Annotated in this window: 90 protein-coding genes; 43 read left to right on the plus strand and 47 right to left on the minus strand. The window is 42.3% G+C overall.

Going from position 1 to position 91,305, the window contains the following annotated elements:
• Nucleotides 1–515: 515 nt before the first annotated feature.
• On the minus strand, nucleotides 516–818 hold the full coding sequence (locus F4W09_RS13130; RefSeq protein WP_151505051.1) for a hypothetical protein: 303 nt from the start codon (nucleotides 816–818) through the stop codon (nucleotides 516–518).
• A 188-nt stretch (nucleotides 819–1,006) separates the two neighbouring features.
• On the opposite strand from F4W09_RS13130, the gene imm45 reads away from it, so the two are divergent.
• Entirely contained in the window at nucleotides 1,007–1,324 is a 318-nt protein-coding gene (gene imm45 / locus F4W09_RS13135; RefSeq protein ID WP_151505052.1) for an Imm45 family immunity protein, read from the plus strand.
• 250 nt (nucleotides 1,325–1,574) lie between these two features.
• Here imm45 and pyrE read toward each other — a convergent pair whose 3' ends face one another.
• Complete coding sequence (pyrE, locus tag F4W09_RS13140) at nucleotides 1,575–2,225, minus strand: orotate phosphoribosyltransferase (RefSeq protein WP_016168849.1); 651 nt, start codon at nucleotides 2,223–2,225, stop codon at nucleotides 1,575–1,577.
• 40 nt (nucleotides 2,226–2,265) lie between these two features.
• On the opposite strand from pyrE, the gene F4W09_RS13145 reads away from it, so the two are divergent.
• Entirely contained in the window at nucleotides 2,266–3,084 is an 819-nt protein-coding gene (locus F4W09_RS13145; RefSeq protein ID WP_104441333.1) for an exodeoxyribonuclease III, read from the plus strand.
• Between the two features lie 474 nt (nucleotides 3,085–3,558).
• A complete protein-coding gene (locus F4W09_RS13150) occupies nucleotides 3,559–3,909 on the plus strand; it encodes an arsenate reductase (RefSeq protein ID WP_151505053.1) in 351 nt (116 codons plus the stop codon).
• A 68-nt stretch (nucleotides 3,910–3,977) separates the two neighbouring features.
• Here the strand turns inward: F4W09_RS13150 and F4W09_RS13155 are convergent, their stop codons facing one another.
• A complete protein-coding gene (locus tag F4W09_RS13155) occupies nucleotides 3,978–4,415 on the minus strand; it encodes a DUF2147 domain-containing protein (protein ID WP_016168852.1) in 438 nt (145 codons plus the stop codon).
• A 157-nt stretch (nucleotides 4,416–4,572) separates the two neighbouring features.
• Here F4W09_RS13155 and F4W09_RS13160 point away from each other — a divergent pair, with 157 nt between their 5' ends.
• Entirely contained in the window at nucleotides 4,573–5,484 is a 912-nt protein-coding gene (locus F4W09_RS13160; RefSeq protein ID WP_151505054.1) for an alpha/beta hydrolase, read from the plus strand.
• Between the two features lie 55 nt (nucleotides 5,485–5,539).
• Here F4W09_RS13160 and F4W09_RS13165 read toward each other — a convergent pair whose 3' ends face one another.
• Nucleotides 5,540–6,106, minus strand: a complete 567-nt coding sequence (locus tag F4W09_RS13165) for an FMN-dependent NADH-azoreductase (RefSeq protein WP_151505055.1) — start codon at nucleotides 6,104–6,106, stop codon at nucleotides 5,540–5,542.
• Between the two features lie 237 nt (nucleotides 6,107–6,343).
• Between F4W09_RS13165 and F4W09_RS13170 the strand changes: the two genes are divergently transcribed.
• The gene (locus tag F4W09_RS13170) at nucleotides 6,344–7,543 is read left to right on the plus strand and encodes a GGDEF domain-containing protein (protein ID WP_171492436.1); all 1,200 of its coding nucleotides are present in this window, start codon (nucleotides 6,344–6,346) and stop codon (nucleotides 7,541–7,543) included.
• Between the two features lie 15 nt (nucleotides 7,544–7,558).
• On the opposite strand, the gene F4W09_RS13175 is transcribed toward F4W09_RS13170, so the two are convergent.
• The 5 genes from F4W09_RS13175 to F4W09_RS13195 form a co-directional block, all read right to left on the minus strand.
• Nucleotides 7,559–8,239, minus strand: coding sequence for a glutathione S-transferase family protein (locus F4W09_RS13175; protein ID WP_151505056.1), 681 nt, complete (start codon nucleotides 8,237–8,239; stop codon nucleotides 7,559–7,561).
• 2 nt (nucleotides 8,240–8,241) lie between these two features.
• A complete protein-coding gene (gene dsbD / locus F4W09_RS13180) occupies nucleotides 8,242–10,062 on the minus strand; it encodes a protein-disulfide reductase DsbD (RefSeq protein WP_151505057.1) in 1,821 nt (606 codons plus the stop codon).
• A gap of 17 nt (nucleotides 10,063–10,079) precedes the next feature.
• Entirely contained in the window at nucleotides 10,080–10,850 is a 771-nt protein-coding gene (locus tag F4W09_RS13185) for a transporter (RefSeq protein WP_151505058.1), read from the minus strand.
• A 15-nt stretch (nucleotides 10,851–10,865) separates the two neighbouring features.
• Entirely contained in the window at nucleotides 10,866–11,408 is a 543-nt protein-coding gene (locus tag F4W09_RS13190) for an ankyrin repeat domain-containing protein (protein WP_104441330.1), read from the minus strand.
• 142 nt (nucleotides 11,409–11,550) lie between these two features.
• Nucleotides 11,551–11,928: an HPF/RaiA family ribosome-associated protein gene (locus F4W09_RS13195; RefSeq protein WP_016168860.1), complete on the minus strand. Its 378-nt coding sequence runs from the start codon at nucleotides 11,926–11,928 to the stop codon at nucleotides 11,551–11,553.
• An 895-nt stretch (nucleotides 11,929–12,823) separates the two neighbouring features.
• On the opposite strand from F4W09_RS13195, the gene F4W09_RS13200 reads away from it, so the two are divergent.
• Nucleotides 12,824–13,546, plus strand: a complete 723-nt coding sequence (locus F4W09_RS13200) for an outer membrane protein OmpK (RefSeq protein ID WP_104442309.1) — start codon at nucleotides 12,824–12,826, stop codon at nucleotides 13,544–13,546.
• A gap of 72 nt (nucleotides 13,547–13,618) precedes the next feature.
• On the opposite strand, the gene F4W09_RS13205 is transcribed toward F4W09_RS13200, so the two are convergent.
• Nucleotides 13,619–14,119: a DUF1877 family protein gene (locus F4W09_RS13205; RefSeq protein ID WP_151505059.1), complete on the minus strand. Its 501-nt coding sequence runs from the start codon at nucleotides 14,117–14,119 to the stop codon at nucleotides 13,619–13,621.
• A 220-nt stretch (nucleotides 14,120–14,339) separates the two neighbouring features.
• Here F4W09_RS13205 and F4W09_RS13210 point away from each other — a divergent pair, with 220 nt between their 5' ends.
• Nucleotides 14,340–15,089, plus strand: coding sequence for a hypothetical protein (locus tag F4W09_RS13210; RefSeq protein WP_418655095.1), 750 nt, complete (start codon nucleotides 14,340–14,342; stop codon nucleotides 15,087–15,089).
• 27 nt (nucleotides 15,090–15,116) lie between these two features.
• Here F4W09_RS13210 and urtE read toward each other — a convergent pair whose 3' ends face one another.
• The 8 genes from urtE to F4W09_RS13250 all read right to left on the minus strand — a co-directional run bounded on the left by urtE (nucleotide 15,117) and on the right by F4W09_RS13250 (nucleotide 24,027).
• Nucleotides 15,117–15,815, minus strand: a complete 699-nt coding sequence (gene urtE, locus F4W09_RS13215; RefSeq protein WP_151505060.1) for an urea ABC transporter ATP-binding subunit UrtE — start codon at nucleotides 15,813–15,815, stop codon at nucleotides 15,117–15,119.
• Nucleotides 15,816–15,825: 10 nt separating this feature from the next.
• Nucleotides 15,826–16,644 (minus strand): urea ABC transporter ATP-binding protein UrtD, encoded by an 819-nt coding sequence (gene urtD, locus F4W09_RS13220; RefSeq protein ID WP_151505061.1) that lies wholly within the window; start codon nucleotides 16,642–16,644, stop codon nucleotides 15,826–15,828.
• Complete coding sequence (gene urtC / locus F4W09_RS13225; RefSeq protein ID WP_151505062.1) at nucleotides 16,641–17,744, minus strand: urea ABC transporter permease subunit UrtC; 1,104 nt, start codon at nucleotides 17,742–17,744, stop codon at nucleotides 16,641–16,643. The genes urtD and urtC overlap by 4 nt, the downstream gene beginning before the upstream one ends.
• A gap of 5 nt (nucleotides 17,745–17,749) precedes the next feature.
• Nucleotides 17,750–19,375 (minus strand): urea ABC transporter permease subunit UrtB, encoded by a 1,626-nt coding sequence (urtB, locus tag F4W09_RS13230; RefSeq protein WP_151505063.1) that lies wholly within the window; start codon nucleotides 19,373–19,375, stop codon nucleotides 17,750–17,752.
• An 89-nt stretch (nucleotides 19,376–19,464) separates the two neighbouring features.
• Nucleotides 19,465–20,748, minus strand: a complete 1,284-nt coding sequence (gene urtA, locus F4W09_RS13235; RefSeq protein ID WP_151505064.1) for an urea ABC transporter substrate-binding protein — start codon at nucleotides 20,746–20,748, stop codon at nucleotides 19,465–19,467.
• Nucleotides 20,749–20,990: 242 nt separating this feature from the next.
• Nucleotides 20,991–21,548, minus strand: a complete 558-nt coding sequence (locus F4W09_RS13240) for a DUF6714 family protein (protein WP_151505065.1) — start codon at nucleotides 21,546–21,548, stop codon at nucleotides 20,991–20,993.
• Nucleotides 21,548–23,428, minus strand: a complete 1,881-nt coding sequence (parE, locus tag F4W09_RS13245; protein WP_151505066.1) for a DNA topoisomerase IV subunit B — start codon at nucleotides 23,426–23,428, stop codon at nucleotides 21,548–21,550. The genes F4W09_RS13240 and parE overlap by 1 nt, the downstream gene beginning before the upstream one ends.
• 14 nt (nucleotides 23,429–23,442) lie before the next feature.
• Nucleotides 23,443–24,027 (minus strand): YqiA/YcfP family alpha/beta fold hydrolase, encoded by a 585-nt coding sequence (locus F4W09_RS13250; protein WP_016168871.1) that lies wholly within the window; start codon nucleotides 24,025–24,027, stop codon nucleotides 23,443–23,445.
• 244 nt (nucleotides 24,028–24,271) lie between these two features.
• Here F4W09_RS13250 and F4W09_RS13255 point away from each other — a divergent pair, with 244 nt between their 5' ends.
• Entirely contained in the window at nucleotides 24,272–25,603 is a 1,332-nt protein-coding gene (locus F4W09_RS13255) for an alpha/beta fold hydrolase (protein ID WP_016168872.1), read from the plus strand.
• Nucleotides 25,604–25,663: 60 nt separating this feature from the next.
• Here F4W09_RS13255 and F4W09_RS13260 read toward each other — a convergent pair whose 3' ends face one another.
• On the minus strand, nucleotides 25,664–26,179 hold the full coding sequence (locus F4W09_RS13260) for a disulfide bond formation protein B (protein WP_016168873.1): 516 nt from the start codon (nucleotides 26,177–26,179) through the stop codon (nucleotides 25,664–25,666).
• Nucleotides 26,180–26,197: 18 nt separating this feature from the next.
• Nucleotides 26,198–27,775, minus strand: coding sequence for a glutamate--cysteine ligase (gene gshA / locus F4W09_RS13265; RefSeq protein ID WP_151505067.1), 1,578 nt, complete (start codon nucleotides 27,773–27,775; stop codon nucleotides 26,198–26,200).
• 316 nt (nucleotides 27,776–28,091) lie between these two features.
• On the opposite strand from gshA, the gene F4W09_RS13270 reads away from it, so the two are divergent.
• The 5 genes from F4W09_RS13270 to F4W09_RS13290 all read left to right on the plus strand — a co-directional run bounded on the left by F4W09_RS13270 (nucleotide 28,092) and on the right by F4W09_RS13290 (nucleotide 33,340).
• Nucleotides 28,092–28,631, plus strand: a complete 540-nt coding sequence (locus F4W09_RS13270; protein WP_151505068.1) for a DUF924 family protein — start codon at nucleotides 28,092–28,094, stop codon at nucleotides 28,629–28,631.
• Between the two features lie 58 nt (nucleotides 28,632–28,689).
• Nucleotides 28,690–29,268 carry a CC0125/CC1285 family lipoprotein gene (locus tag F4W09_RS13275; protein ID WP_044738852.1) on the plus strand — a complete coding sequence of 193 codons (579 nt, stop codon included), beginning with the start codon at nucleotides 28,690–28,692 and terminating at the stop codon, nucleotides 29,266–29,268.
• A 15-nt stretch (nucleotides 29,269–29,283) separates the two neighbouring features.
• Complete coding sequence (locus F4W09_RS13280) at nucleotides 29,284–30,588, plus strand: DUF445 domain-containing protein (RefSeq protein WP_151505069.1); 1,305 nt, start codon at nucleotides 29,284–29,286, stop codon at nucleotides 30,586–30,588.
• Between the two features lie 102 nt (nucleotides 30,589–30,690).
• The gene (locus F4W09_RS13285; protein WP_151505070.1) at nucleotides 30,691–31,845 is read left to right on the plus strand and encodes a methionine aminotransferase; all 1,155 of its coding nucleotides are present in this window, start codon (nucleotides 30,691–30,693) and stop codon (nucleotides 31,843–31,845) included.
• Nucleotides 31,846–31,972: 127 nt separating this feature from the next.
• Entirely contained in the window at nucleotides 31,973–33,340 is a 1,368-nt protein-coding gene (locus tag F4W09_RS13290) for an MATE family efflux transporter (RefSeq protein ID WP_151505071.1), read from the plus strand.
• An 83-nt stretch (nucleotides 33,341–33,423) separates the two neighbouring features.
• Here F4W09_RS13290 and F4W09_RS13295 read toward each other — a convergent pair whose 3' ends face one another.
• On the minus strand, nucleotides 33,424–34,263 hold the full coding sequence (locus tag F4W09_RS13295; RefSeq protein ID WP_151505072.1) for an SDR family NAD(P)-dependent oxidoreductase: 840 nt from the start codon (nucleotides 34,261–34,263) through the stop codon (nucleotides 33,424–33,426).
• A gap of 210 nt (nucleotides 34,264–34,473) precedes the next feature.
• Here F4W09_RS13295 and F4W09_RS13300 point away from each other — a divergent pair, with 210 nt between their 5' ends.
• From F4W09_RS13300 to phoR, 3 genes are all read left to right on the plus strand, one after another.
• Nucleotides 34,474–35,160 carry a TetR/AcrR family transcriptional regulator gene (locus F4W09_RS13300; protein WP_116762141.1) on the plus strand — a complete coding sequence of 229 codons (687 nt, stop codon included), beginning with the start codon at nucleotides 34,474–34,476 and terminating at the stop codon, nucleotides 35,158–35,160.
• A gap of 221 nt (nucleotides 35,161–35,381) precedes the next feature.
• A complete protein-coding gene (gene phoB / locus F4W09_RS13305) occupies nucleotides 35,382–36,092 on the plus strand; it encodes a phosphate regulon transcriptional regulator PhoB (protein WP_016168882.1) in 711 nt (236 codons plus the stop codon).
• 10 nt (nucleotides 36,093–36,102) lie between these two features.
• A complete protein-coding gene (gene phoR, locus F4W09_RS13310; protein ID WP_016168883.1) occupies nucleotides 36,103–37,461 on the plus strand; it encodes a phosphate regulon sensor histidine kinase PhoR in 1,359 nt (452 codons plus the stop codon).
• A gap of 92 nt (nucleotides 37,462–37,553) precedes the next feature.
• On the opposite strand, the gene asd is transcribed toward phoR, so the two are convergent.
• From asd to pncB, 3 genes are all read right to left on the minus strand, one after another.
• Complete coding sequence (gene asd, locus F4W09_RS13315) at nucleotides 37,554–38,405, minus strand: archaetidylserine decarboxylase (protein WP_016168884.1); 852 nt, start codon at nucleotides 38,403–38,405, stop codon at nucleotides 37,554–37,556.
• Entirely contained in the window at nucleotides 38,402–39,250 is an 849-nt protein-coding gene (locus F4W09_RS13320; RefSeq protein WP_151505073.1) for a sulfurtransferase, read from the minus strand. The genes asd and F4W09_RS13320 overlap by 4 nt, the downstream gene beginning before the upstream one ends.
• Before the next feature lie 109 nt (nucleotides 39,251–39,359).
• Complete coding sequence (gene pncB / locus F4W09_RS13325) at nucleotides 39,360–40,568, minus strand: nicotinate phosphoribosyltransferase (RefSeq protein WP_044738845.1); 1,209 nt, start codon at nucleotides 40,566–40,568, stop codon at nucleotides 39,360–39,362.
• A 326-nt stretch (nucleotides 40,569–40,894) separates the two neighbouring features.
• Between pncB and F4W09_RS13330 the strand changes: the two genes are divergently transcribed.
• Entirely contained in the window at nucleotides 40,895–41,251 is a 357-nt protein-coding gene (locus F4W09_RS13330) for a hypothetical protein (protein WP_044738844.1), read from the plus strand.
• Nucleotides 41,252–41,303: 52 nt separating this feature from the next.
• Here F4W09_RS13330 and F4W09_RS13335 read toward each other — a convergent pair whose 3' ends face one another.
• Nucleotides 41,304–41,498, minus strand: a complete 195-nt coding sequence (locus F4W09_RS13335; protein WP_044738931.1) for a ribbon-helix-helix protein — start codon at nucleotides 41,496–41,498, stop codon at nucleotides 41,304–41,306.
• Nucleotides 41,499–41,753: 255 nt separating this feature from the next.
• Between F4W09_RS13335 and dtd the strand changes: the two genes are divergently transcribed.
• Nucleotides 41,754–42,194, plus strand: a complete 441-nt coding sequence (dtd, locus tag F4W09_RS13340) for a D-aminoacyl-tRNA deacylase (protein WP_151505074.1) — start codon at nucleotides 41,754–41,756, stop codon at nucleotides 42,192–42,194.
• Nucleotides 42,195–42,258: 64 nt separating this feature from the next.
• On the opposite strand, the gene F4W09_RS13345 is transcribed toward dtd, so the two are convergent.
• The 3 genes from F4W09_RS13345 to serB all read right to left on the minus strand — a co-directional run bounded on the left by F4W09_RS13345 (nucleotide 42,259) and on the right by serB (nucleotide 45,074).
• Entirely contained in the window at nucleotides 42,259–42,738 is a 480-nt protein-coding gene (locus F4W09_RS13345; protein WP_016168888.1) for an SCP2 sterol-binding domain-containing protein, read from the minus strand.
• Between the two features lie 370 nt (nucleotides 42,739–43,108).
• Nucleotides 43,109–43,441, minus strand: coding sequence for a ciprofloxacin tolerance protein AciT (gene aciT, locus F4W09_RS13350; protein ID WP_016168889.1), 333 nt, complete (start codon nucleotides 43,439–43,441; stop codon nucleotides 43,109–43,111).
• 412 nt (nucleotides 43,442–43,853) lie between these two features.
• The gene (gene serB / locus F4W09_RS13355) at nucleotides 43,854–45,074 is read right to left on the minus strand and encodes a phosphoserine phosphatase SerB (RefSeq protein ID WP_016168890.1); all 1,221 of its coding nucleotides are present in this window, start codon (nucleotides 45,072–45,074) and stop codon (nucleotides 43,854–43,856) included.
• Between the two features lie 77 nt (nucleotides 45,075–45,151).
• Between serB and F4W09_RS13360 the strand changes: the two genes are divergently transcribed.
• Nucleotides 45,152–46,405, plus strand: a complete 1,254-nt coding sequence (locus F4W09_RS13360; protein WP_104441316.1) for a hypothetical protein — start codon at nucleotides 45,152–45,154, stop codon at nucleotides 46,403–46,405.
• Between the two features lie 59 nt (nucleotides 46,406–46,464).
• On the opposite strand, the gene ppk1 is transcribed toward F4W09_RS13360, so the two are convergent.
• The 4 genes from ppk1 to mhpT form a co-directional block, all read right to left on the minus strand.
• A complete protein-coding gene (gene ppk1, locus F4W09_RS13365; protein ID WP_151505075.1) occupies nucleotides 46,465–48,528 on the minus strand; it encodes a polyphosphate kinase 1 in 2,064 nt (687 codons plus the stop codon).
• 168 nt (nucleotides 48,529–48,696) lie between these two features.
• Nucleotides 48,697–49,671 (minus strand): bile acid:sodium symporter family protein, encoded by a 975-nt coding sequence (locus F4W09_RS13370; RefSeq protein ID WP_151505076.1) that lies wholly within the window; start codon nucleotides 49,669–49,671, stop codon nucleotides 48,697–48,699.
• Between the two features lie 53 nt (nucleotides 49,672–49,724).
• Entirely contained in the window at nucleotides 49,725–50,360 is a 636-nt protein-coding gene (pncA, locus tag F4W09_RS13375) for a bifunctional nicotinamidase/pyrazinamidase (protein WP_044738930.1), read from the minus strand.
• A 184-nt stretch (nucleotides 50,361–50,544) separates the two neighbouring features.
• Nucleotides 50,545–51,762 (minus strand): 3-(3-hydroxy-phenyl)propionate transporter MhpT, encoded by a 1,218-nt coding sequence (gene mhpT / locus F4W09_RS13380; protein ID WP_016168895.1) that lies wholly within the window; start codon nucleotides 51,760–51,762, stop codon nucleotides 50,545–50,547.
• 637 nt (nucleotides 51,763–52,399) lie between these two features.
• Between mhpT and dapA the strand changes: the two genes are divergently transcribed.
• The 3 genes from dapA to purC are packed head-to-tail and all read left to right on the plus strand — an operon-like array spanning nucleotide 52,400 to nucleotide 54,678.
• A complete protein-coding gene (gene dapA / locus F4W09_RS13385) occupies nucleotides 52,400–53,299 on the plus strand; it encodes a 4-hydroxy-tetrahydrodipicolinate synthase (RefSeq protein ID WP_016168896.1) in 900 nt (299 codons plus the stop codon).
• 13 nt (nucleotides 53,300–53,312) lie between these two features.
• On the plus strand, nucleotides 53,313–53,921 hold the full coding sequence (locus F4W09_RS13390) for a lipoprotein-34 precursor (NlpB) (protein ID WP_044738838.1): 609 nt from the start codon (nucleotides 53,313–53,315) through the stop codon (nucleotides 53,919–53,921).
• Nucleotides 53,922–53,958: 37 nt separating this feature from the next.
• On the plus strand, nucleotides 53,959–54,678 hold the full coding sequence (gene purC, locus F4W09_RS13395; RefSeq protein ID WP_016168898.1) for a phosphoribosylaminoimidazolesuccinocarboxamide synthase: 720 nt from the start codon (nucleotides 53,959–53,961) through the stop codon (nucleotides 54,676–54,678).
• 127 nt (nucleotides 54,679–54,805) lie between these two features.
• Here the strand turns inward: purC and F4W09_RS13400 are convergent, their stop codons facing one another.
• The gene (locus F4W09_RS13400; protein ID WP_044738837.1) at nucleotides 54,806–55,264 is read right to left on the minus strand and encodes an Lrp/AsnC family transcriptional regulator; all 459 of its coding nucleotides are present in this window, start codon (nucleotides 55,262–55,264) and stop codon (nucleotides 54,806–54,808) included.
• 136 nt (nucleotides 55,265–55,400) lie between these two features.
• Here F4W09_RS13400 and F4W09_RS13405 point away from each other — a divergent pair, with 136 nt between their 5' ends.
• The 5 genes from F4W09_RS13405 (at nucleotide 55,401) to F4W09_RS13425 (ending at nucleotide 59,385) form a co-directional block, all read left to right on the plus strand.
• On the plus strand, nucleotides 55,401–55,970 hold the full coding sequence (locus F4W09_RS13405; protein ID WP_244948575.1) for a LysE family translocator: 570 nt from the start codon (nucleotides 55,401–55,403) through the stop codon (nucleotides 55,968–55,970).
• A gap of 349 nt (nucleotides 55,971–56,319) precedes the next feature.
• Nucleotides 56,320–57,105: an ABC transporter substrate-binding protein gene (locus F4W09_RS13410; protein ID WP_044738836.1), complete on the plus strand. Its 786-nt coding sequence runs from the start codon at nucleotides 56,320–56,322 to the stop codon at nucleotides 57,103–57,105.
• Between the two features lie 92 nt (nucleotides 57,106–57,197).
• Nucleotides 57,198–57,887, plus strand: coding sequence for an ABC transporter permease (locus F4W09_RS13415; RefSeq protein WP_151505098.1), 690 nt, complete (start codon nucleotides 57,198–57,200; stop codon nucleotides 57,885–57,887).
• The gene (locus tag F4W09_RS13420) at nucleotides 57,884–58,597 is read left to right on the plus strand and encodes an ABC transporter permease (RefSeq protein ID WP_151505078.1); all 714 of its coding nucleotides are present in this window, start codon (nucleotides 57,884–57,886) and stop codon (nucleotides 58,595–58,597) included. The genes F4W09_RS13415 and F4W09_RS13420 overlap by 4 nt, the downstream gene beginning before the upstream one ends.
• A gap of 11 nt (nucleotides 58,598–58,608) precedes the next feature.
• Complete coding sequence (locus F4W09_RS13425) at nucleotides 58,609–59,385, plus strand: ABC transporter ATP-binding protein (protein WP_151505079.1); 777 nt, start codon at nucleotides 58,609–58,611, stop codon at nucleotides 59,383–59,385.
• Between the two features lie 224 nt (nucleotides 59,386–59,609).
• Here F4W09_RS13425 and F4W09_RS13430 read toward each other — a convergent pair whose 3' ends face one another.
• The 3 genes from F4W09_RS13430 to F4W09_RS13440 form a co-directional block, all read right to left on the minus strand.
• Entirely contained in the window at nucleotides 59,610–60,884 is a 1,275-nt protein-coding gene (locus F4W09_RS13430) for a replication-associated recombination protein A (protein WP_044738834.1), read from the minus strand.
• Nucleotides 60,885–60,966: 82 nt separating this feature from the next.
• Nucleotides 60,967–61,869, minus strand: a complete 903-nt coding sequence (locus F4W09_RS13435; protein WP_171492437.1) for an alpha/beta hydrolase — start codon at nucleotides 61,867–61,869, stop codon at nucleotides 60,967–60,969.
• 86 nt (nucleotides 61,870–61,955) lie between these two features.
• Entirely contained in the window at nucleotides 61,956–62,408 is a 453-nt protein-coding gene (locus F4W09_RS13440; protein WP_016168907.1) for a YcgN family cysteine cluster protein, read from the minus strand.
• A gap of 188 nt (nucleotides 62,409–62,596) precedes the next feature.
• On the opposite strand from F4W09_RS13440, the gene F4W09_RS13445 reads away from it, so the two are divergent.
• From F4W09_RS13445 to ahr, 8 genes are all read left to right on the plus strand, one after another.
• Nucleotides 62,597–62,755, plus strand: coding sequence for a DUF1328 domain-containing protein (locus tag F4W09_RS13445; RefSeq protein WP_016168908.1), 159 nt, complete (start codon nucleotides 62,597–62,599; stop codon nucleotides 62,753–62,755).
• Between the two features lie 293 nt (nucleotides 62,756–63,048).
• Nucleotides 63,049–63,789, plus strand: coding sequence for a dienelactone hydrolase family protein (locus F4W09_RS13450; protein WP_151505080.1), 741 nt, complete (start codon nucleotides 63,049–63,051; stop codon nucleotides 63,787–63,789).
• 75 nt (nucleotides 63,790–63,864) lie between these two features.
• Entirely contained in the window at nucleotides 63,865–64,230 is a 366-nt protein-coding gene (locus F4W09_RS13455; RefSeq protein ID WP_016168910.1) for an HIT family protein, read from the plus strand.
• A gap of 123 nt (nucleotides 64,231–64,353) precedes the next feature.
• Nucleotides 64,354–65,382, plus strand: coding sequence for an A/G-specific adenine glycosylase (gene mutY, locus F4W09_RS13460; RefSeq protein WP_151505081.1), 1,029 nt, complete (start codon nucleotides 64,354–64,356; stop codon nucleotides 65,380–65,382).
• 65 nt (nucleotides 65,383–65,447) lie between these two features.
• Nucleotides 65,448–65,987 carry a M23 family metallopeptidase gene (locus F4W09_RS13465; RefSeq protein WP_016168912.1) on the plus strand — a complete coding sequence of 180 codons (540 nt, stop codon included), beginning with the start codon at nucleotides 65,448–65,450 and terminating at the stop codon, nucleotides 65,985–65,987.
• A 19-nt stretch (nucleotides 65,988–66,006) separates the two neighbouring features.
• Complete coding sequence (locus F4W09_RS13470; RefSeq protein ID WP_151505082.1) at nucleotides 66,007–66,252, plus strand: hypothetical protein; 246 nt, start codon at nucleotides 66,007–66,009, stop codon at nucleotides 66,250–66,252.
• Nucleotides 66,253–66,277: 25 nt separating this feature from the next.
• Nucleotides 66,278–66,841, plus strand: a complete 564-nt coding sequence (locus F4W09_RS13475; protein ID WP_151505083.1) for a DNA-3-methyladenine glycosylase I — start codon at nucleotides 66,278–66,280, stop codon at nucleotides 66,839–66,841.
• A gap of 26 nt (nucleotides 66,842–66,867) precedes the next feature.
• Complete coding sequence (ahr, locus tag F4W09_RS13480) at nucleotides 66,868–67,905, plus strand: NADPH-dependent aldehyde reductase Ahr (RefSeq protein WP_151505084.1); 1,038 nt, start codon at nucleotides 66,868–66,870, stop codon at nucleotides 67,903–67,905.
• Here ahr and F4W09_RS13485 read toward each other — a convergent pair.
• Nucleotides 67,875–69,317, minus strand: coding sequence for an aminotransferase-like domain-containing protein (locus F4W09_RS13485; RefSeq protein WP_151505085.1), 1,443 nt, complete (start codon nucleotides 69,315–69,317; stop codon nucleotides 67,875–67,877). The genes ahr and F4W09_RS13485 overlap by 31 nt on opposite strands.
• 97 nt (nucleotides 69,318–69,414) lie before the next feature.
• Between F4W09_RS13485 and F4W09_RS13490 the strand changes: the two genes are divergently transcribed.
• Entirely contained in the window at nucleotides 69,415–69,816 is a 402-nt protein-coding gene (locus tag F4W09_RS13490; protein WP_151505086.1) for a hypothetical protein, read from the plus strand.
• Here the strand turns inward: F4W09_RS13490 and F4W09_RS13495 are convergent.
• Nucleotides 69,776–70,666 (minus strand): LysR family transcriptional regulator, encoded by an 891-nt coding sequence (locus tag F4W09_RS13495; RefSeq protein ID WP_151505087.1) that lies wholly within the window; start codon nucleotides 70,664–70,666, stop codon nucleotides 69,776–69,778. The genes F4W09_RS13490 and F4W09_RS13495 overlap by 41 nt on opposite strands.
• Before the next feature lie 111 nt (nucleotides 70,667–70,777).
• Here F4W09_RS13495 and dkgB point away from each other — a divergent pair, with 111 nt between their 5' ends.
• Both dkgB and F4W09_RS13505 read left to right on the plus strand, forming a co-directional pair.
• On the plus strand, nucleotides 70,778–71,581 hold the full coding sequence (gene dkgB / locus F4W09_RS13500) for a 2,5-didehydrogluconate reductase DkgB (protein ID WP_151505088.1): 804 nt from the start codon (nucleotides 70,778–70,780) through the stop codon (nucleotides 71,579–71,581).
• 9 nt (nucleotides 71,582–71,590) lie between these two features.
• A complete protein-coding gene (locus F4W09_RS13505; RefSeq protein WP_151505089.1) occupies nucleotides 71,591–72,790 on the plus strand; it encodes an MFS transporter in 1,200 nt (399 codons plus the stop codon).
• 28 nt (nucleotides 72,791–72,818) lie between these two features.
• On the opposite strand, the gene F4W09_RS13510 is transcribed toward F4W09_RS13505, so the two are convergent.
• Together F4W09_RS13510 and dapB are read right to left on the minus strand one after the other, a co-directional pair.
• Nucleotides 72,819–73,463, minus strand: coding sequence for an START domain-containing protein (locus tag F4W09_RS13510; RefSeq protein WP_151505090.1), 645 nt, complete (start codon nucleotides 73,461–73,463; stop codon nucleotides 72,819–72,821).
• Nucleotides 73,464–73,521: 58 nt separating this feature from the next.
• A complete protein-coding gene (dapB, locus tag F4W09_RS13515; RefSeq protein WP_104441308.1) occupies nucleotides 73,522–74,343 on the minus strand; it encodes a 4-hydroxy-tetrahydrodipicolinate reductase in 822 nt (273 codons plus the stop codon).
• Between the two features lie 292 nt (nucleotides 74,344–74,635).
• On the opposite strand from dapB, the gene F4W09_RS13520 reads away from it, so the two are divergent.
• Entirely contained in the window at nucleotides 74,636–74,890 is a 255-nt protein-coding gene (locus F4W09_RS13520) for a hypothetical protein (RefSeq protein WP_151505091.1), read from the plus strand.
• 53 nt (nucleotides 74,891–74,943) lie between these two features.
• On the opposite strand, the gene dnaJ is transcribed toward F4W09_RS13520, so the two are convergent.
• The 4 genes from dnaJ to F4W09_RS13540 form a co-directional block, all read right to left on the minus strand.
• Complete coding sequence (gene dnaJ, locus F4W09_RS13525) at nucleotides 74,944–76,059, minus strand: molecular chaperone DnaJ (RefSeq protein WP_151505092.1); 1,116 nt, start codon at nucleotides 76,057–76,059, stop codon at nucleotides 74,944–74,946.
• 106 nt (nucleotides 76,060–76,165) lie between these two features.
• Nucleotides 76,166–76,540, minus strand: a complete 375-nt coding sequence (locus F4W09_RS13530) for a hypothetical protein (RefSeq protein ID WP_016168925.1) — start codon at nucleotides 76,538–76,540, stop codon at nucleotides 76,166–76,168.
• Nucleotides 76,541–76,681: 141 nt separating this feature from the next.
• Complete coding sequence (locus tag F4W09_RS13535; protein WP_151505093.1) at nucleotides 76,682–79,804, minus strand: efflux RND transporter permease subunit; 3,123 nt, start codon at nucleotides 79,802–79,804, stop codon at nucleotides 76,682–76,684.
• A complete protein-coding gene (locus F4W09_RS13540) occupies nucleotides 79,801–80,922 on the minus strand; it encodes an efflux RND transporter periplasmic adaptor subunit (protein WP_016168927.1) in 1,122 nt (373 codons plus the stop codon). The genes F4W09_RS13535 and F4W09_RS13540 overlap by 4 nt, the downstream gene beginning before the upstream one ends.
• A 145-nt stretch (nucleotides 80,923–81,067) precedes the next feature.
• On the opposite strand from F4W09_RS13540, the gene F4W09_RS13545 reads away from it, so the two are divergent.
• The 4 genes from F4W09_RS13545 (at nucleotide 81,068) to F4W09_RS13560 (ending at nucleotide 87,246) form a co-directional block, all read left to right on the plus strand.
• Nucleotides 81,068–81,691, plus strand: coding sequence for a TetR/AcrR family transcriptional regulator (locus tag F4W09_RS13545; RefSeq protein ID WP_016168928.1), 624 nt, complete (start codon nucleotides 81,068–81,070; stop codon nucleotides 81,689–81,691).
• 147 nt (nucleotides 81,692–81,838) lie between these two features.
• The gene (ppc, locus tag F4W09_RS13550) at nucleotides 81,839–84,529 is read left to right on the plus strand and encodes a phosphoenolpyruvate carboxylase (protein WP_016168929.1); all 2,691 of its coding nucleotides are present in this window, start codon (nucleotides 81,839–81,841) and stop codon (nucleotides 84,527–84,529) included.
• Between the two features lie 369 nt (nucleotides 84,530–84,898).
• Nucleotides 84,899–86,203 carry a solute carrier family 23 protein gene (locus tag F4W09_RS13555; protein WP_016168930.1) on the plus strand — a complete coding sequence of 435 codons (1,305 nt, stop codon included), beginning with the start codon at nucleotides 84,899–84,901 and terminating at the stop codon, nucleotides 86,201–86,203.
• Nucleotides 86,204–86,322: 119 nt separating this feature from the next.
• On the plus strand, nucleotides 86,323–87,246 hold the full coding sequence (locus tag F4W09_RS13560; protein ID WP_016168931.1) for a LysR family transcriptional regulator: 924 nt from the start codon (nucleotides 86,323–86,325) through the stop codon (nucleotides 87,244–87,246).
• Here the strand turns inward: F4W09_RS13560 and F4W09_RS13565 are convergent.
• The 3 genes from F4W09_RS13565 to F4W09_RS13575 form a co-directional block, all read right to left on the minus strand.
• A complete protein-coding gene (locus tag F4W09_RS13565) occupies nucleotides 87,236–87,961 on the minus strand; it encodes a sulfite exporter TauE/SafE family protein (RefSeq protein WP_151505094.1) in 726 nt (241 codons plus the stop codon). The two genes, F4W09_RS13560 and F4W09_RS13565, sit on opposite strands and share 11 nt — an antisense overlap.
• A gap of 166 nt (nucleotides 87,962–88,127) precedes the next feature.
• On the minus strand, nucleotides 88,128–89,294 hold the full coding sequence (locus F4W09_RS13570) for a PQQ-dependent sugar dehydrogenase (RefSeq protein WP_151505095.1): 1,167 nt from the start codon (nucleotides 89,292–89,294) through the stop codon (nucleotides 88,128–88,130).
• A gap of 363 nt (nucleotides 89,295–89,657) precedes the next feature.
• Nucleotides 89,658–91,019 (minus strand): MFS transporter, encoded by a 1,362-nt coding sequence (locus tag F4W09_RS13575; RefSeq protein WP_104441302.1) that lies wholly within the window; start codon nucleotides 91,017–91,019, stop codon nucleotides 89,658–89,660.
• Between the last annotated feature and the right edge of the window lie 286 nt (nucleotides 91,020–91,305).

Raw genomic sequence — 91,305 nt, forward strand, 5'->3', positions numbered from 1 at the left:
ATTAATAGATATTACTTTTTGTCAAATTTTATTTTTAACCAATGTAAAAAAGCCCGACATCCTGTCGGGCTTTTTCGTATCGGTGGTTTAGGTATAACTCCTGTCGTACCTCACGTCCTGGTGTCGCACTTATCATTATTGTTTTATGTGTTGGAACATCCTGTTCTCTATGTCCCCATCATATGAAAAATCCAAACAGTGGCCTAGACGCAATGCTCCCTAATTTATGTCAGCTTGAGCTTACAACATTGCTCAAAACTTACCCCAAGGTTTATCCGCAGAAATTGCGGATAGTTTCGGGACTGGATGTATTGAGTTATCAGGGAAAAGTCATAATTTGAATGTTTTTTGATCGATTCTATTGGCTGAAAGTGACAAATTCGTTCAATAAAAAGCCGACTTATTTCAAAGTCGGCTTTTTGTGCATTTTTTGGCTAGAGCTAAAATTTTAAGTATTTGATATTTATATTAATATACAAATGCACTTCGTATAACGACCATTATGTTAAATGGATTTAATTTTGCTTAGCCTTATATTTATTAAATGCTTCAAGCATTCCCTCTTTCTTTTCTTTGGAGGCATCTGGATATGAGTAGAATCTTTCATAATCTTTTCTAAATTGGCTGCTTTCAATTCTTTTAGCTAAGCCATCAATAAAACCTTTTCCTTGAGTCTGATACTGCTGAATAGTTTGTTCATCTAGGCAGATAGTTTTCTCCCAAGAAATTGCACTCATATTTATAAGAACATTGAGATATATATTTTCGCTATCCTCATATAGTTCCCAAAAATAAGGTTCTATTTCTATAAGTCGCATTCTACTAGTATTCCTAAACTTTTAATTATTTCTAAAATTAACATAATACACCTTATATGAAATCAAAAAGATAAGTATAACTTATTGTTTTTACTGTATTTTTTAAAATTTAGTATAACGACCATTATGTTAAACAGCCAAGAAATACTATACTTTAATGTCTATTAAAAATAGTTGTAAGTCATAGAATGAAATGGTCTAAATTAATTGATTTCAATGAACAATATTTACAACGTGGATATCTTTTAAAATTCAAGGCTCATTATCCATTTGAAGAAGAAGTAATCATGATGGTATGTGAAGGCGGATGTTGTCAAAAAGGATTAATTACTATAAGTGGATATAAAGCAGGTATTAATATGTATGTTTTATTCCCTGAAGAGGCGAACCCTGATGGTGGTATATCAACTAAATGGCTTATAACTAATTGGACTAAATGGGTTTGGCCAGAAGGTGATGTAAACTCTGTATTAGTACGCTCTCAATTAACTTACGATGAAATATAGTTTAGTTACGCTAAAATTAACATAATGGTCGTTATACGAAGTTCTTTAAATTTTCATATAATAATCAACATCTTAGTCAAAGCCATTCTAGGGTTCAGCGCACTAGAACGGCTTTTTCATGATTCTTCACGTTCCACGATTATGATGTAACCAATTTTTTACAAATTTAATGAGATCTACTCAACAGTTTAATCCGCTGATAAATGAAAAAAGGAAGCCATCGCTTCCTTTTTTTCAAGTCCATATAGACTTAGATTCCGTATTTCACACGGTAGGCTTCCATTTTCGCCAAGGCTTCGCTTTCACCTTTGGCATCTAAATAATTCATTAAATCTTTCATGGTAATTAAGGCATGTACAGGAATTTCCAATTCTTTTTGTACTTCCTGAATGGCAGATAATTCACCCTGACCTTTTTCCTGACGGTCTAATGCCACCAATACACCTGCAATTTGTGCACCTGCATTTTTTAGAATGGTGACCACTTCACGAATCGCTGTTCCTGCGGTAATTACATCATCAATGATCCAGACCTTTTTGCCTGCAACCGATGCACCGACCAACACGCCACCTTCACCGTGGTCTTTCGCTTCTTTACGGTTAAAGCCCCATGGCACACTCACACCATGATTTTGCGACAATGCTACAGCCGTTGCTGCGACAAAAGGAATCCCTTTATATGCAGGGCCAAACACCACTTCGACATTGTCACACTGAGTTAATTTATCTGCATAACCAGAAGCCAACAGTGATAGAGCCTCACCATCATTCAATAAACCAGCATTAAAAAAATAAGGACTCACTCGGCCTGATTTTAAAGTAAACTCACCAAATTTAAGCACACCACGTGATAAAGCGAGTTCGATAAATGCTTGTGGGTTAAATTGAGCTGGCGTTGACATGAGGTGCTCCGAAATTCATACATTGAGGTTATGACTGCGCATGATACCAAAGAGTAGCTACCCAAGTGATCAAAAAATTTTACGAGTGGTTTCAATTAACGTAAATGGCTTACGTTCATCCGTAGCCAAAGGCTTATTGGAATGGTTAGAACAGTCCGATGCCGATGTGGTGTGCATGCAAGAAAGTCGCATCACTCATGCACAATGGACAGATAAATTTAAACCTGAAGGTTGGTACACACATTTATTTCCTGCGGAGCGTGCAGGTTATGCAGGCACGGCTATTTATAGCCGTTTACCCTTTGTGTCTGTAACAGATGGTTTAGGTTTTGAACTGGCCGACTCTCAAGGACGCTTTATCAGTGCAGAATTTGATTTAGGTTTAGATCAACCTGTTCATATTTGCTCTTTGTATTTACCTTCAGGCTCGTCAGGTGACGAAGCACAAGCACGCAAAGATCATTTTTTAGAAAATTATCAACAGATTCTTAAACAATGGCGCGCTGAAAATAAATCCATCATTGTGTGTGGTGACTACAATATTGTGCATAAGCGCATTGATATTAAAAACTGGTCGGGCAATCAAAAATCTTCAGGCTGCTTACCACATGAACGTGCCTGGCTCGATCATATTTATGATGAACTCGGTTATGTCGATACCTTCCGCGAAGTACGCAAAGAAGCTGAGCTTTATTCTTGGTGGTCGAATCGTGGGCAAGCCCGTGCCAAGAACGTCGGTTGGCGTATTGATTACCAAGCCTGTTCACCTGACTGGAAGTCACGTACAGTCAATGCTTGGGTGTATAAAGATGAATGGTTTAGCGACCATGCCCCAGTGATTATTGACTATCAAATTTAAGTAGTTTGCATATTTGAGTGAACAAACGTTCACTCAACATTATCTTTTTGCTCACAGCACATGACGTATTTGTGGTCTTTTTATCCTCGGTCAGAAACGGCATCATAGCGGCACGGCACAGGGACATGTCAGGATGACAGCAAAGGGATAGGAAGCCGTAGGATGGAATAAAACACACTCAGTTTGAGTTTGTTTTCAAGGATGTGACAATGGACGTTGTAATGAGACCCGCATAATCAGGATGATTAAATGCGGGTTTTCTCTTTTTTATTGCTTATTTTTATTTAAGCGCTGATGTTTTGATTGTTTTAACATTCTTGTTTTTCATGAACATAGCATGCCAAGTTTAGATTGCAATTCGATGACAATTCCCATGACATCAGCATCTTTCGCCTAATTTTCCTGCAATGCTAGAGAAAGCAGATTTTTTTGTTTACCCTATGCTCAATCATTATCTTCAGGAATGTATTCTGTATGCTAAAAATTTATGGCATTAAAAACTGTAGCTCCATGAAAAAAGCCTTCGATTTGCTGACTGAACTGGGCTTGACCTATGAATTTCATGATTATAAAAAACAAGGGATTGATGCCGACACCTTAAAAACTTGGCTAGACCAAGTTGGACAAGAGCTGATTCTCAATAAAAAAGGCACCACTTGGCGTAAACTGACTGAAGCAGAACAACAACACGCCTTGGCTTCACAAGACCAATTAATCGAAACTCTGATGGCACAGCCGAGTTTAATCAAGCGCCCTGTTTTACAAACTGCTCAAGGTTATCTCGTCGGTTTTGATGAAGCGGCTTATCGAGCAATTCCTGCTTAAAAGGCACTTTTTAGATGTAAAAAAGCCTGATAGACAATCAGGCTTTTGATCACATCTTTTTTACCACTTTAGTTCATACGAACCCAAGTTTGGTTACGTCCTAATACAGCTACACCCAAATAACCACGGAGCTCAAGCTTTTTCCCACCCGAAGTCAGTTCACCTTTTAAGCTATAGGTTTTGCCATTTTTCGGGTCTAAAATCGTACCCTCATCATATTTTGTGCCGCCGACGTTTTTCAGACCACGAACGATCGTTAGGCCTTTTAATGATTTGTTGTGATATGGACCTTCACATTTACTGCAAGCATTTTCTTCACCTGGTGTCAAAATGCTTTGAATGCTGGCAGTCAAAACACCATTTTTTTGCTCAGTAAATTTCACAACCGCACGTGGTTGCTTGGTTTTATCATCAATAGTTTTCCAAACTGTGCCATTTAATGGATCAGCCGCATTCGCAAGTACGGTTAATCCGAGCAATCCTAATGCAAGTGCAATTTTTTTCATTTTTGTTGATTTCCCTAGTCTGTCTGTAGACGTCTTTAAGTATTGTAAAGCCACAGCAAATTTGCAATTCTTGAATGTGACTGTTTAGTGTACCCTTGTAATTATTGTGGGTAAATATACTACTATTAGGCATAATTTATAACAAAATGGAAGAACCGTGAAGATATCAGCACCGTGGAAACAATTCATTACAGAAAGTCTTTTAAAAACGACCATCCGTACGCCGAGCCAATACAATCTCCCCCCAAATGTGCTGCGACATGGCTTAGAACAACTCTGTAAGATTTTCCCGACTCAGGCAGATGTCCAAGTTCGTCCTTTACGTTTAGGGCAATTGAATGCCGAAGAACTTAAACCACAAAAGGAATCGACCCAGCTCATCTTCCATATTCACGGTGGTGCTTTTTTTCTGGGTTCACTAAATACGCATCGTGCATTTTTGAGCCAGATCGCAGCACGGACACAAATGCAGGTGTTACATGTCGATTATCCACTCTCACCTGAACACCCTTTCCCAGAAGCAATTGATGTATTGTTTGACACGTATTTAAATTTGCTCGATCAAGGTATTCTAGCCAAAGATATTATTTTATCGGGTGATTCTTGCGGCGCCAATCTGGCAGTTGCTTTGGCAATTAAAATTCGTCAAGCACAACTCGAACAGGTCAGTGGTTTAATTTTGCTTTCCCCATTTTTAGATTTGACCCTGACCAGTGAATCACTGCGCTTTAACCAAAAGCATGATGCCTTACTTTCTATTGAAGCCCTCGAAGCAGGCATTGATTACTATTTACCTGCGGACATTGATCGTGGAGACCCACGTGTCTCGCCTTTATTCGATGATTTGACAGGTTTACCTCCGACACTGATTCAGGTCGGTTCTAAAGAGATTTTAATGGATGATGGGCAACGCTTTCAGCAACAAGCCGAGGCTGCAGGCGTTCAAGTTGAATTTAAAATTTATACGGGGATGTGGCATAACTTCCAAATGTTCAGCGCTTGGTTTGAAGAAGCCCAACAAGCTTTAGCAGATTTAGCCGCATTCGCGCACCGCCTAGATAAAGACTAAAGTGCCAAAAAAAAGGTCAGCATCTGCTGACCTTTCCTGTTCTAAACCTGTAAGCTTAGATAAGTTTGACCTGTGCCAAAGCTGCTTCAATCGCTTTATTTTTAAGTTCTTCACCCATGTTGACACCTTCAGCACGTACAACATCTACCTGCTCGACACCAGTAAAGTTAAACACAGTTTTCAAAAAGCCTTCTTGGAAATCTGCAGGACTATTGTCACCATAGACACCGCCACGACTGCTGGCAATATAAACCTGTTTATTACCCGCCAAACCTACAGGACCATTTTCAGTATATTTAAAAGTTTTGCCTGCAACGCTAATACGATCAATCCATGCTTTTAAGGTTGAAGCCAAACCAAAGTTGTACATGGCTGCACCTACAACGACCACATCTGCTGCTAAGTACTGCTGGATGATCTGTTCGCCTAAGACGGCTTGCTCAGCATTTTGACCCATTAAGATTTCCGCAGTTAAATGCGGAATCGGCTGTGCAGCCAAATCCAAATACTCAACCTGTACATTGTCGTGCTTCGCTTGTAATTGCTCAACAATCGCTTGGCTTAACTGGCGCGAAACTGATGCTGTACCTAAAATGCTTGAGTCGATATGTAAAACTTTCATGATGCCACCGTAATTTTTGCTCTCTTGGAATAGAAGCAAGTTTAGGCCATCTATAAAAATAGAATAATTACTTCTGTTAATACACTATGTTCCATTTTTAGAACAAATTTAAATCTCCCTGAAAAAGAGAAATGTAAAGCAATCAAAAGTTTGATTAAAATTTATGCTATGGTTAGCAAAAATAATTCTCGCTTTAAAACAACAAAGGAATTGTTGATGTCGAGGGAATAAAAATCAATGACAACCAACTCACCTCCCCCATCTCCAACCTCGCTTCAACATAGACTCAAGAAAATTGTGATTGAATATGGGGTGATCATGAACTGGAATACATTAAATAAATGTATTCTGATGTTAATTTTAGGCTGTGTGACTCATCTGATTTGGATGCTCTGGAAAATTTTTATTTGGTTGAACCCCAGCCTGTGGAGCATGACCAATTTAGGACTTATTAAACAACAAATTGTACTGAATCTGATTTTTATCGTCGTGCTTAGTAGCCTGATTTATCCTTGCATTTATTGGCAACACAAAGCTTGGGTCAAACGCTTTGTGCCTTATATTACGGTGTGGTGTTTTATTACCTCTTTATGCCGAGATGCATATCTAATTGGCGTACTCAGCCCTGCAACCTTAAGTTCTTTTGTCAGTTTACTCACAGTAGGTTTAATTTTATTTCCCCGTTCAGTTGTTTACAGCGCCTTAATTCCTTCAACTTTATATTTATTTGTTTGTGGTTATTTGAGTTTACATGGCATGTTGCCTTACGCCCCCATTTTCAATTTACCCAATGATACCTACGCCAATGCATTTTGGGTTGGAAGTATGCTGTATTTCATTACTCCTGTGGTCATGATTTGTCTGATCTTATTTGAAATTCTACTCAGTCAATGGCGCAATCGTGAACAGCTCATTCAACAACTCAGCAGAATTGATCCACTAACCAATACCTATAATCGGCGTAGTCTGAATCAATATTTAGAGCACATCCAGCGTAAGAAAAATCAAAGCTATGCATTGGTCTTGCTTGATCTGGATCATTTTAAGTCTATAAATGACTGTCATGGGCACCATAAAGGCGATGAAGCCTTGATTCTAGTCGGGCAATTGCTCAAGCAGCATTTACGTGAAACCGATATTGTGGGACGTTTTGGAGGAGAAGAGTTTTTATTGCTGCTATATCACACCACGCTTGAACAGGCTCAACACACGGCGGAACGCTGTCGCGCTGCAATTGAACATTTAGAATTGAAGGATGATAATGGCAACCGTATTGCGCTGACTGCCAGTTTTGGAATTTCAACCGCACAATCCCCTTTAACGCCCTTTCAGTTACTGACCCAAGCGGATAAAGCCTTATACTCAGCCAAAGCATCTGGACGTAATCAGGTGCATATTTTCCAAGCACAAACTGAAAATGTGGTGTCTGTCCGTTAGTTTTTTTGTTCTCAGTTACTCAGCTTCGGTTTGATAAGCTTCCAAATAATTGACCCAACGCCCTTCAACCATCGCTGCTTCAACCCAAGCCTGTACTGCAGGATGTTGTAACATACTTTGCATATAACGCTGACTCGATGTAGACACAGGCAAAGCATAAGTTTTAAATCGCATCACGACAGGCGCATAAAATGCATCGGCAATACTGAATGCTCCACATAGGAAACCATCTGGATCTGGACGCTCTGCCCAAATTTGCTCAATGCGTGCTACATCCTGTCTTAACTCGCTATCTTCAGCCCAAAGCCGTTGACCCACTTCTGCCAATTGCGCCCGAATATTCATGCCACATAAGGTTCTTAATTGGCTAAAGCCACTGTGCATTTCCGCACTGATACTTCTGGCTCTGGCACGTTGTGCTTTATCCTTGGGCCAAAGCGCATACTCAGGATATTGTTCTGCCAAATATTCACAAATGGCCAAAGAATCCCAGACTTTGACCTCTTGATCATACAAAATCGGCACTTTAGCATTGTCCGAAATAGACAATAATTTTTGCTTAAATGCTCCAATGGAGCGTTCGCGATCAAAATAAATCATGTGCTCTTGAAAAGGAATTTCAAAGGCTTTGAGCACCAACCATGGGCGCATCGACCAGCTAGAATAATTTTTATTGGCAATATAAAGCTCTAACATGATTAAGGTCCTAGATCTTGTCCGAATTGTTTTAATTGTTGCAACAGCTCAGCTTCGCTAAATGCTCCTGTTAAACGGAGTCCGCGCACTTCCTGTTGTTGAGGGGTTAAAAATAAATAGGTCGGTGGACCTAAAATATCCCATTGATTTAATAATTGTTGATGACTGGCATCGTAATGACTTAAATCCAGCTTAATCAGCGTGTATGGACTGAGTGCTTGCTGGACTTGGGCTGATTTTAAAATGCGATGCTCAATCGGCTGACATGCCACGCACCAGTCTGCATAGACATCAATCACAATGGCACGATCTTTCGGAGCTTGTGTCAAAATTTGCTGAAAATCTGCGGCGGTTTTCGCCACATGCCACTGCATCTGTTGTTGCCCCTGCTCTACGAAGAAACGCTGGCTTTGTTGATATTGGCTATAAAACACATAAGGCACCACCAACAGCAAAATCACAAGATATAATGGACGTAAAGGCGATTGTTGCCATAGGGCACGATACAGCGCATAACCGATAAAGCTAAGACCCAATAACAGACTTAAACCCTGCATCCAGCTTTCTGAAAGCAAGGGGCGAATGAAATAAAGCGCTAAGGCCAACATCAGAAAGGCAAATAACACCTTAATCTGGTTCATCCATAAACCTGCTTTTGGCAAGGCTTTAGCCCCAAGAATACTGGCCAGCAATAAAGGTAGGCCCATACCAAAACCCAGCGTAAACAACAGTAAAGCACCTTGCCACTGATTCTGGGTTTGAGAAATAAATAACAAAGCGCCTGCCAGTGGTGCTGTCATACAAGGACCGACCAGCAAAGCGGAAATCATCCCCATAACTGCCGCGCCAATCAGGCTACCGCCTTTTTGCATCGACTGCCAATGATCTAAACGATGTACCACTGCATGTGGCAAACGTAATTCGAATAGTCCGAATAAATTGAGTGCAAACACCACGAACAGCAAACTAAACGCAATTAAAGTTGAGGGCTGTTGTAACCAACGCTGAAAGTTCAAACCTGCGGATGAGGCAACCAAGCCCAACATGGCATAGACCATCGCCATACTGCACACAAAGACCAAAGCAATCATCCATGCTTTGACTCCGCGCCGATCACGTACAATCAAGGAGCTGAGAATTGGGATCATAGGTAAAGAACATGGTGTAAATGCCAACAAAATGCCTAAACCCAAGAACAGCAATAAACCATAAATCGGTGAGCGCTGTGCCAATTGTGTAGACCAGCGTTGGTCCTGAGCCGTTTGTGATGCAGATGTTGCCTTGGTTTGGTCTAAAGCATCTGTATTTTCTACGGTAGCACTGTTGTTATTCGAATTTAAATCTAACAATCGCTTAGGTGCTGTAAATTGATTCTGCAAAGCCACTAAACCATCTGCATCGGTTTTAAATTCAATGGTTTGTGGTGGATAACAAATACGGTCTTTGGCACAACCTTGCCAAGTCACTTGATACGTTTGTGAAGCCTGCGTTGGCACATTAAATTGTACCTGCTGATAATAAACTTGAGTTTGACCATAGTTATCATCATGCAAGTCCTCTGCCTTTGGCAGTTTTAAGGGCAAAACATGTTGCCCTTGCCGTACCTCAAATTTATGCTGATACAAATAATAATGTTCGGGGATATCCCAATGTAACTGCACTTCTTGTGCAGTTACAGATTCGACTTGAACAGGAAAAGCCTCTTCGGCAGATAATAAGGCTTGCTGTGCATGTAGGAAGGTTGAACAGAAAGCCAACAAAACAGCACACAGCCAGAGCACACTGCGCCCATAAGATTTTGAAAGCAGCAGAGACTTTTCCATAAACAAGACTGACACCCTTAGAATAAGTACGAAACGCCTAAACCTGATTGATAACTCTTATCTGCGCCACTGAGCACGACCCCCACACTGGCATCGAACTGAGTACGGTCATTGAATGCATAAATGACCCCCGAGCCCAATGAATATTCATAATCTTGGCTCTCTGCTTTGCGATATACAAATTCAGAAAAACCAGACCATTTGTCAGAAAGTTTATAGCCAATGGTAGGGATTGCTGTCACAGCCCAATCGCCATTTTGAACTTCATAGCGCATGGTAATCGACGTGTCGACTAAATCGCTTTGCTTATAAGAAACGGCCGTCGCCAAGGCATAAATATCATCTTCTGCGGTAAAGCCATCATTCCCTGTAGCCAACACTGCTTCTAAAAGTACAGCCATGGTCAAGTTGTCATCGTTCAAATCAATTGCACTTTTTAAACCGATGCTCACATCACCTAAACCATCTTCATCAACCGTTTTACCCGCTTGTTTGACTTGGCTCCATGATGGTCCTTGCCAACCCAGTTGTAATTCTAAGTTATGTGCAATCCCCGTACGGAGTAACATGTCGGCATTTAGCGTCGTCGTTTTTTGCTGTACACCATTGACTGTACTTTCTTCATAATTCGCACTTGGTAAACCTTGTTCCCAAGCCAATTGCCCAATTGGGGTAATCCCTGTCCCAATACCCGAACCTGGTCGATCAAAAGAGAAATCTGCCGCAAAAGTTGGACAAGCTGCACCCAGAGTTAGTACCAATACGCTACATTGTTGTAATTTTTTCATGATTCGCCTCAGTGATTAAGCTAATTCTTTCGACATTTTTGCACCCTGACTACGCAACAATTCTAGGGTTTGACGTTCTTCTGGTAAAGCTTCACTCCAATTGATTTCATCAAAATCGCAATCAAAAAATAAATCACTAATTGAAGATAAAATAGTCAGCCCTTGCTCATCACGCGTATTTGGGTCAACTTTAATTGCCAATAAGCGCTGCACAGCAGGTACACACGCTGAACTCGCCGCATCCCAAAGTGGGCCATACAACTCTTCACTGTCCCATAAATAAAAATTGGCTTTGGCTTGGATTAAGGCTTCCAAAATATCTAAATGAACGGCTAATTCTTGCTGTTTTTGTTCTTCGCTGAGTCCTTGACCTGCTTCGTAAGCTTCGCTGACATGTTCCCACCATTGAAATAAACCATCCGACCACACTGAAACAGCAGGTCCTTTTTCAGCATCAATAAAGTTTGGATCTAAACCATCAGCCAAAAGACGTTGTACTTGTGGCAGGTCTAATTCTTCTATCGCCTGCACAAAGACTTGTTGTTGTGCTGTTAACATGGAACATACTCTTTCATCAGTTTCAGAATATTATGCCGAATTCTCGGTCATTTGTTTTATGTAAATGTATATCTAAAGTTTTTAATTCATATAAAAAAAGCCCCGCAGGGCTTTTTTCTATTTTAGGCTCAATCAGTTGAGCTTAATCTTCATCATCAATCACATCTTTGTCTGCATCAGCATCCGCAAATTCTAATTGCCCACCTCGGGGATTTTCTCTTTTTTCAAACAGATGCTCAAGGCTACGTTTCAAACGATCAATAGCGCCATGCAAAGCGGTATCAACATTATGTCCTTTATGATTCACAACCACAGGTTTTAATCCTGCTGGGCGTGCTTCAATCATACATTTAATATCATCATCGCCGCCTTTATCCCCATTCTCATCACTTAAATGTACGGAGAAATGGGTAATACGTTCACTATGACGTTGGAATTCTTCATTCAGTTCTGCACGCACATAACTAATTAAACGATCATTATTTTGAATGTTTTTATCTGTACGGATTTCAATGTTCATAATCTAATCCTCTTTATCTATCTGAATCTTTTTGTGCAAAACTTTTTTATCTTGGCACGCTTGTAACTTGCTGTTTACACAGCATTCGAACATCTTTAATCAATTTTGGAACTCATCTCCTCATTGAAATGATGAACACTTTTGAGTCTGCAGAATCGTGTCCTTGTCCTTTGAATATCGGGCTTAACTCAAAAATATGCAAGTGCTATTTTAAAAAAAATAGCAAAAGGATAACCAATTATGACAACTCCTTACTTGCATGGTTAAGAACTCATCAACTCCATACGCACTGCGCCCTATTGCCACAATTTAATTGGCTATTACGGTCAAATTATTCACCCTACATCGTCGCATTAAACCTGTGTCGCAGTGCAATTTGTAGCGAATGGTAAAAGCTTTGGAGAAAACGAGCTTAAGTATAAGTTAAGAACTTATTATCAACAGATTGTGTGACACGGTATTTGCCGAGATGACTGTGCATTCATAAGTTTTATTGCATAATCAATAAAGAAACTTTGATGTTGATGAACACCCCCATTCTCTTAAACCGCTAAAAAAACAATCTTAATCCTATATATTTTTATAGTGATTCAAAACTCCCCATAATTGACCATTCGGTTAATTATTTATCACAGAATCGGTGCAAATATTTGTTGCATATCATTTTTATATTGATGAATAAACATCCGTAAAATTTAAAGCATATTTTTACTGTATAAAAAAACCAATAAAACATACACCGATTGGGAAAATGATCAATGTTTTCAATAACATTGACTATCTTTTTACAAGCTATTTTTCAATGGCTAATTTTTTAAATTATTGGTCAAATTTGGCTTTATTTTTGCTAAAGAATCTGTATCCTTTATACGCTTTCTCGGGGGAGATATTTTTAATGAAACTGACTCAAATTGCGGCGACATGTGCATTGGCTACTGCAGCAACTTTTACTCAAGCTGCGCCAATCTGGCAAGATTTTAGTATCACAGGTTTATATGGTGAAGATTACCAACTGATTGCACGTGAAGACGAGCAAAGTACGGTAACTTTTGAATACGCAGCAAAATTGCAATACGGTGATTTTTTCGCTTTTGCTGACCGCACCAATAACGATGTGAGTGGCAACGAAACTTATTTCGAAGTTTCACCGCGTTTGAGCCTCGGTGCAGTCTCTGGTCAAAAACTTGAGCTTGGACCAATTAAAGATGTATTGGTTGCAACCACGTGGGAAGGTGGCGAAGGCTTCAATAACTACTTATATGGTATTGGTGTAGATTTAGCGATTCCATATTTCCAATATGCGCAAGTTAACCTTTACAAAGCCGACAATGATTTGCAAAAAGATGACTACCAAATGACTTTGGTTTACGGTGTGCCATTTAAAGTGGGTTCAGAAGACTTCTTGGTTGATGGCTTCTTAGACTGGTCAACTGCTGAAAAAGGTGATCACGCGAGCGAAATGAACTGGACCACACAATGGAAATGGAATGTAGGTAAACACATTTCTCCAAACACACGTTTATACCTTGGTACTGAATGGTCAGTATGGAATAACAAATACGGTATTTCGGGTAAAGACGAAAATAACGTCAGTGCTTTAATTAAATACCATTTCTAAGAATTTAATTGACGTTAAAAAAGCAAGATATCGGTCTTGCTTTTTTTATGGCTAAATGAAAAGTTCCATCGTTTAAATTAAGCGTTTTGGACGTAAATTCTCTGCAATGAGACTAATAACAGCGTGATTTTGTTGCATGGCATTGCGATAAAAGCTTTTTAATTGGGTCAACAATAAGGTCAATTCAGCTTGATCCAACTCAGCCGTGTTATCCCCGAATAACTGAGCGACATCAGACGTAGGACGGTGTTGCCGACAATATTTTTGCAAATCTTCTGTGCTGATTTGTTCGAGTGCCTGTGTTAATTCCATGACATGGACCGCAGGATTATAACGTGCGACGGGTTTTAGTTTTGGATGTTCTGAAATGGGATATTCAGCATAAATTAAATCATGCAAACTCAAACTTGCTGAACTGTATTGACTTAACACCTGATCTAACACAGGCCATAGTTTCCCCAAATCGATTTGTTGCTGTAAGTTTGGTGCATGTTCTATATCCTTCATGCTGTAGGCATCAAGCATCAAGTTTTCTAAATCATTCGGGGCTATGCTAAAAAGAAACGCGTCCATGATGAGCTCCTTCTTATACTTATTGAAATTAGCTTAGCTCGATTTGTACTGCAAAACACTCGCTAAAATGTGTCAATTCAACAGTAGTTTGTAACTTAAAAATCAAAGGCTTTGATTTGATTGTGTCGAGGCTGACCATGCCTCTACAAACATTGGGAGATTTCAATTGATGCGATTTACCGTAGAATAAACCGGACTCTCTTCTTCTATTTGAATAACAATGAATATTCTCAAAATTTTAACACTTGGCTGTACCATGAGCCTCCTGCTTTCATTTTCAAACACTCAAGCCGCTGAATTGGACTACACACAACAATTACAGCAAGGCTGTGGCAAACTAAAACAATATGCGCGTCTAGGTAAGCAATATTACGATCAAAAACAATATGCCAAAGCCCTAACCCAATTTGAAGATCAGGCAGCTTGGTCTCACTTTTGCCAGATCAATGCCGAAGAGAGTGGTGTTAATGTCACAGATCGAGATATCGAAATCGCCAACAATAATGTCGGGCTGACGTATGCCAAACTGGGCAAGCCCCTTTGGGCACGGGCATGGTTTCTACGTAACCCCGATTCTAAAATGAGCCAGTTTAATTTGTCCCAATTGCCCAAAATGCAACAATCAACATCATTGGCAGGAACTTATGTGGCAAAAAATGGCTTTGGACAATGGGACACCATCACCGTAAAGAAACTAAAAAATGCTTATCAAATTGAATTTGAAGGCTATTACTTCGGTTTACGCGGTCTAATTTATGGACCAAACCTCGGCAATTTTGATGTAGAAATGCCTTTAAATCAGAAACATGCTGTATACCATTATGAAGATTGTCAGATTGATTTAACCTTTGCCTCACACCCGCAGCAGGGCCAGCAAATTGTGGTGGAAGAACAACAAAATACATCGAGCTGTGGCTTTGGGTATAATGTTTCGGCCAATGGCACGTATTTGAAAGTAGAAACCAAGTAAGAAAAGCCTCATCAGAGGCTTTCCTGTTTAAATCGCCACTAAATCTTTAATGCCTTTGTCAGGCATTTCTACACCTCGTCCCTGTGCAATCACTTGACCACGTGCCATCACGGTATAGCCATCTGCCAGTTCTTCAGCAAAGTCATAAAACTGTTCCACCAAGATGATGGCCATCTCTCCGCCATCCGCCAGCTTACGAATCACACGGCCAATATCTTTAATAATGGAGGGTTGAATACCCTCTGTCGGTTCATCCAAAATTAACACTTTGGGTTCAGAAGCCAGTGCACGGGCAATTGCCAACTGCTGCTGCTGTCCACCTGATAAATCCCCTCCACGGCGATGCTTCATTTCGTTCAGTATAGGAAAAATTTCATACAGATATTCAGGTACTTTTTTGGTTTTGGCACCAGAGAACTTCGCCATGCCAATTAAAATATTTTCTTCTACGGTTAAAGTTGAAAAAATATCCCGTCCTTGTGGGACATAAGCTAAACCCGCTCGTACTCGCTGTTCAGGACTCAGTTTCGAAATGTCTTTGCCATCCAATACAATCTGTCCCGACTTAATCGGCAAAATCCCCATCAGACATTTCAGTAAGGTGGTTTTACCGACACCATTGCGTCCTAACACCACCGAACATTCTCCTATCGGCGCTTGGAACGACACATCACGTAAAATGTGGCTGCCGCCATAATATTGGTTTACTGCGTTCACCTCTAACATGTGCTGCTCCTTAACGTCCCAAGTATTTTTCAATCACGTCTTCATTGGCTTGAACTTCTGCCAGCGTGCCCTCTGCCAGAATTGCACCCTGTGCCAGTACCGTGACTTTTTCACTGATGGTGTCGATAAAACTCATATCATGTTCAACCACCACCAAGGTGTGCTCTTTTTTTAGTTCCAGACACAGTTCCGCAGTTCGCTCTGTTTCCGCATCCGTCATACCTGCCACAGGTTCATCCAGTAGAATCAGTTTTGGGCGTTGCATCAGCAACATGCCAATTTCCAGCCATTGCTTTTGACCATGAGACAACAAACCCGCAGGTTTCTTAACCAATTCTTTTAAACGAATCTGTTCAAGGGTTTGATCCAGTGCAATCTGCACCTCTGCATCCAATTTGCTGAAAAAGCTTTTTTTCACCCGTTTATCATTGGGTGCAGCCAATAGTAAATTTTCCAGTACAGTAAAGTTTTCAAATACGGTGGGTTTCTGGAATTTACGCCCAATGCCTGACTCGGCAATTTGTTCGGTACTCATTTTGGCCAAATCATAGGTTTGTCCAAAAAAAGCTGAACCTTCCGTGGGGCGAGTTTTCCCTGTAATCACATCCATCAATGTGGTTTTACCTGCTCCATTCGGACCAATAATGCAGCGTAACTCACCTTGTTCGATATATAGCGACAAATCATTGAGGGCCCGAAAAGAATCAAACCAGACACTGACTTTTTCTAAATACAGGGCTATACCGTGGCTAAAATCGGCACCTTGTTCTTTTGGTCGCCCATAGCCCTCTGAAGCATGTCCACCATGCGGCTGAATGATTTCGCTCATGCATCATGCTCCTTTTTAAAACGGTCAAACAGACCAATCACCCCTTTGGGTAGGAATAAAGTCACCACAATAAATAAACCGCCCAAAATCAGTAGCCACGCTTCTGGATAAGCCACAGTGAAATAAGTTTTCACAGCATTAATTAAACCCGCTCCCAGAATTGGACCAATTAACGTGCCACGTCCACCCGCTGCCACCCAGACCGCCATTTCAATAGAATTCACAGGGTTCATTTCACTTGGATTAATAATGCCTGCTTGCGGGACATAAAGGGCCCCCGCGATACCTGCAATGACCGCAGACAAGACCCAAGCCGAAAGTTTGTACCAAAGGGTACGGTAGCCCAAATATTGCAGGCGGTTCTCGCTGTCACGAATCGCACCCAGCACCCGACCATAAGGTTGATTCATTAAGTAACGTAGGCCCAAATAGCACAGCAGCAACACCAATGCCGTTAAAAAGCACAGGGTTGAGCGCATGGATGCCGAGGTAATGTCCATGCCCAAAATAGTTTTAAAACCTGTGAAACCATTATTGCCACCGAAGCCTGTTTCATTGCGGAAAAACAGTAATGCTGCAGCAAAAGTCATAGCTTGGGTGATGATGGAGAAATACACGCCTTTAATTTTGGAACGAAAAGCGAAGAAGCCAAAAATGAACGCGATTAAACCTGGAACCAACACCACCAAAATCAAAGCCCACAGAAAATGTTCCATGCCGACCCAATACCACGGCAATTCAGTCCAGCTAAGAAAACGCATGAAATCGGGCAGTTCTGACCCCGCCGATTCACGCATCAAATACATACCAAACGCATAACCGCCAAGGGCAAAATATAGTCCATGCCCCAAGCTTAAAATGCCTGCATAGCCCCAAACCAAATCTAAAGCCAATGCCACGAGTGCAAGACACATGATTTTGCCAATCAAGGTGACCCAATAAGCGGAAAGATAGAATGCCGATTCAGCGGGTAATAGATGTAACCACGGCACAATTAGCATCACTGCGAAACACACTGCAATACTCAAAGTGCCATAGGACTTGATTGTGATGTTCGAGGTACGCTCTGACTTTTCCGCAAATAAAGTTGTAATTTTCATCTGGTTTACTCCACAAAACGCCCTTTCAGAGCAAACAAGCCTTGTGGACGTTTCTGAATAAACAGAATCACAAGCACCAATAGAAGAATTTTGGCCAGTACTGCACCTAAACCAATTTCTAGGACCGTACCACTGATCCCTAGCCCCAAGGCAGCCAGAACAGCACCCCACACTTGTCCAACACCGCCAACCACAACCACCAAGAAGGCATCAATAATATAATTTTGCCCCAAATCTGGACCGACATTGCCCACTTGCGCCAAGGCACAGCCCGCTAAACCAGCTAAACCAGAACCCAGACCAAAGGCCAACATATCAATGCGTGCCGAACGAATGCCCACCGCACGCGCCATCTGGCGGTTTTGCGTCACAGCACGAACAAATAAACCAAAGCGGGTTTTATTCAGGAGATAGACCAACAGCAAGAGCACTGCGACGGTAAAGACAATGATGGCAATGCGGTTATATGGCAGCATTAAACTTGGCGTTAAGGAAATACCACCTGAAAGCCATGCAATATTGGAAACTTCGACATTTTGTGCACCAAAAATCATCCGCACCAGTTGCATTAAAATCAAGCTGACCCCAAAGGTCGCCAGCAAAGTTTCCAGTTGTCTGCCATATAAGGGACGAATCACGGTGCGCTCAATCAACATACCAATCAAGGCACTGACGAAAAAGGCAGCGGGAATCGCGACCAGTAAATACCAATCCACATATTGACCTAAATGCGTTTTAAAGAGGCTTTGCACCACATAAGTGGTATAGGCACCAATCATAATCAACTCGCCATGCGCCATGTTGATCACGCCCAACAGACCATAAGTAATGGCTAGACCCAACGCCGCCAACAGCAAAATACTGGCGGTACTGAGTCCTGAAAAGACGTGCCCCGCCCACTCACTGGCTTGTAATCGAGTTTTAATACTGCTCTTTGCAGCCTGCAAAGCTGCTTCAAGTTCAGGATTTAAGTTTGCTTGACTGAGTTCTTGTTCAATCACGGCTAAGACATCGGGACGATCCGATGCAGATAAAGTCTGCACAGCCTGTAACTTGACCAAAGCATCAGGGCTGCTGAAATCCATACGCGCTTTCAACTGTTGCAAACGTGCTTTGACTTTATTGTTTTGTTCTTGCAGATAAAGTTGACGAATCCAGACTGGATCAAGTTCGTCTAAATTATTTTCTAAAATATCAATGGCATCTAAACGTTGCGTCGTTTCATCCGACTTCAATTTCATTTTGGCTTGCCCAAAACTGAGTGCTTTACGTAAGGTATTCACCAAAGTAACTTGAGACAAATCGGCAGGCCACGTACTCAGCTCTTGCATGGCAGGATATTGATACAACTTCTCATCATTTTTTAAGATATAAGTTTGACCTGCACTATCTCGATACAGTTCATTTTGATCAATATACGCCACCAACTGATCGAGGCTTTCAATACTGGCAGGCCATTGGTTTAACATGGCACGACGTTGAGCAAAATCAGCTTTAACAAAACGCTGAATCGGATCAGCCTGCTGAACTTGCAGTTGTGCATCCTGTACAGAAGTTTCGGCCCAAACAGGATGGAAGAATACTTGTAGGCATGCGCAAAATAGCGCCAGAAAATAGCTCTTAATCGACATGAAAAAACTCCCCCTCACAAGGCCAATGGTCGGTTATCGGGATAAATAAAACGAAAAGACCTGCTGCCAGCACAGCAGGTTGAGGGGTGTTATTTTGGAATGTACGGGCTCCAAGGCTCCGCTTTAATGGTACTGGCCATTTTATACACCACATCAAACTGGCCATCGCCACGAATCTCACCAATCATCACAGGCTTATGTAAATGATGATTGCTTTCATCCATTTTTAGGGTGTAGCCCGATGGTGCAGCAAAGGTTTGACCTGCCATGGCATCCCGAACTTTATCAACGTCGGTTGTACCTGCTTTTTCTACCGCCTGCTTCCACATATTGATGCCGACATAGGTTGCTTCCATTGGGTCATTGGTCACTAATTTATCTGCATTTGGCAACTTGTATTCCACCGCATACTGCTTCATCTTGTTCACGAATTCAGTATTTTTCGGATTTTTCACCGACATGAAGTAGTTCCATGCCGCCAAATGACCCACCAATGGTTTGGTGTCGATACCGCGTAGTTCTTCTTCACCCACCGAGAACGCCATGACTGGAATATCCGAGGCTTTAATGCCCTGATTACCCAATTCACGGTAGAACGGCACATTTGAGTCACCATTAATAGTGGAAATGACCGCGGTTTTCTTGCCCGCGGCAAATTTCTTGATATTGCCTACAATGGTTTGATAGTTGCTATGACCAAATGGCGTGTACTCTTCCATAATGTCTGCGTCGGCAATCCCTTTTGACTTTAAGAAGGCACGTAAAATTTTGTTAGTGGTACGTGGGTAAACATAATCGGTGCCTAACAATACAAAGCGCTCCGCTTTGCCCCCCTCCTCACTCATCAAGTATTCCACGGCTGGAATCGCTTGCTGATTCGGCGCTGCACCTGTATAGAAAATATTTTTCGACTGCTCTTGTCCCTCATACTGTACGGGGTAGAACAACAGACCATTTAGCTCTTCAACCACAGGCAAGACGGATTTACGCGATACCGATGTCCAACAGCCAAAAATCACCGCCACTTTATCCTGAGTCATTAACTGACGGGCTTTCTCTGCAAATAACGGCCAGTCTGAAGCAGGGTCAACCACCACAGGTTCTAATTTTTTACCCAATACCCCGCCATTGGCATTAATTTCGTTAATCGCCATCAATGCCGTATCTTTCAGCGAAGTTTCAGAAATGGCCATAGTGCCTGACAAAGAATGTAAAATTCCCACTTTAATGGTATCGCCACTGGCTACGGGTGCTTTGGTTTCAGATGCGGCTGGTTCACTTTTTTCTGCGGGTTTTGAACAACCTGTTAATGCCATACTCCCTGCTATCGCCGCCGCCAGAAGGGTTTGAGTCAATAATTTTTGTTGGAACATCTTCAGTTCTCCAAGCATTTTATGTTTTTTGGTTATGTCTGCCCTGAGTATTCAATTTCCATGCCAATTGAATAAGATATTGTTTTTATTATTTTATTTTTAAAAATTTGATTTATTTTATTGATCTTGTATACATCATTGCATACAAAAAATGCTTGTCGACCTAAAATGATGCAAATGTGTTCATCTTTCCCTCATAGGATTTATTGATAAAGAAATGCTTTTGATTTTTAAAAATAGCTTTACTCTTCTTGCCAATATTGCGCTAAAGCTTCCAAGATATCTGGATAGTGATAAACCTCATCTGGTTCATCCAGTAAGAACAAAAGATAAGATCTGACAGCAGAGCGCTGCTCAGCATTGAATAAGCTAAATTTTCTGTCCGTATGAGGATCTAGTTGCGTTAGCGTAAAAATTAAGTCAAATCGATACTCATCATTTAAACTTGCCAATAAAAAGGCAGGCAAATGAAATAACATACCCTGAGCATCAAAAAAAGATAGGCTACTGTTACAGCGATTCAAATCATCAATCGAAATATTTTTCCAATTTAATTTTTCATCTTTAGCACGATAAGCCAAGCACTGTGCTTGGCTGGCATAATCATCTATCCCTTGTGCCTGATATAAGCCAACACCCTCTTGTAAAGTGACTCCAGCAAAAGCACTACAAATCTTTTGTTTCACTTGCTCTAACTCTTGCCAGCGTGGCAAGAGTTCTTCAGCCTCTATAATTGTGATCAGATCATAGCCATTTTTACGCATTGCCTGAATATCATCAGGTGAAGGATACTTTCTCATCAGACTGCAATATCCGCCAGATTGCCTTTTTGCTCTAACCAATGTTTACGGTCACCTGAACGCTTCTTGGCCAACAATTTATCCAATAAGCTCGCAGTGAAATGGCTATCGTCTAAATCCAATTGCACTAGACGACGGGTATTCGGGTCCATCGTGGTTTCACGTAATTGGCTGGCATTCATTTCACCCAAGCCTTTAAAGCGGGTAATTTGCGGATTCTTGGTTTTGGCTTTTTTCAGAATCGACTCAAGCTCATCTTCATCAAGTGCATAATGCACGTCTTTACCATCATCAATACGGAACAGCGGTGGCATGGCTACATATAAATGCCCTTCTTCCACCAAAGTTGGAAAATGCTTCACAAACAGCGCACACAACAGCGTGGCAATATGTAAACCATCCGAATCGGCATCCGCCAAAATACAAATTTTGCCATAACGCAGTTCAGATAAATCATCACTGCCTGGATCGACCCCAATCGCGATCGCAATATCATGCACTTCTTGGGAAGCCAATACTTCATCAGAAGAGACTTCCCAAGTATTTAAAATCTTGCCGCGAATTGGCATGATGGCTTGGAAATTTTTATCACGTGCCTGTTTGGCTGAACCACCCGCAGAATCGCCTTCCACAATAAACAGTTCTGAATCTTCTCGGGTTTGCCCGACACAATCCGCCAATTTCCCCGGCAAAGCAGGCCCCGACACGATTTTCTTACGCTCTACTTTTTTCGCAGCTTTTAAACGACGACCCGCTTTGGAAATCGCCATTTCTGCCAGTTGCATGGCAATTTCAGAATGCTGGTTCAACCACAATGCAAAAGCATCTTTGGCAATATTTTGTACAATACCCGCAGCTTCACGACTGGAAAGTCGCTCTTTGGTTTGTCCTGAAAATTGTGGTTCTTGGAATTTCAGCGACAAAATATAGTTGACACCATCCCAAACATCTTCCGCAGACAGTTTCAAGTTACGTGGCAATAAGTTACGTAGCTCACAGAACTCACGTAAAGCATCCGTGACCCCTGAACGCAAGCCATTGACATGCGTTCCGCCTTGCGCAGTCGGAATCAGGTTGACGTAACTTTCTTGAATTTGCTCACCACCTTCTGCATTCCAGCAAATGGCAAATTCTGCACTGGCGCGTTCAGCATCTCCAGTAGCGACAAATGCAGGTGCAGGCACAATCTCACGGTCTTCCAGTTCGTCCATTAAGTAATCGACCAGACCATTTTCAAATTGCCATTCAATTTTCTCGTCGTTGATTTCATCAACGTAGATAATTTGTAGCCCTGCCGCTAAAACTGCCTTGGCCTTTAAATTATGTTTGAGTGCTTTTAGGGCAAATTTAGGGGAATCGAAATATTTCGCTTCTGGCCAAAAACGTACCAAAGTCCCTGTAGCACGTTTAGGCGCTTTACCCTCTAAAACGTTTAAAGGCGCAACAGGTTCACCCTGCTCAAATGCCATTTGGTAAAGGTTACCCTGACGCTGAACTTCCACTTCCACACGAGTTGATAAAGCGTTCACGACAGAAATGCCTACACCATGTAATCCTCCCGAAAACTGATAGTTATCGGTACTGAATTTTCCGCCTGCATGTAGCTTAGTTAAAATAATTTCAATCCCGCTTTGCCCATATTCAGGATGAATATCCACGGGCATTCCACGACCATTGTCCGCAACAGCCAAGGAGCCATCTTTATATACCGTCACCGTAATTTTATTGGCATGTCCCGCCAGTGCTTCGTCCACCGCATTATCAATGACTTCCTGAGCCAAATGGTTCGGACGAGACGTATCGGTATACATCCCCGGACGACGACGGACAGGGTCCAAACCAGATAAAACTTCAAGCGATTGAGCGGTATATTGAGACACGTTGTACGATTTCCTTATAATCTGGAAGACGAAAAAAATTGTAAAATCATGGGGATTTTAGCAGCAAAATCATCCATGGCATGGTTGCCATGCGCTTCGGTCATGACCCATGCGCGAGGCTGCTGCGACGCATAATAACGTTCCGCTTCACGATAATCTAAAACATCGTCGCCTTGTTGTAATAACACCAACACTTTGTCTGCTTGCTGAACATTTGGCACGGCAATCTGTTCTAAATAGTCCAATTGTGCCTCATCTAAGATCCATTCAGGATGAACTTGATAAGGTAACTGTTGTTGCCCAAATAAATCACGAAACAGTTGCCATGGTCGCATAGCGGGGTTAATCAAAACAGCGGGCAGAGCATGCCTTGCGACCAATTGTGTCGCATAAAAGCCCCCCAGACTACTGCCGATCAAAGCAACATCTGGATAGTTCAGCACCAAATCCTGTAACACTTGCAGAGCTTGCTCAGGCGGCATATTTAAGTCGGGCACATGGACAGTCAATTCATCATCTTGCGCACAATACTGTTGTAACTGCTGTGCTTTGATTGATTTTGGACTACTTTGAAAGCCATGGATATAAATAATATTCATATTTTCAGGTTACGTAGGTTATTCCCGTCATCCATTTTTCATCATTCTGACGCAGGATTATTCTAAATTCGTCGAAAGCCTCGAATTGTTAGACAAAATAAGCCCTATTTCATGATTTTCATCGGTATTTTAAAATTATTCGAGTGGTACTCGATATGATGAAAACTGAAAAAAGTTATACCTCTATCTTAATCAAAATGAAAGCGTTGAGATGAGACAAACAAAGCATCAAGGATAACAACAAATGCCGAGTTTAACACCGCTGCATGAAACTTATTGTAAATGGGACCGCACGCCACCCAGCCAAGCCGACTTACTGGAAGGTCTAGCCCAATTACTCAGTACGCCACTTAACAATGTGGTGCAAGATTTTATGCGTACTATTCAGCGGGAAATCTTCTCAAGTATTTTTGGTCTTGATGAACAAGAATTCAAAAACTTGCAAAATCGACCACAAATTGCTCGGTTTAACCGCTTAAGCATGAGTTTGTTGGAAAATTATGGACATTATCTTTTAGCGCCAGGCCTACGCCAAATTATTGAAAAATACCCAAAACTACATGAAAAACCACTTACTCCGACGCTGCATTTTTTAGTCGGCGCGGTGAATGGCGTCTTGGGTGACTATTTGCTGAAATATCATAATCCGATGGCACTACCGATGGTGCTCTATGATCACTACGGTGAAATCCAACGTGGAGATTTATCAGGTCGGGTGGTCCTTTTTGTGCATGGTTTGTGTATGAACCATCTTGACTGGACCAACCGTAATAATGGCGGTTTTGGAGAAAAACTGCTAGCACAACGTGACCACAACACCATGTTGTATTTAAACTACAACACAGGCCGTCGTATTTCAGCCAATGGACGCAGCCTTGCCAATACCTTAGAAGATCTGATTCAGCGTAACCCGCGCATTACCAGTATTGATATTATTGGACATAGTATGGGTGGACTGGTTGCCCGCAGTGCCTTGTTCTATGGCAAACAAAATATGCATCAATGGCTGCACATGGTCGAAAATTTAGTTTGTCTAGGCTCTCCGCATCATGGTGCGGTACTGGAACGGTTTGGTTTTGCAGTTCAAGAAAAATTGGGGCGTTTTCCGATTGTGAAATTGGTCGGGCATCTGGTGAATATTCGCAGTAATGGCATTTTAGATTTACGTTATGGCAGTGTGCGCGATGACGATTGGGAGCATAATGAAGCACGGATTGGTTTCTTTGACGATAACCGTAAACCTGCTCCCCTACCTTCGCATATCAATACCTATTTGGTCGCGGGCACACTCGAATTCGAACACCGTAAAAACAAAACCCTAAAAGTGATTGGCGATTATTTGGTCAGTGTAAAAAGTGCCTTAGGTGAACATCCCAATCCGCGTTTTCAATTGAAATTGCCCGAATCACATAAAGCCATTTTTTACGGTCTGAATCATTTAGAAATTCAATATCACTCCAGTGTCGCAGAACAAATCGTGCATTGGTTCTATCCTGAAAAAGCACAACATCACCAACTGCATGCTCATGAACATATGATTGGTTTAGATGATTTTGAAGGCATTGCCCTGACCTAATACCACATAAAAAAAGCCAACAACTGTTGGCTTTTTTATCTCTATTGGACAAAGTCGCTATTATTTTTTCGCTTTCGCTGCAGTTGGATAACGGCGCACCAATTGCCACAGACTCACCACGGTCAATACCACGAAAAATAACAATGACCATACAGGCAAAGACTGTCCCAAGAAGGTCCAGTCAATCACTGCACACTCGCCTGAACCTGTGAGCACTTGCGCCAAGACGCTTTTTAACGGCAAGGCATCAATCAGATAATTTAATCCAGGACCACAGCTCGGCACCTGATCGGGCGGCAAATTCTGTAACCAAACATGGCGTGCTGCAACACCTGCCGACCATAAAATAGACAAGCTACCGAGTAAGGCATAAATGCGTTTTCCCACCGTAGACTTTGGATTATGAATCAATGCAATCAGCGAAATAAAACCTAACCCCATTAAACCCACTCGCTGAAAGACGCACAATGGGCATGGAGACAAACCTTGGACATGTTCGAGATACAGCGCAAACGCCATACCCACAATACTGGCAATCACTAAAAACCCGCTCACGAAGCGAAAACTCCATTGCATGGTCAAACCTCTTAATTTTTATCGATAATGTGCAAGATATTCGTCAAAACTGATGTCAGTATCTTGTTCAAGTTGTTGTTGCTGTTGTAGCGATGTCTGTGCCAGTTCATCAAAATAGGCCTGTGTTTCAGGGTTTAATTGATGCTGTTCATACACTGCCGCATGTTGTTGAGCCATCACGCTACCAAAATTCCACGTTCCACCATGGGTCAAAGTATCTGCGATCACCTGTGCTGAAAGGGTATGATCAACCTCATCAATACGTTGTTGCATCAGTTGTAAAGCTTGAACATACAACTGCGTGGTATTGGCTTGATCTAGCAATTCTGCGAAGGGTTGCATCGCATCCAGATGTTTTTGACACCAAGCTTCAATCTGGTAATCCTGTCCATCTTCCACAATGTGTGCATTCGGTGCACGCCCCCGATTGACCACTTCAGCCTGATTCTGTTCAATCTGCTCTTGCTCAGCATCTAACAACGCAGGACTGTCTTGTAATAAACAATACAATGCCAAGACTTCCAGAAAACCAGCGCTGCTTTCATCAATCCCAATCGGACTATACGGATTCACATCCACCGCACGCAGCTCGACATAGCCAACGCCACGATTCGCTAAAGCTTCCGAAGGCGTTTCACCTGCCTGAGGCACCTGCTTTGGTCGCACTAGACTGTAGTACTCATTTTCAATTTGCAGGACATGGTCATTAATTTGGGTTGGCTCACCTTGCGCATCATTTAACCCTAAACGGCTAAAGTCTGCATACGGAGTTTTGACCGCTTTTTGTAAACCGTCTAAATAGCCCTGAATGTCATTATAGTGAATGCCAAGTTGCTTCTGCGCTGAATTCTGATAACCAAAACGTCCCATGCGCAAAGCAGTGGCATAAGGCAAATATAAGGTCCCTTTTAACAACGGCAGCAAATGATGCTCACGCCCCGTCATAAAGCATTTACACACTGACGGGCTCGCACCCAGCAAAAACATCACCAACGGCGTTAAACGAATAAAATTGCGAATTAAGCCAAAATAACGATGGCTACGGTAATCTTGTGCAGAGAGTTGGCGTAAATGAGGATCGGTTTCTTGTTGTTGTAATGCACTAAATAAGCGGTCTGGGAAGGATAAATTATAATGTACCCCAGAAATGGTCTGCATACGGCGACCATAACGAATGCCTAAACCATGACGATATAGCGTTTTGAAACGGCCAATATTGGAGCTGCCATATTGTGCCAAACGAATGTTGTCTTCCTCGTTGTCCAACATGCATGGCATCGACAAAGGCCAAAGTTTTTCTTCATGCTCTAAGTGACGATGCACCACAGCATGAATATCGGTCAAATAAGACAAAGTTTTGGCAATACTGTCTTGTGGAGGGGTAATAAACTCCATCAAGGCTTCTGAATAATCAGTGGTGATATGCGGATGGGTCAATGCCGATCCTAAAGCTTTAGGATGATCGGCCTGCGATAAAAAACCATTACTTTGCATACGCAAACTTTCACGTTCTATACCACGCAACATCCCTTGTAACAGCGAAGAATCCACCCAAGTCGGAAGTACAGCTTGAGAGGTCGATTCGGGTTGATTCATTATCATCTCGCTTTTTGGAAGAACCACTAAAATAAAATCATCAGTTTATATCAGTCTACTGTGATTTGATGCCGCCACATGACACGCTGTCTACTTTTCAAACAGATTCGCAACATTTGCTGCTTTTACTGAAAAAATTCAGCAAATCAGATCAGTAGCATTAATATGGGTGACATCGCTTATGTTCAACGGGTCAATATAAAAATTTCTGAAAAAGTGCACCTATTGCGGCAATTTTTTATCACAAAGTTACTCTATAAGACACCCAAAAAATATGATTTTATGGAAGAATAAGTGCTAAGGATCTGTAATAAAAATGAATTATCAGGATATTTTAAACTTTTGGTTTGCGCCCGAAACCCAACCGCACTGGTTTGCCAAAAGTAGCGAATTTGATCAAATGTTAGCAGAAAAGTTTGGCCAGATACATCAGCAAGCTGCTTTAGCTGAACTGTGGGAATGGCGCCAACAGCCTGAAGGGCGTCTTGCCGAAGTGATTATTCTAGATCAATTTTCCCGCAATTTATTTCGTGATCAAGCACAGGCCTTTGCGCAAGATGGACTTGCGTTAGGGTTGGCACAAGAAGCCATTTTAGGTCAACATGACTTAAAACTTAGCCCAGAACACCGTTATTTCTTATATATGCCTTTTATGCACAGTGAGTCGCAACGTGTACATGAATTTGGGTTAAAATTATTTGAACAATTGGGACATCCGATTGCCTTAGAATTTGAACGACAACATAAAGCTATTATTGACCGATTTGGACGCTATCCACACCGAAATCACATTCTAGGACGATCATCTAGCGCTGAAGAATTAGAATTTTTGACACAACCGAATAGTCATTTTTAACCCTGAGTGGCGTGTCTTCTTTCTCCCCTATTTCATCAGCAGTCTGCGGAGTATAAACATGAAAACTAAGCTTATTGCCCTGACACTTCTTACACTTGCACTGGCGGGCTGTGCCTCTACACCATCCAAACCTCGAACCTTTGATCAGTTGGGACGGTTTAATACCTATCCCATGAATACACAGACGTATCGGATCAGTTTTGAAGCCGACCCCAATATGAACTATGGGGTCGCGGAAGAAATTACCTTGGTCAAGGCAGCTCAAACTACAGTCAAAAATGGCTTTCGTTATTTTAAAGTCCTAGATGACCCCAGTAATTTGACCAATAAACCACCTCGTCAAGCGGTGGTGTATCGCTCACCGTCTTTTTACCCTTATGGTTACTATCCACGTGGCTATTACCGCCGCTATCCAGGATATTGGCCTGACCCATTCTACGACACACCACAGGTGGTGAATATTGACCCTGTGCAAGTCTCGTATACCATTGAGTGTTTTAAAGAAAAAGACAAAGTACCTAGCGATGCTTTTGATGCCACACTCATCTTACAGTCTTTGGGAAAAAAATATGGACTGACCTCTACAGGCGAGGTCATTCAACCACAACCCGAAGTATCTGCTCCAACCCAAAAATAAGATTAGGATAATTCTATGCATGTAGCGACCACCAGTTCTGAAAGCTTGCAACGAAGTAAACGCTTCGCAAATATTGCTTTATTGCTGGCGGTCATGACATGGATTGTGCTCATGGTGCTCGCCAAATTCATGCCCGAGTATGCATGGCTGATTCATATTTTCATGTTGTCTGCAGAAGCTGGTGTTGTCGGTGGGTTGGCAGATTGGTATGCCATCACCGTATTGTTCCGCAATCCTTTTGGCAAAATGCCAATTCCCAATTTTTTGCGTGACCATACCGAAATTATTCCACGTAACAAGGCGCGTATTGCCGAGTCTATGGGGCGTTTTGTCCAAGAGAATTTTCTTTCCCCTCAAGTGGTCGAACGCAGTCTCAAAAATATCGACTTGAGTCTGGCAGTGGGTCAATGGTTAGCCAATCCTCACAACAACACGCAAGTCACGCAAGTGATTCAGCAAACCGTCCCGAAAATCTTTGACTTTGTTGGGCAAGAGCAGATTGGTCGCTTTATTCAAAACAATAGTGTGCAATGGGTGCGCAATACCAATATCAACATGCTGGCCAGTGAAATGCTGCGTGCGGTCATTGAAAATGACTTCCACCAAGATGTATTGCAACGTGGCCTAGATATCGTGCATGACTGGATGATCAACCATCCAGAGCAAACCCGCGAACTCACGCAAAAGCTGTTTAAAGAACTTGGGGTCTCTAAATTGGCCAAAGGTGCCAGTTGGATTGGGATTGATGTGCAACAACGCACCATTGACTCACTGATTGAACGGGTAGAATCCATGCTCGCCAATCCAGAGCACCCTTGGCGACAACAGATTGAAGAAACAGCCCAAGAACTGATGCTGCAATTAACCGATCGGAACAGTGTCGCAAGCCAACGCTTAAATCAGGGTAAAGATGCCTTACTGGATAGCCCTCAAGTGCTGAATTTTATTCGTGGTGCGGTGGTGATTTTATGTGATGCCATTAAAGCCGATTTAATGCAGCCTGATTCAGGCATTGCAGCCAATCTACGCGTGGCAATTCAACAGGTTGGAGAGAATATCATTGCCAATCAGGCTGTCCGCCAGTTATTGAATGATCGCATGAGCGGTCTGGCGGTTAATTTGAGTGATCAATACAGTGAAAAAGTGATTCGTTTTATTAGTGAACGCATTCATGAATGGGACTCACGCGAGATGATTGGTAAAATTGAAAATGAGGTCGGTGGCGACCTGCATATGATTCGTGTGAATGGCGTGGTGGTGGGTGCCTTTATTGGTCTCGCACTGGGGATTATTCGGGCTGTGGTCGATTATTTGCTCTAGTTTACGACATGGTTCAGACAGAGAAATAAATAGATTTAAACTTGTACAAACCTTGCAACATGCTAAATTAAATCGGTTTATTCATCCGATAGGTCTGTGGTCATGCTTGAAATTCATTCCAAACTTCCTGCCCAAGGGGTCACGATTTTTAGTCAGATGACGGCCATGGCACAACGGCTGAATGCACTCAATTTATCACAGGGCTTTCCCGACTTTGCGCCCCCGCAAGCCTTGCTCGAAGCCTTAAGCCATGCAACCTTACACGGTTCCAATCAATATGCTGCGGGTGATGGCTTACTTAGCTTACGCCAGCAAGTGGCTGCGCAATTTCTTCAGCGTGATGAGCTGGTGATTGATCCAATCCACGAAATCACCATCACACCTGGGGCGACCATCGCCTTATTTAGTGCCATTCAAGCCATTGTGAATGCGGGTGATGAAGTCATTGTGTTTGATCCGAGCTATGACAGCTATGCGCCAAGTATTGCCTTGGTCGGTACTAAAGCAATTCATATTCCTTTAATGGCACCGCATTTTCATGTGGACTGGAACCGAGTTGCCAACGCAATTAATGCCAAAACCCGCATGATTATTGTCAATACGCCACATAATCCAACGGGGGCGATTTGGTCGAAGCAAGATTGGCAACAACTGATTCAACTGATCCAAAATCGCAATATTGTGGTGCTCTCAGACGAGGTCTATGAACACTTGGTATACGATGGGCAACAACACTATTCAGCTTTGTCTTTTCCAGAGCTGCGTGAACGGTGTTTTGTCGTCGGTTCATTCGGAAAAACCTTCCATGTGACGGGTTGGAAAACAGGGTATTGTGTGGCTGCCCCTGAGTTGATGCGGGTCTTTCGCCAAGTTTATCAATTTGCCAATTTTTGTGGGGTCACGCCAGTCCAAGCTGCTTTAGCACAGTACATGCAAGAACATCCTGAACATATTCAGCAGCTTGCTCATTTTTATCAGCAAAAACGTGATTTATTCAATGCAAGTTTAGCAGCTTCCCGATTTACATTGACGCCGTCTCAAGGCACCTATTTCCAAAATTTGGATTATCGTGCAATTCGCCCCGATTTGAATGATGTTGACATGTGCCACTTCCTTGCGGAACAGCATGGCATTGTGGCGATTCCCATTTCCGTTTTTTATCAGCAACCACCTGAAGATTTAAAACTAATTCGCTTCTGCTTTGCCAAAACCGAACAGACCTTGACCCAAGCCACCCAAATTCTCAGTGCGGTATAAAGCCAAGCCAAGCGTAAAAATACGCTCTGCAATATGGCTTTGCTTACTGAAATACATCACTTTTTCCTGAGCGAACTATGCTAGGGTAAGCTGAAGCAACACGATAAAAAAGAGCACAGGATCATCTATGTCGGCACACAACCCTTTGGTGCAACATCAAAAGCTATGGAAAGCATTTTTTATTTTCCTGATGCCGTTGATTGCCACCAATATTCTGCAAAACCTATCAGGGACAATTAATACGGTCTTTGTCGGGCAGATGATGGGGGTACAAGCGATTGCCGCAGTGGCAGTATTTTTTCCGATTTTGTTCTTTTTAATGGCTTTTGTGATTGGTTTGTCCGCAGGTTCAACCGTACTGATCGGACAGGCATGGGGTGCACAGAATATAGAAAAAGTGCGGGCGGTGGTTGGCTCGACCCTATTTATGACCCTGATTGGTGGAAGCATCATTGCCTTATTAGGGGTAGTATTTTCCCGCTATGTGTTATTGGCATTGGGTACGGATGAAGCCGTCATGCATTTGTCCTTGCCTTATGTGCAGTGGATGCTCGCAGGTAGCCCTTTATTATTTATCTATATTATTTATACCTCCATTTTACGCGGTGTGGGCGATAGCACTACCCCTTTAATCGCTTCAGGCATGACCATTTTAGTAGGCCTTTGCGTGACTCCTGTCTTGATTGCAGGCTATTGGGGCTTTCCTCGACTGGGAATTGTTGCACCTGCGATTGCATCGACCCTAGGTTTTGTTTCTGTTCTCATTTTCTTATATTTTTATCTGGGCTATAAACGACATCCACTTCGACTCGACGCACAAATGCTGCGTCATATTCGTTTTGACCGCCAACTGTGTCAAATTATTTTACGCCTCGGTATTCCAACTGGGGTGCAAATGGTCACGACTTCGGTTGCTGGTTTGGTGATTGTAGGGTTGGTCAATCGTCATGGTGCTGATGCGACTGCTGCCTATGGAGCTGTGAATCAGGTTCTGAATTATATTCAGTTTCCTGCACTTTCGATTGCGATTGCTGCATCGATTTTTGCCGCGCAAGCGATTGGCGCTGGAAAGTCAGAATTACTCTCCAAAGTTACACGTACCGCACTCGGGATGAATATTGCGATTACAGGATTATTGGTGGTCTTGGGCTATTTATTTTCAAAATATCTGATGGCACTTTTTATTACAGATCATGCTGTGGTCGAACTGGGTCAACAGCTTTTGTTTATTGTGTTATGGTCCATTTTATTCTTTGGTGCCAGCGCGATTTTTGCTTCGATTATGCGTGCTAGTGGTACCGTCACCGTTCCGATGATCATCAACATTGTTGCCATTATTGCCATTGAAGTTCCCTGCGCTTATTTATTTAGTGACTGGTGGGGACTGCAAGGTATCTGGTATGCCTATGCGCTTGCCTTTGTGTGCCTATGTATGATGCAAGGTCTGTATTATCAATTTGTCTGGAAAAAGAAAACCGTAGAAAGTTTAATTTGATAAACCATACATAAAAAAGCAGGTGTTGATCTGAAGATCGACACCTGCTTTTTATTTACTCTGCTTTTTATTTACTCTGCTTGTTATTTAAAACGCTTGCTGAATGACGTCGCCATAGCCGTCACTTTTTGATAGCCTGTTGGCAAAATACGCTGAATCAGATCTAAAGATTTTGCATCATTGCCAATCAACACACGACGCTTATCCTTTTGTACCGCCGCTAAAATTTGACGTGCCGCTTCTTCAGGTGGAATACGTAATAACTTATTAAATGCGCGTGCCGATTTTTCTGGATTCATCCCCAAGCTACGTAAGCTGTCATTCATACGCGCATCATTGGCAATATTGGTACGAATACCACCTGGATGTACACACAGCGCGCTAACGCCACAGTTTTCAATATCCAGTTCCTGACGTAGGGATTCGGTAAAACCACGAACCGCAAACTTGGTGGCATTATAGGCCGATTGGGTGGGTTGAGCCGTTAAACCGAATAAGCTAGAAATGTTGATGATATGACCATCGCCTGTTTGCTTAATCAACGGCAAAAATTCTTTGGTTCCGTACACCACGCCCCAAAAATTAATCCCTACAATCCATTCTAGTTCATCATAACTCGCACCTTCTACTGTCGAGCCCAACGCCACCCCAGCATTGTTAAAAATCATATTGACTGAACCATGATTTTGTACCGTTTCTTCTGCCCAAGTACGCATGGCTTCACGGTCAGACACATCTAGTTTTTGGGTGGTCACTCGCACATTGCTGTCTTTCAGTAATTCCACGGTTTTTGCCAAACCTTGTTCATTAATATCACTTAAAGAAAGATGGCAACCTTGCTTGGCTAAAAGCAATGCCAACTGTTGACCAATCCCTGAACCCGCACCTGTTACGGCGGCGATTTTATTGTTAAATGTTTTCATTTTCTATCCTTATTGGTTCCTAAGGCGGTATGACAAAGCTACCCCCATTATTTTATGCATGATGCAAATGACACTCCCAATATAAATTTGACAATACTCATTGTCAATAATTGTCTGACGAATCTCCTTTGAGCCGAATCCTGCGTTTAATTTAGGCATTTGCAGCAATTGTTGTTAAACTATAGGCGGTCTTTGCTACGTTTTATCTTTATGACTTATTCCAATACCAACGATGCAGGAAAAAATAACCAACCGTTAAAAAATAAAGAACGCCAGTTTAAAGGGCTGTCTTTGACTGAACGTCAACAGGCACGTCGTGAAAAACTCATCGAGGCAGGTATTGAAGTTTATGGCACACATGGTTTCTTTGCCGTCACAGTCAAAGACATTTGCAATGAAGCCAAACTGACCGAACGCTATTTTTATGAATCCTTTAAAAAAAGTGATCAACTTTTCCAAACCATCTTTTTAAAACTGATTGATGAACTGCAACAAAATGTCATGCAAGCGATTATGCAAGCCTCGAACAGTCATGAAAAAATGGTCGATGCTGGCTTAACCGCCCTACTCACCACGCTCAAAGATAACCCACGTATGGCACGTATTATTTATATCGATGCTATGCTGGTACAAGAACTGCATAACCAAGCCACCATTCACGAAACCATGTTGCGTTTTGACCGTATGATTCATGCTTTTGTCATGTTAATGATGCCGAATATCCCGCATTCAGAACGTGAAATTTCATGGGTTTCTACAGGCTTAAATGGTTATGTTACCCAGATTGCGATTCGTTGGGTCATCAGTGGCTTTAAACAGTCTCTGGAAGATGTATTGGCATCATGTCGAGTGGTTTTTTTAGCTCTACTCGAATCATTTTCTGAGAAAAAAAATTAAATTACAGCAATTTAATTTTTACAAAAGAATTGAACCAGATTTTAAGGCAGCCATTAAGTTTGTCTAAAATTGTTCACGAATTCGACTAAAAATTGTCACAAAACTTTGCGAAAATTGGGATTCTGCCCTATTCTGCAATGATACTGTCATAATTAATCTTTGTAATAAGCCTGTCATAAATAAAAAACGGCCTACCGTTATCATCAATAGGATATTGCGTTGTGAAAGATGACTACATACTAATCGTCGATGACGAACTTCCAATTCGAGAGATGATTCATACCTCTTTGGATATGGCAGGCTTTCAATGCTTACAGGCAGAAGATGCAAAACAGGCGCATCAAATGATTGTCGATCAACGCCCAGCGTTAATTCTGCTCGACTGGATGATGCCTGGTGGTGTCAGCGGTGTCGATCTCTGTCGTCGCCTTAAACGCGATGAAAATTTATCTGAAATTCCTGTGATTATGCTCACTGCACGCGGAGAAGAAGACCATAAAGTCCAAGGTCTCGATGCAGGTGCAGATGACTACATGACCAAACCTTTTTCAACACGCGAATTGGTATCGCGCATTAAAGCTGTTCTGCGTCGCGCCAATGCTCTGAGTGGAGAAAAAACCATTGATGCCAATGGTTTATTGCTTGACCCAGTCAGCCAACGCGTGAGTTTTGGCAATAATATTCTAGAAATGGGTCCAACTGAATATCGTTTATTGGCCTTCTTCATGACACATCCTGAGCGTGCTTATACCCGTGCGCAACTGCTTGATCAAGTTTGGGGTGGAAATGTCTATATTGAAGACCGTACTATTGATGTCCATATTCGCCGTTTACGCAAAGTCTTAGAACCCTATGGTGCAGACCGTTTTGTTCAAACCGTGCGTGGAACGGGTTACCGCTTCTCCACTCGTGCTGATGTAGCTTTAGGTTAATTTTAGTTTTATGTATGAACCCTACCCTGTCCCCGAACTGGCGCGTGAGCATCAAAAATTCCGTTACAGCAGTTTATGGATATTTGCCAAACAAGATTTACGTTTACTGGTTTTTCTATTGCTGATTGCAAGCTTGATCGGGTTTGGCATCGGGTATTTTTGGGTTTGTATTTTTACTGCTTTTACCATTTTCTTCGGTTTCCAACTGCGCTCTTTGTACTTGGTCAATGAATGGATTTCTAACCGTCCTTATGATGTTCCGCCCAATTTAAATGGCATCTGGGGAGCATTATTATTTAATGTCTATCGTGCGCAGCGCCAAGAACGTATAGTTCAAGCCGAAATGGTTGGTTTGATTGACCGTGCACAATCCTCTTTGGTGGCACTGGCAGAAGCCGTGGTGTTAATTGATGAGTCACATCAAATTGAATGGTGGAATCCCGCGGCAGAAAAATTATTGGGCATTCAGGCGCTAGATCGTGGTCGCAATATTATGACCATTCTACGCCAGCCGAGTTTTATTGAATATTTCAAACAAAGCGATCAAATCCCTGATGGGATTAAAATGAAATCCTCAGTGTTTGAAGATCATTACGTACAAATCAAAATGACTCGCTTTGGCGGTGAAAGCCGTCTTTTAGTAGCATATGATGTGACTCGGATGCATAACTTAGAGCAAATGCGTAAAGATTTTGTCGATAATATTTCACATGAATTACGCACGCCTTTAACAGTGCTCAGTGGTTATATTGAAACCTTTACCGATCAGGAAGATTTAAATCCACGCTGGAAGCGTGCATTTGAGCAAATGCAGGCGCAGACCAAACGTATGAATGCCTTGGTCAATGACCTCTTGCTGTTATCCCGTTTGGAAAATAATAAGCAAATTGCCAAAAACCAGATTATTGAAATGCCAAGCCTAATGAATCAGTTATTCGATGATGCGCAGGCCTATAACGTGGATTATGGCCATACCCTGAATTTGGACATCGACAGTCATTGCGACCTCATTGGTTCAGATACCGAGTTGGCCAGTGCGTTTAGCAATCTCATTACCAATGCGATTAAATACACCCCGAAAGGCGGTACTATTACCATGGGTTGGCATGATGATGGCGAACATGGTTATTTTACGGTTGAAGATACGGGTATTGGTATTGATCCGAAACATTTGCCACGCTTAACCGAACGCTTTTATCGTGTGGATAGCGCACGTAGTCGTCAAACAGGTGGAACGGGTTTAGGACTGGCAATTGTGAAACACGTACTGATGCAGCACAATGCACATTTAGAAATTGAATCCAAAGAAAATCAAGGCTCGACTTTTAAAGTTGTATTTCCCAAAGAACGCCTGTACCACTTGAGCTAAAAATTGTTTTACTCAGCAATGATTATTATATGATTTAAAAAATAAGGATTGAGATGGTTGCATCTAACAACCATCTCAAATCAAAGCCATCATTACAGGGTATGCCCCAATGCTTCGCCCATCACTACTGTCGAATTGGCTTTAAACTGGGCATCCCACTGCATTTTATTTTGTTCAAACAAGACAATTGCCGTCGAACCTAAGTAAAAACGTCCTAGCTCTGCACCTTTTTCAAGGAATAGATTGTGCTGGTTCAACTCTAAACGCCCCGTCGGTTTCACTTTGCCTGTCGCAACCGTTTCGATGCCTGCCACAATCATCGCACCGACTAACACCACTGCCATACGCCCCAATTCGGTATCGAACAGGCACACCATACGCTCATTACGTGCGAACAAACCTGGAATATTTTCAGCCGTTGTCTGGTTCACAGAGAACAATTCACCAGGTACGTATAAGGTTTCTGTGAGCGTACCTGCAAACGGCATATGTACACGGTGATAATCACGCGGAGATAAATATACCGTAGCAAATTCACCGTGTTTGAATGGCTCTGCTAATTGAGGATCCGCAATCAGTTTTTCAACCGAAAAACTTTGCCCTTTGGCTTGAAACACTTCACCAGACTCAATATGCCCCAATTGTGAAATTGCCCCATCGGCAGGAGACACGATGCTTGTCTCATCGGCATCAATCTCACGTACACCCTCTTGCAAAGCTCGGGTAAAAAATTCATTGAATGACTTGTATTTCAACGCATTTTTTTGCTCTGCAATTGACATATCAATGCCATATTGCGCTTTAAATGCAGAAATTGCCGTGTTTTTAATCAATGGATGTTCACTGGCAGCAATCTTACCTACCACACGCGAGAGTTGATGTTGTGGCACAACACGTTGCGCCTGAATAAAGAATTGTTTTGTTAAACGCGAGGTGAGGCTCAAGACGGTAACTCTCCAGTAACGATTGGACTATCGAGGCGATTGCCCCATTCACTCCACGCACCATCATAAGCTCGAATATTCCAACCCAATACACGACCCAAAATATAAGCCAAACCTGAACGATGATGTGACTGACAGTACACCACGACAGGTTCTTGTAAATTGAAACCTTGTTGTTCTAAGCGTTGTTGTGTGCGTTCTAAAGCATGCAATTTTAAATGATTTTCACGGTTAAGTGCAGTACTCCATTCAAAATGGCGCGCATTTGGAATATGACCACCGCGTCGTGCTGCTAATCTTAAACCCGTATATTCATCTTCAGTTCGACAATCCCAAAGCTGAATGGCCTGTTGCTGTACCAAAGACAACAACTCGGGATATTCAATACGGACTTGATCTTGTGCAGCCAAATTGACTTGCACTAAGGATTCTACAGGAGCGAATTGCTCCTGTTCTGAAGTCGTGGGCAAACCTTGCCCTAACCATGCATGAATACCGCCATTGAGCAGCGAGGTATTATAAAAACCCAAGCAATGCAAATTCCAGATCAATCGCCCTGCCCAAGCGCCACCTTCATCGTCATAAACCACCACATGATGTTCAGGACTAATATTTAAATACTGAATCAGTGCCTGCAAACCTTCAGCATGAGGTAACAAGCCCGTTGCATTTTCTTCTTGACGCAACAACTGCGCGGGTTTGAGCGGAATCGCATGTGGAATATGCAACTGATCATAGACTGAACTTCGACTTAAATCCACAATACGTAATTTTTCATTGTCTAAATGTGGAAGTAGCTCTTCCACCTCGATTAATAAACCCAAATTTAGCGTAGATTCCGTCATCTTTTTTACACGTTTTGTTCTGGCAACAGCTTGATCTTAGCATAAGCCCATGTCTACCAACTGCCGATTTTCCTAGAGATCATTGCAGAAAATCAGCAATATAAATCAATTAATGCTCAAGCTCTGTAATTTGAAAAACCTGACGTAAGTAGGCCAAGAAAGTATCATTATCGGTCATGGTTTTGCCTGGACTATCTGAAATTTTCGCCACCGATTGTCCATTACACTCCACCAACTTCAATACAATATTCAATGGGGTCTGCCCCATGTCATTGGTCAGATTGGTGCCTATACCGAAGCTCACTTTGAAACGGTCTTTGAAATATTGATGTAATGCCCATGCTTTTTGTAAATTCAAACCGTCACTGAAAGTCAGCATTTTGGTTCTGCTGTCAATTTTTAAGGTTTTGTAATGTTCATAGGCTTTGTCTCCCCAAACAAAAGGGTCACCACTGTCGTGTCTTAAGCCATCGAATAATTTAGCAAAATACAAATCAAAATCACGCAGGAAAGCATCCATTCCCACCACATCAGTCAGGGCAATACCCAAATCACCCCGATATTCCTGTACCCAAGTCTCTAATGCGGCTTTTTGGAAATCACGCAGACGTACATCTAAAGCCTGAAAGGCCTGTAAAAACTCATGTGCCATGGTGCCAATCGGTGAAATTCCCAATTCTTTTGCCAACAGCACATTGCTGGTCCCTCGGAAAACATTCGGTACTGCTTGGTGAAATGCCTGAATAACCTGTCTTTGCCAAGTCAAACTATAGCGACGACGGGTGCCAAAGTCAGACACCAAAAACGGGGGATCTTCTGGTTGTTGCTGCTGTTCACACTGTTGAATGAATTCAATTTTGGCTTTAAGACGACGCTTACCTTCTTCAAGTACTTCTGGCGTACGAATGCGCTGAAAATACAGTTCGTTGACAATCGCCAAGACAAAAATCTCGAACATCATCGCTTGGACCATGGGACCTTCGACCCAAATATCCAAACGGCCTTCACTATCTATACCTGTATGAATGAAACGGCGTTTGAGTTGAAATAATTCCAAATAATCAACAAAGTCACTTTTAATAAAACGTAAGCCACGCAAATATTGCAATTCATCTTCTTTAAATCGAAGCTGACACAAATAATCTAACTGCTCATTCAAATCTTGCAGGATATCCACCAAGGGATAGACCGTCTCGTCCAAATTGCGGCAACGAAAATGGTAAACACTGTGCGTTTGTGGGAACTTGTGTAACACCACTTGTAGCATCGTAAATTTATATAAATCAGTATCCAGCAAGGATTGAATTATTGGTTGCATAGCCTATCCGTTCGGAATGTTCTTCATTCACGATAAATCACAGAATCCATTGTTACATAACATCCAGTGTCATTTATTCTTTTTTCTTATCCTTTTAACAAAAAAATAATGATTCCAGTTATGGAAGGCCAATAGATCGCCGCGACCACATGTGCATATTATTATCATAATATTATAATAAAATACATTTTTAATAAATTTATATTAACATTCATTGCAATTATATTTGCTTTAAATTAACATCAAATTTCAAATAAAAAGTAATATTATTCACCATTAAAATTAATAATATTACCCAATAAATCATGCTGGTATGGAGAATAACAATGGCTAAGTTAGATTTAAAACCGTTAGTTGAAATCGACGGTTTTGTTGCTGCTGCACTCGTTGATAGTTCAAGTGGCTTATCTTTATCTGGGGTAGGTTCTGGAATAGATTTAGAACTTGCAGCTGCGGGAAATACAGAGGTTATTCGTGCAAAGCGAAAGGTCGCGAGTGCTTTAAATTTAAAAGATAATATTGAAGATGTATTGATTAGTTTAGGTAAGCAATATCACATTTTACGCCCATTAGACCGCAATGATGAACTGTTTCTCTATCTAGTCTTAGACCGTCACAAATCAAATCTTGCGATGGCTCGCCATGAATTAAAAGCGTTTGAAAAAGAATTAGATTTCTCATAATTTTTGCGATGAGCAAAAAAAAAGCCATCTTTCATAGATGGCTTTTTTGGTATCATTTTTCCGATGAATTTTGCACATTATTTTTCAATTTTGTTGCGTAATCTACACCATGCGTATTTAAATATTCACGAATAAGCTGTCGAACCACTTGTGAGGGTTTTAAATCTTGCTGACTACATAACACTTCAAAAGCTTCTTTTTTTATAGGGTCAATCAAAATTGTCAATCTTGCAGTTTTATTTTCCATAGCCATTTTCTATCATATTATTAACATAAAATGATAATATCATTATCATTTTATTATTGTAAGGCAAGATTTAAATTCATCCATGCCTTTCTTTAAATTGAATAGTGATTTAGCATAACTTAATCTGCAAAATAAAACCATATTACTTTTAAGGTTTTAATGATCACTTATTTTAATCTTTCTCAGCATAATATATGAAATCGGTTATCTGCTTTTGATAAACTGATTTTGAGTGTTTTGATATCAGTTTTTTATATGCGTGCATTATTACAACGAGTACTTGAAGCCAAAGTGATCGTCGACGGTCAAGTCACGGGTGAAATTCAACATGGGTTGCTGGTCTTTTTAGGGCTAGGGAAAGAAGATCAACTGGAAAAAGGCAAAAAGTTGATTGATAAAATCCTCAAGTACCGCATTTTTGATGATGAACAAGGTAAAATGGGCTGGAACGTGGCACAAGCTCAAGGTGGTTTGTTGTTGGTGTCGCAATTTACCCTCATGGCGCAAACGCAAAAAGGCTTACGCCCAGATTTTGGCCCTGCAATGCCGCCTGATGCTGCCAAAGTTTTGTATGAACAATTGGTGGACTATGCCAAATCCCAATTTGAACAGGTACAAACAGGCATTTTTGCAGCAGACATGAAAGTCCATTTAATTAATGATGGTCCTGTGACTTTTCAACTTGAAGTTGAATAAAATATTCCGCAATAAAAAAGCCTACAGTGAATTGTAGGCTTTTTATTGCTTCGCAGTGAAAGACTTATCGGCCTGTCTTTTCTTTTAAGAATTGACGTGCCAATTGAATTTTCTCTTTCACTGGTTTTGGTAATTTTGGTGGAATCAATTTTGCAACTTTGTTAAACCAAACCAACAAGCTGAAGTCACCTTCCATTTTGATGCTGCCATTTTGCATCCCAGTCATAAATGCAGAAGGGTCTCCTTTCAACAAGGTTTTCACCCCTTGCTCGCTGTCTGCAAATTGCAAGATAAAATCAGCTTTCTCTGCATCGCCTGAAACTGTATCAATTTGTCCATTGTCGACAATAATTTGACGCGCTACGCCTTGATCTGTCCCAATTTGAATACGGAACTGACGCTCATGAATTAACTCGATAAATTTTGGACTGGTACGAGCCAGTTGTTTCATGCGCAATACTAAACTTGCCACTAAAAGATCAAGTGGATCCGTGCTCACATCGACCAATGGTAGTTTGACAACTGGAATTGAAGACAGTTTCATGACGTTTGAAGCCTATTGTAATTGTAGAAAAATTGACTGCTCCATCCTACCATAACTTAATTCTGATGGAAGCTAGGCTTTGTATAACAATCCTGATCCGACCACCAAAGTCACAAACAAAATTTTTATTCTCATCATAAAAAGGCTGTCTTTTTACTAATACTTAAATCAGCAATTACAGCCTGTATAAGTGAAATGGATTCAATCACAACCATAACATTAAAAATAAAAAAGCACTTGAGGCGACAAACCTACTCTAGTATCAGCCATATCGACCTATATAAGGTAGTTTTATGGATATTTTCTTATGCTTTCGGCTTCACCGAAACTGAGCTCCTTCCCACCTTGGCTGAAAAGGAGCAATAAACACTTAACGACTACTGTACTGCTGATCGTCCTCATACACAGGAGTATGTTCAATATAGCGACGTTTAGATAAAGCACGTTCAGCACGACGGTCTTCTCGAAACAATAATAGCGTCACCATCGTCATGGCTAAACTCACCGCTGCCAAATAGCTATACGCCATGGGTACATCAAATACGACCTGAATGCTGAGTCGAATCATTTCTAACAAGCCCCAGAACATCATACCTGCGAACATAAAGCTCAGCCAACGGCGATAAGGCGAGAAGAAAACAGCAATCAATGCAACAGCCACACAACTCAAGCCAATTATGGTTGCTAAATTCGCTGTGACCATAAAAACCTCCGTCTTCAATGGGAATCGTGTCTGGGCAGATACTCAACCCTTAATTCTCACGACCTATATTAATTTTGTGAAATTTGTTTATCTGCATCTCTATGCAAGCATTATGAGCAGTTTTAAACAGAAAAAAAGGCATGCTTTTTTATTAAACGACATACATTGTCGCAATATTATTTTGTCATTACATTTTTTGTCATTTCGACTTGAATGGAAGCAAGATATGCCATGAGTTGGCGTGTCATTACAAAAAAACAACGGGTTTTTTCACTGAAAAAAATATTTTTTAGATACCTGATATGAAGCAGATTGTGCCCAATCGTTAGATGATTTTTTAATACAAAAGTCACGCATAAGAAAACAAAAAACGCAATCCTAAGATTGCGTTTTTTTTATGAAACTGTAATGGTTACGCGCAGTTAAGATCTTTATCATGCACACCCAACAAGTATAAAACTCCATCGAGTCCTACACTTGAAATCGCCTGATTGGCATTCTGACGGACTAAAGGTTTCGCACGGAAAGCGACCCCTAAGCCTGCCAAAGACAACATGGGTAAATCATTGGCGCCATCCCCCACCGCAATGGTTTGCTCTGGTGAAATACCCATATTATCTGCCAGTTCACTTAACAAAAATGCCTTACGTGCACCATCGACAATATGTCCTTTGACTTCACCTGTGACGTAACCATCTTGTACATCTAGTACATTGGCATGTACTTCATCAATCCCGAGTTTGGCTTGTAAATACTCTGCAAAGTACTGGAAGCCACCCGATAAAATTGCTGTTCTATAACCTAATGATTTTAAGGTTGTAATTAAGCGTTCAGCACCTTCTGTAATGGTCAAACGTTCCGCAATTTTAGGCAATACCGAAGCATCCAAACCTTTCAATAACGCCACTCGCGCACGGAAACTTTGTTGGAAATCTAGTTCCCCTTGCATAGCACGTTCAGTAATTTCTGCAACTTGCTCACCCACACCCGCTTCAATCGCCAATTCATCAATCACCTCTTGTTCAATGAGGGTTGAATCCATGTCAAAACAGACTAAACGGCTGTTACGACGATAAGCGTTATCTTCTTGCACCGCAATATCGATACTGAGTTCAGAAGACAAACGTAAACAAGCTGCGCGCATTGCGGTTGCATCTAACATTTGTCCACTTAGACCAAACTGTACGCAAGAGCGTTTTGGCCCTTCCAACTGATTTTGTAGTTGCGGACGGCCTGATAAACGGGTCACTGTTTCGATATTAAAACCTTGGTTCGACACAATATTGGTAACAGCTTGTAAATGTGCAGCCGTCAGTTCTGGTGCCAAAGCCGTAACAATATAGCGTGTCCGTCCACCTTCACTTACCCATTGATCATATTCTGTTGCAGAGATCGGTTTAAAGCGCACTGTTAAGCCGATATCATGTGCTAGAATCAGAATTTCCTTCATGGCTAATGCTGTTGCAGTCTGGTCATCTGACGAAACAACAATACCTAAAGTCAGTTGATTATGGATGACGGCTTGTCCAACATCTAGAATTTGTAAGGAATGAGTGGACAAAACCCGCATTAATCGAGTGAATTGATTAGGCTGGTCGGGTCCCAAAAATGATATAAGAATGATTTCTCGCATGAATTGACTCGGGTCTGAGCTACAACTATTGTGAGAATCATAATCGAATTTGAATAGAATTGCCTTGGAAGTTTACGTTGAATGCGCCTAGACAAGGGCTATTTGCTAGCCTACTGATAATAAGTTTTGCACTTCATACCTTTTTATTGGTGATTGCAACCACTCACCAACTGAATGAGAACCGTGCGAATCAGGGACAGTTGATGACCAGCCAACTGGTCACAGACAGCTTATCTGAGCTCGATCCTGCCAATACGGTATCACTGGCCTTGTTGGTGAATCGTTATGCCACCAATCCAAGTGTCGCCTCTATTCGAATTTTGGACGGCGCCAATCAGGTTTTGGCAACAGGTGGTTTATCCAAAACACGTGATGGTGAAGTTTTTGTTCGTGATGCCCTACAAAATGAGAAAAAAGTCGGCACCATTGAAATTACCCTGATCAAACCTAGTATTGGGGAAATTTTACGGACTCAATGGTTAGCGATTTTGTTCTCGTTCTTTATTCATGGTCTATTATGGTTAGGTTACCGTGCGATTGCTCGCCCAAGCCGTACAGAATATTTAGCACGCATTAATAATGAATCACGCTTAAAACACGAAATTCAGGCCTTAACTCAAGCACTGGAGCAAGAGAAACATAATGCTGCATTAACCATTGCTCAAGCCCAACAGCAGTTTCAAAATAAAAACAAAGCCAAAGAAATCAAGCCTGTGGTTTTGGATGATTGCTCGGTCGCATTGAACATTCAATATTATGATCCAAAGCAACTCCTCGACTCGGTCAATCAGACCGTATCTGTACCCTATTTCAATTTATGCCAAATTTTCTTGAATAAGAGTATTGAGCTTGCTGTTCAGCACTATAAATTGAATCGATCAGACATTACCACAGTACAACAATTCAGTGCGCAAGGGGCAACCATCACCTTAACGGCAGACATGCCTAATGCCGTGCCTTGTCTAGTGATGATTAGCTCAGTGTTCCAATTATTGTCGGAAGTTTTATATAAACGCTACCGTGAAGAAAAACGTTTCGTGTTACAAACACGCAGTGCTATTTCTTCGTCTGTAGAAGCAATGCAGTTATCTGCGGTTCAAGCGGCTGAACGTCTGGTCCATCAACTTTCTGCCAAAGAAAGTGCAGTTCATCTGAACAATGAGTTGTTAAAGGATATCAGCGAACATTATGACTTGGTGTCCTTGCCAAATCCGACCAATGTATTGACTCGTCATGCCTTTATGGTCAATGGGATGGATAGCAGTACAGCCGAATTGGCACAAAGTTTAAGAACTGAGATTTTGAAAGGTAAACAATCTAAAGCTTCATAAGCTTGCTGCAATAAAAAAGCCTGACTCGTATCAGGCTTTTTTTACGCTGTTTTAAAAGATTAAATTTTTTGTAAACTCTTGCTGATTAAGAACTCCTGCGCGGAATAGGGTACTTCATCTGGAGCAACGTAGGCTTGAATCCATTCTCCAGTGGGTTGCAGCTCCCACGTACCTTTTTGATCCGACAAATAATTGAGTAAACCATCTTGCAGAATACGCTTTTTGATCTTCGGGTCTAAAATAGGAAAGCAAGTTTCAACACGTGAAAATAAATTACGTCCCATCCAGTCTGCGCTGGCACAGTACAGTTTCTTTTCTCCGCCCTGTTCAAAATAATAGACTCGAGTATGTTCCAAGAAACGTCCTACAATGGATCGCACTCGAATATTTTCGGACAAGCCCTCCAGTTGTGGAACCAAGCAGCAAATCGAACGAATAATCAGGTCAATGTTCACTCCTGCATGTGAGGCGCGATATAAAGCAGCAATCAGTTGAGGTTCGGTCAGTGCATTGACCTTAATGATAATGCGCGCGTTTTTTCCCGCTTGTGCGTATGCAATTTCCTGATCAATCAACTTCAGCAATTCTGTATGCAAAGTAAAAGGCGCATGTAGCAAAGTCTTTAATTTTGCCATCTTGCCCATGCCCGTCAGTTCTTGGAACATCAGGTGTACATCTTCACAGATGTCGGGTTGTGTGGTCATCAAGCCATAATCGGTATATATTCTGGCATTACCTGCATGATAATTGCCTGTGCCTAAATGTGCATAACGCACCAATTGCCGATCTTCACGACGCACGATTAAAATCATTTTGGCATGGGTTTTATAACCCACAATGCCGTACACCACTACCGCCCCCGCTTCTTGCAAGACATTGGCTACGGTAATATTCGATTCTTCATCAAAACGTGCCCGCAGTTCAATCACCGCGGTAACTTCTTTGCCATTCCGCGCCGCTTCTGCTAAGGCTTGCACAATTTCCGAATCGGCTCCACTACGATATAGCGTTTGTTTAATGGCCAATACATTCGGATCTTTTGCCGCTTCACGTAATAAACTGATCACAGGCTGGAATGAGTCAAAAGGATGATGCAGTAACACATCTTCTTTTTTCAAAATTTCAAAAATGGACTGTTGCTTGCGAAAGGGCTTCGGAATAACAGGATTAAACACAGGATATTTTAAATCAGGGCGATCAAAACTGGTGGTTAAGCGCGATAAATTGATGGGCCCCGAAATCGAATACAAATGCTCTTGATCTAAATCGAATTGATTCAGCAAATAATCCGTAATTTCACGAGGACAATCATCTTCAATTTCTAAACGCACCGCGCGACCAAAACGCCGAGAAGACAGCTCATCTTTTAATGCCACCGCCAGATCATCGACATCTTCAGATAAAATTAAATCCGCATTGCGTGTGACGCGGAAAGCATAACAACCTGTCGCTCTCATGCCGGGAAATAAATCGCTGATATGTTGTTGAATAATAGCGGTCAGGAAAATCTGTTCTTGATGGTTCCCTACCACACTCTCGGGCAGATGAATCAAACGTGGTAAAGAACGCGGTGCAGGCACAATCGCCATTTCAATTTCACGTCCAAAAGCATCTTTACCTTCTAGGCTGACAATGAAATTCAGGCTTTTATTCACCAAACGTGGAAAAGGATGTGATGGATCCAAACTGATTGGGGTCAACACAGGCTGCACTTGTTTAGCAAAATAGTTGGCAATCCACGGCTTATGCTTTTCCAGAATATCTTGATATTGAATGAAATGAATCCCAAAGCCTTGTAGCTGCGGCAAAATGGAATGATTGAAAATCTCATACTGCTCTTGTACCGCCTGATGCACTATAGTCGAAAGTTCAGACAAAACCACATCGGTTGGAATACCGTCAGGCATTCGGGTAATGGCGTTTAAATCCTGTTGCTTCATTAACCCCGCAACTCGAATTTCAAAAAATTCATCCAGATTGCGGGAGAAAATAATCAGGAAGTTAAGGCGCTCTAAAATGGGTAAATCAGGATTTCTCGCTTGAGCTAGAACACGCCGATTAAATTCAATGAGCGCCAATTCACGATTGAAATACGTTGCTGATGAATGCTGAAAATTTTTCATTTTGACTCAATATGGTTGATTTTTTAATCAACTCTTTACCCTCTGTGCCTGCATGTTATGTAGTGTTTATGACATTTTTATTACACGCTTGAACTCAGCTTGAATATGCGAACTCACTGTTTACTTTATAAACACTTGGTCAAATTTTTATTAAAAATCACACTGATTTCATTCAGATTTTCGAGCATCCAACTCTGGTGCAGCAACCGATTCATGCTGTCGACTTGCCCAATAGGTCGCCAAAATCGGCCCAGAAATATTATGCCATAAACTAAAAATTGCACTGGGTAAGGCAGTTAATGGCGCTGTTGCAAAATGAACTGCGGCTAATGCCACACCCAGACCTGAGTTTTGCATCCCGACCTCAATCGCCACAGCCTTACTATCTGCATAATTTAAATGGAATAAACGGCTGCACCCAAATCCCAACAGATATCCTAGGCCATTGTGTAATGCCACCACCAGAAAAATCAATAAACCTGAATGTAACAACTGTGCTTTACTGCCACCAATAATGGCCGCCACAATCAACACGATAGCCAACACCGAAATCAGCGGCATCACAGTGATGTACTGCTGAATCCGTTGTTTCAATAAACGTCGTAAAATTAAGCCCACCACAATCGGCAATAGCACCACCTGTAAAATTGAACTCAGCATCGACCACGCATTAATTTCAATCCATTGACTCGCAAGCAGATAGAAAATAAATGGGGTCAGTATTGGAGCCAATAAAGTCGAAACCGCAGTGCAAGCGACAGACAACGCCGTATTGCCCTTTGCCATATAAGTAATGACATTTGAAGCGGTTCCCCCAGGACAACAGCCCACTAAAATCACCCCAACTGCCAGCTCTGCAGGCAATTGAAAAATCAAACATAGGACATAAGCCAAGGACGGCATCACCACAAATTGTGCGATTACCCCAATACAGACCGCTTTCGGCGTTTGTGCTATCGCTTTAAAGTCCTCCAGTTGCATGGTCATCCCCATGCCCAACATAATAATTCCCAACATCCATGGGATATAAGCTTTTAACCAGACAAAGGCTTCAGGCAGAATTAATGCAATGGCTGCAAACAGCACCACCCACAAAGCAAAAGTTTTCTGAATCAAACGGCTCAATTGCAATAATGCAGACATCGTCAGTCCTCAATGGGTCGGCAAACTAGAGAAGGTGAAGCGAGGTAAGCGAGTTATGCAGGCGTGGCTGTAACAATATCTTTGATATAAACCCGTCGTACACCTGCAGCTAGCATATCTTGCCAAGCATGTTGCAACGAACCATTTAAATCAATTGCTTTGGTTGCATCGGCAATCACATAGGTTTTAAAACCTAAACGGCAGGCATCTATCGCTGTCCATGCCACACAGAAGTCCGTTGCAATACCCACGATATACACCGTATCTATGCCGCGTGCATTTAAATAACCTGCCAAACCTGTCGTGGTTTTTCGGTCTGCTTCCATAAATGCCGAATAACTGTCGATATTTACATGCATGCCTTTACGGATAATCAATTGGGCTTGGGGTAAGGCTAAATCAGGATGAAAATCGGCATCATGGCTACCTTGTACACAATGCACAGGCCAAAGCACCTGTGTGCCATAAGGCAGTTCAATCTGATCGAAGGCTTGTTTACCCACATGATTGTCGGCAAAAGAAATATGCTGCGCAGGATGCCAGTCTTGGGTCAGAATAATTTGTTCAAAATAATTCCCCAATTGATTTATTTTGGGGATAATTTGGTCGGCATGGGCAACCGCAAGATTTCCTCCTGGGGTAAAACCATTTTGTACATCCACCACAATCAACGCTTTTTTGTTTTGTATCTGTTGCATGTCCGTTTCATTCACTGTTCTTTTTAATTGTTCGCTAGCATATAACAAAAGTTCAAGGATGTAGTGAGCGCGTCAGTCTCACTGACTTGATCTACAACAATTCCTGCTGTTACCGATTATTTATTGCCCATAAAAATAGCCCGTATTAACGGGCTACTCATAGACTATAGGCTGTTTAAACGGTGACTTTCTGTAGACGTTGTACCAGAATTAACATCAATACGGCAGAAATCACAATACAAGGAATCGCTGCTGAAACAACACCTGTCGCGCCAAAACCTGCTGCCAAAAGCTGTCCCGCAATGGTCGGGCCCAACATCGCCCCAATACGCCCAACAGCCGAAGCCATCCCTACACCCGTGCCACGTAGCTCAGTGGGATAAACAATACTCCCAAACGCATAGAGCACACCCTGACAACCAATCACAAAAGCCCCAACCAGTGCTGATGCCAAATACATTTGTGTGAGTGAAGCTGCAGCATTTAAAGCAAATAAGCCTGCCAAAATTCCGCCATACATCAACACAATCACATAAGCCTTTTTCCAGCGGTCTGTCAGCATACCCAAAATCACCGTGCCTACGGTTGCACTGAGCATGAAGTAGAATTGCGCTGTACTGCCTTCCTTACGCGAGAAACCAAGCTCCATAAATAACGAAGGTAACCAGCTCAGCATGATATAAACCACCATTAAGGTGAAGAAATAACTAAACCAAATCAATCCAGTACGCATTAAATTATGGCGATTAAACAAATCCTGAAAAGAGACATTCTGCTCGACCTCTGCGGTTTCAACACGTGTTTGGGCCTTTAAGAATTCACGCGATTCAGGCAAAAACTTGATCATTATCGGCAGCACAATAATAGGTAACAAGCCACCCAGATAAAAAATATTTTTCCAGTTCGAACCGAAATCTAAACTGGCAATGTAGGACAGAATCGCAGCTCCGACAGGCATACCACAATACATTAACCCCACCGCTTGCCCACGCTTTGCAGGAGTAACCGCTTCCGATGCTAGCGTAATTAACAACGGCATCGCAGCACCTAAGCCCGCGCCAGCCAAAAAGCGAACCAGTAATAAACTGTAAAAACTATTTACCCAGACGGTACATAAAGTGAATATCGCAAATATAGCGACAGACCAGACCAAGACTGTTTTACGTCCTATACGGTCTGCAAAACGGCCACCCACCAATGCGCCAGGTAATAATCCTAAAATTCCTGCGCTAAAAAATACACCCAGTTGTGAACTGTCCAGTGCAAAATGTTCCCGAATTCCTGCCGCAGCGATACCCGCAGCTTGAATATCCAAGCCTTCAATCACGGCGATTAAAAAGCAAATTGCCACCGTAATCACGGAGTGCTTACGCGCTGAAGAAGATGCCTTCATTTCAACTCCTTGTTTAAACATCGTCCAAAATGAAGCCCATCATCTGTGAAGCAGAAATTTTAATTAACCCACCTTAAGTTGAAGATTTTTGATAATTTTTTATAAATTATGAGATAAATCACATTTTCAATACATCTGACCGATAGTCTTAAAAACAATTAATCCGAACGAAATTTGACTAAAATAGTCAACAATTCAGTTAAACTTTAAATACTTAGCCATAGCTCAAATTAAGCGATGCTCAATCAGTTATTGTTCAGATCAATAATTGACAGCGGCTTTTATTATGAAGCCTCATATTTTCTTGCACGTTACCTAGAGTTATAAGCTCTTTAGTAAGTTTTATAAGCTCTTAATCTTATTTACCTTTCCTACTCAATTATGTAAATCTACGTCTTTTTTTGACCTTCTGAAGTGCGAGATACGTCCCCTCACTACGAGGTTAATTTTCACTTTTTTAAAGTTTTGAATTGCTTTGACTAAAGCATATTGTTCTTCATCGCTTGTTCAGTCATAATTTGCGTAAGCATTATTCAATTCGACAGATTCTAATTGAACTGCTATAAATCAAAATGCGCACCCATCCAACCTCATTTTTTTCACTTCACTGGATGGACAAATAGGATATTTTTTCAAAATGACTCAGCAAGCACAGATCATTCAAGGCTCAATAGTCGCAATCGTCACCCCAATGTTTGAAGATGGCAGCGTAGATTGGAAGGGTCTTGAGAAGCTCGTTGAGTGGCACATAGAACAGGGAACAAACAGTATTGTTGCAGTTGGAACAACTGGTGAAGCTTCTACATTAAGCATGGCTGAACATACACAAGTGATTAAAGAAGTCGTTCGTGTAGCCAACAAACGTATTCCAATTATTGCTGGTACTGGTGCAAACTCAACGCGCGAAGCAATTGAACTCACAAAAGAAGCAAAAAAACTCGGTGCTGATGCAGCCCTATTGGTCACACCATATTACAATAAACCGACACAAGAAGGCTTATATCAACACTACAAAGCGATTGCTGAAGCTGTTGATTTACCTCAAATTCTGTATAACGTACCAGGGCGTACAGGCGTAGACATGGCGAATGAAACGGTCATCCGTCTGGCTGATATTCCGCAAATTATCGGCATTAAAGATGCAACTGGCGATGTTCCACGCGGTCAAGCACTGATTGAAGGCTTACGTGGTAAAGACATGGTGGTTTATTCAGGTGATGATGCAACCGCTTACCAGTTAATCGAACATGGTGCGAAAGGCAACATTTCGGTAACTGCGAATGTTGCACCTAAACAAATGAGCGAAGTATGTGCGGTTGCGATTGCAGGCGATGCTGCACGTGCAGAAGCACTAAATGCTCAAGTTGCAAATTTACACAATATTCTGTTTTGTGAATCGAACCCAATTCCTGTGAAATGGGCACTACACGAAATGGGCTTAATTGGTACTGGCATTCGCTTACCATTAACACCTCTTGCAGAACAATACCGCGCACCACTGCGTGAAGCGTTGGTGGCGGCAGGTATAATCAAATAAAGAGCACTATATTATGCAGTTACGTTTAGGTTTAACCCTTGCACTTTCAGTATTGAGTTTAGCGGGTTGTAGTTCACTTGCAGTTAGCAACAAATCTTTGAACTATAAAGAGACAGCAACCCTCGAACCGCTACAATATCCTGAAGGGTCAATGGTTCGTCCAGCAACGCCACTGTATCCAGCACCAACGGTTGATCCCCTTGCAATTCAGCACGCGCCAAAGCTCGAAAATAGCAAAGGCAACCGTTTTGCTTTACCCCGCCCAGATGTTGCTGTACCCAACAGCGCAGCAACTGCTGCTTCTGAACAAAGCACTGCGGTAGGTCGTCCTCAATTACTAACTGATGGAAATCAAAATCCATTGCTCAAAATTGACGGAAATTCTGATACAATTTGGCAGTATACACTTGCCACGCTCAGCAGCCTGAACCAGAACATTGTGGGTCAAAGTAAAAACCGTTACGAAGTAACGCTTAAAATCGATCAGCAGATCTACGTACTACGACTAACATCAGTAGGTTCAAGTCATAATTTGGCAGTGTTTAATGCCGATAACAGCTTTGCAGATAAACAAAAAGCTGCAGAACTGTTAACCCAGATTTACCAAAACTGGCCGGCCTAGATCATACTAGGCATTTTTTTTTGCAAAAGGTTCCCCCATGTTAAAACAAACCTTGCTCTATACTGGTAAAGCGAAATCTGTGTATGAAACAGATAATCAAGACCACCTGATTTTAGTATTTCGTGATGATGCCTCTGCGTTCAATGGCGAAAAAATCGAACAACTAGATCGTAAAGGCAAGGTGAACAACCGTTTTAACGCCTTTATCATGGAGCAACTGGCTGCTGCTGGCATTGAAACTCATTTTGAAAAATTACTTTCTCCAACAGAAGTGTTGGTAAAGAAATTAGACATGATTCCTGTGGAATGTGTGATTCGTAACTACGCGGCTGGTTCATTGTGCCGTCGCTTAGGGGTTGAAGAAGGTAAAGAACTAACTCCTCCTACTTTCGAATTGTTCTTCAAAGATGATGCGCTTGGCGATCCAATGGTAAATGAATCTCAAGCCATTGCTTTAGGTTGGGCAACTGCTGCACAACTTGAAAAAATGAAAGAACTCACGTATCAAGTAAATGATGTATTAAAAGCATTGTTCGACAAAGGCAACATGATTTTGGTTGACTTCAAACTTGAGTTTGGCGTATTCCATGACCGTATCGTGTTGGGTGACGAATTCTCTCCAGACGGTTGCCGTCTATGGGATAAAGACACTAAGAAAAAATTAGACAAAGACCGTTTCCGCCAAGGTTTAGGTGGTGTGGTTGAAGCTTATGAAGAAGTTGCTGCACGTATTGGCATCGACCTTTCAGACATCTAATTTGCTCTGAAACTTCAAAACAAAAAAACCGAGTCTCATGGCTCGGTTTTTTATGCTCTGAAATAATGATTTTCCAATATCTATACCTTGAATTAAATTGGATCCTTTAAGTAAATTTTCCTGTTGTTCATACTTGAACACGCAAATCTTTGGTGGTGTCCATCACCAATAAACTGGTGATGGAGGAAATGGAAGGAATCGTGCCTAAGACATCGGTATGAAATTTTTTATAGGATTTTATATCAGTCACCTCGACTCGAAGTAAATACTCCACTGCCCCAGTAATAGTATGACACTCGGTGACTTCGGGTGCAGCCTCAATCACTTCCTCAAAATGCTTTAAAGATGCCTTGGAATGACTAGACAAGCCAATGGTCACATAGACAATTAATCCAATACCCAAAAGTGATCGATCAATAATGGCTTTGTAACCCTTAATCACCCCAATTTTTTCTAATTCCTGTACCCGACGCAAACATGCTGATGCGGATAAACCGACACGTTCAGCCAATTTAAGATTGGTTAAATGCGCATCGGCTTCCAACTCACACAATATTCTTCGGTCTAATCGGTCTAGCTCAATCATTTATTGCAAAACTATCTATTTTTAAGATCAATATACAACCAAATTGCTTAATCTGAACAATAAAATGTTTTTTATTTATGATGCAAAACACATGTCTCCTTCTCTATTTATCTCTTATTTACTTTTTTGTTTGGTCATGACCAGTACCCCAGGTCCGAATAATGCCCTTGTGCTAATTTCAGGAGCGCGCTTTGGGCTCCAGAAAACCCTACCTTTAATTCTAGGGATTGCCTTTGGTGTTGCCTTCCAACTTATGGTAATTGGTCTGGGACTTCATCAAGTATTTCTACATTTTCCCCAATTCCAGTCCATCTTAAGTCTGATTGGGTCCGCCTATATTCTCTGGCTGGCATGGAAAATTGCGTCCAGTGGTCCACTCAACGCGCGTCTAGATGAAAAACCTGCTATGGGATTTTTACAAGGCGCTGTTTTCCAATGGCTAAACCCTAAAGCATGGATGACGTCTATCAGTACCATCACAACCTACTTTGCCGCCAGCCAACAATCCACCGACATTGCCTATGCCGCCTTCATTCTAATGTTGATCTCGATTCCGTGTGTTGGTGTTTGGGCAATCGCAGGAAAATTTTTACGTCAATTGTTAATACAAGCTAAATTTGCCTTCATTTTTAATCTCAGTATGGCAATTGCATTACTCATCGCAGTTTTGCCCGTATGTTTTCAATTCATCACATTACAGCCTTAATATTCGGTCTAGGTTTTTCTAAACCCGAACCATTGTGAAGAAAAACTGTAAAAAAAAGCAGCAACTGTGTACGCCATAGCGCACAAAGCTTCCCGAGTTTTTCCACTATGTGCTATGGAATATTTTAAATATGATCAAGGATTGCGAATAGGATATTGCAATACAAAATTATTCTGGCCCGTAGAAAATACCCAAATTTCCACCGTTACAACGGCGTAAAGCTGAATAAATCACCAATAAATGGATATTTTGGTATATATGTTGCTTTTATTTCAAAGCAAAAGGTGGAGTAAATTTGTCTTCGTCTTATTTTTTGAAATTTGATTTTTTACGGATGCTAATATTTACGATGAAAAGCTGGCAAAAGAAAGTATTACTTTCAACAACGTTAATGCTGACAGCGCTTGGCAGCACAGTGCAAGCCAAAGAATGGAAAGTCATTCGTTTCGGTACGGAATCTGCTTACGCCCCTTTTGAATATAAAACCCCTGACAACAAATTGGTTGGTTTTGACATCGACCTAGGTAATGCCATTTGTGCCAAATTAAAAGCCAAATGTGTTTGGGTGGAAAATTCTTTTGATGGGATGATTCCTGCGCTCAAAGCGAAAAAATTCGATGGCATTTTATCTTCAATGACGGTCACTGCGGATCGTTCAAAACAGATTGCTTTCAGTAATAAAATTTACAACACACCAACCCGCATGGTCGCGAAGAAAGGTTCTCCATTATTGCCGACCCCTGCGTCCCTAAAAGGGAAACGTGTGGGTGTACAACAGGGTACCATTCAAGAGAGTTATGCAAAAGCCTATTGGGCACCTAAAGGTGTCAATGTAGTGCCTTATCCAAACCAAGATGTCCTTTATCAAGATATGGTGTCTGGACGTCTAGATGCAACATTACAAGATGCCATTATGGTTGATGGTGGGTTCCTTAAATCACCAAAAGGTAAAGCGTTTGGCTTTGCAGGTGGCAACGTGGTCGATGCGAAAACCCTTGGCGTAGGTGCCGCGATTGGCTTACGTAAAGAAGATGCTGATCTGAAAAAAGCCATTGATGGTGCTTTAGCCGCCATTATTGCCGATGGAACATACAAAAAACTCGAGAAAAAATACTTCTCCTTCAGTATTTATTGATGACAAAAATGTCGGTTTTAAACCGACATTTTTTATATACGACTGAATTTCATCAATATTCTATTTATAGTTTTTGTTCGGAGTAGATGAGTATGTTTTTGTCTGGTTATGGTCCCGTGTTGCTTGAAGGCACTTGGATGACCATACAGCTTGCATTGTTATCACTGTTACTATCCATCATGATTGGATTAGTGGGTGCAAGTTCTAAACTCTCTAGTCTTAAAATTGTCCGCTATGTTGCGACAGCCTACACCACGCTCATTCGAAGTGTTCCCGATCTGGTCATCATGCTGCTGCTATTTTATAGCCTGCAACTGGGACTAAACTCGATTACTGAATCACTGCAAATGGAACAAATTGATATCAATCCGTTTGTTGCAGGCGTAATTACCTTGGCATTTATTTATGGCGCGTATTTCACCGAAACGTTTCGGGGTGCATTTCAGGCGGTACCCAAGGGACAAATTGAAGCTGCTTATGCCTATGGTATGACTTCATTTCAAGTCTTTCGTCGTGTTTTATTTCCACAAATGATGCGTTTTGCCTTACCAGGTATTGGCAATAACTGGCAAGTCCTGATTAAAGCTACCGCACTGGTCTCACTCATTGGTTTAACCGATATTGTGAAAATTACCCAAGATGCAGGTCGTAGCACCATGCAGGTGTTTTACTTCAGTGTCATTGCCGCAGTGATTTATCTGGCGATCACTACCATTTCAAATTTAATTTTGATGTGGTTAGAACGTCGTTACTCGGTTGGTGTGAAAAAGGGACAACTATGATTGAAATTCTTCAACAATATTGGCAGTCATACCTTTGGACCGATGGTTTTCAAATGACAGGCGTCGCCATGACCGCATGGCTCTTGGTGCTCTCAATTGCGATAGGCTTTGTAGTGGCAGTCCCGCTATCCATTGCCCGCGTATCAGAAAATCCATTTTTACGCCTGCCTGTTTGGTTTTATACCTATGTATTTCGTGGCACGCCACTTTATGTACAACTACTGATTATTTACACGGGTATTTATAGCCTCGATTATATTCATGCCCATGAGCGTCTGGATGAATTCTTTCGCGAAGGACTCAACTGTACCATTTTGGCTTTTGCGCTGAATACCGCAGCTTATACCACGGAAATTTTTGCAGGTGCGATTCGCTCTATTCCTTATGGCGAAATTGAAGCCGCCAAAGCCTTTGGCATGTCTCCGTGGAAACGTTATACCCGTATTATCATTCCATCCATGTTACGCCGTGCATTGCCATTTTATGGTAATGAAGTCATTTTAATGCTGCATGCCACCACCATTGCCTTTACCGCAACCGTGCCTGATATTTTGAAAATTGCACGAGATGTGAATGCGGCAACCTATGCCACGTTTGATGCTTTTGGCATCGCGGCAATCTTATATGCATGTTTGGCATTTATCTTGATTTGGATTTTTCGTAAATTGGAACAACGCTGGTTGGCGTTTTTAAAACCATCGAATCATTAGGAGAAACATAGATGGAAAACTCAGCAAAACTGGTGATTCGTGATTTACATAAAACCTTCGGGGACAATGAAGTCCTAAAAGGTGTATCCCTAAATGCTAACGCAGGCGATGTCATTAGTATTATTGGTTCTTCAGGCTCAGGAAAAAGTACCTTCCTCCGCTGCATCAACTTCTTAGAACAACCGAGTCAAGGTTCCATTCAACTGAATGGCGAGCAACTCAATACTGTACTGGACAAATCAGGCAATTTAAAAGCGACTAGCCCAAAACAGTTACAAAAAATGCGCACCCAACTGATGATGGTGTTTCAGCATTTTAATTTATGGTCACATATGACCGTACTGGAAAACATCGTAGAAGGGCCGATTCATGTTTTGGGTTTAAAACGTGCCGAAGCGGAAGAACGCGCGCGTAAATACTTAAGAAAAGTGGGACTGGCTGAAAGTGTAGAAAGTAAATATCCATCCTTCTTATCGGGTGGGCAACAGCAGCGGGTGGCGATTGCACGTGCATTGGCGATGGAACCCGAAGTCATGTTGTTTGATGAGCCGACCAGTGCTTTAGACCCTGAACTGGTGGGAGAAGTATTGAAGGTCATGCAAAGTCTGGCAGAAGAAGGCCGAACCATGATTGTGGTGACCCATGAAATGGGCTTTGCTCGGCATGTCTCCAACCATGTGATTTTCTTGCATCAAGGTAAAATTGAAGAACAAGGTGACCCTAAAGAAGTCCTGATCAATCCCAAAAGTGAACGACTGAAACAGTTCCTTGAAGGCAATTTTAAATAAACACTTTGTAGGTTACAGCTTACAAAGATTCAGGAAGATGTCTTCTAGATCAGGTTCAATATTTTTCATATGATGGAGATATAGAGAACAGGATGTTCCAAAACATAAAACAATAATAATAAGTGACGCCACCAGGATGTGAGGTACGACAGGAGTTATACCTAAGCAGCGCATACGAAAAAGCCCGACAGGATGTCGGGCTTTTTTATTTGGACTACACAGCCTTATTGCTGCTGTTGTTCTTGCATCCAACGGCGTTGCTGTAAACGCTCACCTTCCACTTCACGTTTATTACGCGCAGATTCGTACAACTTGGTACCTTTCAATTCTGGAGGCAAATATTCTTGCATGACAAAATGCTCAGGGTAGTTATGCGGATATAAATAGTCCACCCCATAGCCTTGCTGTTTCATCAGTTTGGTTGGGGCATTACGTAAATGTAATGGCACTGGCAAATTCGCCGTTCTTTCTGCCAAATCGAGGGCTTTGTTAATTGCCAGATAAGTACTGTTGCTTTTGGCACTGGTCGCCAAATACACGGCACATTGTCCTAAAATAATCCGCGCTTCAGGCATACCCACCGCTTGCACCGAACGGAAACACTCTCCAGCCAAAAGCAAGGCATTCGGATTGGAGTTGCCGATATCTTCCGAAGAGGCAATCAGCATGCGACGTGCAATAAATACGGGGTCTTCCCCGCCTTTTAGCATCCGTGCCATCCAATATAAAGCCGCGTCTGGATCACTGCCGCGAATCGACTTAATAAAGGCCGAAACCAAGTCATAATGCTGTTCACCTGATTTGTCATACCGCGCAATATTTTGCTGTGCAACACGCACGACAATGGCATTGGTGATGATATTTTCAACGTCTGCTTCAAAGGTACTGGCTATTAGATCGAGTAAATTCAGTGCCTTACGTGCATCTCCTGCGGCAAACTGTAACAAGGCATCAAATTCTTCAATTTGAATAAAGCGTTGTTTTAAAAAATGATCTTGTTGTATCGCTCGTAGCATCAGTTCCTGAATCGCCTCATTACTGAGTGCATTTAAGGTATAAACCTGACAACGCGACAATAAGGCGCTATTGACTTCAAAGGAAGGATTTTCTGTAGTCGCACCAATCAGCGTAATCTTGCCCTTTTCCACTGCATTCAATAAAGCGTCTTGCTGTGATTTGTTGAAACGGTGAATTTCGTCAATAAATACCACAGGGGTCAGCAAATCACCACTTTCTGCAATGATTTCACGTAATTCTTTCACGCCCGTATTTAATGCCGACAGACTAACAAAAGGACGGTCTACCGCTTGTGCCAACAGCAAGGCAATGGTGGTTTTACCGACACCAGGCGGTCCCCAGAAAATAATTGAAGGTAAATGCCCTTGATCAATCATCTGGCGTAAAGGTGCCTGCTCGCCCAACAAATGATCTTGCCCAATAATTTCAGACAAATCACGAGGACGAAGACGTTCTGGAAGCGGAATCTGAGTGTCTGACATATGGTTATTTCAGCCAATGAAGGTGATTCTAGTCTACACTGGAATGCCAAGCAGACTGAATACCTGAATGTTTAAGATCCCACTAGAATAGCTGGTAATTTAAAATATCTAACAAAGAGGCTGCAAACATTTGTCCATGACTTAAATTTGGATAAAGCAACAGTTTGCTTTGTACCCCTTGTTGTTGAAAATGTGCAATCACATCTCGATTATCTTGCACCGTTTTCGGATTAAAATTTGGGCTTTTTGTCGCAGGATGATGTTGTGCTAAATCCCCTTCCATAATCCATAAAGTTTGGGCCTGATCATGCGACACTGCCTTAGTTTGCATATTTTTCAGAATACGGGCATCCGCCCACGACAAAGATGGACTTGCCGCAAAATAATGACTGAAGTATTGCGCGTGTATCAAACTATCTAATACAAATAGCCCACCATAAGAATGTCCCCATAAAGCTTGCCGTTGAGGATCTAATTTAATCTGTCCAGCCACCCAAGGTTGAATTTGGCTGAATAAGACTTCACGGAACTGTATGCTGCCCCCACTTAAGCGCTCAGGTCGACGGGGATCTGCTGTCATTTTTCCAGTTTCATCTGTTGGGGTATAATCCAAAGCACGTGCTGCTGTATCAAAAGGCAAGTCTGTATCATAGCCAATTGCAACCAAAACTGGTGCTTCACGCGTTGCTAAATGCTGCAATACATCTTCAGACAAATAAGACATCGCCGAATTACCGTCGAGCATGAATAATGCAGGAGAGACTCTTGCTGTTTGTTGGCGCGGAAGACCTAACCAGACTTTATAACGACGCTGCTGATCGGCAGATTGGAAATACTTCACCTGAAACTGATAGTAGGCGGAGCCCTGTTCTGCAATATTGGCTTTTAAGGGGGCTAGATTCGGTTTTGCCTGTACTTCGGCATGAATCAGCAAGCTAAAGCCACATATCAGTAACAGTGCAGACTTGCATGAGAAATGAAACACGACCAGACCTCGAAGAGCCTCTAAAGAGATCAAATAATATCCGTATTAAGAATCATTATCAATTAAAAATTTGTTTTATCTGCGGGTTAACGTACCCAACGCACAATATATTCGTCGATCTGTTCTTCATCGACTTCTGTCTCAGAGATACAACGACCTGCTGCCGACTTTCTGGCTTGAATGACACTCTGCCGCGAACCTGTATTTAAATAATGCCATGAAGGTAAACTTTTCCCTTCATTTAAACGCCGATATGCACAACTCGCAGGCAACCAGTGAATCTGTCTTAATTTCTCTGGCGTTAATTGAATACAATCTGGGACATAATCCAAGCGTTCAGGATAGTTGCTGCAACGTGCAGTTGTACAATCCAGTAGTTTGCACGCGACTTTGGTATACGCAACTTCTTGCGTATCTTCATCCTCTAATTTCACCAAACAGCATAAGCCACAACCATCGCATAAAGCCTCCCACTCTTGAGTATTCAGGGCTTCAAGCGGATATTTTTTCCAGAACTGCGGGCGTAATTCACTAGACATGGTGGGCAAAAACTAAAAATAACATGATCATTATATCAATAAAATCCTGCAACAATGCAGCAATCTCTTTTACGTTAAATCATAGACTTACTCCAATATGCGAACATTTTTTAGACAAAAGATCAACATTTTAAAGCGCTATCCAAACCTATACTGAGTGCAAGACAACAACAACATGGAGAAAACTTATGTTCCGTTGGGCGATTATTTTTGCAGTGATTGCATTAATTGCGAGCTTACTCGGCTTTGGTGGTGTTGCAGGGTTATCCAAAGACTTTGCGGTGATCTTATTGGTCGTTGCCGTCATTTTGGCGATCATCGGCTTTATTTCTAGAGGGAAAGCTTAGAATACGGTCATCAAATATACTTCATAAAAAAGAAGGATTTTTCCTTCTTTTTTTTTATGTTTAAAGGGCTAGTTTAAGCATAGAAACCGCGCGTTCTACTCATATTTTTTATTTTCACCCAATCAAAGATTTTTATTCATTTTTTTAATTTCAATAGTTTAAATAAATCAATCCAAATATATAGATGTTTTTTTACACTTCTTCAGCGCCATGACATGATTTTTTCAAAATCATGGATTATTTTATGCTTTAATCATTCAATTCTCATACTCAATAATACTAAGGACTAAGGAATGACCACCAACATTCAAACGCGTGAAATCGAATACACTGCTGCAGATGGGACGCGCTTAATTGGATATTTTGCTGCACCGAGCACGGCTGAACCTGTTGCAGGTGTTTTGGTTGCACCTGAATGGTGGGGACGCAATGAATATACAGAACAACGTGCACGCGAACTGGCCGAACATGGCTATGCAGCCTTTGCCATTGATATGTATGGCGATAAAAATGTCACTACATCTGCGGCACAAGCCAACGAATGGATGATGCAAACCTTCCAAGCTCCAGACACCATTGTGACTCGTGCGTCAGCAGGTTTAGCGACTTTGGCTGCACAAACCGAAGTAAATGCAGATAAACTGGCTGCAATTGGCTTCTGTTATGGAGGTAAAGTTATTTTGGATTTAGCACGTTCGGGTGCTGAACTGAAAGCTGTCGTGACCTTCCACGCCAACCTGTCAGCACAAGCACCTGCCCAAGCAGGTCAAGTTAAAGCTGAAATTTTGGTCTTACACGGTGAACTCGACAGCATGGTCAGCTTAGATGATGTTGCACATTTCCGTGAAGAAATGTATGCCGCTCAAGTCCCACATGAAGTCATTGTCTTTGAAGATGCAAAGCATGGTTTCAGTAACCCACAAGCAGATGAAAGAGCCAAAGCCAATGGTGTAGACTTAGGCTATAATGCTGAAGCGGAACGACAAGGGCTTGAAGCCATGTATGAACTACTACAACGTCGTTTAGCTGAATAAAAAAATAGAAACGTGGATGTTGGTTTTATCCAACATCATTTTTGAATTTGAATGCTTTATTAAGAGGACAAGATAATGACTGAGAACAACTGCCCATACTGCAATTTTGATGAGTTTGATATCATTGATAAAAATGAGTTTGGTGTAATTCTACCTGAACCAAATGCACTCTCTAAAGGACATTGCGTCATTATCCCTCTACGCCATGTCAGCTCTTTCTTTGATGTCACTGACAAAGAACGTAAAAGTTTAATGTCGCTTTTAGAACTGGCTCGCAATGAACTACAACTTCGTCATCAACCTACAGGTTTTCACATCGGCTTTAACGATGGCTCGGTATTTGGTGAAGCATCTGAACATTTGCACATCCACATTATCCCTCGTTACGATGACCAACCGCTAAAACTCGATGCGCGTTGGGGAATGTTAAGCGAAGCTTAATCTGCCACCATAAAAAAATGATGCGATCGCATCATTTTTTTATGCCTAAATTTCCTGTCGGGACTCAGCAAAAATCAGTACGGCTCCGCTATACTAAGTCGCTTGAAATTGTATAGAGTTCACATGTCTTCGTTTTCTTTCTCAGATGCCCTATTAGCTTGGTTCGATCTACATGGTCGACATGACCTACCTTGGCAAGTGGCAGATAATCCTTACCAAGTATGGGTTTCTGAGATTATGCTGCAACAGACACAAGTCAAAACCGTACTCCAATATTTTGCACGTTTTGTGCAACGCTTCCCCACTGTTGAAGATTTAGGCCGTGCCTCTTGGGATGATGTTGCTCCTTACTGGGCAGGTTTAGGCTACTATGCGCGTGCGCGTAATCTGCATAAGGCCGCAGCAATTGTGGCACAGCAGGGTCATTTCCCTAGCAGCTTAGAAGAATGGATGGCACTGCCAGGCATCGGACGCTCCACGGCGGGTGCCTTAATGTCCTTGGGATTACGACAATATGGCGTGATTATGGATGGTAACGTCAAACGCGTACTCGCCCGTTTCTTTGCCATTGAAGATGATCTTAGCAAACCTGTCCATGAACGTGCCCTGTGGCAACTGGCAGAACAACTGTGCCCAGAACAACGGAATCATGACTATACCCAAGCCATTATGGACTTAGGGGCAACCATCTGTACTCCAAAAAAACCGCTATGTCTGTATTGTCCCATGCAGCAACATTGCAAAGCCCATCAACAAGGTTTAGAAACAGAACTGCCATATAAGAAACCCAAGAAAGCCGTTCCTGTAAAATCGGCTCAAGTCATGGTATTGCAGTGCCAAGATCAATGGCTATGGTTACAGCGCCCCAATACTGGGTTATGGGGTGGATTATGGAGTCTACCCATCTATGAAGACCATGCTGAATTGACCCAAACCACACAAATGTTAGGTCTAAAACCAAACAGTAAGAATGCGCAAATTTCACATAGTTTTACGCATTTTACCTGGTTACTTGATGCGATTTGTTTCCACGTGGAACCAGAACAAAAAGAGCATATTGCCATTGAACTCTCAGGCACATGGTACACGCCACAAAAAGCTACACAAATGGGGCTGCCTACTGCCATGAAAAAATTGATCTCTGCCTTATAGATATGACATAGTCTGAAACTGAAAGTTTAGCTTCTTGAAAATCACAATAATCAAAAGGAAAAATTGTGCTTCGTCAGTTTGCGATTAGCAGTTTAACAATCAGTTTTTTGGTACTCACCGCCTGTACTTCGACACCCAAGAAAACAGGCTCTGGGCTGCCGCTCTCTACCGTTCAAGACCTACAACGCACACCGCTTAAATCGAACTTACCCATTCCTGTGCAAAATATTAAAACCAAACAATTGACCGATACATGGGGTGCTTCACGTAGCCAAGGGCGTCGACATGAAGGTATCGACATTTTGGCTCCACGTGGAACCAAAGTGTATAGCACTACCGATGGATTAATTGCTGACTTACGCGATAACAATTTGGGTGGTAAAGTAATTTGGGTGTTGGGGCCAAGTGGCTCTTGGCATTATTATGCACACTTAAATGAGCACAAACGTGGACTGGCCGTTGGGGATTATGTCAAAAAAGGCGATCTGATTGGCTATGTAGGCAACACTGGAAATGCTCGACATACTGCACCCCATTTGCATTATGGCATCTATTTAGAAGGCAAAGGCCGCGGTGCGGTCAATCCTTTTCCATATTTACGTTAATTTTTTTTAGGAAATACACATGTCTGAAGTGTTGATGAATCGTCTGGTTGAATTTGCAGAATCAGGCAATCAACAAAAAATTGTGGTTGCGGGACAAAGCTATCAGGGCTGGGTCATGGAAATTACCGAAGATGCCCTGTTGATTAGTACAGGTTTTGCAGACAAATCAGGCAAAGATTTCTGGATTTCGTTTAACGACTTACAACAAGCGTCCTTATCTTATTGGGATAACAAGACGGATCAATGGGTAGACTTCACTTTATAAATCGACAACAACATAGAGAGGAACAATGAATAAACAACGCTGTGGCTGGTGTACCGAGGATCCTCTCTACATTGCCTATCATGATCATGAATGGGGACAACCTGTGCATGATGAACAACATTTATTTGAAATGCTTTGTCTCGAAGGACAGCAAGCGGGGCTCTCTTGGATTACCGTACTGAAAAAACGGGAAAGCTATCGCCAACATTTTTTTCAGTATCCGATTCAACAGATTGCCGAGCTGAGCGATGCTGACCTAGAAGCCAAATTACAAGATGCTGGACTCATTCGACACATTGGCAAACTACAAGCCATTCGAGAGAATGCTCAAGCTTGGCAAAGCCTAAAACAACAAGAAAATGTCGTGGATTGGTTGTGGAATTTTGTCAGCCATAAACCTATTTTGAATGCTGTACCGAACTATAAAACGGCACCTGCACAAACTGACATTAGCCAACAAATGTCTAAGGCCTTAAAGAAAAAAGGCTTCAAATTTGTGGGGCCAACGACCTGTTATGCCTTTATGCAAGCCGTGGGTATGGTCGATGATCACGAAGATCATTGCCCCGCCAAAAATACAACAAAATAGTCCCCATAAAAATAGAGGATGCCATCATGAGTAATAATCTGATCAATAGCTATGCTGCCTTAGACGCGGGCGAGGCACTGGTACCCTTTCAATTTGATGCAGGCGAACTTCAAGCCCATCAAGTTGAAATTAAAGTGGAATATTGTGGACTCTGTCATTCGGATATTTCAGTGATTGACAACGAATGGCATAATTCAGTTTACCCTGTAATCGCGGGGCATGAAGTCATTGGCACCATTGTAAGAATGGGTTCTGAAGCTAAAGGATTACAGATCGGTCAACGCGTAGGGTTGGGTTGGACTGCGGAAAGCTGTCAATACTGTGATCAATGCGTGGCTGGACAGCCTGTATTATGCAGCAGTGGCAGCACTGCGACCATTGTGGGTCATGCGGGTGGCTTTGCCGATAAAGTCCGAGCAGCATGGCAATGGGTCATTCCGCTGCCTGAAGATTTAGACCCTGAAAGTGCAGGTCCTCTGCTCTGTGGTGGGATTACCGTTTTTGATCCTTTACTTAAGCATAATATTCAAGCCACCCATCATGTCGGTGTGATTGGCATTGGTGGCTTGGGGCATATGGCAATTAAATTACTCAAAGCTTGGGGTTGTGAAATAACCGCCTTTACTTCAAGTCTAGACAAGACCGATGAACTTAAAGCGATGGGCGCAGACCATGTCGTAAATAGCCGCGACAGTGCCGCGCTAAAACAACAACAAGGTAAATTTGATCTGTTACTCAGCACCGTCAACGTTACACTAGATTGGCGTGCTTACCTCGCAACTTTAGCACCGAATGGTACAGCACATATGCTGGGTGTGCCTCTGGAACCCATGCCAATTTCAGTCGGTTCCCTCATTGCAGGGGCAAAATCAGTGACTGGCTCACCGACAGGCTCACCTGCTGCATTACGTCAACTGCTTAAGTTCGCTGCACGTAAAAACATTGCACCACAAATTGAATTGTTCCCAATGTCACAACTGAATCAGGCGATAGAACGTTTGCACTCAGGCCAAGCCCGTTATCGGATTGTGCTTCAAGCCGACTTCGAATCAAGCACAACATAATCCAATTGTCGCCGAGTCCAAGCCGCCAAGCATTCAATTGCTTGACGGATCTCGGAGGATAATTCATGACCTGCATTTAAGCGGATGCAATTTTTATAACGCTGCTCTTCTCCAAAAACGATACCTGGCACAATGCTAATGCCTTGCTGTTGGGCATAACGATACAAATCCAAACTATGAATGGCTTCAGGCAACTGTAACCACAGCGCATAGCCGCCTTTGGGTTGATTCAAGCGAATGTCTATACCTGAAAAAGCCTGTATTAAAAATTGCCGATATTGCTCGACCTGTTGCATTAAACAGGGTTTTAAACGGTTTAAATGCTCTCGATAGGCGCGGCTATAAATCAGATCAGCCAAGCCCAATTGCAAGGGCGTATTCACCGCAACATGTCGAGTCAGAAGTTGTGCACGTAAATGGTTTAAACGTGACGGCATGCAAAACCACCCCACCCGATAAGCAGTAGATAAGGATTTGGAAACCGAACCACAGTAAATGACATAACCCTGTCGATCCCAGTATTGAATCGGCAATGGACGTTTTAAATCAAAACTGCATTCGGCATAAATATCATCCTCGATCACATAGCACTGATATTGAGCTGCCAACTGAGCAATTTTTTCCTTTTCTGCAGGGCTTAAACAAAAGCCCAGAGGGTTCTGAAAATTGGCGGTGAGTAAGCACGCTTTCGCCCCCGAATCACGCATCGCCTGTTCAAATCGATTCAGGTCAAAGCCATTGGCATGCGCTGGAACTTCAACAATTTTACGATTCAGACTCGCCAACAATTGCAACTGCCCGTTAAAGTTGGGTGTCGGTACAATAATGCTATCGCCTTCTTGGGTCAGAGTTTGGATCACCACCGACAAAGCTGGCATGCAACCATTGCTGATATAAATATCTTCAGCTGCCATATAAATGCCATCTTCTGCCCAATGCGCCGACAATGCTTCTCTTAAACGTCGATGTCCCTGTTTATCACTATACAAAAAATCTTCAGGTTTACTGTGCTTCAGCGCACGTTGAATAGAACGGCGGAGTGCCTCTACAGGCACTAAATTTGGCGAAAGCTGAATAGATCCCAAATGAATCATTTGGTCATGAATGGAGGCTTCTTGAATTTCTATTTGTAGTTCTAAATTAGACACTTCTCGGGCAGTCACCGCAAAATCGACATGCTGCGGAACAGCGACTGCCAAAGCTTGTGGTTGCACAAAGTAGCCCGCTTGAGGCTTGGCCGTAATTAAGCCTTGCGCCTCTAATAGTTCATAACAACTTTTGGCGGTATTGAGACTGACCTGTTGCGACTGGGCAAACTGACGTAACGAACTCAAACGCTGCCCTGCTCCCAACTCTCCTGCATAAATTTTCTGTGCTAACTGGTGTGCCAAATCACGATACTGAATGCCCATTACTGTACTCATTTTTTAATATATTTTGTATCTGTAACCAAGAATACACCTTCCCTATGCTAGGCGTACAGTTCATTTTTACTTGGGGGAAATCAACATGTATCGTTTTAGCTTGGTCGCATTCGCACTGTGTCTTTCGGCTTGCCAACCGAATACCTCCGTTTGGCAACAGCAACGTGATTTTATTTGTCAGTCTTTAATTGAAGGTTTTTTAAAAGCGTCTGGACAGCAGAATTTTGAGCTCGCGCAGAAAAGTGATGTCGTGGACAGCGTCATCCCGCAGCGCCTGTTTAGCTATCAATCTGGCTCAACACGCACCACCTTAATTGGTGAAACACAGCGAAAAGAGTTACGCTTTGTCTGTTGGAACGACGCACAGCATTTTGCGATTGCTCAACATGATCAGAACCGAGCACCACGACAAGCCTTGCTCACTGTACAGCTTCACTTGCCTAAAACTACAGATACATGGCAAGTTTCTGCGCCAAAAACTCAATGAACAAGCGAACCCGTTTCGGTAAGTGTTCTTGTTGATAGTACACCGCATGGATTTTTTGATATTGCAGTTCAATCTTATCTTCAAACAGGGCCACCAAACGTCCTGCACGGAGATCATCTTGAACCAAAAAACGCGATAAGCAGGTAATCCCAACACCGTTCAGCACCAACTGACGTACGGTTTCCCCATTCGATGCCTTGATTTTTGGATGAATATTAAGACGTTGTCCCTGCAACATTAAGGGCCAAGTATTTAAATGTGTAGGCTGGGTAAAACCGATCAAGGGGTGCTGCAATAACTGCTCAGGCTGGTTGGGCGTGCCATGTTGGGTTAAATAATCAGGACTGGCCACAATATATAGGCGGCTACGGCACAACAGTTTGGCATGTAAGCTGGAATCATTTAACTCGCCAAAACGAATCGCCACATCGGTTTTATGTTCTAGTAAATCAATAATCTGATCGTGATTATTCAATTCAATTTCAATTTTCGGATATTGCTGCATAAACTCTTGAATCAGTGGCACAATCACATGCAGCACAAAGGGCGTCGCAGAATCGACCCGAATGAGACCTGAAATATCATGATCAGATTTTAATAAAGCATCTTCAGCTTCGGTCAAATCATTCAAAATCTTACGCGATTTTTCCAGAAACAACTGCCCTTCTTGCGTCAGTTTCAACTTGCGCGTAGTCCGTTCCAACAGGGTCACATTGAGTTTGCTTTCCAAACGCTGCAAGGCACGACTAACACCTGATGTGGTTTGTCCTAATTGCTCCGCAGCTTTCACAATCGAGCCACTTTCGACAATCTGAACAAAAGCATTTAATTCTTCAATGGTCGATTTCATCGTCATTTTATTGATTATTGGTCAACAATATTTTGCAAATTCCTAGATTTTTCCACAACAGTTATTTCAGCAAAATAGCTCCATCTTTAAAAAAGTTCGGTTGAGAAAAACATGATTGTTCCAAAAATGGGAATGGGTACCTTTCGCTTGACGGGTGCAACAGTAATTGACGCGGTTCAGACTGCACTTGAGGTCGGCTATCGTGCCATTGATACGGCACAAATTTATGGCAATGAAGCTGAAATTGGTCAAGCCATTGCCAACAGTGGTGTACCACATCATGAATTATTTTTGACCACCAAAATCTGGACTGAAAATTACGCTCCAGAGCAATTAATTCTGAGCTTAAAACAGAGCCTACAAAAATTAGGCACGGATGCTGTGAATTTGACTTTAATTCATTGGCCTGCCCCACTACTGGGCATTCAAATTGAGGAAGTCATGCAAGCCTTGCTGCATGCCAAGCAATTAGGACTGACCGAACATATCGGTATCTCAAATTTTAATATTGCCCTAACCCAACAGGCAATTAACAGTATTGGACTTGAGCATATTGCCACCAATCAAATTGAACTGAGTCCTTATTTACAAAATCGTCCCTTGGTTAGTTATCTGCAACAGCAACAGATTGATGTGACTTCTTACATGACTTTGGCCTATGGCAAAGTGCTGCAAGATCCTGTCTTACAGACGATTGCCCAGCAAATCAATGCCAGTCCCGCACAAGTGGCATTGGCGTGGGCGCTGCAACAAGGTTATGCCGTCATTCCATCTTCTACACAACGAGCGCATTTGTTGGCAAATTTAAAAGCACAAGATTTACAGCTCACTCCTGAACAGATACAGGCAATTACTGAGCTCGACCGAAACTCACGTGAGGTAAACCCTGAACAACTCGCTCCCGAGTGGGATTAGGGCAATCAAATGAAAATGAATTACCCCTTATTGGCGCTGGCAATAGGCGCCTTTGCCATTGGAACCACTGAATTTTCACCCATGGGCTTTTTACCTGAAATTGCCCATGATCTGAGCATTTCTATTCCACAAGCAGGTATGCTCATCAGTGCCTATGCCATTGGGGTGATGTTGGGTGCCCCGCTGATGACCCTATGGTTTAGCCGTTATTCCAAACGGCATGCTCTGATCCTGCTCATGGTCATTTTCACACTAGGCAACCTGCTGGCTTATTTTGCCAATAGTTATTCGAGCTTAATACTGGCACGTATCTTGACCAGCTTAAATCATGGTGCTTTCTTTGGCATTGGTTCTGTAGTCGCCGCTAGTGTGGTGCCCAAAGAAAAACAAGCCAGTGCCGTCGCAGCCATGTTTATGGGGCTGACCCTAGCCAATATTGGCGGCGTTCCCTTTGCCACTTGGGTCGGGCAACATATTGGTTGGCGCATTGCTTTTCTGGGCATCACGCTACTGGGTGAAATCACCATGCTGTCTCTCTGGAAAGCACTTCCTGAAGGTCAAGCCAGTGCTCGTCCCAATATTGCTCAGGAACTCAAGGTACTCCGTCGTTTACCTGTGGTTTTGGCATTATTGACCACAGTCATGAGCTCAGGCGCGATGTTCACACTGTATACCTACATTGCACCCAGTTTGCAAAACTTCACTCAAGCTACACCCAGCCTGATCACGTTCATGTTGGTTCTGGTCGGGATTGGCTTTTCAATTGGCAATCATCTGGGGGGAAAATTCGCAGATCGCTCACTGGATCAAACGCTATTGGGTTTTCTCAGCCTACTCAGCATCATGATGCTACTGTTTCCGCTACTGGCACAAACCGCCTTTGGCGCAGCCATTGCTTTAACCCTCTGGGGTACAGCTGCATTTGCTGTGGTTCCTCCCTTACAAATGCGCGTCATGTCAGTTGCGCATGAAGCTTCTGGACTTGCCTCTTCGGTCAATATTGGCGCCTTTAATTTAGGCAATGCCTTGGGTGCACTGGCGGGTGCCAGCGTACTCAGTTTTGGACTCAGCTATACGGCGGTGGCATGGATCGGTGCACTATTAAGTGGTCTAGCCTTGCTGTTGGTCGGCTTACAAAAAATGTTACTGAACAAACAGCTTGTGCAAAGCCAAATACAGAAAATAGAGCCTCAATGTCTTGAACACTAAATCCATGTCGATTTTGACATCGAATTGACTAGCGCAATGCGATTGGCAAAGCTGCATAATTCCGCGGTTTTGCCAACTCATCCTTCATTTTTAACAACATTTGATACGGCTGCTGCTCCACAAATAAATTCACAGCGCTTAACGGAATAGAACCTTCAGGATCGGCATAGCCATAGGTCGAGACTTTCACTTTCTGCTTCCCCAGTTTCTGAAAAGTCCAGTCGCCTTCATAACGGCTTAAACGTACATAATTTGGATTTAACGGATAGCCTTGATTCACAGCCTTGTTTTGAATATGAATCATGCCTTGAGCATCTTTGCTCATTTTCCCCTTTACCACCAAGTCTCGGTCTTTTAAAGGAAAGGGAAAATCCAGCACCATATACAACAGAAACTCGCCTTTGCTGTCATCGCGAGATAAGACTTTGACGCTGCCCATATAAGGCACCCATCTTGGTGCTTGTTCCACATCCAAAATCAGGGCAGTGGCCTTTTCAATCGGCACATCAAAATGGGTTTCGGCTTTATACAAGACTACAGGGTTGGCCGTGTCTTGGTAGGTCCAAACCTTAATATTCTGTTTGTTAATACTCAGTTTGGCATTGTCGATAGACTTGGCCTGTGCTGTAGCAAAGAAGGCTACAGCACAGCAAGTGATCAATTTTATTTTCATTTAATTCCGCTTCTTATTTTAATTTTATGCAAATGTTTTCACAAATTCAGGCCGTGTTTTACACCTGAATATCGTTAAAACCTAGTACATCTTTCATGTCATATTTACGTGCTTCACGCCCAACCACCCATGCCGCGGCACGAACGGCACCTGAAGCAAAATTCATGCGGTTGGTGGCTTTGTGGGTAATTTCTACACGCTCGCCTTCACCAATAAACATTGCAGTGTGCTCACCCACAATGTCACCGCCACGAATGGTTTGAAAACCAATGCTTTGACGTTCACGTGGACCAGTATGGCCTTCACGGCAATACACGGCATCTTGCTTCAAGTCGCGACCTAATGCATCTGCAATGGCTTCACCCATCATTAAAGCAGTACCCGATGGAGCATCAACTTTATGGCGGTGATGCGCTTCAATGATTTCAATATCAACTGTATCGCCAAAGACTTTGGATGCCAGTTCCAATAATTTAATCGATACATTCACGCCTACAGAATAGTTGGCTGCATAGACGACTGGCGTATGAGTTGATGTTTCATCAAGAAGTGCTTTTTGCTCATCATTCATGCCAGTGGTACCAATGACCATGGCGACACCCGCTTCACGGCAAAGCTTCAAGTGCTGTTCGGTAGCAACAGGCGCAGTAAAATCAATCACCACATCACATACAGGTAAAATTTCTTGCAGACTGCCCACAATCTTCACACCAATGTTGCCAATGCCTGCAAGCTCACCTGCATCTGAACCGACTAAACTGCTTTCTGGTCGCTCAACCGCAGCAGCCAGTTGATAGCCCGCTTGTTGTACCGCCTGAATCAGAATGCGACCCATACGACCGCCTGCACCCAATACCCCAATACGTGGACTTGTAGACATAATCCGTTCCTAATCTCGAATTTAAAATTGCCTTTACTATAACAAAACTCTGGAACACGACTAAGTTGTAATCTAATTTTTTCGCAAAAATCTTGGTTGAATCGATTTAAACTTCAAAGTGCCCACTCTCAACGCATCGAGATAGTGAAGAATTAGATCATGGTATGGGTTTATATCGAAAAAAATCTTTAAAAATGAAAATGAAACCTCTCATTTTTCACACAATTTACATCTTGCTTACTCAGACTAGCCATCACGAATCATCAAGATAAAAATTGTCAGGAGACTTTCTATGCATTCGAAAAAAATAATACTCGCTTTACTGTGTACTGTTGCTGCTCATGTGTATGCTGAACCTGCTGCCCAATCTGGCGACAGCATTGACAGTTTGGCAGGGGTTAAAATTATGACCACCGTTAATGGTCAACCTGGAAGCCTTGCCGAACGCATGGCAACGAATGCTCCTCAAACATCCGCGAGTGCAGCGCAACAACCAGTTGAAGAAACGGTGAGTGTTGAAGCGATTGATGCACCTATCCCACAATAAAACAGACATAAAAAAAGGGCATGTTTTACACGCCCTTTTTTTATTACTTTGAATTAGTCAAACAAACGATCAAAGAATGACTTTTTCTTTGGTGAAGAGTTATTGTCTTCACCATCTAAAGTCACTTGCAGTTCTTTCAACAGTTCACGTTGACGAGCCGTCAAGTTCACAGGTGTTTCCACCACAATACGGCAGAGTAAATCACCCTGCATGCTGGTACGTACAGGTTTAACCCCTTTGCCACGTAAACGGAACATTTTTCCAGTTTGCGTACCTTCAGGAATTTTCAAACTGACACGACCTTCTAGCGTTGGAATCTCAATCTCTTTACCCAAAGCAGCATCAGCAATGCTTACTGGTACATCCATATACAGATCTGCACCATCACGTTGGAAAATTTCGTGTTCACGTACCACAACTTCTACATAGAGGTCGCCAGCTTGACCATCACGAATGGCTTCACCTTTACCGCTTAAACGCACGCGATCGCCATTATCTACCCCAGCTGGAATCGTCACTTCTAGGGTTTGCTGACGGTCAGAAACCCCCGAACCATGACATTTCTGACAAGGGTTCTTAATAATTTTACCTTGTCCACGACATGTACCGCAGGTTTGCTGTACTGAGAAAAAGCCTTGCTGCATACGGACTTGACCTGCACCATGACAGGTTTTACACGTTTCAACATCATTCGGGTTTTTAGAACCTTTACCGTCACAGCTCTCGCATGGTGCTGGCGCAGTAAAGGTAATGGTCTTTTTCACCCCTTTTACTGCTTCTTCTAAAGTGAGTTCCATCACATAACGTAAGTCAGAACCACGGCGCTGACGCTGTTGACCACGACCGCCACCACCAAAAGCACCACCGAAGATATCACCAAACTGGCTGAAAATGTCTTCTGCACTAAAACCGCCGAAGCCACCACCGCCGCCACCGAAACCACCTTCAAATGCACCATGTCCCATACGGTCGTACATGCTGCGCTTTTCGCTGTCGGAAAGAATTTCGTAAGCTTCAGAGGCTTCTTTAAATTTTTCTTCTGCTTCAGGGTTGTCTGGGTTACGGTCTGGATGATATTTCATCGCCAACTTACGGTAGGCTTTTTTAATTTCATCATCACTAGCGGTTTTAGCGACACCTAAAACCTCATAATAATCACGTTTAGCCATAGCTGGCGATGCTCCTCACGGAATTTCATTTCATACTGAATAATGCTCTGAAATTGGGGGTGAAGCGTGATTTTACAAGGGCAAAATGTTAAAAAATTTACAAATTCTAGAAAACTGCTTTATTTTTTATAAACTTAGAAAGGCCTTTAATCCAAGCATTGAGTAAATATAAAAAGGCAATCAATGCGAATACCACACCTGCAACGGTACATCCTGTAACCCAAAGTGCACTATTCCAAGTGAAGAAACATAAAGGAATAAACCACAATGCAGCAAATAAACTGAGTACGGTATAAATAATGATATTTCGCATAACCCAAAGGGCTTGGGCTTGTAACCAGACTTCAGTATCCACTTGGGTCACTTTACGGGCAAACCAATAAGCAAAAATACCGCTGATGACGGTAAATAATGCCAAAAACATGAAGACATAAGAAATCGCGATAGAGCGGCGATACTTGGTTAAACTGTCTTGCTTCATGTGCGATTAAACCTCATTACTACATCTTTGTTTTTTTTAGTATGTAGCAAAATTCCTAAACTGAAATTTAATAAAAATATAAGGTGCTACTATATTGAAATTTTCAAACTTTCGCACCTGATATTACTAAAATATTTTGTACTAAACGGTCTTTTTCACCTTAAACCATTGCGCATACAAAGCAGGTAAAAAGAATAGTGTGAGCAAAGTCGCAACTATTAAGCCACCCATAATCGCCACCGCCATTGGCCCAAAGAAAATACTGCGTGATAATGGAATCATGGCCAAAACTGCGGCCAGTGCAGTTAACAAGATTGGACGGAAACGGCGGACCGTCGCTTCAATAATTGCCTCCCAGGTAGCTTGTCCTGCGGCACGATCTTGTTCAATTTGATCAATCAAAATCAAAGAATTTCGCATGATCATGCCTGAAAGGGCAATTGTACCTAGCATCGCGACGAAACCAAACGGCTTATTAAACAACAGCAAGAATAATACTACGCCAATTAAACCGAGCGGTGCCGTGAGCAAGACCATGGTGGCACGGGAAATACTTTTAAGTTGAATCATCAGCAAGGTCATGACCACAGCCAAGAACAGCGGCATCCCCGCATTCACTGACTTTTGCCCACGGGCCGATTCTTCGACTGTGCCTCCGACTTCTAGCAAATAGCCCGCAGGCAATTCTGAACGGACTTGTTGCATACGATCTGACAATTCAGCCACCACCGTTGCGGGTTGTAATTTGGTCCGAATATCCGCGCGTACCGTAATGGTCGGTAAGCGATTACGGTGCCAAATTAACCCCTCTTCAAAACGATATTCAATTTTGGCAATCTGGGCCAATGGTACGAAAGTCCCTTTGGTAGTCGGTACAGCCAAACTGGCGAGAGATTCAACACTCAAACGCTCTGCCTCATCACCACGTAACCGAATATCAATTAACTCGCGCTTTTCACGGTAGGGATGCAATACAGCGCCCTGAATTGAACTATTCAGAAAATTGGCTAAATCTACGCTCGAGACTCCCATTTGGCGGGCACGGTCTTGATCAATCTGCAATTGAATAATCTTGCTGGGTTCACCCCAATCCAAGTGCACATTTGTGGTATTTGGATTCTCTCCCACTACAGCAGCAACTTTTTGCGCCCATTGGCGAACCGAATTAAGATCCTCTCCCGAAATACGGTATTGAATTGGATAACCTACCGGCGGACCATTTTCCAATAAGGAAACCCGTGTCCGCACTTCAGGTAGTAATTGACGAATTTGCTGTTCCAGAGAATGGCGAATGTCATTGCGATCATCCAAAGAAGATGCGAGAACCACAAACTGAGCAAAACTGGCTTGGGGTAATTGCTGATCTAAAGGTAAATAAAAACGCGGCGAACCTGTCCCTACATAAGCCACATAATTTTCAATTCCCTGTTGTTTCGAAAGAAAATGCTCGACCTTTTTCACTGCCGCCTCTGTGGCTTTAAGAGAAGCGCCTTCTTCAAGTTTTAAATCTACCAAAATTTCAGCGCGGTTTGATGGCGGGAAAAATTGTTGTGGCACCAATTTAAACATCAACACTGAAAGCACAAACATACCCAAGGTCGTGGCAATCACGGTTTTACGATAGGTCACACACCAGTTTACCCATGCACGAAAACGTTGATAAAACTGGGTCTGATAAGGATCATGTTCAGTACTATGCAACTTGATGGGCTGTGGCTCAGGTTGTTTTCTGAAACGAGCCCAAAGCCTTTGATACCAAGGTGCTCTAGTTGGTTGCTGCTGAAAATCAGGCAATAACTTATCCCCCAAATAAGGGACAAACAATACCGCAGCAAACCAAGACACAATTAAAGCAATGGTCACCACCTGAAAAATGGAACGGGTATATTCTCCAGTGCTAGAAGCGGCTGTGGCAATCGGCAAGAATCCTGCTGCGGTAATTAAAGTCCCCGTCAGCATTGGAAAGGCCGTGGTTTTCCATGCAAACCCCGCGGCTTGCAAGCGGCTATAGCCTTGTTCCATGCGAATCGCCATCATTTCGATGGCAATAATGGCATCATCGACCAATAAACCGAGGGCTAAAATCAGTGCACCTAAAGAAATTTTATGCAGTCCTACATCAAATAAATTCATGCCTGCAAAGGTCATAGCCAGTACCAGCGGAATGGAAAATGCCACCACCAAGCCAGTACGAAAACCCAAAGAAAAGAAACTTACCAACAGTACAATAATCACGGCCTCAGCCAAGACTTTCATGAATTCATGCACACTGCGTTCAACCGCAACGGGCTGATCAGAGACTTTTTCTAGCTTCATCCCCAAAGGTAAGCTTTTCTGTAAGGTTGCAAACTCGGCCTGTAAGTTTTCCCCCAAAGCCAGAATATCTCCCCCCTTACGCATCGAAACCGCAATCCCAATGCCATTTTCACCCATAAAACGCATGCGTGGCTGGGCAGGTTCACTAAAGCCACGGTAAACCTCTGCCACATCCCCCAGTTGAATGGTTTGACCATTCACCAATAAGGGCATTTTTTTCAGATCTTCGACGTTATGCAACTGACCGCTCACGCGAATTTGAATACGATCGGTCTGAGTTTCAAAATAACCTGCGCTAGCTATGGCATTTTGTTGCTGCAAAGCCTGCTGAATCGCAGTGATAGGAATGCCCAGTTGTGTGGCTTTGGTATTGGATAAATCAATCCAGATTTTCTGGTCTTGTAACCCAATCAGATCGACCTTGCCCACATCTTGGACCCGCTGTAATTGCAGTTGTAAGCGGTCGGCATATTCTTTGAGTACCGCATAGTCAAAGCCCTTGCCCGTAAGTACGTAAATATTGCCGAAGGTATCGCCAAACTCGTCATTAAAAAATGGGCCTTGTACATCACTCGGTAGTTCATGCCGAATGTCATTGACCTTTTTACGTACGTCATACCAGACATCAGGAATTTGTGCAGAGCGCAACGAATCTTTCGCGAAAAAAGTCACTAACGACTCCCCTGGCCGCGAGTACGCCATAATGCGCTCATAATTGCCCGTACTCATGAGTTCTTTCTCAATACGGTCAGTCACTTGCACGGACACTTGCTTTGCTGTTGCGCCTGGCCAATAGGTTTGCACTACCATGACTTTAAAGGTGAATGGCGGATCTTCGCTTTGCGACAACTTAGAATAGGACACCATGCCGACGATGCCTAGCAAGATCATGAAATACAGGATTAAGCCTTTATTTTTCAATGCCCATTCTGACAGGTTGAAATTCATGATTTCGCTCCTGTCGCAGACTTGGTACTAGATAGTTGCACTGCACGATTTTCCCGATCGATCGGGCGAATTTTTTGCTGCTCTCTTAACAGGTGTACACCACCCACCACAATATAGTCTTCAGGCTTTAACCCAGACAATACAGGTACGCTGTCACGCCCGTAAGCACCTAAGGTGACAGGAACTTTATGGACACGTGAGTCTGGATGCACCACCCAAACAAAGGCCTGTTGCTCATTCGCAGACACACTGGATAAAGGCACACTCAAGATATTGTGCTGCAAACTGCTAAAAAAGACTCGTGCACTTTGCCCCAACTGAATGTCTTGGCTCTGACTCTTTAAGGCAACTTTCACACTAAAAGTACGCGACTGATCCGCTGCTGGGGAAATTTCACGCACATAAGCTGCAAATTTATCTTGTGGTTTTGACCACAAAGTCACCCATGCTTCCTGCCCAATCCGTAAATCATTAATGGCTTGTTCAGGCACACCAATGACCACCTCACGCTCGCCTGCAATCGCCAATTGATAAGCCGCTTGCCCTGCTGCAACCACCTGCCCCACTTCAATATTACGTGCGGTAATCACACCACTTTTGTCTGCAATAAGCTGATTGTAGCGAGTCTGGTTTTGACTGACTTCATAGTTGGATTGCGCCTGTTTCAGACTGGCCAATGCAGCTTGATACTGATTATTCATCGCATCATATTGTGAACGGCTCACAGCGTTCATCGGCAATAATTGCTTAAAACGTGTTAGCTCCTGTTCAGCCACTTTCGCTGCTGACTGAGCACTTTCCAATTGTGCGCGGGAAGCATTTAATTGTAATTGAGCATCTTTCACGTCCAGCTTTGCCAAAACCTGTCCAACCCGAACCTGATCACCAACATCGACAAAACGTTGCATAACCTGCCCAGACACCCGAAATGCCAAATCCGTTTGTTGTCGAGCTTTGACTTCACCCGCATAACTTTTTTGTTCAGTTAAAGAGGTAGATGGTTGTACCACCATAACAAAAGGGACTTGTTCTGTTGTCGTCTGTTCTCGATTACACCCCCAAAGGGTCAAACTGGATAAAATTATAAGACTGGCGATTAGGGTCTTGGCAAGGTTCATTCGTCGTGCTCTTATCTAAATGTCATTTTTAAGGCAAAATACTATGCTGTTCTTTGAACAATTTTTAATTAATATACCACGCGGTACATTAATTAAAAGCCCTGTTTGAAGTAAATGTCTTAATTAAGCGAAAGTGGAAAATTTTGTGCAAACGAATGTCGGTCGGCCCAAAGATTTAGAAAAGCATAAGCAAATTCTGCTAGCTGCTAGAAACCTGTTCCTCAAATATGGCTATCATGGTTCGAGCATGAATCAAATTGCCCAAGAAGCTGGGGTCACCAAGCTAACGATTTATAATCATTTTCAGGACAAAGCCACGCTTTTTACCTGTGCGATTGAACAAACCTGCGAAAATTTAATGGAAACACGTCCCTTTGAATTGAATGCAGACAGTGATTTTCTTGAGGCTTTTGCTCAAGCTTGCCAAATCGCATTAAACATTGTGTACCTACCCGAAGCAGTGAAGTTGGAACATTTGCTGATTGAACTGGCTGCCGAACAAAATCCCTTAGCATTACAGTTTTATAATGCATCCCATCAAAAAATGTGTGATGGCTGGGAAGAGTTTTTTCAGCAAGCTGCCACCTTGGGTTTTATTCAACATGGGGATGTGGAACAGCAACGCCTATTGCTACTGTCCTTACTGCTTGGACTACGTCATTTAGAAATTTTACTGGGTGTACGTGCTATTCCAACCTCTCAACAACAGCAGGAAATCATCCAACAAAGTATCGAACTGTTCATGCTGAAATATGGCTCGCATGCCTAGTGCCTCTTTTCCTTGATCCTTCCAACGCCATTCCATTATCCAATTGCTAGTTTTATCAACAAAAGCTTGCGACTTTTGTAGCCCTGCTACTTGGCATTCGATTAAATCGGGGTATAGTCAAAAAGAATAAGAACTGGAGAATGGAAAATGATTCAACAAATTGATGCTCCACTACGCGAAGACGTACGGTTACTTGGTAATTTATTAGGGGAAACCTTAAAACAACATGCCGGGCAAGATTTGTTTAATCAGATAGAACAGATTCGAGCACTTGCCAAAGGTGCACGTGATGGACAAGTTGAAGCCGAAAAACAACTAGAGCAGCTCTTTCTCAGTCTAGAAGATGATGAGATTCTTCCGCTCACCCGTGCATTTACGCACTTTTTGAACTTTGCCAATATCGCCGAACAGTACCATGTGGTACGTAGCCGTCGCCAAAGTGAATTTGATCCTGAAGCCCCATCACCAAATCCACTCGATCATCTGTTCCAAAAATTCAAAACCCATCAAGTCTCAGCAGAACAGCTCTATCAACAACTGTGTGAACTTAAAATTGAACTGGTGTTGACCGCACACCCTACAGAGGTGAGCCGTCGTACCCTCATTCAAAAATATGATGGCATTAATGACTGTTTATTCAAATTCGATCAGCAAAAACTCACCCCGCGTGAACGCCAAGCCGTACTAGAAGACTTAAAACAGCTGATCTGTTCTGCATGGCAAACCGATGAAATTCGTCAACATCGTCCGACCCCTATCGATGAAGCCAAATGGGGTTTCACCACCATTGAACAAACCTTGTGGAATGCAGTACCCAAGTTCATGCGTGAACTGGATGGGATGGTAGAAGAACATTGTGGACAACGTTTACCGCTACATGTTGCTCCCGTGCGTTTTGCTTCTTGGATGGGTGGTGACCGTGATGGCAACCCGAACGTAACCCACAATGTGACCCAAGAAGTGCTGTGGTTGTCACGCTGGAAAGCGGCTGACTTATATTTACGTGATATTGAAGACCTACGTTGGGAATTGTCGATTCAAAACTGTAGCAATGAATTAGTTCAGGCTTTGGGAGCGCCTCATCCTGAACCTTATCGTGAATATTTACGTGACACTCGCGAGCGCTTAAAAATCACCCGAGAATGGTTGGCCCATAAGCTTCAGGGGCAAGATCAGGTTTTAGATGACAGTCGCATCATCAAAAGTAAACAGGAACTATTACAGCCTTTATTACTCTGTTATCGCTCTCTCATGTCGTGCAACCTACCTGAAATTGCCAATGGAAAATTATTGGACTTTATTCATCGGGTCAATTGCTTTGGTATCGAATTATTAAAGTTGGATATTCGTCAGGAATCAGGGCGTCATCGCCAAGCCATTTCCGCTATCACCGAATATTTAGGTTTAGGCAATTTTGAAACTTGGACGGAACAAGCCCGTCAAAACTTCTTATTACAAGAATTACAAAGCAAACGCCCGTTGCTGCCAAAACATTTGAATGAGCCTGAGCAAAGCCTGATTCTACACCCCGATGTACAAGAAGTGTTTGCCACCATGCGGACCTTGGCAGAACAGCCTGCTGAAAGCCTCGGTGCCTATATTATTTCCATGGCGGAATATCCAAGTGATGTGCTTGCTGTTCTACTCTTACAAAAAGAAGCTGGCATTCAACAGCCTTTACGTGTAGTTCCCCTATTTGAAACTTTGAAAGACTTGGATGGTGCGGCACATACCATGCAAACCCTGTTCAATATGCATTGGTACAAACAGCATATTCAGGGCAAACATGAAGTCATGATTGGTTATTCAGACTCGGCCAAAGATGCTGGCTTTATGTCTGCCAACTGGGCGCAATACCGTGCGCAAGAAGAGTTGACTGCCATCGCCAAACAACATGCGGTCCAACTGACCCTGTTTCATGGTCGTGGTGGTTCTATCAGTCGTGGCGGTGCTCCAACCCAACAAGCGTTATTTTCTCAGCCTCCAGGTTCGATTTCTGGTGCCATTCGCGTCACCGAACAAGGCGAAATGATCCGTTTTAAATTCGGACTGGAAGGCATTGCGCTACAAAATCTGGAAATTTATACCGCAGCCACACTGGAAGCAACCTTACTTCCACCGCCAGAGCCGAAAGCCGAATGGCGTGAACTGATGCATCGCATGACTGACCTTTCGGTACAGGTTTACCGTCAAACGGTACGTGAAAATCCGCACTTTGTGAAATATTTAAGAACCGTCACACCTGAACTGGAACTGCAAATGTTGCCATTGGGTTCTCGACCTGCCAAACGTAAAGTCAGTGGCGGGATTGAATCCTTACGTGCTATTCCTTGGGTGTTTGCCTGGACGCAAATTCGTCTGATGCTCCCCGCTTGGTTAGGCACAGGTGCGGCTATTAATCAAGTGATTGAACAAGGACATAAAGCAACCTTAGAGGACATGTTGCAGCAATGGCCTTATTTCCAAACCCTGATCGATATGTTGGAAATGGTCCTGTCCAAAGCTGATGGACATGTGGCTTTATACTATGAAACCCACTTGACCCAAGATGAAGACTTAAAAGCTCTAGGCACAACATTGCGCCAACGTCTACAAGATGCAGTGGGAACCCTGCTCACCTTAAAAGATGAATCCAAATTGCTCAGCAGCAACGAAGTTTTGGATCAATCGATGCGGGTTCGTAAACCTTACTTACTGCCTCTGCATTTGCTGCAAGCAGAACTGATGAAACGACGTCGTTTGTATCTAGCAGAACGTCAAGCTGAACATACCCCAGTCGATCATGCCTTAATGGTCAGTATCGCAGGTATTGCAGCAGGTCTTCGCAATACGGGTTGATGTAAGTATTCTCAATTGGCAACTCAGCCGTATGCTGGGTTGCCAAAACAGCATTTTGTTTGAATCGATTGGCAAAATATTTCTTGCCACCTTCAATTTTCAGCAGTTTTTTTATATTGTTAAAAAATTTTTGAAAGATTGATAAAAAAAATTTATCGCTAAGCAAAGCGAACAAACAGCTTTTATTGACTATAATTTATAGAATAATATATTGATTTATTGTTAATTTAAAAATCAAAACATTTTACCACTTGGTATAAAATTATTATAAATCAGAGTTCTACTTAATCTGAAATTAAAAATCAATGATTAAATCACTCGAAAAGAAAGAGTATGATGTGCACAATTTATTTTTAAAGCGATCAATTTATGTCCAATTGGTTTCCCAAATGGCGTCCATATACAGGCAATGTCGAGACGCAGCCTGTCGGCACAAATGAGTATCTTCCGCCTGTACAAAGTGCTGTGTTGGGCATTCAACATGCTTTTGCCATGTTTGGTGCGACAGTTCTTGCCCCATTCTTGATGGGTTTTGACCCCAATCTTGCGATTTTTATGTCGGGCATCTGTACCATTCTGTTTTTTTTAATGACAGGTGGACGTGTTCCAAGTTATCTTGGCTCAAGCTTTGCTTTTATTGGCGTGGTCATTGCTGCCACAGGTTATGCCGCTTCTGGAACGGGTGCACCGAATGCCAATTTAGCCGTCGCTGCTGGCGGGATCATGGCATGTGGCGTGTTGTACGCACTGTTTGGTCTGATGGTCATGGCAACGGGCACCAAATGGATTGAAAAACTCATGCCACCAGTAGTAACTGGTGCTGTGGTGATGATTATTGGTTTAAATCTGGCACCTGTGACAGTAAAAGGCGTGGCGGGCAATCCCTTTAATATGTGGATGGCACTGGTGACAGTGCTTTGTATGGGGTCAATTGCTGTCTTCACCAAAGGCCTATTGCAACGCTTACTGCTCTTAATCGGCTTATTACTGGCGTATCTACTCTATTTCATCATTTCGAATGTCATGGGATACGGTACACCTATTAATTTTACTCCAATTCAACAAGCAGCGTGGTTTGGCTTTCCAACCTTCCATTCGCCACAGTTTGATGTGAATGCCATGTTGATTATTGCTCCAGTAGCGCTAATTTTAGTGGCTGAAAATTTGGGGCATATTAAAGCAGTCAGTGCCATGACGGGTGAAAACTTAGACCCGCAAATTGGTAAAGCCTTTTTGGCAGATGGTGTTGCAACGACGCTTTCTGGCGGTGTTGGTGCACCAGGTATGACCACCTATGGCGAAAACATTGGGGTGATGGCTGTTACGCGCGTTTACTCAACTATTGTATTTGTGATTGCAGGTGTGTTTGCCATTTTCTTGGGGTTATCGCCAAAGTTTGGTGCCATTATTCACACCATTCCAACTGCAATTCTCACAGGTGCTTCTATTGTAGTCTTTGGTTTAATTACCATTGCGGGTGCCAAAATCTGGATTGAAAACAAAGTCGATTTTTCTAAAAATAAAAACCTGATGGTTGCAGCAGTGACCATTATTTTAGGTACAGGTGATTTTGCCTTGCAGTTCGGCAATTTCAATTTGGGCGGCATTGGAACGGCTACCTTCGCAGCCTTGGTTTTAAACTGGTTCTTCAGCTTAAAAGATAAAAGCGAATAAATATTGCTCCATTTATAGCAGCCTACGGGCTGCTTTTTTTATATTTTCAGGCTTTAACATTGCCTCTTGGTGATCAAGTTTTTAAGATGGAAAACTCAATATAAGATGAATTTATGGCTATGCGCCTCGACTTTTTTGACTTAACGTTATTCTTGAATATTGTCGAAACAGGCAGTTTGACTAAGGGTGCAGAACGTTCTGCAATATCCTTACAAGCCGCCAGTGAACGGATTAAAAAACTCGAACAACAGTTCTCTGTCTCGCTGTTTACCCGCCATGCCACTGGCGTCAAACTCACACTGGCAGGTCAAATGTTTAATCAACATGCCCAAACTTTAATTCAACAACATCAGCAACTTGAACAGGCAATGCAGCCTTTTTCTCAACGACAACATCGCAGCATGACCCTATGGTGTAATTCTTCAGCTCAGAGTGAATATTTACCTTTGGTTCTACCAGCTTACTTAATGGAAAATCCGCATTTACATATCGAATTGCAAGAAGCAGAGTCCAATGACATTATTCAAGCTTTAAGCAAAGGGATCGCACAACTTGGCTTAATCTCGAGTTTTTTTAATGCTCACCCCCTACAAACCCTAGAGTTTGCAGATGATCCTCTGGTATTGATCTGCCCACGCCACCATCCTTTAACCCACCATCCTGAACTAAGCTTGGTTGATACCTTGGAACATGCCTTTGTCGGATTAATGCAATATCACTCCTTACAGCAATCGATTGAAGCACAAGCCAAATTACTGGGCTATAGCATTCAGTATCGTCTTCGTCTTCCTAATTTTGGTGCAATTGCACAGGTCGTTGCCAATGGCATTGGGATTGCCATCATTCCGAAACGGGCTGCCCAACGCTTACAACAGTTGTACGCATTCCAACAAATTCAATTAAAAGGTGCATGGGCAAACCGAAAGTTACTGTTGGCTGCACAAAATTTTGATACCTTAACTTTAGATTATCAACATTTTAGCCAATATTTAATTCAACAACGTCCTCAGCTTGACAGTATACCCAACACAATTAATGACTAAGCAGCATATACCCACCTAAAGCCATCAAACCACAGAAAAAGACTTTGCGAAATTTCTGCTCTGCAATTTTATAGCGTATCCGCGTGCCCAACCACATGCCAAGTAAGGCAGGAATCAAAGCCATCACTGACCATAGATAATCAATCTCGAGATGAGCCACAGGATTCTGCTGTAAAAATATAGCCAAACACATGGTCGATACGGTAAATGCCAGACCTAGGGATTGAACCAGATCATCCCGCTGTAAATGTAAAGACTGCAAATAAGGCACCACGGGAATGACCACAACGCCAGTTGCCACAGTCAATGCCCCACCCAAATACCCAATCAATGGAGATAAGATCCAAGCATAACGCGACAAGTTTGGTATTTGTTTGGCAACTAAACCATATAAGCCGTAAAGCAATAACATGGCACCTAAAAGCGCTTCACTATGAAATTCACTTTGACCTAGGTTGGGAAAAATACTCCAGATTGAACCGATAATAATCCCCAGCAAAAGCGTCCAGAATCGAGCTAAAACCCGTAATACCTGTCCTTCAGCAAATAACTGCCAAATATTGGTAACCATAGAAGGTACAATCAGCAATGCTGCTGCTTGATAAGGGCTAATCAACATGGTCAATAGTCCCATCGATACGGCAGGCAAACCTAGACCAATCATGCCTTTTACCATCCCTGCCAACAGAAAAACCACCACAATAAAACTCAGCACTGCTCTCTTCCTTAAAACATCCCAGTGCTATGCTAAGGCGCTTCAGTACAAAGAAAAATCAGGCTTTTTTGTACTAAGCCTCAGGTTTTTCCTGAGGCTTACTCAAAGTTGGCATATCGAAAGTAGAATTTTCATAAACAGATAAAGATGAAATAGACATTGCACTTTAGGGTTTAGGCGCAGTTAATTGGAATAAGGCGGCATGTTTGCCATCTTCTATTCCCCAAATTGAACCATCCTCTGCTTCAACCAAACCACGAATTCGCTGTTTCATAGCTAAACGTTGTACCTCTTGTACAGGCACAGTTTGCGTATCTACTATAATAATTGCTTGTGAAGATAAGCCGCTAATGAGTGCTTTATTGGTCCATTTCGGGAATTTAGAACCTTGATAGAACATTAAGCTCGATGGAGAAATGACTGGAGTCCAACTAATCTCAGGAGCTTGAAACTCAGGACGAGTCGTATGATCAGGAATATCTCGCCCACTATAATGATCACCATTCGACACAATCGGATATCCATAGTTTGCAGCTTTATAAATACGATTTAACTCATCGCCACCACGAGGCCCCATTTCAGCAACCCAAAGCTGTCCTTGTGCATCGAAAGCCATCCCCAAAGGATTTCTGTGTCCTAGACTCCAAATTTGAGCCGCAATCGGACCTTGAGCTATAAATGGGTTGCCTATTGCTGGCGAACCATCATCATTCAAGCGCAAAATTTTACCTAAATTGCTCTGCATATCTTGTGCAGGTTGAAACTTCTGTCGTTCTCCTGAACTAATCCATAATTTTCCTGCTGAATCAAAGGCCAAGCGATGTGCATAATGACCTTGTCCCGAAACTTTAGGCACTTGCCGCCAAATCGGCTGCAAGTTCATTAATCGTGGTTGATTGGATAGCTGCTCATCTAAAACAGCACGCACAACTACTGCACCATAGCCACCTTTACCTTGTTCGGCATAACTGAAATAAATAATATGATTCTGCTTAAAATCTGGATGCAGCACCACATTGCCCAAACCACCTTGGCCTCCATAGGCAACCTGCGGAACGCCCTCTACAACTATTTTTTGCTGCGTTTGGGGATTAAATACAAACAGCTTCCCTGCTTTCTCAGTAATCAATAAGCGCTGATCGGGCATGACTGCTAATGCCCAAGGCTCATTGAATTCAGTTATTTTTTTAATTTGATAAGGTTGTGAAAGTGGAGCAATTGCTGCTTGTTGGTGTTGTTCATCGACTGTTTTATCTTGTGCATGACAAGCGGAAATAGACATTGGGCTGAGAAAGCTGAGCCACAAAAGGAAACCACATTTTGAATACTTCATCATGCTCTCACTGTTTGTCTTATTTCTATTCAATCTAACCAAACTCTCTCCTGATAAATAGATTCAATATGTAGCATTCAAACCTATTTAAGAGTGAATCTATGTCAGCCAAAGCGTACAGAAAATACCGCTAATACGCCTATCCTCGCATCCAATTTCAGGATAAATTGAATGCATACAGAAACAGGATGTTTCTTAGAATAACAATAAAGAGTCGACAACAGGACGTTGAGGTATTACAGGAGTTTTACCTTTAATGAAATACGAAAAAGCCCCGATATCCTATCGGGGCTTTTTTATTTTTGTCATTTTCTATTTGAATAAAAAGAGCCTCATCTAGAGGCCCTTATTCACAGGAATAGCTTAACTATATGATCTTTGTTTGGTCGCTTGAGATGTTGTAGGCACTTCAACCAATTCTTCTGCTGGATTCGTTTTAATTAGAGAAACCGCAAAAGCCGCAATAATCGCAGGAATCGCAACGGCAATGAAGTTCATTTTATGTGGAAGTTCCATGCCTAATAACATCCCAATCACAATCGGACCTACAATCGCCCCGACACGACCAATGCCAGATGCCCATCCCAAACCTGTTGAACGAACTGCCAATGGGTAATATTGCGCAACATAGCTATACAACAAAATACTACAACCAATTGAAGCTGCACCTGCCAATGCCACCAATAAATAAATTACAGGCTGTGGAGAGTTAAAACCTAAACCAACCAGTGCCAATGCACCTACTATAAGCATACTGATAATAACTGGTTTTAAATGGAAGCGATCGGCAAGGATACCACCACCTGCGGTACCAATAACTGCACCAATGTTCAAAGAAAGCAAGAACATTAAGCTACTGCCCAATGAATAACCCGCTGCCATCATGAGTTTTGGTAACCAACTACCTAAGGCATAAACCATTAGCAAGCACATGAAGAAACAGCTCCAGAATAAAATGGTCCCCATTGCACGACCATTTTTAAACAGTGCCACAACCGAAGCATCTGGAACTTTCGCTTCATTCAGGACCAATACAGTATTTTGGGTTACGGTTTCAGCAGGAACAAGACGTTGAATAATATGGCGTGCTTTTTCTGTTTGCTGAGCCTTAACTAAAAAAGTGACCGATTCAGGTAAGAATTTCCATAAAATTGGCACAAATAACAGCGGGATACCAGCAATGAAAAACATAATTTTCCAGCCAAATGTAGGGGTAAATGCTGCTCCTAATAATGCTGCCATAATTCCCCCCATCGCATAGCCACTAAACATAGCAGTCACTAAAGTACTACGGAATTTTTGTGGAGCATATTCTGAAGTCAGGGCAACTAAATTAGGCAATACACCACCAATCCCTAACCCCGCAATAAAGCGTAAAATACCAAATTCAGTTGGGTTAGATGCAAAACCACCCGCAAAGGTGAAGCCACTAAACAAGGTAACACAGATAATAATGACCTTTTTACGACCGATTTTATCTGCCAACATACCAAATAACATGGCTCCAAACATCATACCAGCCAACGCAGTACTGGCTAACATTCCCGCTTGAACTGCAGTCATTCCCCATTCTTTCATCAATAAGGGTAATGCCACACCATTGATTGCCAAATCATAGCCATCAAACAAAACTACAAATAAGCACCATAAAACTACCGTTAAATGAAAAGGTTTAAATTTAGCCTGATCAATCACAGCATTTACATTCATTGTTGTCGCTGTCATTTTACTCACCTCCAATTGTGAGATTTTTTATTGTCAACATACAATGAATAGCCGTTCATTTTTTGTCTAAAACCTCAAAGGTATAAAAAAATACCTTTAAAGTATTTAATACTTAAAATGGAACGTTTCGCCAGCAATTCGGGTAGCTATTAGCACTTAATATGTAGTAAAAACGTTACTTATATCGAAATAAATAATAATTAATTATTTAAAATCATTAGGTTAATCTTTAATTATCCAACAATAAGACCAAAGTTATCTTGCCTAAAAAAATGATCATTTTATT

Origin of the sequence: Acinetobacter tandoii (genome assembly GCF_008867985.1) — a bacterium.
GTDB lineage: Bacteria > Pseudomonadota > Gammaproteobacteria > Pseudomonadales > Moraxellaceae > Acinetobacter > Acinetobacter tandoii.

Excerpts from the sequence above, each read along its gene's own strand:
- F4W09_RS13250 (WP_016168871.1), bottom strand. The coding sequence starts at position 24,027 with ATGAATATTATTTATATCCATGGCTTTCAAAGTAGTCCAAAATCAATC.
- F4W09_RS13300 (WP_116762141.1), top strand. The coding sequence starts at position 34,474 with ATGACTTATTCCAATACCAACGATGCAGGAAAAAATAACCAACCGTTA.
- dnaJ (WP_151505092.1), bottom strand. The coding sequence starts at position 76,059 with ATGGCTAAACGTGATTATTATGAGGTTTTAGGTGTCGCTAAAACCGCT.
- dapA (WP_016168896.1), top strand. The coding sequence starts at position 52,400 with ATGACTCAGCAAGCACAGATCATTCAAGGCTCAATAGTCGCAATCGTC.
- F4W09_RS13285 (WP_151505070.1), top strand. The coding sequence starts at position 30,691 with ATGCTTGAAATTCATTCCAAACTTCCTGCCCAAGGGGTCACGATTTTT.
- dtd (WP_151505074.1), top strand. The coding sequence starts at position 41,754 with ATGCGTGCATTATTACAACGAGTACTTGAAGCCAAAGTGATCGTCGAC.
- dsbD (WP_151505057.1), bottom strand. The coding sequence starts at position 10,062 with ATGGAAAAGTCTCTGCTGCTTTCAAAATCTTATGGGCGCAGTGTGCTC.
- F4W09_RS13440 (WP_016168907.1), bottom strand. The coding sequence starts at position 62,408 with ATGTCTAGTGAATTACGCCCGCAGTTCTGGAAAAAATATCCGCTTGAA.
- F4W09_RS13535 (WP_151505093.1), bottom strand. The coding sequence starts at position 79,804 with ATGAATTTCAACCTGTCAGAATGGGCATTGAAAAATAAAGGCTTAATC.
- F4W09_RS13445 (WP_016168908.1), top strand. The coding sequence starts at position 62,597 with ATGTTCCGTTGGGCGATTATTTTTGCAGTGATTGCATTAATTGCGAGC.
- urtB (WP_151505063.1), bottom strand. The coding sequence starts at position 19,375 with ATGTCGATTAAGAGCTATTTTCTGGCGCTATTTTGCGCATGCCTACAA.
- dapB (WP_104441308.1), bottom strand. The coding sequence starts at position 74,343 with ATGTCTACAAGTCCACGTATTGGGGTATTGGGTGCAGGCGGTCGTATG.
- F4W09_RS13330 (WP_044738844.1), top strand. The coding sequence starts at position 40,895 with ATGGCTAAGTTAGATTTAAAACCGTTAGTTGAAATCGACGGTTTTGTT.
- F4W09_RS13450 (WP_151505080.1), top strand. The coding sequence starts at position 63,049 with ATGACCACCAACATTCAAACGCGTGAAATCGAATACACTGCTGCAGAT.
- mutY (WP_151505081.1), top strand. The coding sequence starts at position 64,354 with ATGTCTTCGTTTTCTTTCTCAGATGCCCTATTAGCTTGGTTCGATCTA.
- F4W09_RS13370 (WP_151505076.1), bottom strand. The coding sequence starts at position 49,671 with ATGTCTGCATTATTGCAATTGAGCCGTTTGATTCAGAAAACTTTTGCT.
- urtD (WP_151505061.1), bottom strand. The coding sequence starts at position 16,644 with ATGAGCGAAATCATTCAGCCGCATGGTGGACATGCTTCAGAGGGCTAT.
- F4W09_RS13495 (WP_151505087.1), bottom strand. The coding sequence starts at position 70,666 with ATGAAATCGACCATTGAAGAATTAAATGCTTTTGTTCAGATTGTCGAA.
- F4W09_RS13540 (WP_016168927.1), bottom strand. The coding sequence starts at position 80,922 with ATGAACCTTGCCAAGACCCTAATCGCCAGTCTTATAATTTTATCCAGT.
- purC (WP_016168898.1), top strand. The coding sequence starts at position 53,959 with ATGTTAAAACAAACCTTGCTCTATACTGGTAAAGCGAAATCTGTGTAT.
- ahr (WP_151505084.1), top strand. The coding sequence starts at position 66,868 with ATGAGTAATAATCTGATCAATAGCTATGCTGCCTTAGACGCGGGCGAG.
- F4W09_RS13200 (WP_104442309.1), top strand. The coding sequence starts at position 12,824 with ATGAAACTGACTCAAATTGCGGCGACATGTGCATTGGCTACTGCAGCA.
- F4W09_RS13320 (WP_151505073.1), bottom strand. The coding sequence starts at position 39,250 with ATGACGGAATCTACGCTAAATTTGGGTTTATTAATCGAGGTGGAAGAG.
- F4W09_RS13575 (WP_104441302.1), bottom strand. The coding sequence starts at position 91,019 with ATGACAGCGACAACAATGAATGTAAATGCTGTGATTGATCAGGCTAAA.
- urtC (WP_151505062.1), bottom strand. The coding sequence starts at position 17,744 with ATGAAAATTACAACTTTATTTGCGGAAAAGTCAGAGCGTACCTCGAAC.
- F4W09_RS13130 (WP_151505051.1), bottom strand. The coding sequence starts at position 818 with ATGCGACTTATAGAAATAGAACCTTATTTTTGGGAACTATATGAGGAT.
- F4W09_RS13410 (WP_044738836.1), top strand. The coding sequence starts at position 56,320 with ATGAAAAGCTGGCAAAAGAAAGTATTACTTTCAACAACGTTAATGCTG.
- F4W09_RS13560 (WP_016168931.1), top strand. The coding sequence starts at position 86,323 with ATGCGCCTCGACTTTTTTGACTTAACGTTATTCTTGAATATTGTCGAA.
- F4W09_RS13205 (WP_151505059.1), bottom strand. The coding sequence starts at position 14,119 with ATGGACGCGTTTCTTTTTAGCATAGCCCCGAATGATTTAGAAAACTTG.
- phoR (WP_016168883.1), top strand. The coding sequence starts at position 36,103 with ATGTATGAACCCTACCCTGTCCCCGAACTGGCGCGTGAGCATCAAAAA.
- F4W09_RS13275 (WP_044738852.1), top strand. The coding sequence starts at position 28,690 with ATGAAAACTAAGCTTATTGCCCTGACACTTCTTACACTTGCACTGGCG.
- serB (WP_016168890.1), bottom strand. The coding sequence starts at position 45,074 with ATGCGAGAAATCATTCTTATATCATTTTTGGGACCCGACCAGCCTAAT.
- F4W09_RS13470 (WP_151505082.1), top strand. The coding sequence starts at position 66,007 with ATGTCTGAAGTGTTGATGAATCGTCTGGTTGAATTTGCAGAATCAGGC.
- mhpT (WP_016168895.1), bottom strand. The coding sequence starts at position 51,762 with ATGAAGGCATCTTCTTCAGCGCGTAAGCACTCCGTGATTACGGTGGCA.
- F4W09_RS13420 (WP_151505078.1), top strand. The coding sequence starts at position 57,884 with ATGATTGAAATTCTTCAACAATATTGGCAGTCATACCTTTGGACCGAT.
- pncB (WP_044738845.1), bottom strand. The coding sequence starts at position 40,568 with ATGCAACCAATAATTCAATCCTTGCTGGATACTGATTTATATAAATTT.
- F4W09_RS13175 (WP_151505056.1), bottom strand. The coding sequence starts at position 8,239 with ATGTTAGAGCTTTATATTGCCAATAAAAATTATTCTAGCTGGTCGATG.
- F4W09_RS13400 (WP_044738837.1), bottom strand. The coding sequence starts at position 55,264 with ATGATTGAGCTAGACCGATTAGACCGAAGAATATTGTGTGAGTTGGAA.
- ppk1 (WP_151505075.1), bottom strand. The coding sequence starts at position 48,528 with ATGAAAAATTTTCAGCATTCATCAGCAACGTATTTCAATCGTGAATTG.
- gshA (WP_151505067.1), bottom strand. The coding sequence starts at position 27,775 with ATGAATCAACCCGAATCGACCTCTCAAGCTGTACTTCCGACTTGGGTG.
- pyrE (WP_016168849.1), bottom strand. The coding sequence starts at position 2,225 with ATGTCAACGCCAGCTCAATTTAACCCACAAGCATTTATCGAACTCGCT.
- imm45 (WP_151505052.1), top strand. The coding sequence starts at position 1,007 with ATGAAATGGTCTAAATTAATTGATTTCAATGAACAATATTTACAACGT.
- urtA (WP_151505064.1), bottom strand. The coding sequence starts at position 20,748 with ATGTTCCAACAAAAATTATTGACTCAAACCCTTCTGGCGGCGGCGATA.
- F4W09_RS13510 (WP_151505090.1), bottom strand. The coding sequence starts at position 73,463 with ATGAAAATAAAATTGATCACTTGCTGTGCTGTAGCCTTCTTTGCTACA.
- F4W09_RS13165 (WP_151505055.1), bottom strand. The coding sequence starts at position 6,106 with ATGAAAGTTTTACATATCGACTCAAGCATTTTAGGTACAGCATCAGTT.
- F4W09_RS13430 (WP_044738834.1), bottom strand. The coding sequence starts at position 60,884 with ATGTCAGACACTCAGATTCCGCTTCCAGAACGTCTTCGTCCTCGTGAT.
- F4W09_RS13290 (WP_151505071.1), top strand. The coding sequence starts at position 31,973 with ATGTCGGCACACAACCCTTTGGTGCAACATCAAAAGCTATGGAAAGCA.
- F4W09_RS13390 (WP_044738838.1), top strand. The coding sequence starts at position 53,313 with ATGCAGTTACGTTTAGGTTTAACCCTTGCACTTTCAGTATTGAGTTTA.
- F4W09_RS13190 (WP_104441330.1), bottom strand. The coding sequence starts at position 11,408 with ATGTTAACAGCACAACAACAAGTCTTTGTGCAGGCGATAGAAGAATTA.
- F4W09_RS13170 (WP_171492436.1), top strand. The coding sequence starts at position 6,344 with ATGACAACCAACTCACCTCCCCCATCTCCAACCTCGCTTCAACATAGA.
- F4W09_RS13530 (WP_016168925.1), bottom strand. The coding sequence starts at position 76,540 with ATGAAGCAAGACAGTTTAACCAAGTATCGCCGCTCTATCGCGATTTCT.
- F4W09_RS13485 (WP_151505085.1), bottom strand. The coding sequence starts at position 69,317 with ATGGGCATTCAGTATCGTGATTTGGCACACCAGTTAGCACAGAAAATT.
- F4W09_RS13555 (WP_016168930.1), top strand. The coding sequence starts at position 84,899 with ATGTCCAATTGGTTTCCCAAATGGCGTCCATATACAGGCAATGTCGAG.
- F4W09_RS13335 (WP_044738931.1), bottom strand. The coding sequence starts at position 41,498 with ATGGAAAATAAAACTGCAAGATTGACAATTTTGATTGACCCTATAAAA.
- F4W09_RS13255 (WP_016168872.1), top strand. The coding sequence starts at position 24,272 with ATGCCGAGTTTAACACCGCTGCATGAAACTTATTGTAAATGGGACCGC.
- F4W09_RS13145 (WP_104441333.1), top strand. The coding sequence starts at position 2,266 with ATGATACCAAAGAGTAGCTACCCAAGTGATCAAAAAATTTTACGAGTG.
- F4W09_RS13195 (WP_016168860.1), bottom strand. The coding sequence starts at position 11,928 with ATGAACATTGAAATCCGTACAGATAAAAACATTCAAAATAATGATCGT.
- F4W09_RS13185 (WP_151505058.1), bottom strand. The coding sequence starts at position 10,850 with ATGAAAAAATTACAACAATGTAGCGTATTGGTACTAACTCTGGGTGCA.
- F4W09_RS13155 (WP_016168852.1), bottom strand. The coding sequence starts at position 4,415 with ATGAAAAAAATTGCACTTGCATTAGGATTGCTCGGATTAACCGTACTT.
- F4W09_RS13425 (WP_151505079.1), top strand. The coding sequence starts at position 58,609 with ATGGAAAACTCAGCAAAACTGGTGATTCGTGATTTACATAAAACCTTC.
- F4W09_RS13475 (WP_151505083.1), top strand. The coding sequence starts at position 66,278 with ATGAATAAACAACGCTGTGGCTGGTGTACCGAGGATCCTCTCTACATT.
- F4W09_RS13505 (WP_151505089.1), top strand. The coding sequence starts at position 71,591 with ATGAAAATGAATTACCCCTTATTGGCGCTGGCAATAGGCGCCTTTGCC.
- F4W09_RS13520 (WP_151505091.1), top strand. The coding sequence starts at position 74,636 with ATGCATTCGAAAAAAATAATACTCGCTTTACTGTGTACTGTTGCTGCT.
- F4W09_RS13295 (WP_151505072.1), bottom strand. The coding sequence starts at position 34,263 with ATGAAAACATTTAACAATAAAATCGCCGCCGTAACAGGTGCGGGTTCA.
- ppc (WP_016168929.1), top strand. The coding sequence starts at position 81,839 with ATGATTCAACAAATTGATGCTCCACTACGCGAAGACGTACGGTTACTT.
- urtE (WP_151505060.1), bottom strand. The coding sequence starts at position 15,815 with ATGTTAGAGGTGAACGCAGTAAACCAATATTATGGCGGCAGCCACATT.
- F4W09_RS13490 (WP_151505086.1), top strand. The coding sequence starts at position 69,415 with ATGTATCGTTTTAGCTTGGTCGCATTCGCACTGTGTCTTTCGGCTTGC.
- aciT (WP_016168889.1), bottom strand. The coding sequence starts at position 43,441 with ATGGTCACAGCGAATTTAGCAACCATAATTGGCTTGAGTTGTGTGGCT.
- F4W09_RS13150 (WP_151505053.1), top strand. The coding sequence starts at position 3,559 with ATGCTAAAAATTTATGGCATTAAAAACTGTAGCTCCATGAAAAAAGCC.
- F4W09_RS13345 (WP_016168888.1), bottom strand. The coding sequence starts at position 42,738 with ATGAAACTGTCTTCAATTCCAGTTGTCAAACTACCATTGGTCGATGTG.
- F4W09_RS13260 (WP_016168873.1), bottom strand. The coding sequence starts at position 26,179 with ATGCAATGGAGTTTTCGCTTCGTGAGCGGGTTTTTAGTGATTGCCAGT.
- F4W09_RS13270 (WP_151505068.1), top strand. The coding sequence starts at position 28,092 with ATGAATTATCAGGATATTTTAAACTTTTGGTTTGCGCCCGAAACCCAA.
- F4W09_RS13280 (WP_151505069.1), top strand. The coding sequence starts at position 29,284 with ATGCATGTAGCGACCACCAGTTCTGAAAGCTTGCAACGAAGTAAACGC.
- F4W09_RS13570 (WP_151505095.1), bottom strand. The coding sequence starts at position 89,294 with ATGAAGTATTCAAAATGTGGTTTCCTTTTGTGGCTCAGCTTTCTCAGC.
- dkgB (WP_151505088.1), top strand. The coding sequence starts at position 70,778 with ATGATTGTTCCAAAAATGGGAATGGGTACCTTTCGCTTGACGGGTGCA.
- F4W09_RS13210 (WP_418655095.1), top strand. The coding sequence starts at position 14,340 with ATGAATATTCTCAAAATTTTAACACTTGGCTGTACCATGAGCCTCCTG.
- F4W09_RS13455 (WP_016168910.1), top strand. The coding sequence starts at position 63,865 with ATGACTGAGAACAACTGCCCATACTGCAATTTTGATGAGTTTGATATC.
- F4W09_RS13415 (WP_151505098.1), top strand. The coding sequence starts at position 57,198 with ATGTTTTTGTCTGGTTATGGTCCCGTGTTGCTTGAAGGCACTTGGATG.
- F4W09_RS13405 (WP_244948575.1), top strand. The coding sequence starts at position 55,401 with ATGACCAGTACCCCAGGTCCGAATAATGCCCTTGTGCTAATTTCAGGA.
- F4W09_RS13240 (WP_151505065.1), bottom strand. The coding sequence starts at position 21,548 with ATGAGAAAGTATCCTTCACCTGATGATATTCAGGCAATGCGTAAAAAT.